103 protein-coding genes, 1 tRNA gene and 3 pseudogenes (2 of these 107 cut by a window edge) are annotated in these 110,751 nt (G+C 71.6%); 46 read left to right on the forward strand and 61 right to left on the reverse strand.

Annotated features, from left to right (window positions below; translation table 11 throughout):
- Positions 1-259, reverse strand: the start of a protein-coding gene (locus ACY34K_RS12970; RefSeq protein ID WP_462746414.1) for a LysR family transcriptional regulator. The gene continues 647 nt to the left of window position 1, outside the view; 259 of the gene's 906 nt are visible here — the first part of the coding sequence; its start codon is at positions 257-259; its stop codon lies off the left edge, out of view.
- 71 nt (positions 260-330) lie between these two features.
- Here ACY34K_RS12970 and ACY34K_RS12975 point away from each other — a divergent pair, with 71 nt between their 5' ends.
- Positions 331-1,437 (forward strand): TDT family transporter, encoded by a 1,107-nt coding sequence (locus tag ACY34K_RS12975; protein ID WP_462746415.1) that lies wholly within the window; start codon positions 331-333, stop codon positions 1,435-1,437.
- On the opposite strand, the gene ACY34K_RS12980 is transcribed toward ACY34K_RS12975, so the two are convergent.
- Positions 1,355-2,095, reverse strand: a complete 741-nt coding sequence (locus ACY34K_RS12980) for a helical backbone metal receptor (RefSeq protein ID WP_462746417.1) — start codon at positions 2,093-2,095, stop codon at positions 1,355-1,357. The genes ACY34K_RS12975 and ACY34K_RS12980 overlap by 83 nt on opposite strands.
- Entirely contained in the window at positions 2,092-2,631 is a 540-nt protein-coding gene (locus tag ACY34K_RS12985) for a helix-turn-helix domain-containing protein (protein ID WP_462746418.1), read from the reverse strand. The genes ACY34K_RS12980 and ACY34K_RS12985 overlap by 4 nt, the downstream gene beginning before the upstream one ends.
- Positions 2,632-3,398: 767 nt before the next feature.
- Here ACY34K_RS12985 and ACY34K_RS12990 point away from each other — a divergent pair.
- Together ACY34K_RS12990 and ACY34K_RS12995 are read left to right on the forward strand one after the other, a co-directional pair.
- Entirely contained in the window at positions 3,399-4,304 is a 906-nt protein-coding gene (locus tag ACY34K_RS12990; RefSeq protein ID WP_462746539.1) for a 5'-3' exonuclease, read from the forward strand.
- A gap of 56 nt (positions 4,305-4,360) precedes the next feature.
- Positions 4,361-5,209, forward strand: coding sequence for a siderophore-interacting protein (locus ACY34K_RS12995; RefSeq protein WP_462746419.1), 849 nt, complete (start codon positions 4,361-4,363; stop codon positions 5,207-5,209).
- 105 nt (positions 5,210-5,314) lie between these two features.
- Here ACY34K_RS12995 and ACY34K_RS13000 read toward each other — a convergent pair whose 3' ends face one another.
- Positions 5,315-5,956, reverse strand: a complete 642-nt coding sequence (locus tag ACY34K_RS13000) for a MerR family transcriptional regulator (protein WP_462746540.1) — start codon at positions 5,954-5,956, stop codon at positions 5,315-5,317.
- Positions 5,957-6,101: 145 nt separating this feature from the next.
- On the opposite strand from ACY34K_RS13000, the gene ACY34K_RS13005 reads away from it, so the two are divergent.
- Genes ACY34K_RS13005 through ACY34K_RS13015 form a run of 3 tightly spaced genes read left to right on the forward strand, consistent with a single transcriptional unit; the run spans position 6,102 to position 8,422 of the window.
- Entirely contained in the window at positions 6,102-6,974 is an 873-nt protein-coding gene (locus ACY34K_RS13005; protein ID WP_462746541.1) for a hypothetical protein, read from the forward strand.
- Positions 6,971-7,489 carry an ABA4-like family protein gene (locus ACY34K_RS13010; RefSeq protein WP_462746420.1) on the forward strand — a complete coding sequence of 173 codons (519 nt, stop codon included), beginning with the start codon at positions 6,971-6,973 and terminating at the stop codon, positions 7,487-7,489. The genes ACY34K_RS13005 and ACY34K_RS13010 overlap by 4 nt, the downstream gene beginning before the upstream one ends.
- Positions 7,490-7,498: 9 nt before the next feature.
- Complete coding sequence (locus ACY34K_RS13015) at positions 7,499-8,422, forward strand: ADP-ribosylglycohydrolase family protein (protein ID WP_462746421.1); 924 nt, start codon at positions 7,499-7,501, stop codon at positions 8,420-8,422.
- A 62-nt stretch (positions 8,423-8,484) separates the two neighbouring features.
- On the opposite strand, the gene ACY34K_RS13020 is transcribed toward ACY34K_RS13015, so the two are convergent.
- From ACY34K_RS13020 to ACY34K_RS13075, 12 genes are all read right to left on the reverse strand, one after another.
- Positions 8,485-11,313 carry a DEAD/DEAH box helicase gene (locus tag ACY34K_RS13020; RefSeq protein WP_462746422.1) on the reverse strand — a complete coding sequence of 943 codons (2,829 nt, stop codon included), beginning with the start codon at positions 11,311-11,313 and terminating at the stop codon, positions 8,485-8,487.
- Between the two features lie 90 nt (positions 11,314-11,403).
- Entirely contained in the window at positions 11,404-12,294 is an 891-nt protein-coding gene (locus ACY34K_RS13025) for a diacylglycerol kinase (RefSeq protein ID WP_462746424.1), read from the reverse strand.
- 17 nt (positions 12,295-12,311) lie between these two features.
- Positions 12,312-13,214 carry a twin-arginine translocase subunit TatC gene (tatC, locus tag ACY34K_RS13030; RefSeq protein ID WP_462746542.1) on the reverse strand — a complete coding sequence of 301 codons (903 nt, stop codon included), beginning with the start codon at positions 13,212-13,214 and terminating at the stop codon, positions 12,312-12,314.
- Between the two features lie 98 nt (positions 13,215-13,312).
- Positions 13,313-13,591, reverse strand: a complete 279-nt coding sequence (gene tatA, locus ACY34K_RS13035) for a Sec-independent protein translocase subunit TatA (RefSeq protein WP_462746425.1) — start codon at positions 13,589-13,591, stop codon at positions 13,313-13,315.
- A 214-nt stretch (positions 13,592-13,805) separates the two neighbouring features.
- Positions 13,806-14,003, reverse strand: a complete 198-nt coding sequence (locus ACY34K_RS13040) for a hypothetical protein (RefSeq protein WP_462746426.1) — start codon at positions 14,001-14,003, stop codon at positions 13,806-13,808.
- A gap of 38 nt (positions 14,004-14,041) precedes the next feature.
- A complete protein-coding gene (locus ACY34K_RS13045; protein ID WP_462746427.1) occupies positions 14,042-14,296 on the reverse strand; it encodes a hypothetical protein in 255 nt (84 codons plus the stop codon).
- Positions 14,297-14,329: 33 nt separating this feature from the next.
- The gene (locus ACY34K_RS13050) at positions 14,330-15,298 is read right to left on the reverse strand and encodes a helix-turn-helix transcriptional regulator (protein WP_462746428.1); all 969 of its coding nucleotides are present in this window, start codon (positions 15,296-15,298) and stop codon (positions 14,330-14,332) included.
- A gap of 16 nt (positions 15,299-15,314) precedes the next feature.
- A complete protein-coding gene (locus ACY34K_RS13055) occupies positions 15,315-16,271 on the reverse strand; it encodes a helix-turn-helix transcriptional regulator (protein ID WP_462746430.1) in 957 nt (318 codons plus the stop codon).
- A gap of 192 nt (positions 16,272-16,463) precedes the next feature.
- On the reverse strand, positions 16,464-16,838 hold the full coding sequence (locus ACY34K_RS13060; protein ID WP_462746431.1) for an FKBP-type peptidyl-prolyl cis-trans isomerase: 375 nt from the start codon (positions 16,836-16,838) through the stop codon (positions 16,464-16,466).
- Positions 16,839-16,879: 41 nt separating this feature from the next.
- Complete coding sequence (locus tag ACY34K_RS13065; RefSeq protein WP_462746432.1) at positions 16,880-17,878, reverse strand: FKBP-type peptidyl-prolyl cis-trans isomerase; 999 nt, start codon at positions 17,876-17,878, stop codon at positions 16,880-16,882.
- A gap of 128 nt (positions 17,879-18,006) precedes the next feature.
- Positions 18,007-19,368, reverse strand: a complete 1,362-nt coding sequence (pafA, locus tag ACY34K_RS13070; RefSeq protein WP_462746434.1) for a Pup--protein ligase — start codon at positions 19,366-19,368, stop codon at positions 18,007-18,009.
- A gap of 9 nt (positions 19,369-19,377) precedes the next feature.
- Positions 19,378-20,658 (reverse strand): MFS transporter, encoded by a 1,281-nt coding sequence (locus ACY34K_RS13075; RefSeq protein ID WP_462746435.1) that lies wholly within the window; start codon positions 20,656-20,658, stop codon positions 19,378-19,380.
- 126 nt (positions 20,659-20,784) lie between these two features.
- Here ACY34K_RS13075 and ACY34K_RS13080 point away from each other — a divergent pair, with 126 nt between their 5' ends.
- Positions 20,785-21,828 carry a LacI family DNA-binding transcriptional regulator gene (locus ACY34K_RS13080; RefSeq protein WP_462746436.1) on the forward strand — a complete coding sequence of 348 codons (1,044 nt, stop codon included), beginning with the start codon at positions 20,785-20,787 and terminating at the stop codon, positions 21,826-21,828.
- A gap of 80 nt (positions 21,829-21,908) precedes the next feature.
- Here the strand turns inward: ACY34K_RS13080 and prcA are convergent, their stop codons facing one another.
- The 5 genes from prcA to arc all read right to left on the reverse strand — a co-directional run bounded on the left by prcA (position 21,909) and on the right by arc (position 27,630).
- Entirely contained in the window at positions 21,909-22,661 is a 753-nt protein-coding gene (gene prcA, locus ACY34K_RS13085) for a proteasome subunit alpha (RefSeq protein WP_462746437.1), read from the reverse strand.
- Between the two features lie 37 nt (positions 22,662-22,698).
- Positions 22,699-23,544: a proteasome subunit beta gene (gene prcB, locus ACY34K_RS13090; RefSeq protein WP_462746438.1), complete on the reverse strand. Its 846-nt coding sequence runs from the start codon at positions 23,542-23,544 to the stop codon at positions 22,699-22,701.
- A gap of 183 nt (positions 23,545-23,727) precedes the next feature.
- Positions 23,728-23,946, reverse strand: a complete 219-nt coding sequence (locus ACY34K_RS13095; protein ID WP_462746439.1) for a ubiquitin-like protein Pup — start codon at positions 23,944-23,946, stop codon at positions 23,728-23,730.
- A 134-nt stretch (positions 23,947-24,080) separates the two neighbouring features.
- Entirely contained in the window at positions 24,081-25,592 is a 1,512-nt protein-coding gene (dop, locus tag ACY34K_RS13100; protein WP_462746441.1) for a depupylase/deamidase Dop, read from the reverse strand.
- Between the two features lie 271 nt (positions 25,593-25,863).
- Entirely contained in the window at positions 25,864-27,630 is a 1,767-nt protein-coding gene (gene arc / locus ACY34K_RS13105) for a proteasome ATPase (protein ID WP_462746442.1), read from the reverse strand.
- A 246-nt stretch (positions 27,631-27,876) separates the two neighbouring features.
- On the opposite strand from arc, the gene ACY34K_RS13110 reads away from it, so the two are divergent.
- Positions 27,877-28,188, forward strand: a complete 312-nt coding sequence (locus ACY34K_RS13110) for a ferredoxin (RefSeq protein WP_462746443.1) — start codon at positions 27,877-27,879, stop codon at positions 28,186-28,188.
- A 4-nt stretch (positions 28,189-28,192) separates the two neighbouring features.
- Here the strand turns inward: ACY34K_RS13110 and ACY34K_RS13115 are convergent, their stop codons facing one another.
- The 3 genes from ACY34K_RS13115 to ACY34K_RS13125 all read right to left on the reverse strand — a co-directional run bounded on the left by ACY34K_RS13115 (position 28,193) and on the right by ACY34K_RS13125 (position 31,192).
- The gene (locus ACY34K_RS13115) at positions 28,193-28,768 is read right to left on the reverse strand and encodes a hypothetical protein (RefSeq protein WP_462746445.1); all 576 of its coding nucleotides are present in this window, start codon (positions 28,766-28,768) and stop codon (positions 28,193-28,195) included.
- 181 nt (positions 28,769-28,949) lie between these two features.
- Complete coding sequence (locus tag ACY34K_RS13120; RefSeq protein ID WP_462746447.1) at positions 28,950-29,837, reverse strand: tRNA (adenine-N1)-methyltransferase; 888 nt, start codon at positions 29,835-29,837, stop codon at positions 28,950-28,952.
- A gap of 104 nt (positions 29,838-29,941) precedes the next feature.
- Positions 29,942-31,192, reverse strand: coding sequence for a site-2 protease family protein (locus tag ACY34K_RS13125; RefSeq protein WP_462746448.1), 1,251 nt, complete (start codon positions 31,190-31,192; stop codon positions 29,942-29,944).
- 127 nt (positions 31,193-31,319) lie between these two features.
- Here ACY34K_RS13125 and ACY34K_RS13130 point away from each other — a divergent pair, with 127 nt between their 5' ends.
- On the forward strand, positions 31,320-32,276 hold the full coding sequence (locus tag ACY34K_RS13130) for a RecB family exonuclease (RefSeq protein WP_462746449.1): 957 nt from the start codon (positions 31,320-31,322) through the stop codon (positions 32,274-32,276).
- Positions 32,277-32,375: 99 nt separating this feature from the next.
- Positions 32,376-33,047: a response regulator gene (locus ACY34K_RS13135; protein ID WP_462746451.1), complete on the forward strand. Its 672-nt coding sequence runs from the start codon at positions 32,376-32,378 to the stop codon at positions 33,045-33,047.
- 75 nt (positions 33,048-33,122) lie between these two features.
- Here ACY34K_RS13135 and ACY34K_RS13140 read toward each other — a convergent pair whose 3' ends face one another.
- The 4 genes from ACY34K_RS13140 to metH form a co-directional block, all read right to left on the reverse strand.
- A complete protein-coding gene (locus ACY34K_RS13140) occupies positions 33,123-34,712 on the reverse strand; it encodes an ABC transporter substrate-binding protein (protein ID WP_462746453.1) in 1,590 nt (529 codons plus the stop codon).
- A 67-nt stretch (positions 34,713-34,779) separates the two neighbouring features.
- Positions 34,780-36,381, reverse strand: coding sequence for an ABC transporter substrate-binding protein (locus ACY34K_RS13145; RefSeq protein ID WP_462746454.1), 1,602 nt, complete (start codon positions 36,379-36,381; stop codon positions 34,780-34,782).
- Positions 36,382-36,860: 479 nt separating this feature from the next.
- Complete coding sequence (locus ACY34K_RS13150; RefSeq protein ID WP_462746455.1) at positions 36,861-37,562, reverse strand: HAD family hydrolase; 702 nt, start codon at positions 37,560-37,562, stop codon at positions 36,861-36,863.
- A 111-nt stretch (positions 37,563-37,673) separates the two neighbouring features.
- Positions 37,674-41,216: a methionine synthase gene (gene metH / locus ACY34K_RS13155; RefSeq protein WP_462746456.1), complete on the reverse strand. Its 3,543-nt coding sequence runs from the start codon at positions 41,214-41,216 to the stop codon at positions 37,674-37,676.
- Positions 41,217-41,450: 234 nt separating this feature from the next.
- Between metH and ACY34K_RS13160 the strand changes: the two genes are divergently transcribed.
- The 5 genes from ACY34K_RS13160 to ACY34K_RS13180 all read left to right on the forward strand — a co-directional run bounded on the left by ACY34K_RS13160 (position 41,451) and on the right by ACY34K_RS13180 (position 47,700).
- Positions 41,451-42,215, forward strand: a complete 765-nt coding sequence (locus tag ACY34K_RS13160; RefSeq protein WP_462746457.1) for an IclR family transcriptional regulator — start codon at positions 41,451-41,453, stop codon at positions 42,213-42,215.
- Between the two features lie 234 nt (positions 42,216-42,449).
- Positions 42,450-43,241 (forward strand): MIP/aquaporin family protein, encoded by a 792-nt coding sequence (locus ACY34K_RS13165; RefSeq protein WP_462746458.1) that lies wholly within the window; start codon positions 42,450-42,452, stop codon positions 43,239-43,241.
- 32 nt (positions 43,242-43,273) lie between these two features.
- On the forward strand, positions 43,274-44,800 hold the full coding sequence (gene glpK / locus ACY34K_RS13170) for a glycerol kinase GlpK (RefSeq protein WP_462746459.1): 1,527 nt from the start codon (positions 43,274-43,276) through the stop codon (positions 44,798-44,800).
- A 6-nt stretch (positions 44,801-44,806) separates the two neighbouring features.
- Positions 44,807-46,417 (forward strand): glycerol-3-phosphate dehydrogenase/oxidase, encoded by a 1,611-nt coding sequence (locus ACY34K_RS13175; protein WP_462746460.1) that lies wholly within the window; start codon positions 44,807-44,809, stop codon positions 46,415-46,417.
- Between the two features lie 239 nt (positions 46,418-46,656).
- Complete coding sequence (locus tag ACY34K_RS13180) at positions 46,657-47,700, forward strand: PAC2 family protein (RefSeq protein WP_462746461.1); 1,044 nt, start codon at positions 46,657-46,659, stop codon at positions 47,698-47,700.
- A gap of 60 nt (positions 47,701-47,760) precedes the next feature.
- Here ACY34K_RS13180 and mshC read toward each other — a convergent pair whose 3' ends face one another.
- From mshC to ACY34K_RS13200, 4 genes are all read right to left on the reverse strand, one after another.
- The gene (gene mshC / locus ACY34K_RS13185; protein ID WP_462746463.1) at positions 47,761-48,990 is read right to left on the reverse strand and encodes a cysteine--1-D-myo-inosityl 2-amino-2-deoxy-alpha-D-glucopyranoside ligase; all 1,230 of its coding nucleotides are present in this window, start codon (positions 48,988-48,990) and stop codon (positions 47,761-47,763) included.
- A 120-nt stretch (positions 48,991-49,110) separates the two neighbouring features.
- The gene (locus ACY34K_RS13190) at positions 49,111-49,938 is read right to left on the reverse strand and encodes an SCO1664 family protein (RefSeq protein WP_462746464.1); all 828 of its coding nucleotides are present in this window, start codon (positions 49,936-49,938) and stop codon (positions 49,111-49,113) included.
- Entirely contained in the window at positions 49,902-50,492 is a 591-nt protein-coding gene (locus tag ACY34K_RS13195; protein ID WP_462746465.1) for a DUF3090 domain-containing protein, read from the reverse strand. The genes ACY34K_RS13190 and ACY34K_RS13195 overlap by 37 nt, the downstream gene beginning before the upstream one ends.
- Before the next feature lie 74 nt (positions 50,493-50,566).
- Entirely contained in the window at positions 50,567-51,253 is a 687-nt protein-coding gene (locus ACY34K_RS13200) for a histidine phosphatase family protein (protein WP_462746466.1), read from the reverse strand.
- 125 nt (positions 51,254-51,378) lie between these two features.
- Between ACY34K_RS13200 and corA the strand changes: the two genes are divergently transcribed.
- A complete protein-coding gene (corA, locus tag ACY34K_RS13205; RefSeq protein ID WP_462746544.1) occupies positions 51,379-52,371 on the forward strand; it encodes a magnesium/cobalt transporter CorA in 993 nt (330 codons plus the stop codon).
- Positions 52,372-52,392: 21 nt separating this feature from the next.
- On the opposite strand, the gene ACY34K_RS13210 is transcribed toward corA, so the two are convergent.
- Together ACY34K_RS13210 and ACY34K_RS13215 are read right to left on the reverse strand one after the other, a co-directional pair.
- Positions 52,393-53,178: a ferritin-like domain-containing protein gene (locus ACY34K_RS13210; protein WP_462746467.1), complete on the reverse strand. Its 786-nt coding sequence runs from the start codon at positions 53,176-53,178 to the stop codon at positions 52,393-52,395.
- Between the two features lie 275 nt (positions 53,179-53,453).
- Positions 53,454-54,506, reverse strand: coding sequence for an LLM class F420-dependent oxidoreductase (locus ACY34K_RS13215; protein ID WP_462746545.1), 1,053 nt, complete (start codon positions 54,504-54,506; stop codon positions 53,454-53,456).
- A 174-nt stretch (positions 54,507-54,680) separates the two neighbouring features.
- Here ACY34K_RS13215 and ACY34K_RS13220 point away from each other — a divergent pair, with 174 nt between their 5' ends.
- Both ACY34K_RS13220 and ACY34K_RS13225 read left to right on the forward strand, forming a co-directional pair.
- A complete protein-coding gene (locus tag ACY34K_RS13220; protein WP_462746469.1) occupies positions 54,681-55,664 on the forward strand; it encodes an aldo/keto reductase in 984 nt (327 codons plus the stop codon).
- Entirely contained in the window at positions 55,661-58,069 is a 2,409-nt protein-coding gene (locus tag ACY34K_RS13225) for a helix-hairpin-helix domain-containing protein (protein ID WP_462746470.1), read from the forward strand. Before ACY34K_RS13220 ends, ACY34K_RS13225 begins: the two co-directional genes overlap by 4 nt.
- Positions 58,070-58,147: 78 nt before the next feature.
- On the opposite strand, the gene ACY34K_RS13230 is transcribed toward ACY34K_RS13225, so the two are convergent.
- Positions 58,148-58,801 (reverse strand): hypothetical protein, encoded by a 654-nt coding sequence (locus ACY34K_RS13230; protein ID WP_462746471.1) that lies wholly within the window; start codon positions 58,799-58,801, stop codon positions 58,148-58,150.
- Positions 58,802-58,848: 47 nt separating this feature from the next.
- On the opposite strand from ACY34K_RS13230, the gene ACY34K_RS13235 reads away from it, so the two are divergent.
- A complete protein-coding gene (locus ACY34K_RS13235) occupies positions 58,849-59,037 on the forward strand; it encodes a DUF5703 family protein (RefSeq protein WP_005319466.1) in 189 nt (62 codons plus the stop codon).
- A gap of 72 nt (positions 59,038-59,109) precedes the next feature.
- Here the strand turns inward: ACY34K_RS13235 and ACY34K_RS13240 are convergent, their stop codons facing one another.
- From ACY34K_RS13240 to ACY34K_RS13250, 3 genes are all read right to left on the reverse strand, one after another.
- On the reverse strand, positions 59,110-59,916 hold the full coding sequence (locus ACY34K_RS13240; RefSeq protein ID WP_462746472.1) for a chaplin: 807 nt from the start codon (positions 59,914-59,916) through the stop codon (positions 59,110-59,112).
- A gap of 137 nt (positions 59,917-60,053) precedes the next feature.
- On the reverse strand, positions 60,054-60,287 hold the full coding sequence (chpH, locus tag ACY34K_RS13245; RefSeq protein ID WP_462746473.1) for a chaplin ChpH: 234 nt from the start codon (positions 60,285-60,287) through the stop codon (positions 60,054-60,056).
- 205 nt (positions 60,288-60,492) lie between these two features.
- Positions 60,493-61,833: a M20/M25/M40 family metallo-hydrolase gene (locus ACY34K_RS13250; RefSeq protein WP_462746474.1), complete on the reverse strand. Its 1,341-nt coding sequence runs from the start codon at positions 61,831-61,833 to the stop codon at positions 60,493-60,495.
- 218 nt (positions 61,834-62,051) lie between these two features.
- Between ACY34K_RS13250 and ACY34K_RS13255 the strand changes: the two genes are divergently transcribed.
- Positions 62,052-62,136: transfer RNA gene (locus tag ACY34K_RS13255), tRNA-Leu, on the forward strand.
- A gap of 109 nt (positions 62,137-62,245) precedes the next feature.
- Complete coding sequence (locus ACY34K_RS13260; protein WP_462746475.1) at positions 62,246-63,490, forward strand: ROK family protein; 1,245 nt, start codon at positions 62,246-62,248, stop codon at positions 63,488-63,490.
- An 83-nt stretch (positions 63,491-63,573) separates the two neighbouring features.
- Here the strand turns inward: ACY34K_RS13260 and xylA are convergent, their stop codons facing one another.
- Positions 63,574-64,743, reverse strand: coding sequence for a xylose isomerase (gene xylA / locus ACY34K_RS13265; RefSeq protein WP_462746476.1), 1,170 nt, complete (start codon positions 64,741-64,743; stop codon positions 63,574-63,576).
- A 149-nt stretch (positions 64,744-64,892) separates the two neighbouring features.
- On the opposite strand from xylA, the gene xylB reads away from it, so the two are divergent.
- The gene (xylB, locus tag ACY34K_RS13270; protein ID WP_462746478.1) at positions 64,893-66,344 is read left to right on the forward strand and encodes a xylulokinase; all 1,452 of its coding nucleotides are present in this window, start codon (positions 64,893-64,895) and stop codon (positions 66,342-66,344) included.
- Between the two features lie 46 nt (positions 66,345-66,390).
- Entirely contained in the window at positions 66,391-67,329 is a 939-nt protein-coding gene (locus tag ACY34K_RS13275) for a pseudouridine synthase (protein ID WP_462746479.1), read from the forward strand.
- Here the strand turns inward: ACY34K_RS13275 and ACY34K_RS13280 are convergent.
- Together ACY34K_RS13280 and ACY34K_RS13285 are read right to left on the reverse strand one after the other, a co-directional pair.
- A complete protein-coding gene (locus ACY34K_RS13280; RefSeq protein ID WP_462746480.1) occupies positions 67,313-67,942 on the reverse strand; it encodes an MBL fold metallo-hydrolase in 630 nt (209 codons plus the stop codon). The two genes, ACY34K_RS13275 and ACY34K_RS13280, sit on opposite strands and share 17 nt — an antisense overlap.
- Positions 67,939-69,027, reverse strand: a complete 1,089-nt coding sequence (locus tag ACY34K_RS13285) for an S-(hydroxymethyl)mycothiol dehydrogenase (RefSeq protein WP_462746481.1) — start codon at positions 69,025-69,027, stop codon at positions 67,939-67,941. Before ACY34K_RS13285 ends, ACY34K_RS13280 begins: the two co-directional genes overlap by 4 nt.
- Positions 69,028-69,176: 149 nt before the next feature.
- Between ACY34K_RS13285 and ACY34K_RS13290 the strand changes: the two are divergent.
- Positions 69,177-69,842: pseudogene (locus ACY34K_RS13290) on the forward strand (multicopper oxidase domain-containing protein); the annotation flags it as partial.
- A 22-nt stretch (positions 69,843-69,864) separates the two neighbouring features.
- Positions 69,865-70,197, forward strand: a pseudogene (locus tag ACY34K_RS13295) (multicopper oxidase domain-containing protein); the annotation flags it as partial.
- On the opposite strand, the gene ACY34K_RS13300 reads toward ACY34K_RS13295, so the two are convergent.
- Complete coding sequence (locus tag ACY34K_RS13300; protein WP_462746483.1) at positions 70,115-71,581, reverse strand: amino acid permease; 1,467 nt, start codon at positions 71,579-71,581, stop codon at positions 70,115-70,117. The pseudogene ACY34K_RS13295 and the gene ACY34K_RS13300 overlap by 83 nt on opposite strands.
- 199 nt (positions 71,582-71,780) lie before the next feature.
- Positions 71,781-72,482: a FadR/GntR family transcriptional regulator gene (locus ACY34K_RS13305; RefSeq protein ID WP_462746485.1), complete on the reverse strand. Its 702-nt coding sequence runs from the start codon at positions 72,480-72,482 to the stop codon at positions 71,781-71,783.
- A 145-nt stretch (positions 72,483-72,627) separates the two neighbouring features.
- Between ACY34K_RS13305 and ACY34K_RS13310 the strand changes: the two genes are divergently transcribed.
- The 4 genes from ACY34K_RS13310 to ACY34K_RS13325 are packed head-to-tail and all read left to right on the forward strand — an operon-like array spanning position 72,628 to position 75,430.
- On the forward strand, positions 72,628-73,140 hold the full coding sequence (locus tag ACY34K_RS13310; RefSeq protein ID WP_462746486.1) for a gluconokinase: 513 nt from the start codon (positions 72,628-72,630) through the stop codon (positions 73,138-73,140).
- 8 nt (positions 73,141-73,148) lie between these two features.
- The gene (locus ACY34K_RS13315) at positions 73,149-74,546 is read left to right on the forward strand and encodes a GntT/GntP/DsdX family permease (protein ID WP_462746487.1); all 1,398 of its coding nucleotides are present in this window, start codon (positions 73,149-73,151) and stop codon (positions 74,544-74,546) included.
- Between the two features lie 54 nt (positions 74,547-74,600).
- Positions 74,601-75,038 carry an ASCH domain-containing protein gene (locus tag ACY34K_RS13320; RefSeq protein WP_462746488.1) on the forward strand — a complete coding sequence of 146 codons (438 nt, stop codon included), beginning with the start codon at positions 74,601-74,603 and terminating at the stop codon, positions 75,036-75,038.
- Positions 75,035-75,430, forward strand: coding sequence for a nuclear transport factor 2 family protein (locus tag ACY34K_RS13325; RefSeq protein WP_462746489.1), 396 nt, complete (start codon positions 75,035-75,037; stop codon positions 75,428-75,430). Before ACY34K_RS13320 ends, ACY34K_RS13325 begins: the two co-directional genes overlap by 4 nt.
- 133 nt (positions 75,431-75,563) lie before the next feature.
- Here ACY34K_RS13325 and ACY34K_RS13330 read toward each other — a convergent pair whose 3' ends face one another.
- Positions 75,564-77,219 carry an FAD-binding dehydrogenase gene (locus ACY34K_RS13330; protein WP_462746490.1) on the reverse strand — a complete coding sequence of 552 codons (1,656 nt, stop codon included), beginning with the start codon at positions 77,217-77,219 and terminating at the stop codon, positions 75,564-75,566.
- A gap of 87 nt (positions 77,220-77,306) precedes the next feature.
- Here ACY34K_RS13330 and ACY34K_RS13335 point away from each other — a divergent pair, with 87 nt between their 5' ends.
- The 3 genes from ACY34K_RS13335 to ACY34K_RS13345 are packed head-to-tail and all read left to right on the forward strand — an operon-like array spanning position 77,307 to position 78,578.
- A complete protein-coding gene (locus tag ACY34K_RS13335; protein ID WP_462746491.1) occupies positions 77,307-77,858 on the forward strand; it encodes an NUDIX domain-containing protein in 552 nt (183 codons plus the stop codon).
- Between the two features lie 4 nt (positions 77,859-77,862).
- Entirely contained in the window at positions 77,863-78,255 is a 393-nt protein-coding gene (locus ACY34K_RS13340; protein WP_462746492.1) for a YidH family protein, read from the forward strand.
- Positions 78,256-78,257: 2 nt separating this feature from the next.
- Positions 78,258-78,578 carry a DUF202 domain-containing protein gene (locus ACY34K_RS13345; RefSeq protein WP_462746493.1) on the forward strand — a complete coding sequence of 107 codons (321 nt, stop codon included), beginning with the start codon at positions 78,258-78,260 and terminating at the stop codon, positions 78,576-78,578.
- A 364-nt stretch (positions 78,579-78,942) separates the two neighbouring features.
- Here the strand turns inward: ACY34K_RS13345 and ACY34K_RS13350 are convergent, their stop codons facing one another.
- Entirely contained in the window at positions 78,943-79,878 is a 936-nt protein-coding gene (locus ACY34K_RS13350; RefSeq protein WP_462746494.1) for an NADP-dependent oxidoreductase, read from the reverse strand.
- Between the two features lie 109 nt (positions 79,879-79,987).
- On the opposite strand from ACY34K_RS13350, the gene ACY34K_RS13355 reads away from it, so the two are divergent.
- Both ACY34K_RS13355 and ACY34K_RS13360 read left to right on the forward strand, forming a co-directional pair.
- The gene (locus ACY34K_RS13355) at positions 79,988-80,284 is read left to right on the forward strand and encodes a hypothetical protein (RefSeq protein ID WP_462746495.1); all 297 of its coding nucleotides are present in this window, start codon (positions 79,988-79,990) and stop codon (positions 80,282-80,284) included.
- 102 nt (positions 80,285-80,386) lie between these two features.
- The gene (locus tag ACY34K_RS13360; RefSeq protein ID WP_462746496.1) at positions 80,387-81,301 is read left to right on the forward strand and encodes an MBL fold metallo-hydrolase; all 915 of its coding nucleotides are present in this window, start codon (positions 80,387-80,389) and stop codon (positions 81,299-81,301) included.
- Between the two features lie 194 nt (positions 81,302-81,495).
- Here the strand turns inward: ACY34K_RS13360 and ACY34K_RS13365 are convergent, their stop codons facing one another.
- A complete protein-coding gene (locus ACY34K_RS13365) occupies positions 81,496-82,782 on the reverse strand; it encodes an enolase C-terminal domain-like protein (protein WP_462746497.1) in 1,287 nt (428 codons plus the stop codon).
- Positions 82,783-82,915: 133 nt separating this feature from the next.
- Between ACY34K_RS13365 and ACY34K_RS13370 the strand changes: the two genes are divergently transcribed.
- Positions 82,916-83,935 carry a phosphotransferase family protein gene (locus ACY34K_RS13370; protein WP_462746498.1) on the forward strand — a complete coding sequence of 340 codons (1,020 nt, stop codon included), beginning with the start codon at positions 82,916-82,918 and terminating at the stop codon, positions 83,933-83,935.
- Between the two features lie 7 nt (positions 83,936-83,942).
- Complete coding sequence (locus tag ACY34K_RS13375; protein WP_462746499.1) at positions 83,943-85,166, forward strand: acyl-CoA dehydrogenase family protein; 1,224 nt, start codon at positions 83,943-83,945, stop codon at positions 85,164-85,166.
- A 142-nt stretch (positions 85,167-85,308) separates the two neighbouring features.
- Here ACY34K_RS13375 and ACY34K_RS13380 read toward each other — a convergent pair whose 3' ends face one another.
- The 3 genes from ACY34K_RS13380 to ACY34K_RS13390 form a co-directional block, all read right to left on the reverse strand.
- Positions 85,309-85,902, reverse strand: a complete 594-nt coding sequence (locus ACY34K_RS13380; protein WP_462746500.1) for a TetR/AcrR family transcriptional regulator — start codon at positions 85,900-85,902, stop codon at positions 85,309-85,311.
- Between the two features lie 94 nt (positions 85,903-85,996).
- Positions 85,997-87,661: an AMP-binding protein gene (locus ACY34K_RS13385; protein ID WP_462746501.1), complete on the reverse strand. Its 1,665-nt coding sequence runs from the start codon at positions 87,659-87,661 to the stop codon at positions 85,997-85,999.
- The gene (locus ACY34K_RS13390; protein WP_462746502.1) at positions 87,658-88,422 is read right to left on the reverse strand and encodes an SDR family oxidoreductase; all 765 of its coding nucleotides are present in this window, start codon (positions 88,420-88,422) and stop codon (positions 87,658-87,660) included. The genes ACY34K_RS13385 and ACY34K_RS13390 overlap by 4 nt, the downstream gene beginning before the upstream one ends.
- A 175-nt stretch (positions 88,423-88,597) precedes the next feature.
- On the opposite strand from ACY34K_RS13390, the gene ACY34K_RS13395 reads away from it, so the two are divergent.
- The 5 genes from ACY34K_RS13395 (at position 88,598) to ACY34K_RS13415 (ending at position 94,841) form a co-directional block, all read left to right on the forward strand.
- Positions 88,598-89,860, forward strand: coding sequence for an exo-beta-N-acetylmuramidase NamZ family protein (locus tag ACY34K_RS13395; RefSeq protein WP_462746503.1), 1,263 nt, complete (start codon positions 88,598-88,600; stop codon positions 89,858-89,860).
- 181 nt (positions 89,861-90,041) lie between these two features.
- A complete protein-coding gene (locus ACY34K_RS13400) occupies positions 90,042-91,376 on the forward strand; it encodes an erythromycin esterase family protein (RefSeq protein WP_462746504.1) in 1,335 nt (444 codons plus the stop codon).
- Positions 91,377-91,461: 85 nt separating this feature from the next.
- Entirely contained in the window at positions 91,462-92,727 is a 1,266-nt protein-coding gene (locus ACY34K_RS13405; RefSeq protein WP_462746505.1) for a serine-threonine protein kinase, read from the forward strand.
- 283 nt (positions 92,728-93,010) lie between these two features.
- Positions 93,011-93,622, forward strand: a complete 612-nt coding sequence (locus tag ACY34K_RS13410) for a hypothetical protein (protein ID WP_462746507.1) — start codon at positions 93,011-93,013, stop codon at positions 93,620-93,622.
- Positions 93,623-93,773: 151 nt separating this feature from the next.
- Positions 93,774-94,841, forward strand: a complete 1,068-nt coding sequence (locus ACY34K_RS13415; protein ID WP_462746508.1) for an RNA ligase (ATP) — start codon at positions 93,774-93,776, stop codon at positions 94,839-94,841.
- A 220-nt stretch (positions 94,842-95,061) separates the two neighbouring features.
- Here ACY34K_RS13415 and soxR read toward each other — a convergent pair whose 3' ends face one another.
- Positions 95,062-95,535, reverse strand: a complete 474-nt coding sequence (gene soxR / locus ACY34K_RS13420; protein ID WP_462746509.1) for a redox-sensitive transcriptional activator SoxR — start codon at positions 95,533-95,535, stop codon at positions 95,062-95,064.
- A gap of 90 nt (positions 95,536-95,625) precedes the next feature.
- Between soxR and ACY34K_RS13425 the strand changes: the two genes are divergently transcribed.
- Positions 95,626-96,087, forward strand: coding sequence for a MaoC family dehydratase (locus ACY34K_RS13425; protein ID WP_462746510.1), 462 nt, complete (start codon positions 95,626-95,628; stop codon positions 96,085-96,087).
- Positions 96,088-96,108: 21 nt separating this feature from the next.
- On the opposite strand, the gene ACY34K_RS13430 is transcribed toward ACY34K_RS13425, so the two are convergent.
- The 3 genes from ACY34K_RS13430 to ACY34K_RS13440 form a co-directional block, all read right to left on the reverse strand.
- Positions 96,109-96,735 (reverse strand): TetR/AcrR family transcriptional regulator, encoded by a 627-nt coding sequence (locus ACY34K_RS13430; protein ID WP_462746511.1) that lies wholly within the window; start codon positions 96,733-96,735, stop codon positions 96,109-96,111.
- 71 nt (positions 96,736-96,806) lie between these two features.
- The gene (locus ACY34K_RS13435) at positions 96,807-97,094 is read right to left on the reverse strand and encodes a YiaA/YiaB family inner membrane protein (RefSeq protein ID WP_462746513.1); all 288 of its coding nucleotides are present in this window, start codon (positions 97,092-97,094) and stop codon (positions 96,807-96,809) included.
- Between the two features lie 524 nt (positions 97,095-97,618).
- A complete protein-coding gene (locus ACY34K_RS13440) occupies positions 97,619-98,776 on the reverse strand; it encodes an acyl-CoA dehydrogenase family protein (RefSeq protein ID WP_462746514.1) in 1,158 nt (385 codons plus the stop codon).
- A 57-nt stretch (positions 98,777-98,833) separates the two neighbouring features.
- On the opposite strand from ACY34K_RS13440, the gene ACY34K_RS13445 reads away from it, so the two are divergent.
- From ACY34K_RS13445 to ACY34K_RS13455, 3 genes are all read left to right on the forward strand, one after another.
- Positions 98,834-99,481 (forward strand): TetR/AcrR family transcriptional regulator, encoded by a 648-nt coding sequence (locus ACY34K_RS13445; RefSeq protein WP_462746515.1) that lies wholly within the window; start codon positions 98,834-98,836, stop codon positions 99,479-99,481.
- A gap of 97 nt (positions 99,482-99,578) precedes the next feature.
- On the forward strand, positions 99,579-100,277 hold the full coding sequence (locus ACY34K_RS13450; RefSeq protein WP_462746516.1) for an ArsR/SmtB family transcription factor: 699 nt from the start codon (positions 99,579-99,581) through the stop codon (positions 100,275-100,277).
- 32 nt (positions 100,278-100,309) lie between these two features.
- Complete coding sequence (locus ACY34K_RS13455; RefSeq protein WP_462746517.1) at positions 100,310-101,293, forward strand: DMT family transporter; 984 nt, start codon at positions 100,310-100,312, stop codon at positions 101,291-101,293.
- Here the strand turns inward: ACY34K_RS13455 and ACY34K_RS13460 are convergent.
- From ACY34K_RS13460 to pdxR, 5 genes are all read right to left on the reverse strand, one after another.
- Complete coding sequence (locus ACY34K_RS13460) at positions 101,259-102,578, reverse strand: MFS transporter (RefSeq protein ID WP_462746518.1); 1,320 nt, start codon at positions 102,576-102,578, stop codon at positions 101,259-101,261. The two genes, ACY34K_RS13455 and ACY34K_RS13460, sit on opposite strands and share 35 nt — an antisense overlap.
- A gap of 284 nt (positions 102,579-102,862) precedes the next feature.
- Positions 102,863-103,942 (reverse strand): Zn-dependent alcohol dehydrogenase, encoded by a 1,080-nt coding sequence (locus ACY34K_RS13465; RefSeq protein ID WP_462746519.1) that lies wholly within the window; start codon positions 103,940-103,942, stop codon positions 102,863-102,865.
- 34 nt (positions 103,943-103,976) lie between these two features.
- Positions 103,977-105,371 (reverse strand): aldehyde dehydrogenase family protein, encoded by a 1,395-nt coding sequence (locus ACY34K_RS13470; protein WP_462746521.1) that lies wholly within the window; start codon positions 105,369-105,371, stop codon positions 103,977-103,979.
- A 105-nt stretch (positions 105,372-105,476) separates the two neighbouring features.
- Entirely contained in the window at positions 105,477-106,040 is a 564-nt protein-coding gene (locus ACY34K_RS13475) for a DUF3574 domain-containing protein (RefSeq protein ID WP_462746523.1), read from the reverse strand.
- A gap of 97 nt (positions 106,041-106,137) precedes the next feature.
- Positions 106,138-107,565, reverse strand: coding sequence for a MocR-like pyridoxine biosynthesis transcription factor PdxR (gene pdxR, locus ACY34K_RS13480; protein WP_462746524.1), 1,428 nt, complete (start codon positions 107,563-107,565; stop codon positions 106,138-106,140).
- Positions 107,566-107,606: 41 nt separating this feature from the next.
- On the opposite strand from pdxR, the gene ACY34K_RS13485 reads away from it, so the two are divergent.
- Positions 107,607-108,107 carry a carboxymuconolactone decarboxylase family protein gene (locus ACY34K_RS13485; RefSeq protein ID WP_462746525.1) on the forward strand — a complete coding sequence of 167 codons (501 nt, stop codon included), beginning with the start codon at positions 107,607-107,609 and terminating at the stop codon, positions 108,105-108,107.
- Here the strand turns inward: ACY34K_RS13485 and ACY34K_RS13490 are convergent.
- The 3 genes and pseudogenes from ACY34K_RS13490 to ACY34K_RS13500 all read right to left on the reverse strand — a co-directional run.
- Positions 108,064-108,652 (reverse strand): annotated as a pseudogene (locus tag ACY34K_RS13490) (MFS transporter); the annotation flags it as partial. The gene ACY34K_RS13485 and the pseudogene ACY34K_RS13490 sit on opposite strands and share 44 nt — an antisense overlap.
- A gap of 102 nt (positions 108,653-108,754) precedes the next feature.
- On the reverse strand, positions 108,755-110,227 hold the full coding sequence (locus tag ACY34K_RS13495) for a CitMHS family transporter (RefSeq protein WP_462746527.1): 1,473 nt from the start codon (positions 110,225-110,227) through the stop codon (positions 108,755-108,757).
- A gap of 121 nt (positions 110,228-110,348) precedes the next feature.
- Positions 110,349-110,751 carry the 3' end of a molybdopterin oxidoreductase family protein gene (locus ACY34K_RS13500; RefSeq protein ID WP_462746528.1) on the reverse strand. 1,799 nt of this gene lie beyond the right edge of the window, so the window shows 403 of its 2,202 coding nt (coding positions 1,800-2,202); its start codon lies beyond the right edge, outside the window — the gene reads right to left on this strand; it ends in the stop codon at positions 110,349-110,351.

Raw genomic sequence — 110,751 nt, forward strand, 5'->3', positions numbered from 1 at the left:
CGTCGAAGGCCTCGGCGGCCTCGACGACCCGCCGGGCCCAGTCGGTGACCAGCGTGCCGGCGGCGGTGAGGCGGGAGCCCCGCGGGGAGCGGTCCACCAGGGCGACACCCAACTGGCGCTCCATGGACCGGATGCGGCTGCTGGCCGCGGGCTGGGTGATACCGGTCTCCCGGGCGGCCCGGCCCAGGCTGCCGTGCCGGGCGACGGCGAGCAGCAGTTCCAGGGCGCCGAGATCGGGCACACGATGAGAGAGGCTCATAAAGTCAGCTTATGGGGTCATTGGAACCTGATCTCTGGTTGGGGCCGCGGCCTACGGCGAGAGTGGCGGCCATGGCCACACTTACGGAGCCTCTGAGCCCCACCCGCCCCACCGCCGTCCGGTACCTCGGCCCCAACTGGTACGCCACGGTGATGGGCACGTCGATCGTCGCCGGCGCGGGGGCTTCGCTGCCGGTCGCCGTACCCGGCCTGCGAACGGTCTGCGCGGCTTTCTGGGCCCTGTCGCTGCTGATGCTGACCGCACTCCTCCTGGCCCGCGCCACCCACTGGGCCTACCACCGCGACCAGGCCCGCGCCCATCTGCTGGACCCGGCTGTCGCCCCGTTCTACGGCTGTCTGGCCATGGCGATGCTCTCCGTCGGCGGCGGTGCCGTGATCGTCGGCCGGGACTGGATCGGCACGGGCGGCGCGGTGGCGCTGGACGTGGTGCTGTACGTGGCGGGCACGGCGGTCGGCCTCACCGTCGCGGTGGCGATCCCCTATCTGATGGTGGTGCACCACAAGCTCGAGAGCGCCTCACCGGTGTGGCTGCTCCCGGTCGTGGCGCCCATGGTCTCCGCCGCCCTCGGCCCGCTGCTGGTACCGCACCTGCCGCCGGGCCAGTGGCAGCGGACGCTGCTCCTCGCCTGCTACGGCATGTTCGGCCTCAGTCTGCTGGCGACCCTGATGATGCTGCCCCTGGTCCTTGGACGGCTGCTGACCGGCGGGCCGCTGCCGGCCGCGCTGACCCCGACGCTCTTCCTGGTGCTCGGCCCGCTCGGGCAGTCGACGACCGCCGCGAGCGCCTTCGCCGAGGCCACCCCGGGCGTGCCGTACGCCGCGGCCCTCGCGGTGATCTACGGCGTGCCGGTGATGGGGTTCGCGCTGCTGTGGCTGGCGCTGGCCGGTGCGATGGTGCTGCGCGCCCGGCGGCGGGGCATGGGTTTCGCGATGACCTGGTGGGCGTTCACCTTCCCGGTAGGCACCTGTGTGACCGGCGCGGAGGGGCTGGCCCGGCACACCGGTCTGACGGCCCTGCGCTGGCTCGCGGTCGGGCTGTACGTCTTCCTGCTGGCGGCCTGGCTGACCGCCGCCTTCAGGACCGCGCGCGGACTGGTCGGCGGAGGGCTGCTCGCAGCGCCGCCGGCGCCGCGGCCAGCGACGGCCCGTACCAGGTGAGGTGGCGCCCGTCGACGAGGGCGGCGGGCAGCCCCGGGAACGCCTCGGGCCCGTCGACCGCGGTGAAGCGGTACGGCTCGTCCGGCAGCACGACCAGATCGGCGCCGGACGCGCGCAGCTCGTCCAGCGGGACACGCGGATAGCGCTCGGGGTGGTCCGCGTACACGTTGACGACGCCGAGGCGGGCCAGCACGTCCCCGGCGAAGGTGTCCCGGCCGAGGACCATCCAGGGCCGCCGCCAGACCGGCACCACCGCGCGGCCGTACGGCTCCGGGGTCACCGCCGCCCAGGCCTCCTCGGCCTCGTCCAGCCAGCGCGGCCGGCCGGCCGCCCCGCAGGCCCGCAGCACCCGGTCCAGCTCGCGGAACGCCTGGTCCAGATCTCGCACCTCGGTGACGAGTACGTCCAGCCCGGCCGCCCTCAGCGCCGCCAGGTCGGGCTCGCGGTTCTCCTCCTCGTTGGCGACGACGAGATCGGGGCGCAGCGCAGCCACCGTCGCGACGTCCGGGTTCTTGGTGCCGCCGATCCGGGTCACGTCCAGGCCGGCGGGGTGGCTGCACCAGTCGGTCGCACCGACCAGCCGGCCGGGCGCGCCGGCGGCGATCGCCTCGGTGAGCGACGACACCAGGGAGACGACCCTCGTCACCCCGGCCGTCATGCCGGCTCGATGTGTTCGGCGACGTTGACCACGAGGAGCCGGGTGCCGGGCCCGGCGGCGCGCCAGCGGTGGCGCACCCCGCCGGACAGGTACATCGTGTCGCCCCGCTCCAGCCGGTACGCCCGGCCCTCGGCCTCCACCTCGGCGGAGCCGTCCGCCAGGTACAGCAGGGCGTCGTTGCGCAGCACGATCTCGCGTCCGGCGTCGTGTTCGCCGGTGAACTCGTCGGCGTGCATCTGGTGCTCGCCGCGCACCAGGGGACGCATCCCGGGCAGCCCGGCGTCGTCGGCGGCCCGCACGACATCGACGGTGCGGGCGGAGTCGGCGGCGTCGAGGAGCTCGACGGCGGTGGTCTTCAGGGCGTCGGCGACCCGCTGGAGCGATCGCATGCTGGGCCGGGCGCGCTCGTTCTCGATCTGGCTGAGAAAGGGCACGGAGAGCCCGCTGCGCTCGGCGACCGCGGCGAGGGTGAGCGACAGCGCTCTGCGCCTCCTGCGGACGGCCGCGCCCACGCGAAGCGCTTCCTTGTCGTCCATGTCTCGGCTCCCTCCCTCATCGACCACCTTACGCAGCGGCGGTCCACCGAGGAGCGCAACGGGTGAAGCCGCCGGCCTCAGGGGGCGGTCGCGGGGATGCCGAACGGGGTGTCCGGCGGACAGGGCCGGTTCGGGGAGCGGCGTCATGCGGCTTCGGATCCGAGGCGGAGGAGTGAGCCGACGCGGTGGGGGCACCTGCCGGGCCCGGAGGGCTACGGACGACGCCGGGGAGGGAGTCGCGGGGCGCCGCGGGCCCGGCGTGATCCACCGGGCACCCCACGAGGGCGGGCCCCGCCGCCGTCGACGGGGCCCGCCCTGCCCACCATGGTGCTACTTCCCGGCCGCCTTGTCCCCTACCGGAGCCCCTGTGTCGACCGCACGGGGGTGTTGTTTCAGCCACGCCCGGACGGCCTCCCACTCCTGGCCCCTTCCGGCCTTCCGGATCTTCGCCCCCAGGCCGGTGACCTGCTGTGTTCCGCCACCCGGAAGCCTTCGGCCAGGCGCCGGCCTCCCGGTGGTCGGCCGTGGCGTACGCCCGCTTGGGCCCGGCCGGCATGCCGGGCGGCGAACCGTCGACGACCTCGTACCCGCCCTCCAGGCCATCCCCCTCGAGCACCTTGTCCTCGAGGATGCCCCTCATTCCGCCACTCGGCTCGATCCCGATGATGCGCCCCTTGAACTGCCCCGCCCCGCCAGGTGCCCCGGGCCGTCGTGCGACCCGGCTGTCGGTGGGGTGCGGCATGATCGGGGGTGTGACGCGACGCCTGATGCTCCTCGACACCGCCTCCCTGTACTTCCGGGCCTACTTCGGGGTTCCCGACTCCGTGAAGGCCCCGGACGGCACGCCCGTCAACGCCGTGCGCGGGCTGCTGGACTTCATCGCGCGGCTCGTCCAGGACCACCGTCCGGACGACCTGGTGGCCTGCTGGGACGCGGACTGGCGGCCGCACTGGCGCGTCGAGCTGATCCCGTCGTACAAGGCGCACCGCGTCGCCGAGGAGACGCCTGCGGGGCCGGACGAGGAGGAGATCCCCGACACCCTCTCCCCGCAGGTCCCGGTGATCGAGGACGTGCTGGACGCGCTGGGCATCGCCCGGGTCGGCGTCGAGGGGTACGAGGCGGACGATGTCATCGGCACGCTCACCGGCCGGTCGGCGGGCCCGGTCGACATCGTGACCGGGGATCGCGACCTGTATCAGCTGGTGGACGACGCCCGGGGCGTGCGGGTGCTGTATCCGCTCAAGGGCGTCGGCAGCCTGCAGACGACGGACGAGGCGTGGCTGCGCGCCAAGTACGGCGTGGACGGGCCGGGGTACGCCGACCTGGCCCTGCTGCGGGGCGATCCCAGCGACGGGCTGCCGGGCGTGCCGGGCATCGGCGAGAAGACCGCGGCGAAGCTCCTGGACGCCTTCGGCGACCTGGCCGGGATCATGGCGGCGGTGGACGACCCCGCGTCCGGGCTCACGCCTGCCCAGCGCAAGCGGCTGGACGAGGCCCGGGACTATGTGGCCGTCGCGCCCAAGGTGGTGCGGGTCGCCGCGGACGTACCGCTGCCGGACTTCGACCCCGAGCTGCCGGGCGAGCCGCGCGACCCCGCGGCCCTGGAGGAGTTGTCGGCGCGGTGGGGCCTCGGTGGATCACTGGAGCGTTTGCTCTCCACGCTCCGGAGATGAGTGTTAGCTTAGGCAATCCTAAGCAAGCGGCTTTTTACGGAGAACGGGGAAGCACCGTGGCGGAACAGCCTGCCCGCAAGACACCGACCACGCACGAGGCGCGCGTCGTGCGCACCGAGCGGCTCACCCCGCACATGGTGCGCGTCGTCCTCGGCGGTGAGGCGCTGGCGAGCCTCGGCGCGGACGTGTTCACCGACCACTACATCAAGCTGCTTTTCCCGCCGCGGGGGGTGACCTACCCGGAGCCCTTCGACACGGCGCGCATCCGTGAGGAGTTCCCGCGCGACCAGTGGCCCGCGACCCGCACGTACACGGTCCGGGCGTGGGACGCGGCCCAGCGGGAGCTGACCGTCGATTTCGTCGTCCACGGCGACGAGGGACTGGCCGGCCCGTGGGCCGCGCGTGCCCAGGTGGGCGAGGTCGTCCGCTTCCTCGGCCCCGGCGGGGGATACGCGCCGGACCCGGCCGCGGACTGGCACCTGCTCGTCGGCGACGAGAGCGCGCTGCCGGCGATCGCGGCGTCGCTGGAGCGGATGCCGGAGGGTGCCGTCGGGCACGCTTTCGTCGAGATCGCGGGTCCCGAGGAGGAGCAGAAGATCGCGACGCCGTCCGGCGTGGCGGTCCTCTGGGTGCACCGCGGCGACCGCCCGGTCGGCGAGGCCCTCCTGGACGCGGTGCGCGGACTGGAGTTCCCGGCCGGTGACGTGCACGCCTTCGTCCACGGGGAGGCCGGCTTCGTGAAGGAGTTGCGCCGGCACCTGCGCCTGGAGCGGCAGATCCCCCGTGAGCGGCTGTCGATCTCGGGGTACTGGCGCCAGGGCCAGACGGACGAGGCATGGCGTGCGGTGAAGCGCGAGTGGAACGAGCAGGTGGAACGCGAGCAGGAGGGCCCGGCAGCGGCCTGACCCCCGGAGCGGCGCCGCACGGTCGTGCGGCGCCGTTCTGTTTTCCGCGGCGGTCCGCCGGGGGGCGGGTGGGACCGCTCGGGTCGGGGACCGCCTCTGAGCGGCTCAGACGGAGCCCTGCTCGTCGCCGTACGTCTGGGCCGATGCGTCGACCTGGGCGAGCCGGCGCAGGGCCGTGAGCACCGCGTCCCCCAGGACCGAGCCGATCACCACGCTCTCCACCAGGTCGTCCCGGCCCACGTTGCGGGCCACGTACGCGAGATCGGCCGCCGCGACGCGCTCGGCGGCGGCCGCGTACTCGTCGAGCACCTCGACGAAGGCGCCGTGCCCGACACGGTCCAGTGCGGCGAGCGCCACCGCGAGCGACTCGGCCTTCACACTGCGCGGGTCCCCGCGCCAGCCCCGACGGGCGATCAGCTCCGCGACCTGTTCGCGGGCCGCCTCCAACTCGGCGTCGGGTTCGCCGCCGTGGCGCGGCACGATGCGACCGGTGACCTCGCCGAGCACCTTGTGCACCGAGCGGCCGGGGTCGTCGACGGCTTCGAGCACATCACGGACGCCCGCCACGGACAGCCCGCCCACGTCGAGCATGGCCCGGATCAGCCTCAGCCGGCGCTCGTGCGACTCGTCGTAGCGCGCCTGGTTGGGGCTGCTCAGCTCACCGGCATGCAGCAGCCCTTCGCGTACGTAGTACTTGATCGTCGCGACCGAGACTCCGGTCCTGCGGCTCAACTCACCGACACGCATGCCCTGCTCGTTTCTCCTTGCCAACACGTCACCCCATCATAGATAGTTTCACTATCGGATAGCGGAGAGCGCCGCTATCTATTCATGGGGGTGTCGTATGTCCTTACTCAAAATGCACCGGCCGCTGGTGGTCTTCTCCGGCGCGATGGTCGTCCTGGCCGTCGTCTCGGCCGTGGGGCTGGTCGTCGACAACCGGGTGCTCGTGGGCGCGCCGATCTGGTTCAAGCCGTTCAAATTCGCCGTCTCGTTCGTGGCGTACTGCCTTTCCCTCGCGTGGATGCTGTCCCTGCTCCCCCGCTTCCGGCGGACCGGATGGTGGGCGGGCACGGTGGTGGCCGTGGCCAGCGCGGTGGAGATGCTGATCATCACGGCCCAGGTGATCCGGGGCAGGCGCAGCCACTTCAACTCCGAAACGCCCTTCGACGAGGCGCTGTTCAGCGCGATGGGGGCCACGGTCGTCGTCCTGTGGAGCGCCACACTGGTCATCGCGGTGCTGCTCTTCCGTGCCCGTCTCGCCGACCGGGCGTCGGCCTGGGCGATCCGGTGGGGAGCCGTCATCGCCCTGGCGGGCGCCGGCATCGGCTTCCTGATGGTCCAGCCGGCCCCCGGCCAGGTACGCGGCGTCTCCAAGGTGATCGGCGCCCACAGCGTCGGCGTCCCCGACGGCGGCCCCTCGATGCCGCTGACCGGCTGGTCGACGACGGGCGGCGATCTGCGCATCCCGCACTTCGTCGGCATGCACGCCCTGCAGCTGCTCCCGCTCTTCCTGCTGCTGCTGCTCGCCCTGGCCCCTCGCTTCGCCCCACTGCGCGACGAACGGGTACGGCTGCGGCTGGTCCTGGTCGCCTCGGCGGTCTACGCGGCCGTCTTCGCCCTCGTCACCTGGCAGGCCCTGCGCGGCCAGCCCCTGATCCACCCGGACGGGACCACCCTCACGGCCGCGGTCCTGATCACGGCCCTCGCACTGGTCGGCGGACGGGCCGCCCTCCGGACACCCACCCTGGAGCCTGTGGCATGACGGTCTTCTTGTTCGAACTGTCCTTCTTCCTGGCCGCCCCGGTCTGGCTGCTGATGATCCTGGCACCCTCCTGGTCCTGGACCTCCCGGATCGCCACGTCCCCGCTGACGGTCGTCCCGATCCTCCTGGTCTACCTGGGCCTCGCGATCCCGGTCTTCCCGGAGCTCTGGACGGCGGTACGCGAACCGGACCTGGAGACGTTCCGTCGGCTGACCGCCCTCGCCGACGGCGCGGGCGCGATCTGGGCCCAGGTCATCGCCTGGGACCTGCTGATCGGTCAATGGATGTTCCTCCAGTCCCGTAAGCTCGGCCTTCACCCCCTGCTCACCGGCCCGCTGCTGGTCCTGACGATCCTGCTGTCCCCGATAGGCCTGCTGATCTTCCTCACGCTACGGGCGGCCCGTACCCGCACCCCCGTCCACGACCCGCCTGACAGGCCCGGCCCACACCTGGGGTACGACGCCACATTCGCCACACGCCCTGGGGGCCACCAGCCACAGCGGGCCGGCACCTAAGCTGTGCCGATGGATACGGATCGGGTCGTCGGAGCGGTTCTGGGCTCGGCCGTGGGTGACGCGCTGGGCGCACCTTTCGAGTTCGGGCCCAGGGGAGTGTTCTCTGAGCGCTTCCCGGACGGTGTCGGCGAGATGTGCGGCGGTGGCGGCTGGGACCCGGGTGAAGCCACCGACGACACGCAAATGGCCGTGCTGGTCGGTGAATCCCTGCTGGAGCGCGGCGGCCTCGATCTGCCCGATGTATTCGACCGGTTCCGCCGCTGGGCCGCGGCCGAGCCCAAGGACATCGGGCTGCAGACCGAGGCCGTCCTGATGAGCGGCGACTCGTGGGACCTCGCGGCCGCCCGGCACTTCCAGGTCAACGGCCGTGCCGCCGGGAACGGTTCGCTCATGCGGGCCGCCACGTCCGCGGTGTACTTCGCCCATGAGGGCGGCGCCGCCGCCATGGCAGCGGCCCGGCGGATCGCGGCGCTGACGCACGGGGACCGTGCGGCGTGGGAGGGGACGGCGCTGATGCACGAGCTGATCCGCGTCGCACTGCTGGGTGACGACCCGTCGGGCGCGGTTCCGGGGGCTCTTGCCTCGGTCCACCCCGACCACCGGGAGCGCTGGGCCGTCGTCCTGGACGCGCGATGGCATCCCGACGACGCCACCGAGTTCAACGGCGCCGTGTGGCCGTGCCTGGGCTCGGCGTTGTGGGCGCTGCGCACGACCGGATCGTTCGAGGAGTCCCTCGCTGCCGCGATTGATCTGGGCGGGGACACCGACACGGTGGCGGCGGTGACCGGGGCCCTCAGCGGGGCGGTGTACGGCGCGGGGGCGATCCCCTCGCGCTGGACGGAGCCGCTGCACGTCCCGCTGCCCGGGCACGGGGACCGGATCCTCGCCGCTCCGCAACTCGTCGCGCTCGCCGAAGGCTTGGGAGCGGCCTGAGCCGCACGGCCGGGGGCCGGCCGGATCGTGATCCGGCCGGCCCCCGCCGTCCCTCGTCGCGCTCAGCCCACCGAGCTGTAGGCCACGACTCCCCGCAGCAGTGCGTCCACGGCCTTGCGGGCGTTCTTCGCCACCGTGCTGTTCTCGCGGGGCGCGGCCGCCGCGATCTGTCCGAGGACGTCGATGACCTGCTTGCACCAGCGGACGAAGTCGCCCGCGGGCATCTCCGCCTCGCGGAGGACCTCGTCGAGGCCCTTGTCGGAGGCCCACTGGTAGGCGGCCCAGGCGAAGCCGAGGTCGGGTTCGCGCTGACCCACGCCTTCCGCCTGGTTGATCCTGAACTCCTCCTCCAGAGCGTCCAGCCGGCCCCAGATCCGCACCATCTCTCCGAGCGCGGCCTTGGCCCTGCCCGAGGGGAGCTTCGGTGCGACGGCGTCGTCGGCCTGGCGGGCCTCGTAGACCAGCGCCGAGGCACACGCGGCGAGTTCGGCCGGATTGAGCCCCTCCCACACGCCGTCACGCAGGCATTCGCTGGCCAGCAGGTCCAGTTCGCCGTACAGCCGGGCGAGGCGCTTGCCGTGTTCGGTTACCTCGTCGCCGCGGAGGTAGTCCATCTCTGTGAGGAGGGCGACGATGCGGTCGAAGGTGCGGGCGATGGTGTTCGTCCGTCCCTCGATGCGCCGCTCCAACTGCCGCGTGTCACGCTTCAGCCGGTGGTACCGCTCGGCCCAGCGCGCATGGTCCTCGCGCTCGTCGCAGCCGTGACAGGGGTGCGCGCGCAGGGCCGTGCGCAGCCGGGCGATCTCGCGGTCGTCGGCGGCCGCGGACCGCTTCTTGTGGTGCCGGTCGGGCACGATGTGCCCGGCCTTGGTGCGCAGTGCGGACGCGAGGTCGCGGCGCGACTGCGGGGAGCGCGGGTTGAAGGACTTCGGGATCCGCATCCGCTCCAGCGCCTCGACCGGCACCGGGAAGTCGATCGAGGCGAGTCGCTTGACCTGCCGTTCGGCGGTCAGGACGAGCGGGCGCGGCCCGTCGTGGTGGTCGAAGCCGCGGTGGCCGTTGGAGCGGCCGGCCGACAGGCCGGGGTCGAGGACGAGCGCCAGTCCGGCGTACTTGCCGGTCGGCACGTGGATCACGTCACCGGGCTTGAGCCTCTCCAGGGAGGTGGCGGCGGCCGCGCGGCGCTGGGCCGCGCCCTGCTTGGCCAGTTCGGTCTCGCGCTCCTTGAGGTCACGGCGCAGCTGCGCGTACTCCTCGAAGTCGCCGAGGTGGCAGGTCATGCCCTGCCGGTAGCCCTCGAGGCCCTCTTCGTTGCGCTGTACCTGGCGCGAGATGCCGACCACGGAACGGTCGGCCTGGAACTGCGCGAACGACGTCTCCAGCAGCTCGCGCGAGCGGTGCCGGCCGAACTGGTCGACGAGGTTCACGGCCATGTTGTACGACGGCTTGAAGCTGGAGCGCAGCGGGTACGTGCGCGTGCCGGCGAGGCCCGCGAGGTGTCCGGGGTCCATGCCGCGCTGCCAGAGCACCACGGCGTGGCCCTCGACGTCGATGCCGCGGCGCCCGGCCCGGCCGGTCAGCTGGGTGTACTCGCCCGGCGTGATGTCGGCGTGCTGCTCGCCGTTCCACTTGACGAGCTTCTCCAGGACGACCGACCTGGCGGGCATGTTGATGCCCAGTGCCAGGGTCTCGGTGGCGAACACCGCCTTGACCAGGCCGTGGACGAAGAGTTCTTCGACGACTTCCTTGAACGTGGGGAGCATGCCGGCGTGGTGGGCGGCAATGCCCCGTTCCAGGCCTTCGAGCCACTCGTAGTACCCGAGGACATGGAGGTCCTCTGTCGGAATCGACTCCGTGCGGGCCTCGACGATCTCGCGCACGCGCCGGCGTGCCTCGTCGTCGTTGAGCCGCAGCCCCGCGTACAGGCACTGCTGCACGGCGGCCTCGCAGCCGGCCCGGCTGAAGATGAAGGTGATGGCGGGGAGGAGTCCTTCGGCGTCGAGCCGCTCGATGACCTCGGGGCGTCCCGGCGTCCAGATGCGCGACCGCTGGCGGCGTTCCCGCTCGCGATCGGCCTCGCGGATCGTCTTGCCGCGCCGCCGGTCACGGCCGTTGAACGGCCGGGAGTTCTCCATGCGGGCGAGGCGGACCAGATCGGGGTTGACCTCGCGCCGGCCGGCGCCCCGGCCGCCGTGGTCGGTCTCCTCCTCGAAGAGGTCGTAGATCCGGCGGCCGGCCAGGACGTGCTGCCAGAGCGGGACGGGCCGGCTCTCGGAGACGATCACCTCGGTGTCGCCGCGGACGGTGTCGAGCCAGTCGCCGAACTCCTCGGCGTTGGAGACGGTCGCGGAGAGTGACACCAGGGTGACGGAATCGGGGAGGTGAATGATCACTTCCTCCCACACGGCGCCGCGGAAGCGGTCGGAGAGGTAGTGCACCTCGTCCATGACCACATAGCCGAGGCCGCGGAGCGACTGGGAGCCCGCGTACAGCATGTTCCGGAGCACCTCGGTGGTCATGACGATCACCGGGGCGTCCGAGTTCACGCTGTTGTCGCCGGTGAGCAGGCCGACCTTCTCCGGGCCGTACCGCTTGACGAGATCGGCGTACTTCTGGTTGGAGAGCGCCTTGATGGGCGTGGTGTAGAAGCACTTGCGCCGCTGCTCCAGGGCCAGGTGCACGGCGAACTCACCGACGATGGTCTTGCCGGAACCGGTCGGTGCCGCGACGAGCACTCCCTTGCCGGCCTCCAGGGCCTGGCAGGCCTCGATCTGGAACGGGTCCAGGTCGAAGTCGTACATGGCGCGGAAGGGAGCGAGCGCGGTTGCCTGCTCGGCGGCGCGCCGTCGGGCGGCCGCGTACGCTTCCGCGGGTGTGAGGTCTTCTGTCATCTTGCTATCGAGCCTACCCGCCGCCACTGACAGTCAGCCGATCTTTAATTGCCCTTGTGGGAACCGGCTCCGGGGCCCGTGACGGGAGCGCTACGGTGCGAGTACGCGCGCGGCCGCGGGCACGCATTCGGCGGTGAGCGGGAGGGGTCCGAGCGGCTCTCCGTCGGCGTATCCGGTGATGCCGGGGGCGGCCAGAGCGATCTTCGCGGCGCGGTGCACGGTGACCTTGGGGTGGGTGAGGTGGGTGCCCCGGTAGACGCGCGGGAACACGCGCAGCAGGGTGCCGCGGGAGCAGGGGCCGACGACGGTGATGTCGAAAAGCCCGTCGTCCATGGCGGCTCCGGCGCAGATGCGCATGCCGCCGCCGTAGGAGGGGCCGTTCCCGACGGCGACGAGGGTGGCCTCGACCTCGTGGACCTCGCCGTCGTCGAGGGTGATCCGGTACGGGACGGGCTTGAGTGCGGCGAGTTCGGCGATCATGGCGAGGTCGTACTTGGCGCGGCCGGCCGGCCATCGCATGCGGTTGCCCCGGTCGGTGACGCGCGAGTCGAACCCCGAGGCCAGCACGGTGCCGAACCAGCGCCCGGAGACCCGGCCGAGGTCGATGTCCCGGAAGTGTCCGCCCTTGAGCGCGTCGGCGGCGACGCGGGCCGCGGCGCCGGGGCTGCGCACGGGCAGTCCGAGCGCGCGGGCGAGGTCGTTGCCGGTGCCGACGGCGATCACGCCGAGTGGTGTTCCGGTGCCGGCGACGGCCTGGAGGGCGAGCGACATCATGCCGTCGCCGCCGACGGTGATCAGGGCTCCGGTCCCGCCGCTGACGGCGTCCCGGGCCCGCCTCAGCGCGTCGCCGGCGTCGCCGCCGAGGACGGTGCGCACGGAGAATCCCGCGTCCCGCAACGCGCGAGCGGCCGGTTGCGCGGCGTGCGCGCCCCGCCCGCGTCCCGCGGTCGGGTTGACGAAGAGGGTGATCTCGCTGGTCACCCGCCGGACCCTACCCGTCAGGTGATGTCGTCGTAACCGTTCATGCGGTGGCCGCGCGCCCCGTCGGACTCGCCGGTGGCCTGCTCGGGCAGGGCGCGGGCGGCGGGCACGGTCTCGATGTCGCCGATCGGCGCGGGCGTGAGGTCGAGGTCGGAGGCCTGGTCGTCGTCGAGCGCGGCGTCGGGGTCGCGACGGCTGCGGCGCTTGTCGTTGAGGAGGGCGATGCCGACCGCGATGAAGTACAGGATGATGATCGGGACGGCGAGCGCGAGCATGCCCACGGGGTCGGTGGAGGGCGTGGCGACCGCGCCGAAGACGAAGATGCCCATGATGACGCCGCGCCACCAGCCGGCCATGCGCCGCCCTGTCACGATGCCCGCCAGATTGAGCATGATCAGCAGGAGCGGCAGCTCGAAGGCGAGACCGAAGATCAGCACCATGCGGGTGGTGAAGTTCAGTACGTCGTCGAGGGAGAGGAAGTTGGAGGCGTCGTCGGGCGTGATGCTGATGAGGACCTTGATGCTCACCGGCATGACGACGTAGGCCAGCCAGGCACCGGCGAGGAAGAGGGGCACGGCGACGGCGCTGAAGTAGTACGCGTACTTCTTCTCGTGGCGATGCAGTCCGGGTGCCACGAAGGCCCACAGCTGGTACAGCCAGACCGGGCAGGAGCCCACGACACCCGCCAGGAGGATCACCTTCACCGTGGAGGTGAACGGCGACAGCATGGTCTGGTAGGCGATCACCGCGCACCGGCCGCCGGTCCCGGGGTCCCCGGGCGGACACTTCGGCACGGGCTTCGCGAGGAGGTGCATCAGATCCTGGCTGAAGAACGCGGCGGCGATCGATACGATCGTGATCGCCAGCACGGCCTTCACGAGCCGGTTGCGGAGCTCGCGCAGGTGGTCCGCGAGCGGCATCCGCCCCTCGGGGTCCTTCTCCTTCTTACTGCGGGCAGGCTTGAGCAACCCACGTCCTCATCTCGTGCGGCAGGCCGCCGGCTGCGCGGCCTTGGGGGTCAGCGCTGGGTGGTGTCGGACGGCTCGGTGACCGGGCGGGCGCTGGTCACGTCGCCGGGCGCGGCCTTGATGGTGCGCTGGGCCGGGGGCTGGTCGGCCGGCGGGTCGGCGGGGGCGGGCTGCTGGCCCTCCGACTTCATGGCCTTGGCCTCACTCTTCAGGATGCGCGCGGACTTGCCGAGCGAACGGGCCATCTCGGGCAGCTTCTTGGCACCGAAGAGCAGCACGACGACGAGGAGGATGAGAATGATCTCGGTGGGGCCGATCTGTCGGAACATAAGTGTGTCTACCTTCTCACCGAGGCGGCTTGGGGCGGGCTGTCGGCCGAGGGGGCGGACCCTTGTCCGAACCACGACCAGCAGCGATCGTAACGCGCACGGGTAAACGCCGGGCAATCCCCGTGCGTCCTGCGGTTTGCGGCCGGTGCCCGGAACGTCCGTGCCACGACCAGCAGCGTACCCCTCGCCCGGGAGGCGGAGGAGACCGCTGGCGTCATCGCAGGGTTTCGCCGGATCGGGCGAGATCGGTGGCCGCCCGCTCCAGATCCTCGGCCGCGCGGTTGATTCGCTGTGTGGTGTGCGCCACTTGACGGCCGAGCCGCTGGGCCTCGATGAACACACGGATCCCGAGGACTCCGAGGACGGCGATTCCGAGGAATCCGAGGGCGATGGCGAGCATGGGCCAGAACATGCGCAGAGCCTAGACGTTGCGGGACGGTGGGACGGTCTTCAGACGGTGGAGTGGAGGCGCAGCGTCCGCACTCCGCCACCGGTGAGGAGTTCGACGATCCGCTCGCCGGCCGGTTTGCGCACCGCGGAGCCGCACTCGGGGCAGGTGAAGGAGTAGAACGTGGTGCGCCTGCTGGCGCCGATCGCGAGGCGCAGTGAGCCGGCGGAGAGTTCGAACCGGGCGCGGCACTCGGGGCAGGCCGCCTTGAAGAGGACCGGGGCCAGCGGCGTCGAGATCCCGGGCATCACGGACATATCCCTCAATTCCCTCAACTGGCTCGACTGTGCTTACTCGTTGTCGTCGTACGCGGCGAGCGCCTCGGCGGCGGCCCGCCGTGCGCTGAGCGCCAGGTCCGGCGGGGAGACGATGCGCCCGTCCCGTCCCAGGCGCAGGGCGAGCCTGCGCAGCGACGCCGGGTCCGGCGTACGCAGGGTGATGCGCAGGCCGCCGTCCGGCTGTTCCTCGGCGCTGTCGTGCGGGTAGTACTCGGCGACCCAGCGGCCGCCCGGCCCCACCTCGACCACGACCTCGGGATCGTCCGCCGACGGCTGGACGAGCCCTTCCGAGAGGTCGCGCAGCTCGATCTCGGGCGGCGCGGAGGGCTCGTCGAGGAGACGGATTTCGGCCACCCGGTCGAGGCGGAAGGTGCGCCGCGCCTCGGACAGGCGGCACCAGGCCTCCATGTAGGTGTGGCCGACGGCGAACAGCCGGATCGGGTCGACCTCGCGTTCGGTGAGCTCGTCGCGTGCGGGCGAGTAGTAGCGCACCCACAGCCGACGGCGCTCGGAGATGGCCCGGTCGACCTCGGCGAAGACGCCGCCCTCGGACTCGAACGTCACCGACAGGCGGGAGCTGGCACCCGCCGCCTCACCGGCGGCCGCCTCCAGCTTCGCGGTGGCGCGCAGCAGCGCCTCGCGGTCGCCCTCGCGCAGTCCGGGCAGGGTGGCGACGGCCCGGGCGGCGACCAGCAGGGCGGTCGCCTCGTCGGCCGCGAGCCGCAGCGGCTCGGCCGTGCTCTCGCCGGAGGCGTCGGGGTTGCGCCACCAGATCCGGTCACCGTCGGTGTCGATGTCCAGCAGGTCGCCGCCCCGGAAGCTGGTGCCGCACATGGGCAGCACGTCGAGGTCGGAGATCAGCTCGTCCTCGGTGATCCCGAACGCCCGGGCGACGTCCACGACGTGCGCGCCGGGGCGCTCGCGGAGATAGGTCACCAGCGAGAGCATCCGCCGGGTCTGGTCGATCGCGTTCGCGGCCATCGCTTCTCGTTCCCCCTCAGCCCTTGGCCACGGCGCGCAGCCGGTCCACCACATCGGCCCGCAGATCCGCGGGTTCCAGCACGACGACGTCCGGCCCGAATTCCACCAGCCAGGCGTCCAGACCGTGTCCGTACGGGATCTCCAGCTCGTCCCAGCCGTCGCCGAGCTCCCGTGACGACAGCGCCCGGGCCCGCAGCGGGTAGCCGGAGTCGGCGCGCAGCCGGATGAGCGCGGAGCGGGTCGCGGTCTCCCCCGCCCACCGCTCGACGGTCTCGCGGACGGTCGAGACGTCCGGCACGGGCGCGGTGAAGGCACCGGCCCTGGAGCGGACGCGGCCGGTGATCCGGGAGAGCCGGAAGACCCGCTCGGCGCCCCGGTCGCGGTCCCAGCCGGCCAGGTACCAGTGGCCTCGCCAGCACTCCAGCGTCCAGGGCTCGACCTGGCGCGTCTCGGGTCGGGCGGCGTTGGCCTTGCGGTACTCGAAGACGACGGGCCTGCGGTCGCGGCAGGCCAGCATGAGCGGCTCGAAGGCGGCCTCGTGGACGGGGATGCGCGGTTCGAGGGCGCTGTGCGCGGTGTCGTAGCTGTCCTCGGCCTCGGGCATACCGGCGGCGCGGAGCTTCTGCAGGGCGCCGCTGGCGGCGCCGGCGAGGCGGGCCTGCTGCCAGACCTTGGCGGCGAGGCCGAGGGCGGCGGCCTCCTCGGCGTCGAGCTGGATGGGCGGCAGCCGGTTGGAGTCGCGCCGGGCGAGGTAACCGGTCTCGCCGTCGAGGTTCTCCACGGTCTCGATGACCAGGCCGAGTTCGCGCAGATCGTCCTTGTCGCGCTCGAACATCCGGTTGAAGGAGTCGTCGGAGCCGGCTTCCATGTAGGCCTCGATGGAGCCGCGCAGTTCACGCTTGCTGAGGGGGCGCCTGGTTCCCAGGAGGCACAGCGCCAGATTCATCAGCCGCTCGGCCTTGGCAATGGCCATCGACGCCCCGCACCTCTTCTTATGGACTCACTTTTTCCCGCTCAACGTACCGCCCCGGGGTGTCGGGGCAAAAGCCGAGGGGCGAAGGGCGGCTCCCGGAGGGTTCCGCCGGGAGCGGGGCGGTAGACGGAAGGGCCCGCACCGGCAGGCGCGGGCCCTTCCGGGTGACCGATTCCGGTCGGGTACGACCGGTCAGACGGCGACCAGGTCGCAGACGAAGATCAGCGACTCGCCGGGGGCGATCCGGCCGCCGCCGGCGCCGGTGTCGCCGTACGCCAGGTGCGGCGGGATGACCAGTTTGCGCCGGCCGCCGACCTTCATGCCCTGGACGCCCTGGTCCCAGCCGGCGATGACCTGACCGGCACCGAGCTGGAACTGCAGCGGCGTGCCGCGGTTCCAGGAGGCGTCGAACTCCTCGCCCGAGGAGAAGGCCACGCCCACGTAGTGGACCTTGACCATGTCGCCGGCCTTGGCCTCGGGGCCGTCGCCCTCCCAGATGTCCGTGATCTCCAGATCGGTGGGCGCCGGGCCCTCCGGGAAGTCGATCTCGGGCTTGTCGATGTTCACGTAAGTGCTCCAACTACTCGTCTGCAAGCAACGGGACAGTCTTACATTGCGGCGAGGATGTCGACGACGAACACCAGCGTCGAGTTGGCGGGGAGCTCGGGACCCTTGTCCTGGTCCTTGTAGGCCTGGGCCGGCGGGATGACGAGCAGGACGCGGCTGCCGACCTTCTTGCCGACGAGGCCCTTGTCCCAGCCCTCGATGACCTGGCCCTGGCCGATGATCGTGTCGAACGGCTTGCCGGCGTTCCAGGACGAGTCGAAGATCTTCGCCGGGTCCTTGCCCTCGTTGATCTTCCAGGCGGCGCCGGTGTACTGCATGTACACCCGCTGGCCGTTCTTCACCTCGGGGCCCTTGCCCTCGATCAGGACGTCGCTGACAAGCTTCGCCGGCGGGTCGTTCTTGGGGATCCGGATGATGGCGGGCGCCTCCTTCGAGGCGTCGATCTGCGGCAGGTCCGCCGGGATCTCCTTCTGCTGCCCCTCGACCTTCTTCGGCATGATGCTCTTGATGTCGAGCACGAAGATCAGCGTGTCGGTCCCGGCGACGCCGATCTGCGGGTTGCCGGTGGTCCCGAAGGCGGCGGCGGGCGGGGCGACGACCAGGACGCGGCTGCCGACCTTCTGCCCCACCACCGACTGCGAGAAGGCCGGGATGATCTGCGGCGACCCGGCCGTGATCACCTGCGGCACGCCGCCCTTGTCGTAGGAGCTGCCGAGGTCCTTGCCGCCCTTCCAGATCTTCGCGGTGAAGTCGGCGACGACGAGGTCGTTCTTCTTCACCTCGGCGCCGCTGCCCGGCGTGACCGTGTTCACGACGAACGACTTGCTCGGCTCGCCCTTGGGGACGGTGATGGCCGCCTTCTTGCCGAAGGCCCCGGAGACCTGCGGCATCGGGTCCGCCGACGCGACGGGCTTGGGCGCCGCCGTCTGGGCGGCCTCGGGTGACGAGGACGCGTCGTCCGTCTTCTTCTCGTCCTCACCCCCGCAGGCGGTCAGCAGCAGGGCGGGCACGATGAGCAGGGCGGCAAGTCGGCGTCGCACGGTGGTCCTCGGGGGGTTGGTGGGATGTCGGTGCCCGTCACTCTACGGCCCCCGCTCCCCGCACCCCGCGTACGGCGTGCGCGGGGCCCCGCACCGGTCGGTGCGGGGCCCCGGGTGCCTGCGCCGGATCACATGCCGGCGATGAGCTTCTCCACCCGGTCGTCGACCGAGCGGAAGGGGTCCTTGCACAGTACGGTCCGCTGCGCCTGGTCGTTCAGCTTCAGGTGGACCCAGTCGACCGTGAAGTCCCGGCGCTGCTCCTGGGCGCGGCGGATGAAGTCGCCGCGCAGCCGCGCCCGGGTGGTCTGCGGGGGCACGGACTTGCCCTCGAAGATCTTCAGGTCGTTGCAGATACGGGCGGCCTGTCCCTTCTTCTCCAGCAGGTAGTACAGCCCGCGGCGGCGGTGGATGTCGTGGTAGGCGAGGTCTATCTGGGCGACCCGGGGGTGCGACATGGTCATGTTGTGCTTGGCCCGGTAGCGCTCGAGCAGCTTGTACTTCATGACCCAGTCGATCTCGGTGCCGATGCGGTCGAGGTCCTCCTGCTCGATGGCGTCCAGGGTGCGGCCCCACAGTTCGAGGACCTGGGCGACCGTTCCGGTGCGGATCCCGCGCCGGTCGACGAAGTCCACGGCCTTCTCGTAGTACTCGCGCTGGACCTCCAGGGCGGAGGCCTCCCGCCCGCTGGCCAGGCGCACCTTGCGCTGGCCGGTGATGTCGTGGCTGACCTCCCGGATGGCCCGGATCGGGTTCTCCAGGGTCAGGTCGCGCATGACGGTGCCCGCCTCGATCATGCGCAGGACGAGGTCGGTGGCGCCGACCTTGAGCAGCATGGTCGTCTCGGACATGTTCGAGTCGCCGACGATGACATGGAGGCGGCGGTACCGCTCGGCGTCGGCGTGCGGTTCGTCGCGCGTGTTGATGATGGGCCGGGAGCGGGTCGTCGCGGAGCTGACGCCCTCCCAGATGTGCTCGGCGCGCTGGCTGACGCAGTAGACGGCGCCGCGCGGGGTCTGCAGCACCTTCCCGGCGCCGCAGAGCAGCTGCCTCGTGACGAGGAACGGGATGAGGATGTCCGCGAGTCGCGAGAACTCTCCGTGGCGGGCGACGAGATAGTTCTCGTGGCAGCCGTAGGAGTTTCCCGCCGAGTCGGTGTTGTTCTTGAAGAGATAGACGTCGCCCGCGATTCCCTCCTCGTGCAGGCGGCGTTCGGCGTCGACGAGCAGGCCTTCGAGAATGCGCTCGCCCGCCTTGTCGTGGGTGACCAGCTCGGTCACGTTGTCGCATTCGGGCGTTGCGTATTCCGGATGCGATCCCACGTCGAGGTACAGGCGGGCGCCGTTCCGCAGGAAGACATTGCTGCTGCGGCCCCATGACACGACACGGCGGAAGAGGTAGCGCGCCACTTCGTCAGGAGACAGTCGGCGCTGTCCCCTGAACGTGCACGTGACGCCGTACTCGTTCTCCAGCCCGAAAATGCGGCGGTCCATGACTGAACATTACGCCTGATGGCCTGTGCTGAAACCGGGTTCGACAGCACCGTTTCGATCATTTTCCGATGCCGCCACGCCATCCGGGGTGTGTTGTGACGTACTGTGCGGAACTCCCAGTACCCGCCGGGTCGCCAGCAGAACCAGCAGCGCGGTGAATCCGCCGGCGCCGGCCACGGCGAAACTCGCGGGGGTGCCGGCGAGCTGGACCACCGGGCCGGCCACGGCCGTTCCGGCGGCCGCCCCGACGCCGAACGTGGTGACCAGCCAGGAGAACGCCTCGGTGACCGTGCCGCGCGGCGCGTGCCGGTCGACCACGATGAACGCACAGGCGATGGCGGGTGCCAGGAACACCCCCGAGACGGCGGCCAGGAGGGTCATGGGCAGCACACCGGGCGTGAGCGTCAGGGGCAGGTAGCCCAGCGCCAGCAGGGCGACGAGGGCGCGCAGCCGGCGTTCGGGGGCGCCGGCCCACTGACGGGCGCCGTAGCCGAGGCCTCCGATCAGGGCACCGAGACCGAGTGCCGCCATCAGCCAGCCGTAGACCGACTCGCGGCCGTGGTCCTCGGCATAGGCGTAGGCGGCGACGGTGATGGAGCCGAGGGCCAGGCCGACGAAGAAGAAGGAGCCGAGCAGGGCGAGCAGCCCGGGTGAGCGCAGGGCGCCCAGCCAGTGGGCCTCCCTGGGCGCCGAGCGCCATGCGCGGGAGGGCTTGGACATGACGACGGAGAGGGCCCCGAGCACGCCGATGGCGTTGATGGCGAGCACGGCGGCGGCGGGCGACCAGAGGGCGACGAGCAGCGTCACCAGGAGGGGACCGACGGTGAACATGACCTCCTGGGCGACCGCGTCCATGGCGTACGCGCGGTGGACCCGGTCCTCGCGCCCCAGGACGCTGGGCCACAGGGCGCGCAGGCCGCCTTCGAGGGGCGGGGTGAACAGCCCGGCGACGGCCACGGCCGCGCAGGCGAGGAGGAGGGGCTGGAGGCCGCAGAGGACGAGCAGCGCCATGCCGAGCCCGGAGACGACGGCGGCGGGCAGCTGGACGCGTGGCTGGCCGTGGAGGTCCACGGCGCGGCCGAGGAGGGGCTGCCCGACGGCGTTGGCGATGCCGTACACGGCGGCGAGGCCGCCGGCGAGGCTGTAGCTGCCGCCCTCGGCCCGGGTGAACACCATGATCGCGATCGGTCCGGTGCCGTTCGGGAGCCGGCCTATGAGGGTGCCGGCGAGCAGCCTCGCGGCGTGGGGCGCCCTGAGGATGTCGCCGTATCCGCCGACCGACGCGGCCATGTACTGCCCCCTCTCCCCCGGCTCCCCGAGGTTTTACGTATAACGTCCTGCGTCATACGTACCATGACGGCATCCCGCGGGTCCACCGCGCGGGCGTGATCGTCGAACTGCGTTGCGGAGGTATGTGTGAGGAACCCGGACACCGCGGCCGGCGGTCCGTCCGCCGAGGGCCTCGCCGCCAGGCCGACCAGCCGGGACGTCGCCAGGGCGGCCGGGGTCTCGCAGGCCACGGTGTCGCTGGTGCTGGGTGACAAGTGGCGCGGGCGGGTGTCCGAGCGCACCGCCCGGCTCGTGCGGGAGACCGCAGACGGGCTCGGCTACCGCCCCAATCTCGCGGCCCGCCATCTGCGGCTCGGCCGCACCAGGACGGCGCTGCTGGTGGTGCCCGCGCTGACGAACGAGTTCTTCGCCCGCGTCTACACAGGTGCGGCCGAGGTCGCCGACCGGCACGGTTTCGGTGTGGTGCTCTACCCCTCCCCGGAGGGGGTCGGTCCGGCGAGGGACCCGTTCGCCTCGGCGCGGGCGGCACTGGACGGGGTGATCGCCTCGTCGATGGCCGCCCGGGCGCTGGAGGCGATCCGGGGCACGGATCTGCCACTGGTGATGCTCGACAGCGATCCCGCCGATCCGGGGGCGGCGGCCGGGGTGAACCTCGATGTGGCGGACGGCATGCGGCAGGTGACGGAGCATCTGCTGGGCCTCGGTCACCACCGGTTCCTGCATCTCGCCTCGGCGGTCCCCACCTGGACCTTCGACGTGCGCGGCCGGGCCCTGGACGAGGCGCTGCGGGACGCCGAGGTGCGGACGGTGCGCGCCCCGCTGGACGTGCACGGCGCCCGGGAGGCCGCCGAACGGGCGCTCGCCGCCCCCGGCCCCCGTCCCACGGCCGTCGTCTGCGACGACGACATCCTGGCCGCGGGGGCCTGCAAGGCGGCCCGCCGCCTCGGGCTGCGGGTGCCGGAGGACGTCTCGGTGACGGGCTTCGACGACCTGGCCCTCGCCACGGCGGTCGAGCCCGAGCTGACGACCGTCCGTCTGCCCGCGGAGCGCATCGGTGAGCGCGGTATGGCGGCGCTGCTCGCGGTGCTGGAAGGCCGTGCCGCGGACACGGACGATCTGCCGGTGACCCTGGTGGTGCGGGGCTCGTCGGGCCCGCCGCCGGCCCACTGAGGCCTTCTGACGGCCCCCTGGACACCGGTGCCCCGGTCCGCACGGGCGGACCGGGGCGTCATCGGCGGCGAGGCGCGGGGCTACTCCTCCTCGGCCTCGTCGGACGGCGCGTCCGTCGGGGTGGCCGCCGCGCCGTCCGCCTCCAGCAGCCGGGCCAGCTGACGTCCGACGATCCGCTTGAACTTCCGCTGCTGCGGTCTCGTACGGTCCAGGACGGCCACCTCCAGCCGCTCCGCGGGGATCTCCCGCTCACTGCCGTTGGTGTCCCGGGACAGGGCCTGGACGGCGAGCTTCAGCGCCTCGGCGAGCGACATCCCGTCACGGTGCCGCTGGTCGAGGAAGCTGCTGATCTGTTCGGCGTTCCCGCCGACCGCGACCGAACCGTGCTCGTCCACGATCGACCCGTCGTGCGGCAGCCGGTAGATCTGGTCGCCCTCGGGGGAGACACCGACCTCGGCGACGACCAGCTCCACCTCGTACGGTTTCTCACCGGCGCTGGAGAAGATCGTGCCCAGGGTCTGGGCGTAGACGTTGGCGAGTCCACGGGCCGTCACATCGTCACGGTCGTAGGTGTATCCGCGCAGGTCCGCGTAGCGCACACCGCCGATCCGCAGGTTCTCGTACTCGTTGTACTTGCCGGCCGCGGCGAAGCCGATCCGGTCGTAGATCTCGCTGAACTTGTGCAGCGCGCGGGACGGGTTCTCACCGACGAACACGATGCCGTCGGCGTACTGCAGCACAACGAGGCTGCGTCCACGGGCGATGCCCTTGCGGGCGTACTCCGCCCGGTCCTGCATGGCCTGTGCGGGCGAGACATAGAACGGCGTCGTCACCGGCTATCCGTCCCTTTCTTCGGAGGCATGGGGTTCATCAGAGCAGGGCGGCGCGCGGGCCGTCGGGCTGCTCGAGGCGGCGCTCCAGGACGGAGCGGGCGATCTCGGAGGACTCGGCCTCGGTCAGCCGCCGGAACCCGTCCTCGGTGATCACGGTGACGATCGGGTAGATGCGGCGGCCCACGTCCGGGCCGCCGGTCGCCGAGTCGTCGTCCGCCGCGTCGTACAGCGCCTGCACCACGAGGGTGAGGGCCTGCTGCTCGGTCAGGTCGTCCCGGAAGAGCTTCTTCATGGCGCCCCGGGCGAAGATCGAGCCGGACCCGGTGGCCGCGAAGCCGTGCTCCTCGGAGCGGCCGCCGGTGACGTCGTAGGTGAAGATGCGGCCCTTCTCCCGGTCGACGTCCCAGCCGGCGAAGAGCGGGACGACGGCCAGGCCCTGCATGGCCATGCCGAGATTGCTGCGGATCATGGTGGAGAGCCGGTTGGCCTTGCCCTCCAGGGAGAGCTGGGCGCCCTCGACCTTCTCGAAGTGTTCCAGCTCCAGCTGGAAGAGCTTGACCATCTCCACCGCGAGGCCGGCGGTGCCGGCGACGCCCACGGCCGAGTACTCGTCGGCCGGGAAGACCTTCTCGATGTCGCGCTGGGCGATCATGTTGCCCATGGTGGCCCGCCGGTCACCGGCGAGCACCACGCCGCCCGGGAACGTGGTGGCGACGATGGTCGTGCCGTGCGGCGCTTCGATGGCGCCCTGGACGGGCGGCAGCGTGCGCCGACCGGGCAGCAGCTCCGGCGAGTGGTCGGACAGGAAGTCCATGAACGACGACGAGCCGGGCGTCAGGAAGGGTGCCGGCAGACGCCCGGTGCTACGAGGGTTGGCTTCCACGCGTTTCCTTCCGAATGAGGCGGCGGCCCGCCGCCGGGCGGTCGGGCCGATCTTGAGTCTGTGCACGGACCTTACCCGTGCCGTCGCCGGTCATCCGCCCCGGTACCGAGCGGCTTCGGCGCACGCGCCTGGGCCGTCGGACCGGGGTGGACGACAGGCTGTCCCCGCGGAACACAAGGGGAGCTACTGTCCGCCCTTTTGCACGAAGGACCGTACGAAGTCCTCGGCGTTCTCCTCGAGGACGTCGTCGATCTCGTCGAGTACGGAGTCGACGTCGTCCGACAGCTTCTCCTGGCGCTCCTTGAGGTCCGCGGACGCCTGTGCGTCCTGGGCCTGCTCCTCGACCTCCTCGGTGGAGCGCGTCGCCTTCTGCTGTCCGCCGCCGGTGTCCTTGGTCGCCATATCCCTCACCCCGCTCGGTTTGCCCGCTTGGTTCGGTTCCTCAAGATCAGACCCTACAAGGACGGTCTGACATCGGCCCTGCACTTTCCTCAACGTCCGGGGGCCATCCCCATGATTCCCGGACGAGGTCCATTTCAGCCCCCGGAGAGCAGGCGCACCAGGTCCTCGGCGGTGCGGCAGCGGTCCAGGAGCTCCTTGACGTGGTTGCGTGTACCGCGCAGCGGTTCCAGCGTGGGCACCCGCTGCAGAGAGTCACGGCCCGGCAGATCGAAGATCACCGAGTCCCAGGAGGCCGCAGCGACGTCGTCCGCGTACTGCTCCAGGCACCGGCCGCGGAAATAGGCCCTGGTGTCCTCCGGAGGCTTGGTCTCGGCCCGTTCGACCGCGGTCTCGTCCAGCAGGCGCTTCATCTTCCCGCGGGCCGCCAGACGGTTGTAGAGGCCCTTCTCGGGGCGTACGTCGGCGTACTGCAGGTCCACAAGGTGCAGCCGGGCGGCGTCCCAGTCCAGGCCGTCGCGGCGGCGGTACCCCTCCATGAGCTCCCGCTTGGCGATCCAGTCCAGTTCGCCGGCCAGGCTCATCGGGTCGTTCTCGAGCCGGTTGAGGGTGTCCTCCCAGCGGACCAGGACGTCCTTGGTCTGCTCGTCGGCGTCCGGGCCGAAGTGCTCGTCCACGTATTTGCGGGCCAGCTCGAAGTACTCCATCTGCAGCTGGACAGCGGTGAGTGTCCGGCCGCTGCGCAGAGTGATCAGGTAGCGAAGTGTCGGATCGTGCGAGACCTGGTGCAGGGTGCGCACGGGCTGGTCCACGGCCAGGTCGACGGTGATGAAGCCGTCCTCGATCATCGACAGCACCAGGGCCGTGGTGCCGAGCTTCAGGTAGGTCGAGATCTCGGAGAGATTGGCGTCCCCGATGATCACATGGAGCCTGCGGTACTTCTCGGCGTCCGCGTGGGGCTCGTCCCGGGTGTTGATGATGGGCCGCTTGAGGGTGGTCTCCAGCCCCACCTCGACCTCGAAGTAGTCGGCCCGCTGACTGATCTGGAAGCCGTGCTCGTGGCCGTCCTGGCCGATCCCGACCCGGCCGGCCCCGGTCACGACCTGCCGGGAGACGAAGAACGGCGTCAGGTGGCGCACGATGTCCGAGAAGGGGGTTTCCCGCTTCATCAGGTAGTTCTCGTGCGTGCCGTAGGACGCGCCCTTGTTGTCGGTGTTGTTCTTGTACAGGTGGATGGGCTGGGCGCCGGGGAGCTGGGCGGCCCGCTCGGCGGCCTCGGCCATGATCCGCTCGCCGGCCTTGTCCCAGAGGACGGCGTCGCGGGGGTTGGTGACCTCGGGGGCGCTGTATTCCGGGTGCGCGTGGTCGACGTAGAGCCGTGCCCCATTGGTGAGGATGACGTTGGCCAGGCCGATGTCCTCGTCCGTGAGCTGGCTGGAATCGGCGGCCTCACGGGCGAGGTCGAAGCCGCGGGCGTCCCGCAGCGGGTTCTCCTCCTCGAAGTCCCAGCGGGCGCGGCGCGCCCGGTGCATCGCCGCCGCGTAGGCATTGACGATCTGGGACGAGGTGAGCATGGCATTGGCGTTCGGGTGGCCAGGGACGGAGATCCCGTACTCCGTCTCGATGCCCATTACTCGCCGTACAGTCATGCGGCCCTCCTTGCCCGGCGGCGTCCCCATTCGGAAACGGCGCTCAAGTACCGCTGTTTCTCCGATGCGTGTGCGGTGCCCGTCCCCGCACTGCGCGATTCGGCGGTACGGAAGAGCCTAGAACGCCTCCGCGCGGGTGGGGAGATCAATTGCGTCATTGCTGCGGTGTGGTCGAATTGATGGCCGGAACCGTGGAAAGCAACCGGCTGCGGATGCCCTCCCCCTACCTCCGGCGGGGGGACCTCCAGGACATCCGCAGCCGGAATGCGATCTACAGATACTGACCGGTGTTTGCGACCGTGTCGATGGACCGACCGGTGTCCGCGCCCTGCTTTCCGGTGACGAGGGTGCGAATGAATACGATCCGCTCGCCCTTCTTTCCGGAAATACGAGCCCAGTCGTCCGGGTTGGTGGTGTTCGGCAGGTCTTCGTTCTCCTTGAACTCGTCCACGCACGCCTGGAGGAGATGGGAGACCCGAAGGCCCTTCTGGTTGTGGTCGAGGAAGGCCTTGATGGCCATCTTCTTGGCCCGGTCGACGATGTTCTGGATCATCGCTCCGGAGTTGAAGTCCTTGAAGTAAAGGACTTCCTTGTCGCCATTGGCGTACGTGACCTCGAGGAAGCGGTTCTCCTCGGATTCCGCGTACATCTGCTCCACGACCGACTGGATCATGGCCTGTGCCGCGGCCTCCTTGGAACCGCTGTGCTCGGCGAGGTCGTCCGCGTGCAGCGGCAGCGAGGCGGTCAGGTACTTGGCGAAGATGTCCTTCGCGGCCTCCGCGTCCGGACGCTCGATCTTGATCTTCACATCGAGCCGGCCGGGGCGAAGGATCGCGGGGTCGATCATGTCCTCGCGGTTGGAGGCGCCGATGACGATGACGTTCTCCAGGCCCTCCACACCATCGATCTCGGCGAGCAGCTGCGGAACGATCGTGTTCTCCACGTCCGAGCTGACACCGGAGCCGCGGGTGCGGAAGAGGGACTCCATCTCGTCGAAGAAGACGATGACGGGTGTGCCCTCGCCGGCCTTCTCACGAGCACGCTGGAAGACCAGGCGGATGTGCCGCTCGGTCTCACCGACGTACTTGTTGAGGAGCTCGGGGCCCTTGATGTTGAGGAAGTAGCTCTTCCCCGCGGGCTGCCCGGTCACCTCGGCGACCTTCTTGGCAAGGGAGTTGGCGACGGCCTTCGCGATCAGCGTCTTGCCGCAGCCGGGCGGACCGTAGAGCAGGATGCCCTTCGGCGGGCGCAGTTCGTGCTCCTTGAACAGGTCCGGGTAGAGGTACGGGAGCTCGACCGCGTCGCGGATCAGCTCGATCTGGGTGCCCAGACCGCCGATCTTCTCGTAGTCGACGTCCGGGACCTCTTCGAGGACGAGTTCCTCGACCTCGCTCTTCGGGATGACCTCGTAGACGTATCCGGACCTGGGCTCGAGCAGCAGGGCGTCGCCGGGGCGGACGGTGGTGTCCAGCAGCGGCTCGGCGAGCCTCACCACCCGCTCCTCGTCGGTGTGCCCGAGCACCAGGGCGCGCTCGCCGTCCTCGAGGATCTCCTTGAGGGTGACGATGTCCCCGGCCCGCTCGAACTCCATGGCCTCGACCACGTTGAGGGCCTCGTTGAGCATGACTTCCTGGCCGCGCCTGAGCTCGTCGAGCTCCACGCTGGGGCTGACGTTCACCCGGAGCTTGCGGCCCCCGGTGAAGATGTCGGCGGTGCCGTCCTCGTTCGCCTGCAGGAAGACACCGAAGCCGGCCGGCGGCTGTGCGAGCCGGTCGACCTCCTCCTTGAGGGCCACGATCTGGTCCCGGGCCTCACGGAGCGTGTTGGCGAGTCGCTCGTTCTGTGCGGACACGCCGGCCAGATTGGTCTGCAGCTCGACGATCCGCTCCTCGAGAATCCTCGTGTGACGCGGAGAGTCGGCGAGCTTGCGTCGCAGGACGGCGATTTCCTGCTCGAGATAGGCGACCTGGCCGGCTGGGTCCTCAGACCCCCGCCCCGGCCGGATGCCGCGGTTGATGTCGTCGTCGTGGGCTGCCACGGTCCTCACCTCCTCCAAGGGGAGCTGGACGCTTCCTGACCCTACCTGGGCCGGTGGTGATTGAAACCCCTAGATCACAAAGACTCTCGGGGTGTGTCCGATCTTCACCCTTGCGCTCTCTCCCTCGCACCAGGGGGATACCCACCCATCAACATCTGAAAGCGGGCGGTTGTATCGTCGAGGTGGTCAACACCCGTCAGGGGTGGCCCGACTTACCAGAACGACGCTCAGGAAACGGCAGGGGAAATGACCGTGCAGCACGAGGCTCCGACCGCGGGCGCCGGCGAGGCTCTCGAGGTCTGGATCGACCAGGACCTCTGCACCGGCGACGGCATCTGCGCCCAGTACGCTCCCGAGGTCTTCGAACTTGACATCGACGGCCTGGCCTATGTCAAGAGCGCCGATGACGAGCTGCTGCAGGACAAGGGTGCCACGACGCCCGTTCCGCTGCCGCTGCTCCAGGACGTCGTGGACTCGGCCAAGGAATGTCCGGGCGACTGCATCCATGTACGCAGGGTCGCGGACCAGGTGGAGGTGTACGGCCCTGACGCGGAGTGACGGGTCAGATACCGCGCGCTCCGGGCACGGTCGTGCGGACGAACTTGTCGCCGGTCCACCGCCACTTGACCCCTTCGCGCCGATCGGGGCAGCAGCTCGGCACGTCCGGTGAGGAGTACCCGAGCAGCAGGGCGGTGACCGCCCCGTCACCTACGGCGAGGGTGCCGACCCTGCGGCGCTCGGCGGGTTCGACGAGGGTGGCCACCACACGCGGCCGGGACCCGTCGCCCTGCGTCAGGACGTAGACACCGCTGGGCGGTGTGCCGGATCCGGCCCGGCAGTGCGCGGCCACGACCGTCTCGGGGCGGCCGTCGCCGTCGAGGTCTCCCGACACCTCCTTCGCCACCACACTGGGGGCGCCCGCGCAGTCCAGGGGCAGGGGCACCGCGGACGAGTCGGGAGCGGCCGCCGGGGCTGCCGGGGCCGCGGCGGCCCTGACGCCCGTCTGGGTCGCTGTGGCGGCTTCCGGCTGTAGCAGGCCCGCCGCGGCGACGACCGCGGCCATCGCGGTGGCGGTGGCCAGCCAGTGCACCGGTCGGGCATGGGTGTGCGCGAGGTCCCAGGCGGCGGAGTTCTGCACGCGGAGTGTCTCCCGAGGGCTGTGCGGTGGGGGGTGGCCAGCATCGTGCCATACGTCACACGAGGGCGGAACAGGGGGGTCGGTAAGGCGAACGTAAAGGCGCCGCCGTCCAGTTCCCCGCGTCGTGGCGGGAACTGGACGGCGGCGCCGTCGCGTTGCCGGGGCGTCAGCCCGTCGGTCGTCAGCCCTTGTTGGGGCCTTCGTAGTCCTCGCCGTACGCTCCCTTGGCGGGGCGGCGGCGGCGCATCGGGGGCTCCACACCGTCCGCGAGGCGGCGGGCGGTGACCAGGAAGCCGGTGTGACCGATCATCCGGTGATCGGGGCGGACGGCCAGGCCCTCGACGTGCCAGTTGCGGATCATCGACTCCCACGGCTGCGGCTCGGCATAGCAGCCGATCTCGCGGATGGACTCGACGGTGCGGGCGAGCTGGGTGGTCGTCGCGACGTAGCAGCACAGGATGCCGCCGGGGACGAGCGCCTTGGAGACCGCCTCCAGGCACTCCCAGGGCGCGAGCATGTCCAGGATGACGCGGTCGACGTCGGTGTCGGTGAGGTTGTCCTGGAGGTCGCCGACGGTGAGCTGCCAGGCGGGGTGCGGGCCGCCGAAGTAGCGCTCGACATTGCCCTTGGCGATCTCGGCGAAGTCCTCGCGGCGCTCGTAGGAGTGGAGCATGCCGCTGTCACCGACGGCGCGCAGCAGGAAGCTGCTGAGCGAGCCGGAGCCCACCCCCGCCTCCACGACGCGGGCGCCGGGGAAGATGTCGGCGAAGGCCAGGATCTGCCCCGCGTCCTTGGGGTAGACCACGGCGGCGCCGCGGGGCATGGACAGGACGTAGTCGGGGAGCAGGGGGCGCAGCGCGAGGTAGGCGACGTTTCCCGTGGTTCGGACAACACTGCCCTCGGGAGCACCGATCAGCTCGTCGTGCGGGAAGGAACCCTTGTGGGTGTGGAAGTTCTTCCCGGCCTCGAGCGTGAACGTGTAGTGGCGTCCCTTGGGGTCGGTGAGCTGGACCTGGTCCCCGACCTTGAAGGGCCCGCGACGGCGGGCGGCACCGGTCGGTTCGGACATGTGAGCAGCTTATCAAGGGCTCGGTCGCGCTCCGGGCCGCCCGAGTCGGCACCGGGCCCTCCGGCTCCGGATCCCGCTCCGGCTCCCGCTCCCCGGGCGGGTGCTCAGGGGGACGCGGGCCGCGCCATGGCCCGCACGAAGGCGCGCTCGACGTCGGTGGTGGACAGGACGCCGTAGATCTCGCCGCTCTCCTCGACCACCAGGTACTCGGTGGCCGGGTGTGCGCGGAGGCGGTCGAGGAGGGCCTCGCCGGCCAGCTCCGCGGGGATCCTCATGCCCTCGGTGAGCTCCTGGGCGAGGCCGCTGACCGCGACCCAGGGGCGGCGGTGCTGCGGGACGCCGACGATGGCGGTCTCGCGGACCAGGGCGGTGGGGTCGCCGTGGCCGTCGACGACGACGAGGGCGCGGGCTCCCGCTTCGTTGGCCCGGCGCAGGGCCTCGGAGAGGGGGGTGTCGGACTCGACGGGGACCGCGCGGCGGGTGAGGGAGCGGGCGCGCAACTCGGAGAGGTGCTCGCGGAGGCGGGCCATGCGCAGGCTGTTGCCGGCACCGGTCCAGATGATCGCGGCGAGGATGGCGGCGAGCAGCGCGTCGGTGACGGTGTCCATGCCGCTGATCTCGTCGGAGGCGTTGCCGAGGGCACCGGTGTGGGTGAGCAGCGGGAGGCCCACGAGGACGGCGACGGCCAGGGCGCGGCCGACCCAGGCGGCGGCGACGGTGCCGCTCATCGGCTTGCCCGTGATCTTCCAGACGACGGCGCGGAGCATGCGCCCGCCGTCCAGCGGCAGGCCGGGCAGCAGGTTGAAGGCGGCGACGATCAGGTTGGAGATCATCAGGCCGGCGAGGAGGACGCCGGGGACGGTGCCGGGCTCGACGGCGTACATGCCCGCGTAGAAGACGCCGGCGAGCACGAGGGAGAGCAGCGGGCCGACGAAGGCGAGGACGAATTCGCGGCCGGGTGTCTCCGACTCCTTCTCGATCTCGGAGACGCCGCCGAAGAACTGCAGCTGGATGCGGCGCACCGGCAATTTGTAGCGGAGCGCGGCCACGGTGTGGGCCAGCTCGTGAACGAGTACGGAGGCGTAGAAGGCCACCGCGAAGAAGAGGGAGACGAGGTAGCGGGCGTTGCCGAGCTCGGGGAGGACGCGGTCGAGCTGGCCGCCGAAGACCCAGGTGATGAGGGCGGCGACCAGGAACCAGCTGGGGGCGACGTACACGGGCACGCCGAAGATCCGGCCCATCAGGATGCCGCCGCCGGGTTCCTCCGTCCGTCGCGGTTTACCGCTTTCGGGGGGCTTTCCGGCCGTGTCGGACCGCGGGCGCGTGCTCTCGCCGCTCTCGTCGTCCTGTTTCACGGGTTCCCTTCGGTGCGATTACGGTGCGAAGCGTCACTCGCTCGATCATCTCGATCATGCAGTGAGAGAGGGTCTGCGTCGATGGTATGCCGCTCTCTGTCAGTGGTGGGCCGTAGGGTTCTGAGTCATGACCACGAGTCCTTCGAGCCCTGAGGGCACCGAGAGCCCCGGGATCCCGCGGCCGTCCGCCGAGCCGCCGGAGACGGCGGCGCCGGAATCGGCGGCGGCGCGGGCTCAGGAGCCGGCGGCGGCACAGGAACCCGCGGCGGCGCGGCCGCCCGCGTCGCTGTCGCCGTCGCGTGCGACTGACTTCATGCAGTGTCCGCTGCTGTACCGGTTCCGGGTGATCGACAGGCTGCCGGAGAAGCCGAGCGAGGCGGCCACGAAGGGCACGCTGGTCCACGCGGTGCTGGAGCGGCTCTTCGACGACCCGGCGGCGGACCGGACGGCGCCGCGGGCCAGGGCGATGATCCCGGCGCAGTGGGACCGGCTGCTGGAGTCGAAGCCGGAGCTCGGCGAGCTGTTCGCGGAGGACGGCGAGGGCGAGCGGCTGGCGCGCTGGCTGGGTGAGGCGGAGCAGCTGGTCGAGCGGTGGTTCACGCTGGAGGACCCGACGCGGCTGGAGCCGGCCGAGCGCGAGCTGTTCGTGGAGACGGAGCTGGAGTCGGGGCTGCGGCTGAAGGGCGTGATCGACCGGGTCGACGTGGCGCCGACGGGTGAGGTGCGGATCGTCGACTACAAGACGGGCAAGGCGCCGCGTCCGGAGTACAGCGAGGGCGCGCTGTTCCAGATGAAGTTCTACGCCCTGGTGGTGTGGCGGCTGAAGGGCGTGGTGCCGCGCCGGCTGCAGCTGGTGTATCTGGGCAGCGGTGATGTGCTGACGTACGACCCTGGCGAGGCGGACCTGTTGCGGGTGGAGCGGAAGCTGCTGGCGCTGTGGGACGCGATCCGGCTGGCCACCGAGACGGGTGACTGGCGGCCGCGGCCGACGAAGCTGTGCGGCTGGTGCGACCACCGGGCGGTGTGCCCGGAGTTCGGCGGGACTCCCCCGGCGTATCCGCTGCCGCTGGTCCCGTCCGAGTGACCGGCGCGCGGGGGCGGTTGTCCGTGTGCCCGGCGGAGTCCGCCGGGGGTGGTCAGGGCAGAATGGGCACGGTCTGCTGAGCCCTTAAGGAGTACCCCTGTGGCTATCCGCGTCCTACTGGTCGACGACCAGCCGCTGCTGCGCACCGGCTTCCGGATGATTCTGGAGGCGGAGCAGGATCTCGCGGTCGTCGGTGAGGCCGGGGACGGCCTCCAGGCTCTCGACCAGGTGCGGGCGCTGCAGCCCGATGTGGTGCTGATGGACATCCGGATGCCCCGGATGGACGGTGTGGAGGCGACGCGCCAGATCACCGGGCCCGGCCGGGACGGTCCGGCCAAGGTGCTCGTGCTGACGACCTTCGACCTCGACGAGTACGTGGTGGAGGCGCTGCGCGCGGGTGCCAGTGGCTTCCTGCTGAAGGACGCCCCCGCCAATGAGCTGGTGCAGGCGATCCGGGTGGTCGCGGCGGGCGAGGCGATGCTGGCGCCGAGCATCACGCGCCGGCTGCTGGACAAGTACGCCGGGCATCTGCCGTCCGGTGAGGAGCCGGTGCCGGACGCGCTGAACACGCTCACGGACCGTGAGGTGGAGGTGCTGAAGCTGGTGGCGCGCGGACTGTCGAACGCCGAGATCGCCGCCGATCTGTTCGTGAGCGAGACGACGGTCAAGACGCACGTGGGTCATGTGCTGACCAAGCTGGGGCTGCGCGACCGGGTGCAGGCCGCGGTGTACGCGTACGAGAGCGGACTGGTGCGCCCCGGGGCCCAGTAGGGGCCGCCGGGGCGGATTCGCGCGGGAGGAGGGTGCCCGGAGGTTCCGGGCACCCTTCTTCGTGCGTGCGGGCCGTCAGGCCTTCTTCAGCTCCCAGAAGCGGAAGACGGTGGAGGCGTCGAGCGTCCACTCCAGACCGGTGAGGTTGTTGCGGGCGACCGCGTACTGCTTGCCCTGCCAGAGCGGGATGATCGGGAGTTCCTCGGCGACCAGGTCCTGGAGCTTGCCGAAGTCCTCCTCGGTGGCGGTCCGGTCGGCGGAGGCGGCGGTGCGCGGGATGAGGGTCTTGCTGATCTTGCTGTTCTCGAAGTTGTTGCCGAGAACGTTGCCCTCGCCGAAGAACGGCTGGGTGAAGTTGTCGGGGTCGGGGTAGTCGGGCACCCAACCCTTGACGTACACGCCGTACTTGCCCGCCTTGATGTCCTTCTCGTACTGCTCGAACTCGACGGACTTCATGTCCACGTCGAACAGCCCGCTGTCGTTGAGCTGCTTGGCGATGGCCTTGAACTCGTCGTCGGTGGACGGGCCGTAGCGGCTCGGGGTGGACCAGAGGGTCAGCTTCACCTTGCCGTCGATGCCGGCGGAGCGCAGGGCCTGCTTGGCCTTCTCGGGCTGCGGCCGGTCGCCGTAGGTGTCGACGAAGGCCGTGTTGTGGCCGACGATTCCGGCGGGGACGATCGAGAACAGCGGGGTGGCGGTGGACCGGTAGACGTTCTCGACGAGCGCGTCGCGGTCGACGAGGTACGCGATGGCCTTGCGGACGCCCAGCTTGCCGACGACCGGGTCCTTCACGTTGAAGACCAGGTGCTGGACCTCGGCGCTGGAGCCCTCGATGACCTCGATGCCCTTCTCCTCGGCGCCGGTGGAACCCTGGAGTTCCTTGACGTCGTCGGCGGCGAGGCCTCGGTAGGCGACGTCGATGTCGCCCTTCTGCAGCGCCGCGGCGAGGGCCTTGCGGTCACCGCCGTAGAGCTTGAGCGTGACGCCGCCGTTCTTCACCTTGGCGGTGCCGTGGTACTCGGGGTTGACCGAGAAGACGGCCTCGTTCTCGCTGATGGAGTCGAGCTTGTACGGGCCCGAGCCGATGGCCTTGCCGTCGGTGCGCAGGGAGCCGGCGTCGTACTCGCGGTGGTCGACGATGGAGCCGGCACCGGAGGCGATCTTGCTCGGGAAGGTGGCGTCCGGGACCTTCAGCTTGAAGACGACGGTCTTGTCGTCCGGCGTCTCGATCTTGTCGATCGTGGTGAGCAGCGGGCCCGGGCCGTTGGCGTCATTGATCTTCAGCGCGCGCTCGAAGGAGAACTTGACGTCCTCGGAGGTGAGGGCGTTGCCGTTGCTGAACTTGAGCCCGTCGCGCAGGGTGCAGCGGTAGACCCGGCTGCCACCGCGGTCGAAGCCGCATTTCTCGGCCGCTTCGGGCTGCGGGATCTGCGCGCCCTTGGGGAAGCTGAGCAGGGACTGGAAGACGTTGTTGAAGAGCAGCCACGACCCGGGGTCGTAACCGGCGGCCGGGTCGGTGGCCAGGACGTCGTCGGACATGCCGACGACGACCGACTGGCCGTCCTCACCGGAGCCGCTGCCCTTCTCCGAACCGCAGCCGCTCAGCATGGCGGCCGCGAGCCCCGCGGCGAGCGGGGCCACGAGCCACTTGTTGTGTGCCTTCACAGGAACCTTGCCTCTGGATCTTTCGTGGCCGGCCGAGCCGTCTGCGCGGCCGGGTCGTGCGGAAGGGTCAGGCGACGCCCCGGCCGAGCTCCCAGAGCTGCAGGTCCGAGGAGTTGTTCAGCGACCACTCGACGCCGGAGATGTCGTCGCGGGAGGCGACGTACTGCTTGCCCTGCCACAGCGGCAGCACCGGGACGTCGGTGGCGACGATCTCCTGGAGCTTGGCGTAGGTGGGGGCGGCGGCGTTGCGGTCGGCGACGCGGCGCGACTGCGGGATGAGCTCGCTGCGTACGGTGGTGTTCACATAGGGGGTGTTGAGGAAGTTGCCCTCGTCGAGGAAGGGCGCGATGTAGTTGTCGGGGTCCGGGAAGTCCGGGAACCAGCCGAGGCCGTAGACCGCGTAGTCACCGCGCTTCTGGGCGGAGCGGAAGGTGGACCACTCGGCGCCTTCGGTCTTCACGTCGAAGAGCCGTGAGGCGTTGAGCTGGTCGCGCAGAGCCTCGAACTCCTTTGCGGTGCCTGCCCCGTAGTGGTCGGTGGTGTAGTGCAGGGTCAGCTTGACCGGCGTGGTGATGCCGGCGGAGCGCAGGATCGCGCCGGCCTTCTTGGTGTCCGGCTCGCCGTACTTGTTGAAGAAGCTGTTGCTGTGGCCGGCGATGCTCGTCGGGATGAGCGAGTAGAGCGGCGTGGCCGTGGAGCCGTAGACCTTGCCGGCGATCTGGCTGCGGTCGACGAGGGCGGCCATGGCCTGGCGGACGGCCTTGTCCTTGACGGACGGGTCCTTGGTGTTGAAGCCGAGGTAGCGGATCTCGAGGCCGGGGACCTCGGTGAGCTTGACGCCCTCCTTGGGGTCGTCGGAGAGCTCCTTGATCTGCTCGGGCGACATGGTGCGGGTCATCATGTCGATGTCGCCGGAGTCGAAGGCCTCGCCCATGGCGCCGTCGTCCGCGAAGGAGCGCAGTTCGACCTTGTCGTTCTTCAGCTTGATGTCGCCCTTGTAATGGGCGTTCTTGGTGAAGACGACACTGGTGACCTGGTTGTCCCGCACCTCGGCCCGCATGGTGTACGGGCCGGAACCGTCGACCTCGAAGCCGTCGCGGAGCTTCCTCGCTTCGTACTTGTCGCTGCTGAGGATGCCCGCGACGGGCGTGGACAGCTTGTAGGGGAAGGTCGCGTCGGGCGTCTTGAGGTGGAAGACGACCTCGCTGTCGCTCTTCGTCTCGATGGTGTCGATGTTGGACAGGAGGCCCGCGGCACCGTTGTCGGAGTTGATGGCGAGGACGCGCTCGATGGAGAACTTCACATCGCGGCCGGTGACGGGCTTGCCGTCGGAGAAGGTGAGGCCTTCACGCAGGGTGCAGCGGTAGCTCTCACTGGCCTTGTCGGTGAAGCCGCACTGGGAGGCGGCCTCGGGCACCGGGGCGCCGCCGCCGCGCGGGACGTGCATCAGCGTCTGCACGGTCTGGCGGAGGACGTTCCACACACCGGTGTCGTAGGCGAAGGCCGGGTCGAAGGGGGCCGAGGCGTCCTCGGTGGCGGCGAACTGGTCCGTGGTACCGACGACGATGGCGTTGCCTCCGCCCGAGCCGCCCTGCGAGGTTCCGCACGCGGCGAGGACGGGGGCGAGCAGGCCGATCACGGCCGGCAGCACCAAGGTCTTGCGGTTCATGGGGGACGTTCTCCTCATCCGGCACTGGGGTACAGCGGTGTACGGAGACTCCGCCGCGGCCGCCCGGTCGGGGCGGGGCGATCGGGCCGGGATACAGAGCGATCGGTCCTGTGTTCACGGTGGCTTGGTGGCCGCCGGGCGCACACGGAATGTGCGGTGGAGTTCTCGCGAAAAGATTAGTGGGCTGGACCACTGCCCCCGGAACGGCCTTCACCGGGGCCGGCATCGGACAGTGAGCAGGAATACGTACGGCCTTATCACTATGCGCGGGAATGTTTCGTACACCGCTCCATGAAACCGGACACATGGACGCGGCCGAAGCCTCCCGTTCCGGGCAAGCGGCGCGTTCGGACCGCCCGGCGGGCGCCACGCTGAGTGAGCAACGTCACGCCGGAGGCGTATTCCGGTGGTCACGGAAAATACACACTCCGGCGCCCTGAGTTTTTGATCTATTCAACGAACCACGCTCGGTGTGCGGATCAGTTCACACGCGTGATCAAGGTGCGGAGAAATCCGAGATCGACTTCTTCGAGCGAGCGGACGACCACCCGGCCGTCGGCGGGGGCGATCGGCGCCACGGAGGGAACGGCGACGACCCGGCAGCCCGCGGCCTCGGCGGCGGCGACCCCGGTCGCGGTGTCCTCGATGACGGCGCATCTCGCCGGTTCGGCGCCGACGCCGCGGGCGGCCAGCAGATAGGGGTCGGGGTGCGGCTTGGTGCGGGGCACCTCGTCGCCCGCGACGGTGAGGGTGAAGCGGTCGCGGCCGAGCGAGTGCAGGACCCGGTCGATGATGCGGCGGTGCGAGGCGGAGACCAGGGCGGTCGGGATGTGGTGCGCGGCGAGCTCGGCCAGCAGCCGTTCGGCGCCCGGCATGAGGGGGACACCACGGCCGATGCGCTGCTCGAAGCGCTCGTTGAGCAGCACGGTCAGCTCGGCGAGGGTGATGTCGGCGCCGGTGGCCTCGATGAGGTAGCCGGCGCTGCGGGTCATGGGGCCGCCGACGACGATGTCGCGCCATGACTCGTCGAGCCGGTGTCCGAGGTCGCCGAAGACCTCCACTTCCGCGTCCCACCAGAAGCCCTCGGTGTCGACCAGGGTGCCGTCCATGTCGAGGAAGACCGCCTGCAGGGCGGAACCTTCGGCCGTACGGGTCAGGGACGCGGGGACCGTACTGGTCATCGGCACACCTCCATGGAGGGACGAGAAGGCCGGTCACTCTCCCGGTGGGGGTTCGTCCCGGTGGGAAAGTGACCGGCCTGCACTGGACCGACCAGTGTACGTCGCGTCGCGTCAGCGTGCGTTGAAGTACTTCGCCTCGGGGTGGTGGATGACGATCGCGTCGGTGGACTGCTCGGGGTGGAGCTGGAACTCCTCGGAGAGGTGGACGCCGATCCGTTCCGGCTGGAGCAGCTCGGCGATCTTGGCCCGGTCCTCCAGGTCGGGGCACGCGCCGTAGCCGAGGGAGAAGCGCGCGCCGCGGTACTTGAGCGCGAACATGTCCTCGACGTCCTCGGGGTCCTCGCCGCCGAAGCCGAGCTCGGCGCGGACCCGGGCGTGCCAGTACTCGGCCAGTGCCTCGGCGAGCTGGACGGAGAGGCCGTGCAGCTCCAGGTAGTCGCGGTAGGAGTCGGAGGCGAACAGCTCGGCGGTGGCCTCGCCGATCTTCGAGCCGACGGTCACCACCTGCAGGCCGACGACATCGGTCTCGCCGGAGTCCTCGGCGCGGAAGAAGTCCGCGAGGCAGAGCCTGCGCCCGCGGCGCTGGCGCGGGAAGGTGAAGCGGGTGCGCTCGTTGCCGCGGTCGTCGAGGATGATCAGGTCGTCGCCCTTGGACACGCACGGGAAGTAGCCGTAGACCACGGCGGCTTCCAGCATGTTCTGGGTGTGGAGCTGGTCGAGCCAGCCGCGCAGCCGGGGCCGGCCCTCCGTCTCGACGAGTTCCTCGTACGTCGGCCCGTCGCCGGTCCGGGCCTGCTTCAGGCCCCACTGGCCCTTGAAGAGGGCGCCTTCGTCGAGCCAGGAGGCGTACTCCTTGAGCTGGATGCCCTTGATGACGCGCGTGCCCCGGAACGGCGGCTCGGGCACGGGGTTGTCGGTGGCGACGTCGGAGCGGACGCCTTCCTGCGGGGCCTGATCCTCGATCACCACGCCGCCTGCGGGACGCACCCGGCGCTGCTTGAGCTCGGGGAGGGCCGCGCCGGGGACTCCGCGCTTGACCGCGACGAGGGCGTCCATGAGGCGCAGTCCCTCGAACGCGTCGCGGGCGTAACGGACTTCGCCCTGGTAGATCTCGTGCAGGTCCTGCTCGACATAGGCGCGGGTGAGCGCGGCGCCGCCGAGGATGACGGGGTATTCGGCGGACAGACCGCGCTGGTTGAGCTCCTCCAGGTTCTCCTTCATGATCACCGTGGACTTCACCAGCAGGCCGGACATGCCGATGACGTCGGCCTTGTGCTCCTGGGCCGCTTCCAGGATCGCGGAGACCGGCTGCTTGATACCGAGGTTGACGACGTTGTAGCCGTTGTTGGAGAGAATGATGTCGACGAGGTTCTTGCCGATGTCGTGGACGTCGCCGCGGACGGTGGCCAGCACGATGGTGCCCTTGCCCGCCCCTCCTTCGCCGTCGGCCGTCTTCTCCATGTGGGGTTCGAGGTGGGCGACCGCGCTCTTCATGACCTCGGCGGACTGGAGGACGAACGGCAGCTGCATCTGGCCGGAGCCGAACAGTTCACCGACGACCTTCATACCGTCCAGCAGGGTGTCGTTGACGATGTCGAGGGCGGGGCGCCCGGCGAGTGCCTCGTCGAGGTCGGCCTCCAGGCCGTTGCGCTCACCGTCGATGATGCGGCGCTTGAGGCGCTCCTCCAGCGGCAGGGCGGCCAGTTCCTCGGCCTTGCCCGCCTTGAGGGACTTGGCGGTGGCGCCCTCGAAGAGCGCCATCAGCTTCTGGAGCGGGTCGTAGCCCTCGGCGCGGCGGTCGTAGATGAGGTCCAGGGCGGTGGTGACCTGCTCCTCGTCGAAGCGGGCGATCGGCAGGATCTTGCTGGCGTGCACGATCGCCGAGTCGAGGCCCGCCTTGACGCACTCGTCGAGGAAGACCGAGTTGAGCAGGATGCGGGCGGCGGGGTTGAGGCCGAAGGAGATGTTCGACAGGCCGAGCGTGGTCTGCACGTCCGGGTGGCGCCGCTTGAGTTCGCGGATCGCCTCGATGGTGGCGATGCCGTCCTTGCGGGACTCCTCCTGGCCGGTACAGATGGTGAAGGTCAGGGCGTCGATGAGGATGTCCTCCTCACGGATGCCCCAGTTCCCGGTGAGGTCGGCGATCAGCCGCTCGGCGATCTCGACCTTCTTCTCGGGTGTACGGGCCTGGCCCTCCTCGTCGATGGTCAGCGCGATCAGCGCGGCGCCGTGCTCCTGCGCCAGCCGGGTGACCTTGGCGAAACGCGACTCGGGTCCGTCGCCGTCCTCGTAGTTGACGGAGTTGATGACGGCGCGGCCGCCGAGCTTCTGCAGGCCGGCCTCGATGACCTCGACCTCGGTGGAGTCGAGGACGATGGGCAGGGTGGAGGCGGTGGCGAAGCGGCCGGCCAGTTCCTCCATGTCGGCGACGCCGTCCCGGCCCACGTAGTCGACGCACAGGTCGAGCATGTGGGCGCCTTCGCGGATCTGGTCGCGGGCCATCTCCACGCAGTCGTCCCAGCGGCCCTCCAGCATGGCCTCGCGGAACTTCTTGGAGCCGTTGGCGTTGGTCCGCTCGCCGATCGCGAGGTACGAGGTGTCCTGGCGGAACGGCACGGTCTGGTAGAGGGAGGCGGCACCGGGCTCGGGGCGCGGCTCCCGCGGGGTGGGCGCGAGGTCACGGACGCGCTCGACGACCTGGCGCAGGTGTTCCGGTGTCGTACCGCAGCAGCCGCCGACCAGGGACAGCCCGTATTCGCGGACGAAGGTCTCCTGGGCGTCGGCGAGCTCGGGGGCGGTCAGCGGGTAGTGCGCGCCGTTCTTGCCCAGGACCGGCAGGCCGGCGTTGGGCATGCAGGACAGCGGGACGCGGGAGTGGCGGGCCAGATAGCGCAGGTGCTCGCTCATCTCGGCGGGGCCGGTGGCGCAGTTCAGCCCGATCATGTCGATGCCGAGCGGCTCCAGCGCGGTGAGGGCGGCGCCGATCTCGGAGCCGAGGAGCATGGTGCCGGTGGTCTCGACGGTGACGGAGCAGATCAGCGGCAGGTCCAGGCCGCAGGCGTCGAGGGCGCGGCGGGCGCCGAGGATGGCGGCCTTCGTCTGGAGCAGGTCCTGGGTGGTCTCCACCAGGAGGGCGTCGGCGCCGCCCGCGATCATCCCTTCCGCGTTCTGCTGGTAGGCGTCGCGGAGGGTGAGGTAGGCGACGTGGCCGAGGGTGGGCAGCTTGGTGCCGGGGCCCATGGAGCCGAGGACCCAGCGCTGCTGTCCGGTCTTGAGGGTGTAGGCGTCGGCGGCCTCGCGGGCGATGCGGGCGCCGGCCTCGGACAGCTCGTGGACGCGCTCGGGGATGTCGTACTCCCCGAGGGCGGAGAAGTTGGCGCCGAAGGTGTTGGTCTCGACGCAGTCGACACCGACGGCGTAGTACGCCTCGTGGACCGAGCGGACGATGTCGGGCCGGGTGATGTTGAGGATCTCGTTGCACCCTTCGAGGTTCTGGAAGTCCTCGAGGGTGGGTTCCTGGGCCTGGAGCATCGTGCCCATGGCGCCGTCGGCGACGACCACACGGGTGGCCAGGGCCTCACGGAGGGCGGCGGCTCGGGTCCTGCTGTCCGCAAGACGGGTGCTGTCGGCGGAAGGGGTCGGCAACGAGGCCATGGATGTGCTCCCAGGGATGCGACGGCTGTCGGCTTTGCGTCTTCGGTGAAGGCGCACCGGGCCAGAGTAACCACGTATCCCCCGGGGTGGACATCTTGTCCCAGGGGGCGGACGGCATCCTGTCCAGGGCGATTTTTCGGCCACGGCCTGTTTGTGGGTTCCCACGAGGTGGCTGAGGGTCGACAACGACCGATAGTGTTCAGCATTGTCGAACAATGGGAGAAGGGCCGGGCGATGGCGAAGAACATCCAGTCGCTTGAACGGGCGGCGGCGATGCTGCGACTGCTCGCGGGCGGGGAGCGCCGGCTCGGACTGTCGGACATCGCGTCGTCGCTGGATCTGGCCAAGGGCACCGCACACGGCATCCTGCGCACCCTTCAGGCGGAGGGTTTCGTCGAACAGGATCCGGCGTCCGGGCGCTACCAGCTGGGGGCCGAGCTGCTGCGGCTCGGGAACAGCTACCTCGATGTGCACGAGCTGCGGGCGCGCGCCCTGGTCTGGACGGACGACCTGGCCCGCTCCAGCGGAGAGAGCGTCCACCTGGGCGTGCTGCACCAGCAGGGCGTGCTGGTGATCCACCATGTCTTCCGCCCGGACGACAGCCGTCAGGTGCTGGAGGTCGGGGCCATGCAGCCGCTGCACTCCACGGCCCTGGGCAAGGTGCTGTCCGCGTACGACCCGGTGGCGCACACGGAGGCCGTGGAGGGCGACCGCAAGCCGTTCACCCCGCGCACCGTCACCGACCTGGGGGACTTCGAGTCGGTCCTCGACATGACGCGTGCGCGCGGCTGGGCGGCGGACGTCGAGGAGACCTGGGAGGGCGTGGCGTCGGTCGCCGCGCCGATCCACGACCGCCGCAGGATGCCGGTCGGCGCGGTGGCCATCACGGGCGCGGTGGAACGCGTCTGCAACGGCGGGGAGCTCCGTTCGGAGCTGGTCGCGGCGGTGCGGGACTGCGCCCGCGCGGTCTCCCGCGACCTCGGCGCCGGGCGCTTCTGACGCCCCCGGCGCATCATCGGTAACGAACGCATTTCGGCCAACAGAACCCTTGACGCCACGTTTACCAGGGAGCAAAACTGCCGTTCACCGGTCGACATTGTCGAACACCTAACGGCAATACGCGCTAGAGTGTGACAACGCCAGAGGCCGGTTTCGCTCTCACCCCCGAGGGCGCGGACCACCGGAGGGACCCGGTGTCCGCCTTCCCCTGGACGAAGGACAAAGGAGTCGCGGGTGTCCAGCTCCGACATCTTCATCGGCGAGATCATTGGTACCGCCGTACTCATCCTGCTCGGCGGTGGCGTCGTCGCCGCCGTTGTACTCAAGCGCTCTAAGGCTCAGAACGCCGGCTGGCTCGCCATCACCTTCGGGTGGGGCTTCGCCGTTCTGACCGCGGTCTACATGACGGGGACGCTCTCCGGAGCGCACCTCAACCCGGCCGTCACGGTCGGTATCGCGATCAAGGACGGGGAGTGGAAAAACGTTCCCGTCTACCTTGCGGGACAGCTTCTCGGTGCCATGATCGGCGCCGCGCTGGTCTGGATCGCCTACTACGGCCAGTTCCAGGCGCACCTGACCGATCGCGAGATCATCGGCGACCCTGCGGAGAAGGCCGTCGAGGGTCCGCACGACGAGGCCAAGAGCAACGCCGGCCCGGTCCTCGGCGTCTTCTCCACCGGCCCTGAGATCCGGAACGTCTGGCAGAACCTCGCCACCGAGATCATCGGCACGCTCGTGCTCGTCCTGGCCGTGCTCACGCAGGGCCTGAACGACAGCGGCAAGGGCCTCGGCGTCGTCGGCGGTCTGATGGTCGCCCTCGTGGTGGTCGGCATCGGTCTGTCTCTCGGCGGGCCGACCGGTTACGCCATCAACCCGGCCCGTGACCTGGGACCGCGCATCGTGCACGCCCTCCTCCCGCTGCCGAACAAGGGCGGCTCCGACTGGGGCTACGCCTGGATCCCCGTGGTCGGTCCGCTGATCGGCGCGGCCGCCGCCGCGGGTATTTACAACATCGCGTTCGCCTAAGCCGTCCTTCTTACAGACTTCCGGGAGCAACCGTGACCGACGCACACACCACCGGCCCGTTCATCGCGGCCATCGACCAGGGCACCACCTCCAGCCGCTGCATCGTCTTCGACAAGGACGGCCGGATCGTCTCCGTCGACCAGAAGGAGCACGAGCAGATCTTCCCGAAGCCGGGCTGGGTCGAGCACAACGCCGCCGAGATCTGGACGAACGTCCAGGAGGTCGTGGCGGGCGCCATCGAGAAGGCCGGCATCACCGCCGCCGACGTCAAGGCCATCGGCATCACCAACCAGCGCGAGACCACGCTGCTCTGGGACAAGCACACCGGTGAGCCCGTCCACAACGCGATCGTCTGGCAGGACACCCGTACCGACGCCCTGTGCAAGGAGCTCGGGCGGAACGTCGGCCAGGACCGCTTCCGCCGGGAGACCGGTCTGCCGCTCGCGTCCTACTTCGCCGGTCCCAAGGTCCGCTGGCTGCTGGACAACGTCGAGGGGCTGCGCGAGCGCGCCGAGCGCGGCGACATCCTCTTCGGCACCATGGACTCCTGGGTCATCTGGAACCTGACGGGCGGTGTCGACGGCGGTCACCACGTCACCGACGTCACCAATGCCTCCCGCACCATGCTGATGAACCTCCACAGCATGGAGTGGGACCAGAAGATCCTGGAATCGATGGAGGTCCCGGCGGCCGTGCTGCCGGAGATCCGGTCCTCCGCCGAGGTGTACGGCCACGTCAAGGGCGGCATCCTCGACGGCGTCCCGGTCGCCTCCGCCCTGGGCGACCAGCAGGCGGCCCTGTTCGGCCAGACCTGCTTCTCCGAGGGTGAGGCCAAGTCCACCTACGGCACCGGTACCTTCCTGCTGCTGAACACCGGCGAGAAGGTCATCAACAGCTACTCGGGCCTCATCACCACCGTCGGTTACAAGATCGGCGACCAGGCCCCGGTGTACGCCCTGGAAGGCTCCATCGCCGTCACCGGCTCGCTGGTGCAGTGGATGCGCGACCAGATGGGCCTGATCAACTCGGCCGCCGAGATCGAGACGCTCGCGTCGTCGGTCGACGACAACGGCGGCGCGTACTTCGTACCGGCCTTCTCGGGCCTGTTCGCCCCGTACTGGCGCTCCGACGCCCGCGGTGTGATCGCCGGCCTGACCCGGTACGTCACCAAGGCGCACATCGCGCGCGCCGTGCTCGAGGCCACCGCCTGGCAGACCCGCGAGATCACCGACGCCATGACGAAGGACTCCGGCGTCGAGCTCGCGGCACTCAAGGTCGACGGCGGCATGACCTCCAACAACCTGCTGATGCAGACCCTCTCGGACTTCCTGGACGCGCCCGTGGTGCGGCCGATGGTCGCCGAGACGACCTGCCTCGGCGCCGCCTACGCCGCCGGTCTGGCCGTCGGCTTCTGGCCGGACACCGACGCGCTGCGCGCCAACTGGCGCAGGGCCGCCGAGTGGACCCCCCGCATGGACGCTGACAAGCGTGACAGCGAGTACAAGAACTGGCTCAAGGCCGTCGAGCGGACCATGGGCTGGATCGAGGACGAGGAGTAATTCGACATGACCACCCTGCAGAGCGTCCCCACCCTTGGGACGCACCCGGCTGCCGGTTCCCTGCCGAGCCGTGCCGAGACGCGGGAGCAGCTCTCCAAGGCCACCTACGACCTCCTGGTGATCGGCGGCGGCATCCTGGGTATCTCGACGGCCTGGCACGCCGCGCAGTCCGGGCTGCGGGTGGCCCTGGTGGACGCCGGCGACTTCGCCGGCGCCACCTCCTCCGCCTCCTCCAAGCTGCTCCACGGCGGGCTGCGCTACCTGCAGACCGGCGCGGTGAAGCTGGTGGCGGAGAACCACTTCGAGCGCCGTGCGGTCTCCCGCCAGGTCGCCCCGCACCTGGCCAACCCGCTGACCTTCTACCTGCCGGTCTACAAGGGCGGGCCGCACGGCGCCGCGAAGCTCGGCGCGGGTGTCTTCGCCTACTCGGCGCTCTCGGCGTTCGGTGACGGCGTCGGCCACCTGCTCAGCCCCTCCAAGGCCGCACAGGACGTGCCCGAGCTGCGCACCGAGAACCTGAAGGCCGTCGCCGTCTACGGCGACGACCAGATGAACGACGCGCGCATGGCCCTCATGACGGTCCGTGCCACGGTCGAGGCGGGCGCCACCGTCCTCAACCACGCCGAGGTCACCGGCCTGCGCTTCACCAAGGGCCGGGTCACCGGCGCGGACCTCAGGGACCGCACCACCGGCGACGAGTTCGGCGTCGACGCCCGTCTCGTGCTCAACGCCACCGGACCCTGGGTCGATCACCTGCGCCGGATGGAGGACCCGAACGCGGCCCCGTCCATCCGCCTCTCCAAGGGCGCGCACCTCGTCCTGAAGCGCACCTCCCCCTGGAAGGCCGCGCTCGCCACCCCGATCGACAAGTACCGCATCACCTTCGCCCTCCCCTGGGAGGACATGCTGCTGCTCGGTACGACCGACGAGGAGTACGAGGGCGACCCGGGCGAGGTCGCGGTCAACGAGAAGGACATCACCCAGATCCTGGACGAGGCCGCGTTCTCCATCCGCGACCAGCAGCTGTCCCGCGACCTGATCACCTACTCCTTCGCCGGTCTGCGGGTGCTGCCGGGCGGTCCCGGCGACACCTCCAAGGCCAAGCGCGAGACGGTCGTGACCGAGGGCCGCGGCGGCATGCTGTCGGTGGCCGGCGGCAAGTGGACGACCTTCCGCCACATCGGCCGCACGGTGATGAACAAGCTGGCGTCCCTGCCCGGCCGCCCGCTGGGCGAGGACATGGAGCCGATCGCCTCGCTGCCCAAGAAGCTCCCGCTCCCCGGCATAGCCAACCCCAACGCGGTCGCCCACCGGCTGCTGGTCGACGGTGGCACGCCCGGCCCGCGCATGGCCGCGGACACGGCCCGCCACCTGGCCACGCACTACGGCTCGCTCTCGTTCGACATCGCCCGCCTGGCGAACGACAACCCGGAGCTGGCCGAGCGCATCCACCCGGACGCGCCGGAGATCTGGGCGCAGGTCGCCTACGCCCGGGACCACGAGTGGGCCGAGACGGCGGACGACGTGCTGCGCCGCCGTACGACCCTGACGATCCGCGGTCTCGCGACCGACGACATCCGCACCAGGGTCGAGGACATGCTGGGCAAGAAGGCCTGACGCCGCGCGGCACGGACAGGTCCGCAGGGCGGCTCCCGGACGGGGGCCGCCCTCGCCGTGTTCCCCAACTGGGTGCGCGGCGGCCCGCCCTGTCGGTGTTTCCGGTGTTCGGCCTGGGTAGTCGGTCGGGGTCGGCGGACCTTCCCCAAGAGCACTCGGACGTGTACAGGGGCTGCGGGAGGGAGCTCGGCAAGCCGTAAGGTTGGTTCGTACGCACGGAACTTCGGAAGGAGGCCTGGGTGATCGAGCTCGAGGGGGTTCCCGAGCTGATCGACCCGGTCATGGTGGCCGCGTTCGAGGGCTGGAACGACGCCGGCGACGCCGCCTCCACCGCGGTCGCGCACCTGGACAGGGAATGGAAGGGCGAGGTCTTCGCGGCGCTCGACGCCGAGGACTACTACGACTTCCAGGTCAACCGGCCCACGGTGTTCCTGGACGGCGGGGTACGGAAGATCACCTGGCCCACCACCCGGCTCTCCGTGGTGCGGGTCGGCGGCGAGAAGCCGCGGGACCTGGTGCTGGTCCGCGGCATCGAGCCGTCCATGCGCTGGCGCTCGTTCTGCAACGAGATCCTGGGCTTCGCGCACGAGCTGGGCGTGGAGATGGTGGTGATCCTGGGCGCGCTGCTCGGTGACACCCCGCACACCCGGCCGGTGCCGGTCAGCGGCGTCACGTCCGACCCGGACCTGGCGCGCACCATGGACCTGGAGGAGACCCGGTACGAAGGCCCGACGGGCATCGTCGGCATCCTTCAGGAGGCCTGCACGCACGCGGGTGTACCGGCGGTGAGCCTGTGGGCCGCGGTGCCGCACTACGTGTCGCAGCCGCCCAACCCCAAGGCGACGCTGGCCCTCCTCAACCGGCTGGAGGACCTGATCGATCTGCGCATCCCGCTCGGTGAGCTGGCCGAGGACGCCCGCGCCTGGCAGGTGGGGGTGGACCAGCTCGCGTCCGAGGACAGCGAGGTGGCGGAGTACGTGCAGACGCTGGAGGAGGCGCGGGACACCGCGGAGCTCCCGGAGGCGTCCGGCGAGGCCATCGCCCGGGAGTTCGAGCGGTATCTGCGGCGGCGGGACGGCGGGCCGGGTGGTACGCCGGGTGCCGGGTCCGGGCCGGGGCACGCCACGGACCTCGGGGACGGCTCCTATCTGCGGGACACGTCGAGCGGCCGGACGCGGCCGCCGAAGCCGTCCAGGCCGGGCCAGGAGCCCGGCTCCGAGCCGGAGGCCGACTCCGGCGAGGACGACGGCCCCCCGGGACCCTCGGGATCTGCAGGCGAGTGAGAAACGGGGCGGTACCGGAATCGGTACCGCCCCGCTTCGTGGCCCGGGTGGGCGCATGGGCTAGAGGGCCACGCCGAGCAGTGCGTCGACGGTGCGGGAGACGAGGCCGGGCGCGCTCTCGTCCGTGCCGCCCGCGGACTCCTGGGCCGCGGCCCAGCGGTCCACGGCCGCGAGGGCTGCCGGGGCGTCCAGGTCGTCCGCCAGGGCCTCGCGGACCTCTTCGAGGAGCGCGTCGGCGGACGGCCCGTCGGGGCGGGAGACGGCGGCGCGCCAGCGTCCGAGCCGCTCCACGGCGTCCTCCAGCACCTGGTCCGTCCACTCCCAGTCGGCACGGTAGTGGTGCGAGAGCAGGGCGAGGCGGACGGCGGCCGGGTCGACGCCCTGGCGCCGCAGCGCGGAGACGAAGACCAGGTTGCCCTTGGACTTGGACATCTTCTCGCCGTGCAGGGCGACCATTCCGGCGTGCACATAGGCCTTGGCGAAGGGGTGTTCGCCGGTGAGCGCCTGGGCGTGCGAGGCGCCCATCTCGTGGTGCGGGAAGACCAGGTCGGAACCGCCGCCCTGGACGTCGAAGCCCATGCCGAAGTGGTCGAGGGCGATGGCGACGCACTCGATGTGCCAGCCGGGCCGCCCGGGGCCGAGGGTGCCGCCGTCCCAGCTGGGCTCGCCCTCACGGGCGGCCATCCAGAGCATCGGGTCGAGCGGGTTCTTCTTGCCGGGGCGGTCGGGGTCGCCGCCGCGCTCGGCGGACAGGCGCCGCATGAGCTCGGTGTCGTAGTGCGAGACCTCGCCGAAGTGCGGGTCGGACTCGACGGAGAAGTAGACGTCGCCCTCGAGTTCGTAGGCGGCGCCCGCGTCCCGGAGCCGTTCGACGAGCGGGACGATGCCGGGTATCGACTCCACGGCGCCGATGTAATGCTGCGGCGGCAGCATCCGCAGGGCGGTCATGTCCTCGCGGAACAGGGCGGTCTCCCGCTCGGCGAGCCGGGTCCAGTCGATGCCGTCACGCTCGGCCCGCTCCAGCAGCGGATCGTCCACGTCGGTGACGTTCTGGACGTAGTGAACCTGCCGCTTGGTGTCGAGCCACACGCGCTGAACGAGGTCGAACGCGTTGTAGGTCGCCGCGTGACCCATGTGGGTCGCGTCGTACGGTGTGATGCCGCAGACGTAGATACGGGCGACAGGACCGGGGGCGAGGGTCACTCGGCCACCGGTGGCGGTGTCGTGGATCCGGAGGTCGCGGCCCTTGCCGGGCAGGGCGGGGACCTCAGAAGCGGGCCAGGCATACATGCCACGAGCGTAACCGGACGCCTGTTCCGGATACGAACCGGATGCAAGATCATGACCGAATAGGCGCTCTTGCGCGAGGGGCTTCGACGTGCATCGGAACGGCGTGCCCTGAGGGCTCCGTCAGACCGGTGGCCAGGGGATCGCGGGCCACCGTCCCGAGGGTTCGGGGTGGCGGCCCGACGCGCGCAGGGCCTCGACCCGGTCCCTCAGCGCCGTCACCTCCGCCGGGGTGATGAGCTCCGCCAGGCGGGTGGCGAGCGGACCGCCCGGTGCCAGCGTTCCGGCCAGCCGGCCCAGCACGTCCAGGGCCTCCGCGGGCAGGGCTTCGCCCGCCCAGCCCCACAGCAGCGTGCGCAGCTTGTCGTCGACGTTGAAGGTGACGCCGTGGTCGATGGCGTACAGCCGGCCGTCCGGCGACGGCAGGAGGTGGCCGCCCTTGCGGTCCCCGTTGTTGATCACCGCGTCGAGGACGGCGAGCCGGCGCAGCCGTTCGTCGTCGGCGTGCACGAGCAGCGCCGTGCGGTCCTCGCCGACCTCGGCCAGGCCGACGGCCTTCCACCCGGCCCCCGGCTCGTCCTCGTCGACGAGCGCCAGCAGGGACGCCGCGGGGTCGCCCTCGACCCACAGCTGGACCATGCCCAGGCCGTAGGGCCCGTCCCGCAGCACCGTCGGCGGGACCAGGCTCCAGCCGGTCGCCTCCGACACCTCGTAGGCAGCGACCTCCCGCTGCGCCAGGGTGCCGTCGGGGAAGTCCCACAGCGGCCGCTCGCCGGCCACGGGTTTGTACACGCACTCGGCCTGTTCGCCCTCGTACGCGACCGTGCAGAACAGCACCGCATTGGACGCCTCGGGGATCCGGCCCTGCACCGTCAGCTCGCCCTTGGCGAGCAGATCGATCGGCTCCACGGGTGTCAGGCGCCCCTGCGGTATCCGTTCTGGCGCGGGCATACGTGTCCTTCCGGATCGAGCGGCAGGCTGCACAACGGGCACGGCGGGCGGCCCGCGTTGACCACGTCCAGCGCGCGTTTGGCGAAGGCCCGCGCCTGGGCGCCGGTCAGCCGGACGCGCAGCATCGGCGGGCCGTTCTCCTCGTCCTGCAGCAGCCGCTCCTCGGCCTCGGCGAGGTCCTCCTCGGAGTCCGCGTCGAGTTCGACGAGCGCCTGCGCCTCGACGATCATGCGCTGTTCCTCGCCGTCCCAGGCCAGCGCCATGGTGCCGACCCGGAACTCCTCCTCCACGGGGGCGTCGAGCGGTGCGGTGTCCGCGATGTCGGAGGGGGCGACCGCCGGCACCGGGGCGTTGCCGCCGGTACGCCGCACGACCTCGTCGAGCAGCTCGTCGATCCGCTCGGCGAGCGCGGCCACCTGGGTCTTCTCCAGCGCGACGCTGGTGATCCGGCCCCCGGCGGACGCCTGCAGGAAGAACGTACGGCGGCCAGGCAGCCCGACCGTGCCGGCCACGAAGCGCTCCGGTGGGTCATAGAGGAACACCTGACGGGACACGTTCCCTCTCCCTTGAATCCTTGTATCTCGGTTCGGACGGCGCTACGGCCTGTCCACCCTACTGTGCGGAGCGATCACGGTGCGCCCGCGCCGCCCCCCACCTCGGCCGCCCCGCCACCGGCGTCCTCGCGGGGCATCAGGGCGCCGAAGTCGCCCGTGTCGCCGAGTCGTACGAGGAAGGGCCGCAGTCGTGTGTAACGGATCGCTGTCACGGAACACGGTTCGACATGGATCCGCTGGAAGAGATCGAGATGCATGCCGAGAGCGTCGGCCACGACGGACTTGATGACGTCGCCGTGCGAACACATCAGGAAGACCGCGTTCTCCCCGTGTTCGGCGTCCACGCGCGCGTTCCACTCCCGTACGGCGTCGACGGAGCGGGCCTGCATGGCACGCATCGACTCGCCGCCGGGGAAGGCCGCGGCCGACGCGTGCTGCTGGACCACCTCCATGAGCGGCTCGTCGGCGAGCTCGGCGAGTTTGCGGCCCGACCAGTGGCCGTAGTGGCACTCGCCGATCCGGTCGTCGGTGTGCAGCTCGAGCCCGGGACGGGCCTCCAGCAGCGGCTGGAGGGTCTCCCGGCAGCGCTGGAGGGGGCTGGTGACGACGGCGGCGAGCGGTACTCCGGCGAGCCGCCCGGGGAGCGCGGCGGCCTGGGCGGCCCCGCGCTCGTCGAGTCCGACGCCGGGGGTCCAGCCCGCGAGCACCCCGGCGGTGTTGGCGGTGGAACGTCCGTGCCGTACGAGGATCAACGTGGCCATGTCTGCCAGCCTAGGGCCTGTCCTTCGGATCGGGCCGTGCCCGGCCTCCCGGGAGCGGGCCCCGGGGCTGTTTCCATGGACGGAGTGGGGGCTCGCACGTGCAAGGCCGCCGGGGCCGGGGAAGGATACGCGCCGTGATCGTGGACTGTGCCATCTACCGGGACGGGCGCCGCAGTGAGGGCCCGTCCGACTTCTCGGACGCCCTCGACGAGGCGCGGGCCACGGGCGACGCGTTCCTCTGGGTCGGGCTGCACGAGCCGACGGAGGCGGAGTTCGACCACGTCTCGGAGGAGTTCGGGCTGCACCCGCTGGCGGTGGAGGACGCGCTCAAGGCTCATCAGCGGCCGAAGCTGGAGGTGTACGACGACTCGCTCTTCATGGTCCTCAAGCCGGTGCTGTACGAGCCGAGCAGCGACACCGTCTCCACCGGCGAACTGATGGTGTTCGTGGGCGATTCGTTCGTCGTGACGGTGCGGCACGGCGAGGGCGCGCCGCTGGCGGCGGTGCGGCGCCGGCTGGAGGCCGAGCCGGAGGTGCTCCGGCACGGACCGACGTCCGTGCTGTACGCGATCAGCGACGCCGTCGTGGACCACTACATCGAGGTGGCGGCCGAGCTCCAGGTCGACCTGGAGGAGATGGAGGCGGAGGTCTTCCAGCCGACGGGCAGCGATGCGAAGAACACCGCCGCACGGATCTACACGTTCAAGCGCCAGGTGCTGGAGTTCCGGCGGGCCACGAGCCCGCTGGCCGCGCCGATGGACCGGCTGGCGGCCGCGGGGGTGCCGTTCGTCGACGAGCACTCGCGGCCGTTCTTCCGGGATGTCAGCGACCATCTGATCCGTGCCACGGAGCAGGTCGAGGGGCTCGACCGGCTGCTGTCCGACATCCTGTCGGCGCATCTGGCGCAGATGGGGGTGCGGCAGAACGACGACATGCGGAAGATCTCGGCGTGGGCGGCCATGGCCGCGGTGCCCACGATGGTCGCGGGCATCTACGGCATGAACTTCGACCACATGTGGGAGCTGCACCAGGAGTGGGGCTACCCGGCGGTGGTCGTCCTGATGGCGGTGGTGGTGATGGGCCTGTTCCGGCTGTTCAAGCGCCGGGGCTGGCTGTAGTGCCCGGATCCTCGCCCCCGGTCAGATCGCCGTGACGGGCTCGGCCGGTCCGCCGAGCGCGTTGCGCCGCTCCGGCATCTTGAGGTCGACCATGCGCCGCCAGCCGCCCGCGCGTTCATAGGCGTACATGGCGCGGATTCCGGCGGCCAGGACGACCGACTTGGCCTTGGGCCACTTCAGGATGCGGCCCATGTGCTCCATGACGGCGAGGCTGACGTCACGGTAGACCGCGATCTCGGCGAGGGCGCAGTCGCGGAGGGTCCGCTGGATGAGGCGGCCGTTCCCGGCGTGGGCGAGGCGCAGCAGTTCCTCGTGGCAGTAGGCGAGGTGGTTGTCCTCGTCGTTGCAGATCATCCTGATGGCCTTGCCGACTTCGGGGTGGTTGCCGAAGTGCTTCACGAGCATGTCCATCTGGTCCGCGGCGCGCTGTTCGGTGACCCGGCTGTGCGAGAGGTAGACGAGGATGTCCTCCTCGCTGAGCGCCTGGTCGCGGCGGAGCTTCTCGTGGGTCAGGCCGATGCCGTTCTTCTCCAGCAGCATCGTGTAGTCGGTCTCGGGCGGGACGGGCACCGGCTCCAGGCCGCGCTTCTTGAGCAGGGCGTTGAAGATCCGGCCGTGCTTGTCCTCGTCGGCGCCGTGCCGGGTGATCTTGGGGGCGAGTTCCTGCATGGTCCCGGGGACCAGGGCGGCGATCCGGGCGTTCTCCCACCCGCCCTGGGCCTCGCCGCTCGCGGCGATGGAACAGAACAGCTGGTAGGAGTCGTCGTTGTCGACGATCTCCTGGAACAGGCTTCGGGCCGAAAGCATCACTGCCACCTCCATGCGCGGTCCACGCTGCGCGTCCGGATGTCCGCACATCCGCAAAGAACGAGTCAAATGCGGCATGGCGGACGTGGCAACAGCTGAACCGCACAACTCCGCCAAAAGGGGGAGCGCGAAGGGGTGGCGGGGAGAACGGAGGTGCCACCGCACCCCGGGGCGTGCGGCCCGTAACCGACCGGGCCCGCGGCGCGTTGTGCAGCGTGACGGCCGTGGCGGGGATGACCCCGAGCCCCCACCACGGCCGCAGGCATGTGTACGGGCTAGTCCACGAGGCCGGCCCGCTCCAGGGCCTCGGTGCCGGCCCGGAGCGCGGCGATCCGCTCGTCGAGCGTGAAGCCGGCCGGGGCCAGGGTCAGGGTGGTGACGCCGACCGCGGCGTAGGCCTGCATCCGCTCGGCGATCCGCTCCACGGAGCCGAGCAGCGCCGTCTGGTCGATCAGCTGAGAGGGGACGGCTGCCGCCGCGCCGTTCTTGTCGCCGGACAGGTACTTCTCCTGGATCTCGGCGGCTTCCTTCTCGTAGCCCATGCGCTGGGCGAGCTGGTTGTAGAAGTTCTGCTTGCGGCTGCCCATGCCGCCGACGTACAGCGCGGTGTACGGGCGGAACATGTCGGCGAGCGCGTTGACGTCGTCGCCGAGGGCCAGCGGCACGGTCGGGCAGACGTCGAAGCCGTCCATGGTCCGTCCGGCCTTCTCACGGCCCGCGCGGATGTGGCGGAGGGCCGTCTCCTCCAGGTGCTCGGCGGAGGGGAAGATCAGCAGGGCGCCGTCGGCGATCTCGCCGGTCTGCTCCAGGTTCTTGGGGCCGATCGCCGCGATGTAGAGCGGGATGTGCTCGCGCTGCGGGTGGACGGTCAGCTTGATCGGCTTGCCCGGGCCGCCGGGCAGCGGCAGGGTCCAGTGCTCGCCGTCGTGGGTGAGGCGCTCGCGGGACATCGCCTTGCGCACGATCTCGACGTATTCCCGGGTGCGGGCCAGCGGCTTGTCGAACTTGACGCCGTACCAGCCCTCGGAGACCTGGGGGCCGGAGACGCCGAGGCCGAGGCGGAAGCGGCCGCCGGAGAGCGAGTCGAGGGTGGCGGCCGTCATCGCGGTCATGGCGGGCTGCCGCGCCGGGATCTGCATGATCGCGGAGCCGATGTCGATGCTCTCGGTCTGCGCGGCGACCCAGGACAGGACGGTTGGGGCGTCGGAGCCGTAGGCCTCGGCGGCCCAGCACACGTCGTAACCGAGGCGGTCCGCCTCCTGGGCGACGGCGAGGTTGTCCCCGTCCATGCCCGCGCCCCAGTAACCGAGGTTGATGCCGAGCCGCATGCCGGTCCCCTTACTCATCGACTCACATACTGATCAGTAACGTCTTGGGCGGACTCTAGCGCGCGGGCGGGGGATCCGGCAGGGGGGCTTCCGCGGGGCGGCCGCATCGTGCGCTCGTGGCAGGTTGTCCACAGGCTCTCTGCGCGTGGGCCTCTGGCCAGTAATCTCGCGCCCATGGAGCAGAGGCATCTCGGCCGCACCGGCCTGCGTGTGTCCCGGATCGGGCTCGGCACCCTCACCTGGGGCCGGGACACCGACGAGCACGACGCCGCGGACCAGTTGAAGGTGTTCTGGGAAGCGGGCGGCACGCTGATCGACACGGCCGACGTGTACGGGGGCGGGGAGGCGGAGTATCTGCTCGGCCGGCTCGTGGAGCGCCTGGTGCCCCGGCGCGAGCTGGTGCTGGCGACGAAGGCGGGCAGCGTGCCCGACCCGGACCGCCGGTTCGACGGGTCCCGGGGGCATCTGCTGGCGGCGCTGGACGCGTCACTCGCGCGCCTCGGCACGGACTACGTGGACCTGTGGCAGGTGCACGCCTTCGACCCGGGGACCCCGCTGGAGGAGACGCTCCAGGCACTGGACATAGCGGTGACGAGCGGCCGTGCGCGGTACGTCGGCGTGTCGAACTTCTGCGGGTGGCAGCTGGCCAAGGCGGCCACCTGGCAGCTCGCGGCGCCGGGCGTCCGGTCGCGGCTGGCGAGCACGCAGATGGAGTACTCCCTGCTCCAGCGGGGTGTGGAGCGCGAGGTGCTGCCCGCCGCGCTGGATCTGGACATCGGACTGCTGCCGTCGTCGCCGCTGGGGCGCGGCGTGCTGACGGGCAAGTACCGCAACGCCACGCCGGCCGACTCGCGCGGGGCGTCGGAGCAGTTGGCGCCGTTCGTCGAGCCGTACCTGGACGACGCGGCGAGCCGGATCGTGGACGCGGTGGTGACGGCGGCGGACGGCCTGGCGGCGACTCCGCTGCAGGTGGCGCTGGCGTGGGTGCGGGACCGGCCGGGCGTGGCGGCGCCGATCGTGGGGGCGCGCAACGCCAACCAGCTCGCGGCGGCGTTGTCAGTGGAGACCCTTAGTCTTCCTGACGAGATCCGTCGGGCGCTCGACGATGTGTCGGCGCCCGTGCACCGCTATCCCGACCAGGACTGGAGCACCCTGTGACCGCGCTTCCCCGGGGGGAGACCCCCGGCCCCTCGGCCGACGACCTGGACGCCGCCCCCGCCGCGGCCGCGGAGGACGCGGCAGTGGCCGGTCCCGCCGGCGCCCACGCGGGGCCGCCTGCCCCGGAGGAGCCGGCGGCCGTCGCGCACGACACCGGGGGCGAGGAGGAGTCCGTGCCCGGGGGCGGTGCCGCCGGCGCGTCATCGTCCGCCCGCTCCGCCGGGGACACCGCCGGCGCGGACGGGACGGACGCGGTGGCCGAAGGGGCCGCGGCCGACGCGGGCGCGGACGACGCGGACACGGACGACGCGGACACGGACGACGCGGACACGGACGACGCGGACACGGACGGCACGGACACGGACGACGCGGGCGCGGACGACGCGGACACTGACGGCGCGGTCTCCGAGGCGGAGGTCGAGCTGGCCGCGCAGCGGGAACTGCGGGAGCGGATCGAGCGGCGCAAGGCGGAGAAGGCCGGGCCCATCGAGGCCGGGACGAAACTCAGCGGACGGGCCGCCGACCTGCTCGCGGCGGTGCGCGCCGTGGAGAGCGGCGAGAAGTCCGGCGCCGCGTTCTTCGACTCCCCCGCCCCCGCGCCCCGCAAGGTGGTGCCCGCCCCTGCCCCCGCGCCCGCCGCCCCGCCGGTCCGCCCGGAGGGCACCCGGGCGCCGCGCGAGTCCGCCGCCCCGGAGACGGTCGCGGCCGTGCGGGCGGTGCTGGCCGAGGGCGGCGCGCCCGAGGCGCTCGCGGTGCCGGTGGCGACGGTCCTGGGTGAACCGGCGGCGGAGCTGCTGCGCGAGGACCCGTGGCAGCTGCTGTCGGTGAGCGGGGTGCGGCCGGAACAGGCGGACGGGTTCGCCCGGGCGCTGCTGGGCGCGGAGTGCGGGCCGGATGACTCCCGGCGGACGGCCGCGCTCATCACCTGGCTGCTCCAGCGCGCGGCGCTGCAGGGGCACACCGCGCTGGAGGTGGCGGCCGTGCGGAAGGCGCTGGCCGAGCGGTCGGTGCCGGACCCCGACGAGGCCGTGCAGGACGCCGTCGCCGAGGGCGTGGTGCTGGTCTTCCAGGACGGTCTGGACGAGACGGGCGAGGAGAACGAGGACGGCGAGCCGGGCGAGGAGGGAGCGGGCGGATCGGACGAGGCCGGTCCGGAGCGGCCCGGGGAGCCGGTGCCCGTGCTGCTGGGGCTCGACCGGTACGCGCTCGCGGAGGAGAGCCTGGCCGACGGTCTGGCCCGGCTCGCCAGAAGTGGACAGGACGACCGCTGGGAGAGCGCGGCCCCGGCCGAGCTGGCCCGGGCGGTGGCCGCCCACGGGCTGGTCGTGCACACGGGCGGCGAGGCGGCCCGGGCCGAGCCGGTCGCACTGGCCGAGGCGGCGCGCGGGCTGGGCCTGCGGGGCGTGGTGGCGGTGCACGGCGAGAACGGCCGGCGCAGGAGCGGTCCCGATGCCGTCACCGTGTCCGGGCTGCTCGCCGGGACGGCGGGTCCCGGCCGGGACGAGGACGGGGCACTGGCGCTCGATCTGCTGGTGGTGCTGGACGCGCCGCAGCTGGACGTCGAGACGGCCGCGATGCTCGTGGAGTCGCTCCCGGACGGCTGCCGCCTGGTGCTGAGCGGTGATCCTGGGGTGCTCGGGTCCGCGGGCGCGGGGCGGGTCTTCGGTGATCTGCTGGCGGCGAAGGTGTGCCCGCGGGTCGCGTCGCGGAAGCCTGATCCGGGGCCGATCGGCGAGCTGGTCTCCGGGATCGGCGCCGGGGAGCTGACCCAGGTCGAGGCACCGGGCAAGGAGGTCGTGATCGTCCCGGTGCGGGACGCCGGCGAGGCCGTGCACCGTACGGTCCAGCTGGTCGCCGACTCGGTGCCGCGGGCGATCGGGGTGCCCTCGGAGCAGACCCAGGTGATCACCGTCGGCCACGGCGGTTCCGCCGGCACCCGGGTGCTCAACGACGCCCTGAAGCGGCGGCTCAACCCCGGCCCGGGCCGCTTCGGAGGTTTCGACCCGGGCGACCGGGTGGCGTACGCGCCGGCACCGGGGAGGACCGTGCAGGGATCGGTGGTCTCCGCGGACGCGGACGGGCTGCACCTGGAGTGCGAGGGCGAGCGGGTCGTGGTCCCGAAGGGCCGGGTCGAGTCGGCGGTGCGCCACGGTTGGGCGCTCACCGCGCACCAGGCGGTCGGCATGCGCTGGCCGGCGGCTGTCGTGGTCCTCCCGGGCGACGCCGCGCAGGGCCTGAGCCGGCCGTGGGTCTACACCGCGTTCGGCCGCGGCGAGCGTCATCTGTCGGTCGTGCACGGGGTGGACCAGGCTCTCCCCCGGGCGGTCGCGACGGTCCCGGCGCCCGAGCGCACGACTCGTCTGCGCCCCCTGCTTGAGGCGCTTCTGGCCACCCCCGAGGACTGAGGGCCCGGTCCGGCGGGGCCGGGTCCCGGGTGAGCGTGTCGCCCGGTGTCGCGGTCCCGCCGTCCCCGGTTCGATCGATCAGGAGCCGCCTGGGCTGTCCAGGTCGTCTCTCGGCTCGTCCTCGTCGAAGACCGCGCTGACGTCGAACCGGCAGATCACCCTGCCAGGGTCGGCCTGGTCGAAGGGGGTGCTGAGCCACTCGCCCGGTTCGGGGAGTTCCTCCGCCGCCGAGACCCAGAGGGTCGAGTCGCCCTCCTCCAGACCGAATTCCTTGTGCCGCGAGGCGATCTCGTCGGGTTCGAACTCCCCGAAGAGCACCCCGAGCGCCGCGTGGATGCTCTGCCCCACCACCGCGGCCGTGTCCGTACCGCCGTCCCCCCGGTCGAGGTCGGCGATGCGCTGCGACTGGGCCAGCAGCCGTTGTGGTTCGACCACCGCGTAGTCGCGGCGGATCAGGACGCTGAGCGCGTTCGGCTCCTCGGGGCCCGCGTACGGGGGCAGCGAGTCCTCCACGCCGGGGATCTCGAAGGGCGTGACCTCGTCGTACCGGTCGTAGAGCCGCTCGTCGTAGGCCTCGGCGGCCGCGGCGAGGGCGTTGAACGCGGCGTAGACGGCCGGGTCGTCATCACCGGTGCGGTTCTCGACCGCCTCCAGGTGGCGGTCCAGTGCGGCTTTCACCGCCTCGGCGGCGGCGCGTACCTCGGCAGCGGTGGGCTGCGCAGCATCAGACATAGTGCAGACGCTATCCGTACCGGGCCCATGCCCGCACAATAGATGCGATGCCGGAATACGAATTTGTCGACGTGTACGTACCTCGCGGGGTCTCCCGCAAGGAGGCGACCCGTCTGCTCACCGACCATGCCGAGTACGGACACTGGGAGTTGGACCGACTGAGTCTGCACCGGGACGGCAGCCGCAGAGTGCGGTTGCGCCGGCGCATCATCCGTCAGGTGCGCGCCACCTGGTGAGGTGAGGAACAGGACGGAGCGGGTCCCGCGACGCGGGGCCCGCTCCGTCGTCATTCGGTGCGACTTCGGCGACTACGAGGTCTGCCGGGCGCGACGGTAGAGGACCGTGCCCCCGAGCAGCAGGCCCGCGCCGGCGGGGAGCAGCAGCTCCAGCGGAGCCCCCGAGCCGGTCTGGGCGAGCTCGTCGTCCGCCTGCGGCGGTGTGACGGTCTGCGGGTCCGGCCGGTTCGGCTCGATCGGCGAACCGGAGTCCCCGCCGGGGCCGGGCTGACCGGGGGTGCCGGGGTTGCCGGGCTCGCCGGGGTTGCCGGGGTTACCGGGCTCCCCCGGGTTACCGGGGTTACCGGGCTCCCCCGGGTTGCCCGGGTTGCCCGGCTCGCCCGGGTTACCGGGGTTGCCAGGGTTACCGGGGTTGCCAGGGTTACCGGGGTTGCCAGGGTTACCGGGCTCCCCCGGGTTGTCCTGGCTGTGGCCGTTGGCGCAGTCGTTGCCGAACGTCGGGTTCAGGACCCCGACCACGTCGACGCTGTTGCCGCAGGCGTTGACCGGGACATTGACCGGGGCCTGCACGTTGTTCCCGGAGGCGACACCGGGCGAGTCGCTGGTCGAGCCATGGGCCTTGGCACCGCTCGACTCGTTCTCACACGTGTTTCCGAATGACGGGTTCAGCGCCCCGATGACGTTCACGGAATTACCGCACGCGTTCACCGGAACGCTCACGGGGACCTGTACGGAATTCCCGGAGGCTACGCCCGGTGAATTCGACGCGCCGCCGTGGGCGGCCGCGCCCGTGTGCGCCTGTGCGTACCCGCCGCCGAGGGCGAGCACGCCGCCTGCGGCCGCCACGATGGTCAGGCCCTTGCGCGTGACCTGTCGCATAGCTAGTTTCCTTGCCTTCCAGGCTTTCGGACTTCCCCGGGCACGGCGCCCGGGGCCCAATGCCCACCGGCCCCGGAGCGCATGGCGCGCGCTCCGGGGCCGGCCGGGCTCAAACCCCTACGGGGCGAGGCTCAACGTCAGGCGTTGATGCAGGTGTTGCCGAAGGCGGGGTTCAGCAGACCGATCACGTTGACGGTGTTGCCGCAGGCGTTCACCGGGATGTGGACCGGAACCTGAACGACGTTGCCCGAGAGCACGCCGGGGGAGCCGACAGCGGCACCCTGCGCACCCGCGTCGGCGATGGCCATGCCCGCGCCCGCCAGCACCAGACCGCCAGTGGCAGCCGCAACGGCGACGACCTTCTTGATCATTATTCCTCCTTGTTGGCAATGCGGTCCCAGCCGCGGACCGCACACCTGTAACGAGGGGGAATCGAGGGGGCTACGTGGCCCAGGGATCGTTCACCCGTTCCGGTCACATTTGTACACGCGGGCGATTATTGGAGTTTCGTTTCAGCCGACTATCCTGCCCCAGAGACACCCTTTCCGGTCTCTTCCGAACTGCTTTTCCGATTATTCAGCTCGCGTCGATGAACCGGTCGAGGACCCGGACGCCGAACTTCAGACCGTCCACCGGGACCCGCTCGTCCACACCGTGGAACATGCCCGCGAAGTCGAGCTCCGGCGGGAGCTTGAGGGGGGCGAAACCGAAGCAGCGGATGCCGAGGTCGTCGAAGGACTTCGCGTCCGTGCCGCCGGAGAGCATGTACGGGACGGCCCGGGCGATCGGGTCCTCGGCCTTCAGCGCCGACTGCATGGCGTCCACCAGGCTGCCGTCGAAGCTGGTCTCCAGGGCCTTGTCGGCGTGCACGTCCTCGCGCCGGACGCGCGGGCCCAGGATGCGGTCGAGGTCGCCCAGGAACTCCTCCTCGTACCCCGGCAGGAAGCGGCCGTCGACATGGGCGGTGGCCTGGCCGGGGATGACGTTGACCTTGTACCCGGCGCCGAGCATCGTCGGGGCCGCCGAGTTGCGGAGGGTGGCGCCGACCATCTTGGCGATGCCGCCCAGTTTGGCGAGCGTGGCGTCCATGTCCTCCGGATCGAGCGGTGTGCCGAGCGCGTCGGACAACTCGTCGAGGAACGACCGCACCGTCTTGGTGACGCGCACCGGCCAGGTGTGCCGGCCGAGCCGGCCCACGGCCTCGCACAGCTCGGTGATCGCGTTGTCGGTGTTGGTCATCGACCCGTGGCCGGCGGTGCCCTCCACGGTGAGCCGCATCCAGTGCATGCCCTTCTGCGCGGTCTCGACCAGGTACAGGCGCAGGTTCTCGTTGACGGTGAAGGAGAATCCGCCGACCTCGCCGATCGCCTCGGTGACGCCCTCGAACAGGCCGGGGTGCTTGTCCACGAGGTGGCGGGCGCCGTACGTGCCGCCGGCCTCCTCGTCGGCCAGGAACGCCAGCACGATGTCGCGCGGGGGCTTGCGGCCGCTGCGCAGCCGGTCGCGCACGACCGCGAGGGTCATCGCGTCCATGTCCTTCATGTCGACCGCGCCCCGGCCCCAGACGCAGCCGTCGGCGATCTCGCCCGAGAACGGATGGTGCGTCCAGTCCTCGGCGTTGGCGGGCACGACATCGGTGTGGCCGTGGATCAGCAGCGCGGGACGGGACGGGTCCTCGCCCTCGATCCGCGCCACCGTGGAGGCCCGGCCCCTGTGGGACTCGAAGATCTCGGGCTCCAGTCCGACCTCGGCGAGCTTCTCCGCGATGTACTCGGCGGCGGCACGCTCCCCGGGGCCCGAGTGGTCGCCGTAGTTGCTGGTGTCGATCCGGATGAGATCGCGGCAGAGGTCGACGACCTCGTTCTCGGCGGACTCGCCGCTTCCGGTGGCGTTCCGGGCCGTGCTCGACTCGCTCACTCTGGTTCCTCCCGCGTCGCTGCTGGTGGTCCCCCTCATCCTCCCGCTCGGCGTCCCGGTGCCCAAGGCCGCCCCCGGGCGCGCGGGCTTGGGAGCGGGTGGGCGCGGGTGCGGGCGCGGGACGTGCGGGCGCGGGACAGGGGGCGTGATCGGGCACCCCGATTGTTTGCTATGGTTTTCCACGTCGGAACGGCCCAGGGCCGCGAGACAGACACCTGGTCCGGGTGGCGGAATGGCAGACGCGCTAGCTTGAGGTGCTAGTGCCCTTTATCGGGCGTGGGGGTTCAAGTCCCCCCTCGGACACAACAGAGATACGCGTGGAGCGCGGGTTCGGCCGGAGGCCGGGCCCGCGCTTTCGCGTTCCGGCGGGACGACCGGGGCGTTCGGGGATTCGCATAGGCTCGGCCGCACGATGAAGAACACTCTGGATCCGCTGGAGCCCAAGGCCGACAAGGCCACCGTGCGGCGGCACAACCTCAGTCTGGTGCTGCGGGCCGTGCACGACGAGGGCGAGGCGACCCGGGCGGCGGTGGCCGCGCGGGTGGGTCTGACGCGCGCGGCCGTGTCGTCCCTGGTCGAGCAGTTGCTGACGAGCGGGTTCCTCACGGAGTCGGGCAAGACGTTCAGCGGGCAGGCGGGGCGGCCGGGAACGGCGCTCAGGGTGGCGCGGACCGGGCCCGCCGGGCTGGGTGTGGAGATCAACGTCGACTACGTCTCGGTGTGCGTGGTCGATCTCGCGGGCACCGACCGGGTGCGGCTCACCGAGCACCTCGACAACCGGGGCGTACCGGCCGCCGAGGTGCTCGACCGGGCCGCGCGGATCGCGGCGCGCACGCTGGAGTCGGCGGGTGAGCAGGAGCTGGTCCCGGCGGGGGTGCGGCTGGCGCTGCCCGGCCTGGTGTCCGGCGGTACCGTCCGCCAGGCGCCCAACCTCGGCTGGAGCGGGGTGGCGGCGGAGGAGCTGTTCGGCGGGGCGCTGAGCGGCCTGCTGCCGGAGGGGCGGGCCCTGCCGGTGGGCTCGGACAACGAGGCGAACGCGGCGGCTCTGGCCGAGCTGTGGTTCGGCGGGCTCGGCCGCGTGCGCAGCTTCGTCTATCTGACCGGTGAGATCGGGGTGGGCGGCGCGCTGGTCGTGGACGGGGAGCTGATGCGCGGCGCGCACGGCTTCGCCGGCGAGATCGGGCACGTGGTGGCGGACGTGGACGGGCCGGAGTGCCGGTGCGGTTCGCACGGCTGCCTGGAGCTGTACGCCGGGCAGGGGGCGCTGCTGCGGGGTGCGGGGCTCGGCGCGGACGCCGGGCCGGCGGGGATGGCGGAGCTGGAGCGGCGGGCCCGCCGGGGCGACCCGCGGACGCTGGAGGCGCTCGGCCGGGCGGGCCGGATGCTGGGGCTCGTGGTCTCGGGGGCGGTGAACCTGCTGGACCCGGACGCGGTGGTGCTGGGCGGGATCTACCGCTCGCTGATGCCGTGGCTGGGGCCGGCCGCGGACCGGGAGCTGACCGGCCGGGTGGTCTCGGGCCTCTGGCCTGCGCAGAGCGGCCTGCTGCGGGCGTCCTCGTCCTCGGGTGACGCGGCGCGGGGCGCGGCGGCCGTGGTCGTGCGGGACGTGATCGCCGACCCTGCGGGCTACTCGGAGCGGGCGGCGGGCGCACGCTAGGGAGCGTCCGGGGCCCGGCAGCGGGCCGCCTCCCGTGGCCCTCCCTTGCCGGGTGCGCCCGCCCGTGGCCGGGGCGCGGCGGGTCAGCGCACACCCAGCAGATGCTCCAGTGCGAGCTGGTCGAGGCGTTCGAACGCCATGGAGCGGGCGGCGGCGGCCCGGGCGTCGAAGGTTTCGTGGGCCGAGGGGTCCGCGAGGAGGGCCGCCAGGCCGTCGGGGGCGGTGGGGAGGGCCAGATCGGGGAGCCGGGAGGCCTTGAGGGCGGCCCGGGCCTCGGGGTCCGCGCGGAAGGCCGCGGCGCGCTCCTTGAGGATCAGGTAGTTGCGCATGCAGTTCCTGGCGGACTCCCAGACGCCCTCGGGGCCGTCCGTGCGGACCGGTTTGAAGTCGAAGTGGCGGGGGCCCCGGTACCCGGCGCTCTCCAGCAGGTCGACCAGCCAGAAGGCCTGGCGGACGTCGCCCGCCCCGAAGCGGAGGTCCTGGTCGTACTTGATGCCGGACTGGCCGTTGAGGTCGATGTGGAGCAGCTTGCCGGCCCAGAGGGCCTGGGCGATGCCGTGGGGGAAGTTGAGTCCGGCCATCTGCTCGTGGCCGACCTCGGGGTTGACGCCGACGAGCTCGGGGCGCTCCAGGCGCTCGATGAAGGCGAGGGCGTGGCCGATGGTCGGCAGGAGGATGTCGCCGCGGGGCTCGTTCGGCTTGGGCTCGATGGCGAAGCGCAGGTCGTAGCCCTGTTCGGTGACGTACTGGCCGAGCAGGTCGAAGGCCTCCTTCAGTCGGTCCAGGGCGGCGCGGACGTCCTTGGCGGCCCCGGACTCGGCGCCCTCACGGCCGCCCCACGCCACGTACACGTGGGCGCCGAGTTCGACGGCGAGATCGATGTTGCGGATGGTCTTGCGCAGGGCGTAGCGGCGGACGTCGCGGTCGTTGGCGGTGAAGGCACCGTCCTTGAAGACCGGGTGGGTGAAGAGGTTCGTGGTGGCCATCGGCACCTTCATGCCGGTGCGCTCCAGGGCGTCGCGGAAGCGTTTGACCGCGGCCTCGCGCTCGCCCTCGGTGGATCCGAAGGGGATCAGGTCGTCGTCGTGGAAGCTGACGCCGTGGGCGCCGAGGGCGGCCAGGCGTTCCACCGCCTCGACCGGGTCGAGGGCCGGGCGGGTGGCGGTGCCGAACGGGTCGGCTCCTTGCCATCCGACGGTCCACAGTCCGAACGTGAACAGGTCATCGGGGGTGGGAGTGAAGCGTTCCGACATGGTCCGGCCCTTCGGCTCGTAGGGGCAGCTTTTATTTGTTCGCTCACTTTACTAATACGCCATCGCCGACGACTCGCCAAGAGGAGCCCGGGCGGCTCGCCCAAGGAAGACCCTTCCGGCCTGGAATTTGTTTTGTGTACGATCAAAAAATGGACCGAGCGACGTACGTCATCGGCGTGGACAGCTCCACGCAGTCGGCGAAGGCGGCCGTGGTCGAGGCCGGCTCCGGGCGGCTGCTGGCCCTGGGACGGGCCGCGCACACCGTGAGCGGCGAGGGCGGGGCCAGGGAGAGCGACCCCGCGCTGTGGTGGCGGGCGCTGTCGGGGGCGGTCACGGCCGGGCTCAGGGAGTCCGGCGCGGATCCGCGGGCCGTCACCGCCATCGCCGTCGCGGGCCAGCAGCACGGTCTGGTCGTCCTGGACGGCGCCGGCCGCCCGCTGCGTCCGGCCCTGCTGTGGAACGACACCCGCTCCGCGCCCCAGGCCGCCGCGCTCGCCGCCAAGCTCGGCGCCCAGGCCTGGCTGGAGCGCACCGGTTCGGTCCCGGTGGCGTCCATGACGGCCGGCAAGTGGCAGTGGCTGCGGGAGAACGAGCCGCGCATCGCCAACGCCACCGCGGCCGTGCGCCTCCCCCACGATTTCCTCACCGAGCGGTTGTGCGGCACCGCCGCCACCGATCCCGGCGACGCGTCCGGCACCTGCTGGTACAACACCGCGACCGGGGCGTACGACCGCGGACTCCTGGAACTCCTCGGCCTGGACGACGCGCTGCTCCCGGCCGTCGCCCCGACCGGCGCGACCCGGGTCGGCGCGCTGACCGCCGCGGCCGCCGCCGAACTCGGTCTGCCGGAAGGCATCGCGGTCGCCGCGGGCACCGGTGACAACATGGCCGCCGCGGTCGGTCTCGGCCTCGGCGGGGCCGGCCTCCTCGACCACCCGGTGGTCTCGCTCGGCACGTCCGGGACGGTGTTCACGGCGACCCGCAGCCGTCCCGCCACGGCCGCCCTCGCCGGGTTCGCCGCGACGGACGGCGCGGGCGTCCACCTGCCGCTGGGGTGCACCCTCAACTGCACGACGGCGGTCGACAGGATCGCGCGGCTGCTGGGCCTGGACCGCGAGGACGCGGCGCCGGGCGGCGACGCCGTCCTCCTGCCGTACCTCGACGGCGAGCGCACCCCCGATCTGCCGGGCGCCACGGGACTGCTCACCGGGCTGCGCCACGCCACCACGCCGCAGCAGCTCCTCGGGGCGGCCTACGAGGGCGCGGCGTTCACACTGCTGCGGACCCTCGACGCGCTGCCGGGCACCGCCGACGAGATGCCGCTGCGCGTGATCGGGGGCGGCGCCCGCGGCCGGACCTGGGTGGAGACGGTGCGCCGGCTCTCGGGGCGTCCCGTCGTGCTGCCGCGGTCGACCGAGCTGGTCGCACTCGGCGCGGCCGCACTCGCCGCCGGCGCCTCGACCGGAGAGGACCCGGTGGCCGTGGCCACCGCCTGGGGAACGGGGGGCGGCGAGACGCTGCCGCCCGTCGAGCGCGATCACGCCACCTGGGACCGGATCGCCACGGTCCTGGACGGCTTCGTCTCCCTCACGTCCCCGTGAGAGCGGGAGGGACGGCCGTCCCGGCCCGCGGGGCTACCGTGGGGCGGTGAGACGCAGAACGAAGGCACCGGCGGCACCACTGCCTCAGCGCTCGGGCATCGATCCGGTGCGGGTGCGGCTGCCGGCCGATCCGGACGGGGCGTGGACGACCGTCCGGGACCATCTCGCCGCGCGGTACGCGGGGGCGATCGGGGCCGAGCGGGTGGACGCGATGCTGGCGGAGGGCCGGTTCGTGGGCGCGGACGGCGGGCCGGTCGCCGCCGGTGAGCCGTACACCGCAGGGCGGTACCTCTGGTTCCACCGGGAGTTCCCCGCCGAGGAGCGGGTGCCGTTCGAGGTCGGGATCGTCCACCGGGACGAGCGGATCGTGGTGGCCGACAAGCCGCATTTCCTGGCCACGATGCCGCGCGGCCGCCATGTGACGGAGACGGCGCTGGCCCGGCTGCGGCGGGACCTCGGGCTGCCGGAGCTGCAGCCGGCCCACCGCCTCGACCGGCTGACGGCGGGGCTCGTGCTGTTCGTCGTACGCCCGGAGGACCGGGGTGCCTATCAGACGCTGTTCCGGGACCGGAGGGTGCGCAAGGAGTACGAGGCGGTGGCCGCGTACGACGCCGGGATCACGCTGCCGGTGACCGTACGCAGCCGGATCGTGAAGGAGCGCGGGGTGCCGGCGGCCCGGGAGGAGCCCGGCGAGCCGAACAGCGAGAGCCGGATCGAGCTGGTCGAGCGGTGGGACGGGGCGCCGGACCTGGGCCGGTACCGGCTGGTGCCGGCGACCGGTCAGACCCATCAGCTGCGGGTGCACATGAGCGGCCTGGGGCTGCCGATCCTGCACGACCCGCTCTATCCGGTGGTGCGCGAAGACGGGCCGGAGGACTACCGGCGTCCGCTGCAACTGCTGGCGCGGGCGCTGGAGTTCACCGACCCGTTCTCGGGCCGCACGGAGCGGTTCGTCAGCCGGCTGCGGCTCAGTGGCCCCGACTGATCCATTCCGCGAGGTGCGGGGCTTCGGCGCCGATGGTGGTCGGCTCGCCGTGTCCCGTCCGTACGGCGGTGTCCGGAGGCAGTGTCAGCAGCCGGTCGCGGATCGAGTCGATGATCGTCGGGAAGTGGGAGAAGGACCGGCCGGTGGCGCCCGGGCCGCCCTGGAAGAGGGTGTCGCCGGTGAACACGGTGCCCAGGTCCGGCGCGTAGAGGCAGACCGCGCCGGGGGCGTGGCCCGGGGTGTGCAGGACGGTGAGGTCGGTGCCCGCGATGGTGAGGACCTGACCGTCGGTGAGTTCGCCGTCGGGGTGGTGGTCCGGGTGGGTCTGCTTCCACAGGGGCAGGTCGTCGGGGTGGAGCAGGACGCGGGCGCCGGTGGCGGCGGCGAGGGCCGGGGCGGCGTCGATGTGGTCGTTGTGGGCGTGGGTGCAGACGACGGCCCTCAGGGTGCGGCCGTCCAGGGCGGCGAGGATGGCCTCGGCGTCGTGGGCGGCGTCGATGACGATCGCCTCGGAGTCGTCACCCACGATCCAGACGTTGTTGTCGACGTCCCAGGTGCCGCCGTCGAGCGAGAAGGTGCCGGAGGTGACGAGGTGGTCGATGCGGGCGGTCATCCGAGCACCACCACCGAGCGCAGGACGTCGCCCTCGTGCATCCGCGCGAAGGCCTTCTCCACGTCGCCGAGGCCGATGGTCTCGGTGACGAACGCGCCGAGGTCGATACGGCCCTGCTGGTGCAGGTCGATGAGCATCGGGAAGTCGCGGGACGGCAGGCAGTCGCCGTACCAGGAGGACTTGAGCGCGCCGCCGCGGCCGAAGACGTCCAGGAGCGGCAGCTCCAGCTTCATCTCGGGGGTGGGGACGCCGACGAGGACGACCGTGCCCGCCAGGTCGCGCGCGTAGAACGCCTGCCGGTAGGTCTCCGGGCGGCCGACCGCCTCGATGACGACGTCCGCGCCGAAGCCGCCGGTGAGTTCGCGGATGGCCTCGACGGGGTCGGTGGTGCGGGAGTTGACGGTGTGGGTGGCGCCCATGTCGGTCGCCGTCCGCAGTTTCCGGTCGTCGATGTCGACGGCGATGATCTTCGCCGCTCCGGCGAGGCGGGAGCCGACGATCGCCGCGTCGCCGACGCCGCCGCAGCCGATGACCGCGACCGAGTCGCCGCGGCCCACCTGGCCGGTATTGATCGCCGCGCCGATGCCGGCCATCACCCCGCAGCCCAGGAGGCCGGCGACGGCCGCGGAGACGGCCGGGTCGACCTTGGTGCACTGGCCGGCGGCGACGAGGGTCTTCTCCGCGAACGCGCCGATACCGAGGGCCGGGGAGAGCTCGGTGCCGTCCTGGAGGGTCATCTTCTGCCGGGCGTTGTGGGTGTCGAAGCAGTACCACGGGCGGCCGCGCAGACAGGCCCGGCAGCGGCCGCACACCGCCCGCCAGTTCAGGATCACGAAGTCGCCGGGGGCGACGTCGGTGACGCCCTCGCCGACCGATTCCACGATCCCCGCCGCCTCGTGACCGAGCAGGAAGGGGAAGTCGTCGTTGATCCCGCCCTGTTTGTAGTGCAGGTCGGTGTGACAGACCCCGCACGCCTGGACCTTCACCACGGCTTCGCCGGGGCCGGGGTCGGGCACCAGGATCGTCTCCACCCGGACGGGCTCGTTCCTGCCCGGGGCCACGACCCCTTGGACCTGCTGCGTCATCGCGGCTCTTCCCTTCCTCGTGCCGGTGTCCGCAACCACTATTCCCTGTCATGGTCATCCACCGGGGTGAATCTTTCGGCCAGATGGCCGGGCCGCGGCAACTCCGTCCGGCGGTGGGCCGTCCTTCCCGGTGCGAGGACACTCACGGCATGACGGGGGAGACCTTGACCGAGCTCGTCGAGGACATCGCCGAGGAGATCGCCGAAGCCGTGGCGGGACTGGAACTCGTCCCGTACACGAACCCGCTGACCGTCCCACCGGTGCTGCGCCCCGACCGTCCGGACGTACTGCACGAGAGCGAGATCGCGCTGCGGCCGACCTGGGTCCGGATGCACAGCCAACTGCCGCCCACGCTCATGTGGGGCTACGAGGGCAGTGTTCCGGGGCCGACCATCGAGGTGCGCCGGGGGCAGCGGATCCGGATCGCGTGGACGAACCGCGTCCCGCCCGGCAGCGAGTACCCGGTCACGGCGGTGGAGGTGGACCGGGTGGCGGGACAGCCCGATCCGCACAACCGGCCCGGCCGGGAGGGCGTCGCGCCGAAGAGGGACGTGGCGGCGCTGCCCGCGTGGTCGGTGACGCATCTGCACGGCGCCCAGACCGGCGGCGGCAACGACGGCTGGGCGGACAACGCTGTCGGTCACGGCGACGCGCAGTTGTCGGAGTACCCGAACGACCACCAGGCGGTGCAGTGGTGGTACCACGACCACGCCATGAACATCACCTGCTGGAACGTGTACGCGGGCCTGGTGGGCACCTCTCTGGTGCGGGACGGCGAGGAGGACGCGCTGGGGCTGCCGGCCGGGGGGCTGGAAGGACGTCTTCCGGGTCACTCAGGGGGAGATGGTCCGTGTGATGGGCCGCTTCGACGGGGCGTACGGACGGTTCATGTACCACTGCCATCTGCTGGAGCACGAGGACATGGGCATGATGCGGCCGTTCGTGGTGGTGCCGAAGGAGGCGCTGAGGTTCGACCACGGCGGCGGGCACGGGGGCACCACTGACCGCCGGGGAGTGACACGAGGGCCGCATGACGAAGCCCCCGCCGGATCGGCCCGGCGGGGGCTTCGTACGCCGTGTGCGGGCGTCAGTCCTGCTGCTGCGAGGCCGCCAGGGCGGCAACCCGCTTGCGGACGGCGAACCAGCCGCCGACCATCAGGAGCGCGATGACCGGGACGTAGTTGACGGTCTTCTGGCCGACGCCGCCGCCGTACCACATCAGGAACAGGACGGTGGCGAGGAAGATCAGCGTCACGATCTGCGTGTACGGGGCCCAGGGCAGCCGGTAGGACGGGCGGGTGACCTTGCCCTCCTTGGCGCGGGCCCAGAACATCAGGGAGCAGAGCATGATCATGCCCCAGGTGCCGAGGATGCCGATGGAGGCGAGGTTCAGCACGATCTCGAACGCCTCGCCGGGCATGACGTAGTTCAGGCCGACGCCGAGGACACCGAACGCGGCGGTGAGCAGGATGCCGCCGTAGGGCACCTGGCCCTTGTTCATGCGGGCGGTGAACTTGGGCGCGGAGCCCGCCATCGCCATCGAGCGCAGGATGCGGCCGGTGGAGTACAGGCCGGAGTTGAGGCTGGACAGGGCGGCGGTGAGCACGACCAGGTTCATGACGTGGGCCGTGCCGGGGATGCCCAGCTTGTCGAAGAGGGTGACGAAGGGGCTCTGGTCGCCGGAGTAGGCGGTGTACGGCAGCAGCACCGCGAGGAGCACGACCGAGCCGACGTAGAACAGGCCCACGCGCCACATGATCGAGTTGATCGCCTTCGGCATGATCTTCTCGGGGTTCTCGGTCTCACCGGCGGCGACGCCGACGAGCTCGACGGAGGCGTAGGCGAAGACGACGCCCTGGACGACCAGGAGCATGGGCAGCATGCCGAGCGGGAAGACGCCGCCGTTGTCCGTGATGGTGGACAGGCCCGGGGTGTGACCGCCGACCTCGTGGGAGGTGGCGACGAGGAAGATGCCGACGCACATGAAGATCACCAGCGCGGCGACCTTGATGATCGCGAACCAGAACTCCATCTCGCCGAAGTACTTCACCGAGATCAGGTTCGCGGCGAGGACGACGGCCAGGGCGATCAGCGCGAGGATCCACTGCGGGATGTCGCTGAACATGGCCCAGAAGTGGGCGTAGGTCGCGGCCGCGGTGATGTCCGCCACGGCGGTGGTCGACCAGTTGAGGAAGTACAGCCAGCCGGCCGTGTAGGCGCCCTTCTCGCCCATGAACTCACGGGCGTAGGAGACGAAGGCGCCGGAGGAGGGGCGGTAGAGGACGAGCTCACCCAGCGCCCGGACCACGAAGAACGCGAAGATGCCGCAGACGGCGTAGGCGATGGCGAGGGAGGGGCCCGCACCCGCCAGACGGCCACCGGCTCCGAGGAAGAGACCGGTGCCGATCGCGCCGCCGATGGCGATCATGTTGACGTGGCGGGACTTGAGGTCCTTGCTGTAACCGGCGTCACCGGCGTCGATGTGGGGGGTACCCGTCGCGGCCGGAGAACCGGAACTCAGGGTGTCGGCCGCAGGCATGGTGCGGTCACTCATCTAAAAGTCGCCTTTGTGAGGAGTCGTGCGGTAATCAGCCGTACGCCGGTGATATGCGTGGTCACCGTGGCATGAGGCCAGGGCACATAGTCACGGCAAGACCGCCGTTTTGGCTGTGGCCTATGTCACGTAACGGCTGATCTGAGGTGTTTTTGAGGTTACTGGCCGGTTAACGGCTTAAGCAGCTTAAAGGGTGGGGTCAGGGCGCGAGGACATCGAGCTCCTTGAGGGCGCCCGTCGCGATCTCGCGCGTGAGCTCCTCGGCGCGCGCCGCGTCCCGCGCCCGCACCGCCTCGGCGACCCGGACATGCAGGGTGACGGCCGCGGGGTCGGGGTCCTCGAACATCACCTGGTGGTGCGTGCGGCCGGCGAGGACCTCGGCGACGACGTCACCGAGCCGGGCGAACATCTCGTTGCCGGAGGCGTTGAGCACGACCCGGTGGAAGGCGATGTCGTGGACCAGATACGCCTCCAGCTGCCCACCGCGGGAGGTGGCGACCATGCCCAGGGCCTGTTCGGTGAGCTCACGGCACTGCTCGGGAGTGGCATGGAGGGCCGCGAGGCCGGCGGCGACCGGCTCGACGGCCGAGCGCAGGACGGTGAGCGAGCGGAGCTGGCGGGGGCGGTCGGCGCCGGCCAGCCGCCAGCGGATGACCTGCGGGTCGTAGACGTTCCACTGCTCGGTGGCGCGGACCGTCACACCGACACGGCGGCGTGACGCGACGAGGTGCATCGACTCCAGGACGCGGACGACCTCGCGGACGACGGTGCGGGAGACCTCGAAGCGCTGGGCGAGCTCGTCGGTGCGCAGCACGCTGCCCGGCGGGTACTCCCCCGCGGTGATCGCGAGACCCAGGGTGTCCAGCACATGCGTATGGAGCCCCTGCGCCTGAGTCGTCATGTGCATAGCGTAACCGCCGCTGAAAAGTATGACTTTTATGTCACAGGCTCTTGAATACGTCGTACCCCATGGGTTTCAGTGTCCGGCGACGGACGCCGCGGTGGCGTCCGGATCGATGTCGAGGAAGACAGCGAGGCGCCCCCCCATGCAGAAGCCCCCAGTCGTCGTCGTGATGGGCGTCGCCGGCACCGGCAAGACCACTGTTGGTCCGCTGGTCGCCGAGCGTCTGGGCGTCCCGTACGCCGAGGGCGACGACTTCCACCCCGAGGCCAACATCGCCAAGATGTCGGCCGGCGTCCCGCTCGAGGACGCCGACCGGTGGCCCTGGCTCGACGCGATCGGGCGGTGGGCGCACGGCCGTGCGGGGCTCGGCGGGGTGGTCAGCAGCTCGGCGCTGAAGCGGGCCTACCGGGACCGGCTGCGAGCAGCCGCCCCCGGCGCCGTCTTCCTGCATCTGACGGGCGACCGGGCGCTCGTCGAAGGGCGGATGCGGGCGCGCACCGGGCACTTCATGCCGGCCGCGCTGCTGGACTCGCAGTTCGCCACGCTCCAGCCGCTGGGCGACGACGAGGCCGGTGTCGCCGTCGACGTCTCCGGCACCCCCGAGGACATCGCCGACCGTGCCGTCGCCGCGCTGCGCCGGCTCACCACCCCCTAGGAACCCCTGTGACCAGTCTCAACGTCGAGGTGCTGGCAGCGGACGCCATCGAGCCGATCACCTCGGCCGGCAACGCCCGGCTGGGCATCGCCGTCCTGGCGGGCATCGCCGTCATCGTCCTGCTCATCACCCGCTTCGCACTGCACGCCTTCCTGGCGCTGACCATCGGTTCGCTGGCACTGGGTTCGTTCGCGGGCGCCCCGCTCGACGACACGATCACCTCCTTCACCAAGGGCCTCGGTTCGACCGTCTCGGGTGTCGGTGTGCTCATCGCCCTCGGGGCGATCCTCGGCAAACTGCTGGCGGACTCCGGAGGCGCCGACCAGATCGTCGACACGATCCTGGCGAAGGCGGGACGGCGCGGGATGCCATGGGCCATGGTGCTGATCGCCTCCGTGATCGGGCTGCCGCTCTTCTTCGAGGTCGGCATCGTCCTGCTGATCCCGGTGGTGCTGCTCGTCGCCAAGCGCGGCAGTCACTCCCTGATGCGTATCGGCATTCCCGCGCTCGCCGGCCTGTCCGTGATGCACGGGCTGATCCCGCCGCACCCGGGCCCGCTGGTGGCGATCGACGCGCTCGGCGCCAACCTGGGTGTCACGCTGGCACTGGGCCTCGTGGTCGCCGTTCCCACGGTGATCATCGCCGGACCGCTGTTCTCGCGGTACGCGGCCCGCTGGGTGGACATCCAGGCGCCCGAGCGCATGATCCCCCAGCGTCCCTCGGAGGACCTGGAGCGGCGGCCCGGCTTCGGCGCCACGGTGGCGACGGTGCTGCTGCCCGTCGTGCTGATGCTGGTCAAGGCCCTGGTGGACATCGACGTGGACGACCCGGAGAACGCGATACAGCGGGTCACCGATGTCATCGGCTCGCCTCTGCTCGCGCTGCTCGCGGCAGTCCTGGTGGGCATGTTCACGCTGGGGCGGGCGGCCGGTTTCACCAAGGAGCGGCTCTCCTCGACCGTCGAGAAGTCCCTTGCCCCGATCGCCGGCGTGCTGCTCATCGTGGGGGCGGGCGGCGGCTTCAAGCAGACGCTGATCGACGTGGGCGTCGGGCGGATGATCCTGGACTTCTCCGAGGACTGGTCCGTCCCGGTGCTGCTGCTGGCCTGGCTGATCGCGGTGGCGATCCGGCTGGCGACCGGCTCGGCCACGGTCGCCACGATCTCCGCGGCGGGTCTGGTGGCGCCGCTCGCGGCCGACATGTCGACGACGCACGCGGCGCTGCTGGTGCTCGCGATCGGCGCGGGCTCGCTCTTCTTCAGCCATGTGAACGACGCCGGGTTCTGGCTGGTGAAGGAGTACTTCGGGATGAGCATCGGTCAGACGATCAAGACCTGGTCGGTGATGGAGACGATCATCTCGGTCGTCGGAATCGGGTTCGTCCTGCTGCTGTCGCTGGTGCTGTAGCACCGCGCGCATATGCGATGCCGTTCGCGGGGCGTGCGTGCCAGACTGGCGCCCATGTCCCGCGAACTGCCCGTCTCCGAACCCCTGAAGCCCTATCTGCTGGCCTTCCCCGGCCCTCTGCGCGACCAGTTGGTCGCCGCCGTCCTGTCGGGCGAGAAGGTCTCGACGACCGGACTGCTCGTGGAGTACGAGGCCGAGGACGAGCCCCTTCCGCCGGTGGGGGAACGCTCGGCGCTCATCGACTCCGACGGCCGGGAGGTCGCCGTGGTGGAGGTGACGGAGGTGCGGGTCCTGCCCCTCCGGGAGGTGGATCTCCAGCACGCCCTGGACGAGGGCGAGGGGTACACCTCGGTCGCCGAATGGCGCGCGGGCCACGAGCGGTTCTGGCACAGTGCCGAGATGCGCGAGGCGCTGGGCGACCCCGGCTTCACCGTCGACGACACCACGATGGTGGTCGCCGAGCGCTTCCGTGTGGTGGAGCGGCTGCGATGAACCCCGCCGAAGAGGCCGTCGCCGGCGAACTCCGGCTCGCCGACCCGGAAGTGCGCACCTCCCGGGCCCAGGCGTCCCGGCTGCTGCACCCGGACTTCACCGAGGTCGGCGCGTCCGGCCGGCGGTGGACCCGCGAGGAGATGCTGGCCGCGCTGCCGGAGATGGCGGGCGGTGCGGTGGACGGCCCGCGCTATCGGCTCTCCGGCATGACCGCCGTGCAACTCGCCCCGGATCTCGTTCACTTGACGTACGAGACGGTCTTCGACGGAAGCCGTGCGCGCCGCAGTTCGCTGTGGCGGCGGATCGAGGACGACGAGGCGGGGGACGGCGGCGCCGAGTGGCGCCTGTACTACCACCAGGCGACACCCGTGCCGGAGGGCTCCGGCGGCTGAGGCCGCCGGTCGCGTCCGGCCGTCGCGCCGGACCATCGCTTCCGCCCGCGAGTGGTGCCTCCGCCCGCGGGGTGCCTCCGCCCGCGGGGTGCTTCCGCTCGCGGGGGGGTGCTTCCGCTCCGCGGGCGGGGTGTCAGCCGGTCGCCCGCGCCGCCGCCCGCCCCGCGGCACGGCCCGAGAAGAGGCAGCCGCCGAGGAAGGTGCCTTCCAGGGAGCGGTAGCCGTGGACCCCGCCGCCGCCGAAGCCCGCCGTCTCGCCGGCGGCGTAGACGCCCGGCAGGGGTTCGCCGCCCTCGGTGAGCACCCGGGAGGACAGGTCCGTCTCCAGACCGCCGAGGGACTTGCGGGTGAGGATGTTCAGCCGGACCGCGATCAGCGGGCCGGCCTTGGGGTCGAGGATGCGGTGGGGGGCGGCCGTGCGGATCAGCCGGTCGCCGAGGTACTTGCGGGCCCCGCGCATGGCGGTGACCTGAAGGTCCTTGGTGAACGGATTGGCGATTTCCCGGTCTCGGGCGACGATTTCGCGGCGCAGTGCGGCCTCGTCGATCAGCGGCTCCTCGGTGAGCGCGTTCATGCCGCGCACCAGGGAGGTGAGGTCCTTCTCGACCACGAAGTCGACGCCGTGGTCCATGAACGCCCTGACGGGCGCGGGGACGTCGGCCCGGGCGCGGCCGATGACGCCGCGGACGGACTTGCCGGTCAGGTCCGGGTTCTGCTCGGAGCCCGAGAGGGCGAACTCCTTGCCGATGATCCGCTGGTCGAGGACGAACCACGTGTGGTCGTAGCCGGTCCGCATGATGTGTTCGAGGGTGCCGAGCGTGTCGAAGCCGGGGAAGAGCGGTACGGGCAGCCGCCGGCCGCGGGCGTCCAGCCACAGGGAGGAGGGACCGGGCAGGATGCGGATTCCGTGCCGGGCCCAGATGGGGTTCCAGTTCTCGATGCCCTCGGTGTAGTGCCACATCCGGTCGCGGTTGATGTGGCGGGCGCCGGCCCGCTCGGCGATGCCGAGCATCAGGCCGTCGACATGGGCGGGCACACCGGAGAGCATCCGCTCGGGCGGTGTCCCGAGCCGCTCGGGCCACTGGGCGCGAACGAGGTCGTGGTTGCCGCCGATGCCTCCGGAGGTGACGATCACCGCCTGGGCCCGGTACTCGAAGGTGCCCGTGACCACCCTGCTGCTGGCCGTGCCCCGTTCGGCCGACGACGGCTCCAGCACCTCCCCGCCCACGGTGTCCACGACACCGCCGGTACGGCCGAGTGCGGTGACCCGGTGGCGGAACGCCAGGCGGACGAGGCCCTTGGCCACGCCCGCGCGGACCCGCTGTTCGAAGGGGGCGACAAGGCCCGGCCCGGTGCCCCAGGTGATGTGGAAGCGCGGGACCGAGTTCCCGTGTCCGGTGGCGTCGTAGCCCCCGCGCTCCGCCCAGCCGACCACGGGGAAGAACCGCACGCCCATCCGGTGGAGCCAGGCCCGCTTCTCGCCGGCCGCGAAGTCCACGTACGCCTCCGCCCACTTGCGCGGCCAGTGGTCCTCGGGCCGGTCGAAGCCGGCCGTGCCGAGCCAGTCCTGAAGCGCCAGGTCGTGGCTGTCCCGCACGCGCATGCGCCGCTGCTCGGGCGAGTCGACGAAGAACAGCCCGCCGAAGGACCAGTGCGCCTGACCGCCGATCGACTGTTCCGGCTCCTGGTCGAGCAGGATGACGCGGCGTCCGGCGTCGACGAGCTCCGCGGTGGCGACCAGGCCGGCGAGGCCCGCCCCGATCACGATCACATCAGCGTCGTACGCCATGGGGTTTCCGTCCTTGTCGGCAGGGTGCTCCGATCTTCTGTACGCGGCGGTAACACGTCAACAGGTGGGCGGTGATTTCATGGCGGCATGAACCCTGCCGAAGAGATCCTGGACATCGTCGACGAGAACGACGAGGTGGTGGGGCAGGCTCCACGCCACGAGGTGTACCGGCGGGGCATGCGCCACCGGTGTGTGTTCGTCCTTGTGCGGGACGCCGAGGACCGGATCTTCGTGCACCGCCGGACGCCGACGAAGCTGGTCTACCCGTCGCGGTACGACATGTTCGTCGGCGGGGTCGTCGGGGCGGGCGAGAGCTATGACGAGGCGGCGCTCCGGGAGGCCGAGGAAGAACTCGGCGTCAGCGGCCTGCCGCGGCCGGTGCCGCTGTTCACGTTCCTGTACGAGTCCGAGGACGGCGAGCAGTCGTGGTGGTCGGCCGTCTACGAGGTGCGGTGCACGCTCCCGGTCTCCCCGCAGGTCGAGGAGGTCGCCTGGCACGCGTTCCTCACGGAGGAGGAACTGCGGGCGCGCCTCGGCGAGTGGGAGTGGGTGCCGGACGGCGCGGCGGGCTGGGACCGGCTGCGCGCGCACCGGCGCGGACAGCGCACCGGCGGGCCCGGCGCTCGGTGGTTAGGGTGATCACGTGAGCGATTTCGGGCGCAGTCTGCGGTTGTGGTTCTCCCCGCAGACGATCAGGGAAGAGGGCGACACGCCGGACTACCGGTTCTCCCTCGCCAATGAGCGCACGTTCCTGGCCTGGGTACGCACCGGTCTCGCCCTGGTGGGCGGTGGATTCGCCGTGGACCAGTTCCTGCCCGATCTCCGCTGGGGCGTACGGGCCGGGATGGCGCTCGCCCTGCTCGCCGCGGGCGCCCTGTGCGCGCTGCGGGCCGTGAACCACTGGGTGCGCTGCGAGCGCGCCATGCGGCGGGGCGAGGACCTCCCGGTGACCCGCTTCCCCACGGTGCTGAGCCTGGCGGTGGGAGTGGTCGCCGTGGCGATGATCGTCGTGGTGCTGTTCGGCTGGACGGGCTGACCGTGGCGGCGGGCGCGTCAGAGGTCAGGGATCCCGGCCTGCAGCCGGAGCGGACGCGGCTGGCCTGGCGGCGTACGACGCTGTCGTGCTCGGTCGCCGCGGTCCTGGCGGCCAGGCAGGCCCTCCATGACGAGGTGACCGCCGCGGGGCTGGTGGGGGCGGCGCTGTCGCTGCTGGTGTGGCTGGGTTTCCTGGGCGTGGCGCACCGGCGCATCCGGGCGCTGGGCGCGGCCCGTCCCGGGGCCCTCACACCGCGCGCCGCCGCCGCGACGGTGGCCTGCACGATCGCACTGGCCGCGTTCGCCGTGGCCGTGGTGGTGTGAGTGACGGGCGGTGCCCGGCACGCCGGTCCCGTGCTTCCACCGGTCGGTACCGGCCGGGGACCGGCGGTCGTTCCGGCCGTCACCGCGGGCGCGAGGCCGGGCACCGGCGGACGCGAGGCCGGACACCGATAGTCCGGCCCTGCGGGCACCGGCGGTTGTTCCAGCCGTCACCGCGGGCGCGAGGCCGGTCACCGGCGGCCCGCTCCAGCCAGTCACCGGCGGGCGGCGCCGGGCACCGGCGAACGCGAGGCCGGTCACCGATAGGCCGCTCCGGCCGGGCACCGATCGTCCGCCGATCACCGGCGGGCGCGGCGCCGGGCACCCGCGGGCGCGAGGCCGGTCACCGATAGGCCGCTCCGGCCCGTCAGTCCGCCCAGTCGACGGTGACGACGACCTTTCCGTGCAGGCCGCCCTCCATGTTCGCCCGCTGGGCGTCCGCGGCCTGCTCCAGCGGGTAGGTCCGGGCGACCCGCACGGTGAGCACGCCCTGCTCGCCCAGTTCGGCGAGGGCCGCCAAGTCGGCGGGATCGGGCCGCACCCAGTAGTAGCGGCCGCCGAGGCCGATGACCTCGCCGTCCGTGACCGAGGCGAGGCGGCCCTCGGGGGCCAGCAGGTTGGCCGACTCCTTGAGCACCTGGCCGCCGACGGTGTCGAGGACGGCGTCCACGCCCTGGGGGGCCACGGCCCTGACCCGCTCCGTGAACCCCTCGCCGTAGGCCACCGCCTCGGCGCCGAGCTCACGGATGCGGTCCTGACCGGCTTCTCGGGCTGCGCCGACGACGCGGGCACCGATGTGGCGGGCGATCTGGACGGCCATGGCGCCGACGCCGCCCGAGGCCGCGTGGATCAGGACGGTGTCGCCCGCGTGGACCCGCAGGGCCTTGTACAGCACCTGGTAGGCGGTCAGGCCGGCCAGGGGCAGGGCGGCCGACTCCTCGAACGTCATGTTGCGCGGCTTGCGGGCGAGGGTGCGTACGGGCGCGGCCACGTACTCGGCGAACGTGCCGTGGCACAGCACGTCCTCCCGGACGTATCCCATGACCTCGTCGCCGACGGTGAACTCGTCGACCGACACGCCGGGCTGGACCACCACGCCGGAGACGTCCCAGCCGGGGATCACCGGGAAGACGGTGTCGATGATCGTGTCGAGGTACCCGGCCTGCCCTTTCCAGTCGACCGGGTTCACGGCCGCGGCGCGCACCTTGACGAGCACCTTGTCGGGTCCCACCTTCGGGTCGGGGAACTCGCCGAATTCCAGCACCTCGGGCCCGCCGTAGTGGTGGTAGCAGATCGCCTTCATGAGGCGACCCTCGGGCGGGTCCGGTCGCCACGCAACCGGGAAACCGATCATTCGGGGCAAAAGGGACTAGCCTGGAGGGGTCACTGCACCTCCGCAGAGGGGCTCTGCCATGTCCGTTCTCCACCAGGAACACCCCGCGCACCAGCACGCCCACGGGCCGGGCTGCGGACACGCGTCCGTCGTCCACAACGACCACCTCGACTACGCGCACGACGGCCATCTGCACCGCGAACACTCCGGCCACTGGGACGAGTGCGAGCCGGGCGAGCACATCGCGCACAGCGGCCACGCCCATGAGCACCGCGAGGGCTGCGGGCACCCCGCCGTCGCGCACGGCGACCACGTCGACTACCTGCACGACGGGCACCGGCACGCGGCCCACGGCGAGCACTGGGACGACCACTGACCGAGCGGCGCGACCCGCGACCGGCACCCCCGCCTTCTCCCCCGCGGGTGGCAACTGGCAGGCTCTGCCCCGTCAGTCGAGCCACTACGCGGGGGAACGCCGTTGACCGTCACGGATCCGTACACCGTCGAACTCGCACCGGGAGTGCACGCCTACGTCCAGCCGGACGGCGGCTGGTGCCTGAACAACGCCGGTTTCATCAGCGACGGCGAGACCACGCTGCTCGTCGACACGGCGGCCACCGAGCGCCGGGCGCTCGCCCTGCGGGACGCGCTGCTGGCCCAGGGGGCACCACTCCCCCGCATCGTCGTCAACACCCACCACCACGGCGACCACACCTACGGCAACGCGGTCTTCACGCCCGGCGGCGCCGAGGTCGTCGGGCACGAGGCGTGCCGCCGGGAGGTGCTGGCGGCCGGCCGGCAGCTGCACCTCATCTGGCCGCAGACCGACTTCGGCGACATCCGGATCGCCCCGCCCACGCTCACCTACGGCGACCGGCTCACCCTGCACATGGGCGGCACCGAGATCCGGCTGATCCATCCCGGCCCCGCCCACACGGTCGGTGACACCATCGTCCACCTGCCCGAGCAGGGGATCGTCTTCACCGGCGACCTGATATTCCACGGTGGGACGCCGTTCCTGGCGACGGGCTCGCTGCGGGGGTCGCTGCGCTCGATCGAGCTGCTGCGCTCGCTCGGCGCGCGGACGGTGGTGCCCGGCCACGGGCCGCTCGCCGACCCGTCGGCGTACGACACGACCGAACGCTATCTGCGGTTCGTCGCCGCGATCGCCGAGGAGGGCCACGCCGAGGGCCTCACGCCGCTGGAGGTGGCCCGCCGGGCGGACCTCGGCGAGTTCGCCGAGCTGCATGAGAGCGAGCGGCTGGTGGCCAATGTGCACCGGGCGTACGCGGAGCTGAACGGTGAGCCCGAGGGCTCGCCGCTCGATGTCGCCGCCGTCTTCGGGGACATGGCGGCCATGAACGGCGGCGTGCCCGTCGCCTGCCACGCCTGAGGCGGTCGGCACCGGCCGGTGCGGTGCCCCCCCACCGCGGCCGGTCCGCGGCCGGTCCGCGGCCGGTCCGCGGGTGGTCCGCGGCCGGTCCGCGGCCGGTCCGCCTCGGCGGTCGGGCGGGACGCCCCGGCCTGCGTTCGGGCGGGCGGTCGGGAGTCCGCCGAGCGGTGCCGAGCGGTGCGACGGACCGGCGGTCACCAGCGGGGGACGGCGGGCGCGACCCATCGGGGGTCCGCCCGCCGCATGGCCGCCGCGTCGTCGCGCTCGCGCATCGTGCCGTCGTCTTCGAGCCAGCGCCGGTGGAGCGGGGCCAGCCGCTCGTGGTCGAGTTCCACACCGAGGCCGGGCGCGTCGGAGACGGTGAGCCGGCCCCCGCGGAAGACGTGCCGGCGGGTGACGACGTCCTCGGTCTGCCACGGGTAGTGGCTGTCGCAGGCGTGGTGGAGGTGGGGGACGGTCGCGGCGACGTGGGTCATGGCGGCGAGGCTGATGCCCAGATGGGTGTTGGAGTGCATGGACAGGCCCACGCCGAACGTGCGGCAGATCGCGGCCAGTTCCCGTGTGCGGTGCAGCCCGCCCCAGTAGTGGTGGTCGCAGAGCACGATCCGGACCGCGTCGCGGGCGAACGCGCCGGCGATCTCCTCGAACGTCGTCACGCACATGTTGGTGGCGAGGGGGACGGCCGTACGGGACGCGATCCCGGCCATCCGGTCGATGCCGCTCGCCGGGTCCTCCAGGTACTCGAGGAGGGGGCCGATCTCTCCGGCGACGTACAGCGCGGTCTCCACCGACCAGGCACCGTTGGGGTCCAGACGCAGCGGCCGGCCGGGGAACTCCTCGGCGAGGGCGCGGATCGCGGCGATCTCCCGGTCCGGCTCGAAGACACCCCCCTTGAGCTTGAAGGATCCGAAGCCGTGGTCGGCGGCGAAGCGGCGGGCCTGGGCGACGATGCCGGCCGGGTCGAGGGCCGCCCCCCAGTCGTCCTTCTCCCCGCCTGCGGGGTGCTCGGCCCAGCGGTAGAAGAGGTAGGCGCTGTATTCGACCGTGTCGCGGACCTTGCCGCCCAGCAGTGCGTGGACGGGCAGTCCCAGAGTCTTCCCCAGGGCGTCGAGGCAGGCGACCTCGAAGCCGGCGACGACGGAGTGGCGCAGCTTGGCGGCGGTCCGTACGCCACGCAGTCCCGCCGCGTCCCCGCCCTCCCGGCCGGGCGGGTCGCCGCAGACACGTTCGGCGAGACCGAAGAGGCCGTTCACGTCCGTGACCGCACGGCCGGGGAGAGCCTCGGCGAGCAGCCGGGCTGGCCCGAGGTGCTCACCGTCCCCGTAGGTCTCTCCCACTCCCGTCACCCCTCCGCGGGTGACGAGCTCCACGACGAGGCGCGGGGTGTACGGCTGATGGACTCCCCGGGTATTGAGAAGCGGCGGGTCCGAGATGAGGATCGGGGTGAGCCGGACTTCGTCGACCAGCAGCGAGGGATCCATATGTGAACCCTATTCACGAACACGACCGGAGAGCCAGGGGAGCGACAGCGGTTTCCGGCCGGCCACTGGACGACATACCGACTGGTCGGCATCATGCTGCGTACAACCTGCCCGCCTCCGAAAGGTGCGAACGATGAGCTCAGCCCCGCCCGGTCTCGATCCCGAGCGGCTGCGCGGACATCTGGACCGCGAGCGCCCCGGCCTGGTGAGCGGTCCGCTCAGCGCCCGGATCGTCGAGGGAGGCCGCTCGAACCTGACGTACATCGTCACCGACGGAACGGGCCGGTGGGTGGTACGCCGCCCGCCGCTCGGCCACGTCCTGGCCACCGCGCACGACATGAAGCGCGAGCACCGGGTGATCAGCGCCCTGCACCCGACGCCGGTGCCGGTCCCGCGGCCGGTGCTGCTGTGCGAGGACGACTCCGTGCTCGGAGCGCCGTTCTACGTCATGGAGTTCGTGCCCGGCACGCCGTACCGCACCGCCGAACAGCTCGCCCCGCTCGGCCCGGAGCGCACCCGCGCCGCCGTCCTCGGCCTGGTCGACACGCTCGTGGAGCTGCACGCCGTGGACCCGGAGGCGGTCGGGCTCGGTGACTTCGGGCGTCCCGAGGGCTTCCTGGACCGGCAGCTACGCCGCTGGGGCAAGCAGCTGGACGCCTCCCGCAACCGTGAGCTGGCCGGGATCGACGAACTCCACGCGGCCCTCGGCCGGGAGCTGCCGTCCTCCCCCGCCGCCACGGTCGTCCACGGCGACTTCCGCCTGGACAACGTCCTGCTGGACGGGGAGGACCGGGTGTCTGCCGTCCTCGACTGGGAGATGTCCACGCTCGGCGACCCGCTGACCGACCTCGGGCTGCTGGTGATGTACAGCGCCGACCTGGACCTGCCGCACTCCCCCGTCTCGACGACGGCCGGCGCGGAGGGCCACCCCGCGCCGGCCGAACTGATCGAGCGGTACGCGACCCGCTCCGGCCGGGACACCTCCGCCATCTCCTGGTACACGGCGTTCGCCTGGTTCAAGCTCGCCGTGATCCTCGAGGGCATCCACTACCGCTACACCCTCGGGCAGACGGTCGGTGCCGGGTTCGACCGGATCGGCGACCTCGTCCCCGTCTTCATCGAGCACGGCCTCACCACCCTTCAGGAAGGCTGAACCACTCATGGACTTCGCATTCGACTCACGCACCGAGGAACTGCGAGGCCGGCTGCTGGCCTTCATGGAGAGCCACGTGTACCCGGCGGAGGCGGTCGCGCACGAGCAGCGGGCGAAGCTCGCCTCGCCCTGGGACACCCCGGCGGTCGTGGAGGAGCTCAAGGCCGAGGCGCGCCGGCAGGGCCTGTGGAACCTCTTCCTGCCCGACGAGGAGTACGGGGCCGGTCTGACGAACCTGCAGTACGCGCCGCTCGCCGAGATCACCGGCCGCTCCCCCGAGCTGGCCCCGACCGCGCTGAACTGCGCGGCACCGGACACCGGGAACATGGAGGTGCTCGCACAGTTCGGCGACGAGCGGCAGAAGAAGCAGTGGCTGGAGCCGCTGCTCGCCGGCGAGATCCGCTCGGCCTTCGCGATGACCGAGCCCGAGGTCGCCTCGTCCGACGCGACGAACATCGAGACGCGGATCGACCGGGCCTCCGACGGGTCGACCGACTACATCGTCAACGGCCGCAAGTGGTACATCTCCGGGGCGATGAACCCGGACTGCAAGATCTTCATCGTGATGGGCAAGACCGATCCGGAGGGCGCGGACATCCGCCGCCAGCAGTCGATGATCCTGGTGCCCCGGGACACCCCCGGGGTGGACGTCCGGCGCGCGATGCAGGTGTACGGCTACGAGGACCACTCCCACGGCGGTCACGCCGAGGTGGTCTTCGAGGACGTGCGGGTCCCGGCGGCGAACCTGATCGGCGAGGAGGGCGGCGGCTTCGCCATCGCCCAGGCACGCCTCGGACCGGGCCGCATCCATCACTGCATGCGGCTGATCGGCATGGCCGAGCGTGCGATCGAGCTGATGTGCCGGCGGGCGGTGTCCCGTACCGCCTTCGGCAAGCCGCTCGCCCAGCAGGGCGTCGTGCACAACTGGATCGCGGACGCGCGAGTGACCGTCGAACAGCTCCGGCTGCTGGTGCTGAAGACGGCCTGGCTGATGGACACCGTCGGCAACCGCGGCGCGCACACCGAGATCCAGGCCATCAAGATCGCCACCCCGCGGGCGGTGGTGGACATCATCGACAAGGCGGTCCAGGTCCACGGGGCGGGCGGCGTCAGCCAGGACTTCCCGCTCGCCGGACTGTGGGCGGCGGCGCGGACGCTGAAGCTGGCGGACGGCCCCGACGAGGTGCACCAGCGGTCGCTGGCGCGGCGCGAACTGAAGCGTTACCTCTGACCGCGGCGGCCGGGCCGCGCGGCCCGGGGTCGCGGCGGGCAACGGGACCCGGCCGCGAGGCCGGGCTGGGGCGTGTTTCGAAAGTGGCGTCGTCCGCCCGGAGGGCGGGGCCCCCGGCCAGACGGGACTTTCGGAACACGCCTCAGGGCCGCAGGGCCCTCAGCAGGAGGTCGGCCAGGTGGTCGGCGACCTGCTGGGGGCTGAGCGGTCCGTCCGGGCGGTACCAGGTCGACAGGTGGTGGACCGAGCCGAAGTGGTAGTCCACGACCAGATCGGCCGGGGTCGCCGCGGAGAACACCCCGCTCTCCTGGCCCTCCTCGATCAGGGCCCGGAACCGCTCGTGGTAGTGCCGTCGCTCGGCCCGCACCTGCTTGTTCTTCTCCGGGCTCAGATGGTGCATGGACCGGAAGAAGATCGACGCGTCGTCGAGGTTGTCGATGGTGGTGACGACGACGTCGGCGGCGGCGTCCCGCAGCCGCTCATCGACCGGGGCGTCCGCGTTGGCGAAGGCGTCCAGCCGCTCCTGCTGGAGCCGCAGCACGCGCGAGTACACCTCCTGGAGGAGGTCCTCCTTGGAGCCGAAGTAGTGGTAGAGGGCACCCTTGGTGACCCCGGCCGCCTCGACGATCTCCTGGACGGAAGTGCGGTCGTAGCCCTGTTCGGCGAAGAGCCGGGTGGCGGCGGCCAGCAGCCTCTGTGGGACGGGGGTGCCGTTCCCGTCCGTCGTCCTGGCCATGTGCCGCCGCCTTTCTCGTGTGCTGTACATGTGCGGTACGAATGCTGTCCTCGTGCCCGGCACGGTGCCGGGGCGCGGTTTCCTGGCTGGTTCCCTACGCGGGGGAACGCAGCTCCCGCCTCAGGATCTTCCCACTCGTGGTCTTGGGGAGCTCCGGCAGGATCTCGACCTCGCGGGGATATTTGTACGCCGCGAGGCGCTCCTCGCAGTAGGTGGAGAGCACGGCGGGTTCGACCTGGGTACCCGGACGGAGGCTGACGTACGCCTTGACCGTCTCCCCACGGTAGGTGTCGGGGACACCGACGACGGCCGCCTCGCGGACGGCCGGATGGGTGTGGAGCACGTCCTCGACCTCGCGCGGCCAGACCTTGAACCCGGACGCGTTGATCATGTCCTTCTTGCGGTCGACGACGTAGAGCCAGCCGTCGGCGTCCATGAAGCCGATGTCCCCGGTGCGCAGTTCGCCGTCCGGGAACGTCTCGGCGGTGGCCTCGGGGAGCCGCCAGTAGCCGGGAACGACCTGAGGGCCCCGTACGGCGATCTCACCGTGCTCGCCGAACGGCACCTCCCGGCCCGTGTCGTCCAGGATCCGCACGACGGTCTCGGGGCCCGGCACGCCCACGGAGAGGGCGCCGGAGACCGGGTCGACCGGGGCCTCCTTCCCGGGCGGCACGGAGGCGCACGGCGCGGTGCACTCGGTGAGGCCGTAGCCGTTGCGGATGTACGGGCCGAAATCCGCCCGGAACTTCTCCACCAGGGCCGGGGGCACGGGGGCACCGCCCGAGGAGATCACCTGGAAGGAGGAGAAGTGGCCGGGCGTGGCGGCCGGGTGGGCGGCCAGCGCCATGAAGGCGGTGGACGGGCCGACGGTGTAGGCGGGGCGGTGCTCGGCGAAGGCGTCGAGGACGACGCCCGCCTCGAAGCGGTACGCGAGGACGAGGGTGCCGGCGTTGGCGACGCATGCGGCCAGTTCGCAGACCATGCCGGTGATGTGGAAGAGCGGCGCCAGGGCGAAGTAGGCGGCACCTTCGGCGACGGGGTGGCCGGTGCGCTGCCGTTCCGCGTTGTACGTGATGCCACCGTGCAGGTTCAGGGCGCCCTTGGGGGTGCCGCTGGTGCCGGAGGTGTAGCTGATCAGCGCGACGTCGGTGGCGGTGAGGTCCCGGCCGTACTGGGGCGCGGGGTGACCGGCCCGGGCGACGGCGACCAGGTCGTCGGTGTCCGCCGGTTTCGGCATCCGCGCGAAGCCGAGGACGCGCGGGTCGTCACGGGTCTGCAGGCCCTTCTCGCAGGCGGTCAGCGCCACGCGTACGCCCGCGGCCGTGGCCGTCTGGCGCAGATACGCCTCCCAGGCGCGGTCCGCGCAGATCAGCGCGGTCGCCCCGGAGTCGGTGAGGACGTGGGCGACCTCGGCCGACTTGTACATCGGGTTGAGCGGGACGACGGTCGCGCCCGCCTTCCAGGCGCCGAGCAGGGCGAGGACGAAGTGCGGGGTGTTCTGGAGCATGAGGGCGACGCGGTCGCCGCGCCCGACGCCCCGGGCGGCGAGGTACCCGGCGACGGAGTCGGACAGCGTGTCGGTCTCGCGGTAGCTCAGGCGCCCGTCGAAGTAGGCGAGGGCGGTGTGCTCGGGTGCGCGGGCGACGGCCGCGCGGAAGGAGTGCACCACGGTGGCCGGCGGCCGCAGCGGCGCCCGCTGGGCATCGCTGAGCTGCGCCAGCCAGGGCTTGGCCGCGTAGATCGAGGTCGTCGGGGTCACTTCCAGGTGCCCTCCCACTTCTGCTGGATGTGGCTCATATTGTTCAGCCAGCGCTCGGGCTCGGTGGCGCGGACCCGGTAGAAGTCGGCGACCTCGGGATGGGGCAGGATCAGGAACCGGTCGGCCTCCATGCCGTCGAAGAGGGCGTCCGCGACGTCCTCGGGCTCGATGGCGGTGGGCGCGAGGACGAGTTCGCCCGCCGAGCCGGCGGCGGTGAGCATGTCCGTGCGGACTCCCTGCGGGCATATGGCGTGGACCTTGAGGCCACGGTGGCGGTAGGTGAGCGACAGCCACTCGGCGAACGCGTAGGCACCGTGCTTGGACACGCTGTAGGGCGCGGCGCCGACCATGGTGAGCAGGCCGGCGGCGGAGACGGTGGAGACGAAACGGCCACTGCCGCGTTCCAGCCAGTCGGGCAGCAGGGCGCGGGCGGCGCGGACATGGGCCATGACGTTGACGTCCCAGGCGGCGGCCCACACGTCCTCGTCGGCGAAGGCGTCGCCCGGGGAGGCCAGTCCGGCGTTGGCGCAGTAGATGTCGACGCTGCCGCCGAGGGCCTCGCGGGCCTCCGCCACGATCGCCGAGGCGTCGCCGGGCACGGCGGTGGCGCCGATCTCGTCCGCGACGGCCTTGGTGCGGCCGGGGTCGAGGTCGTTGACGACGACCCGGGCGCCCTCGGCGGCGAATCTGCGGGCGAGTGCGGCGCCGATGCCACCGCCCGCCCCCGTGACAACCACGCCCGCGCCCTGGACCGTACTCATCGGGATCCGCCTCTCGTCGTGACTGGGCCGCACAATGGCCAGCCGCAGACTAACCGGTCGGTATGTCGTGGGGGAAGGCCACGGTGCTTGCCTCGTTCCCCGAGGCCGCCCGGCGCGCTAGCGTGCGAGGCCGGTACGTGCACGGTTCGGTCGAAACGGTCACGGAGGTGTGCGGATGAGCGTGTCCAGACGGGGTCTGCTGGCCGCGGGCGGTGCCGTGGGAGCGGGAGTGGCCGCCGGCGCGGGGGTGGTCGCGGGTTCCGCTCCGGCCGGCGCGCACGGCGGGAGCCGACGGGTGCGTACCGGCTTCGACCGGCTGGCGGCCGGCGGGTACGAGGCACTCGCGGGGCAGCGGGTCGGGGTGGTCACCAACCCCACCGGTATCACCGCCGGCGCCAGGCACATCGTGGACGTGATGCACGCCGACGACGGGGTGGACCTGGTGGCGGTGTTCGGCCCCGAGCACGGCTTCCGCGGTACGGCGCAGGCGGGCGGCTCGGAGGGCCGGTACGACGACCCGGCCACCGGTCTGCCGGTGTACGACACGTACCTCAAGAGCGGGCAGGCACTGGCCGACATCTTCACGGCGTCCGGGGCGCAGACGGTCGTCTTCGACATCCAGGACGTCGGCGCCCGCTTCTACACCTACATCTGGACGCTGTACGACTGCATGGTGGCGGCCCGGCTGGCGGGGAAACGGTTCATGGTGCTGGACCGGCCGAACCCGGTCACCGGGCGTGCGGCTTCCGGGCCGGTCCTCGACCGGGCGTTCGCGACGTTCGTCGGGCGGGAGCCGATCGCCCAGGCGCACGGCATGACGGTGACCGAGCTGGCCCGGCTGTTCAACGAGGAGTTCCTGACGGCGCCGGTGGAGCTCGCGACGGTACGGATGTCGGGGTGGCGGCGGCATGACTTCTTCGACGCCACGGGCCTGCCGTGGGTGCCGCCGAGCCCCAACATGCCGACGCCCGACACGGCCCTGGTGTACGCGGGCACGTGTCTGTTCGAGGGAACGAACCTGTCCGAGGGGCGCGGCACCACCAGGCCGTTCGAGCTGCTGGGCGCGGAGGGCGTCGACCGGCGGTGGGCCGAGGCGGCGAACGCGTTGGAGCTGCCGGGCGTCCGGTTCCGGGAGGCGTACTTCGCGCCCACGTTCTCCAAGTTCCAGGGGAAGACGGTCGGCGGGGTCCAGCTGCTGGTGTACGACCGCGAGGCGTACGACCCGGTTCGCACCGGCATCGGGCTGCTGGTCACGGCGAAACGGAGCTGGAGCGGCTTCGCCTGGCGGGCGGACCGCTGGATCGACAAGCTGACCGGGTCGGCGAAGGTGCGGACGCTGATCGACGCGGGTGCCGGACCGGACGAGGTCGTGGGCGCCTGGCAGACGGAACTCGGGGAGTTCCGCGCGATGCGGCGGGCGTACCTGGCGTACCACTGAGCCGCGCCGGGACACTCGGGCCCGGACCGTTGGAGTGCCCGGGCCCGGACCAGTGGGACGCCCGGGTTCGGCCCAGCGGGAGACTGGGGTTCACGCCACCGGGTCACTGGGGTCAGCACCACCAGAAGCCCTGCGGCGGGCAGGCTGGTCCCGCCGCACCCGGCTCCGGAACCCTTGATCCATGGACGTTCAGACCCGGCATCGCGTGCCGTTCCTGGTTCTGCTGTTCTCCCTCTGTCTCCTGCTGGTGCCGGGGGCTCCGGCCGTCGCCGCGCCCGCCCGGACCGGTGACCCCGCCGGTGACCCGGTCCCGGCGCTGGCCCGGGCCGCCCGGCCCCTGGCCGACCTGGGTCCGCTGGTCCGCATGACCGGCGGGGCGAAGGTCGTGGGCATCGGCGAAGCCACCCACAGCTCCCACGAGTTCTTCGCCGAGCGGGCCCGGATATTCCGTCATCTCGTGGAGACGCGGGGCTTCACCACCTTCGCCCTGGAGGCTCCCTGGAGCACCGGTCTGCGGCTCAACGACTACGTGCTGCACGGGAAGGGCGACCCCCGGCGCATCATGCGGGAGGAGTTCCAGCACGCGTACCGCTTCTGGAACACCCGCGAGTACCTCGACCTGCTGCGGTGGATGCGGCAGCACAACGTGCGTCATCCGGACCACCCCGTGCAGTTCATGGGCAACGACGTGGCGTACGCCGGCCCGGAGCTCTTCGACCGGGTCACCGCGTACACCGCCCGCCACCATCCCCGGATCGCGCCGAGGATCCAGGAGCTGTACGCGGCGTCCCGGCCGACCGGGACCGTCGACGCGTGGATGAGCGCCTACCCGGCCAAACCCCTGGAGGCGCGCCGCCGGATGGGCGCCGAGGTGAGCGAGGCGCTCCGGCTGCTGCGGCGGCAGCGCCCCGGGCCAGACCCCCGGGCGCACGCCTGGGTCCTCCAGCACGCCCGGAACATCGCCCAGGTCGGCACGGAGTACGCGCAGGAGCTGACGGACGAGGGTACGGCCGCCGCGATGCTCTTCCGCGACCGGAGCATGGCGGAGAACACCGTGTGGTGGCAGCGCCACACCGGCCACCGGATGGTCCTCGCCGCGCACAACGGGCACATCGGCTACGAGACGACCGCCCCGGCTCATTACCCCAGGATTCAGGGGGCCTTCATGCGGGACCTGCTCGGCGCCGGCTATGTGAACGTAGGAGTGAGCTTCGGCCGGGGTTCGTTCAACGCGCACGATCCCGGCGACCCGCGGCGGCCCATACGCACGGTCACCCTCGGGCCGCGCCCCGAAGGCACCCAGGAGTACACGCTCGACCGGGTCGCGCCGGGCGACTACTACCTGGACCTGCGCAGGACTCCGGAAGCCGCCCGGCGGTGGCTGAGCGGGGCGAGGCCGACCCTCTCGATCGGCACGGACTGGCCCCATGAGCTCAACGACACGCCCCAGCGGCTGGCCACGTCGTACGACGTGCTGATCCACCTGCGGCGTGTCGGCGCGGCCCAACTGCTCTGATACGCCCCCTTCGTGGGTCTGTCCGTCTTTCCGCTCCGGCGGGATGCTGTGGGAGCAGCGATCCTCGGGAGCGGAGGGACGGGGCATGACCGCGATGAGTGTGAGGCCGTACCAGCAGATCACCTTCGACAAGGAAGGGGATGTGAACACCGCCGAGCGCGACGCGCTGGCGCGTCTGGACGTCACGGACCTGGTGATGTTCGCCCACGGGTGGAACAGCTCCCCCTCGACGTCGACCCGGATGTACGCGCGCTTCTTCGAGCCGTTTCCCGGACTGCTGAGAGGCAGGCCGGGGGTGCGGGTGGGGTACGCGGGTGTCGTCTGGCCGTCGATGAGATTCGCGGACGAGCCGGTCCCGGACTTCGAGCGGGTGGCCGTGACCGGTGCGGAACCGGCGCCCGGGCTGGACGAGGAGACGCTGCGGGGGCTCGTGACGGTGTTCCCGGGCCGGGAGGCGGAGGTGGCCCGGCTGGCCGAGCTGCTGGCGGAGCAGCCGGAGGAGCGGTCCGCGTTCGAGGAGTTCGGGACGCTGGTGCTGCGGCTGGTGGACGAGGGGCCGGCGGCGTTCGCGGCGGATCTGGACGGGGACGAGCGGCCGGGCTTTCTGGACGCGGATCCGGTCGCGGTCTGTACCGAGTTCACCGGGGCGCTGGAGGCGGCCGGGTTCTCGCTCTCCGTGGGCAAGGGGGTGAAGCGTCTGTGGAAGGGTGCCAAGGAGGTGCTGCGGCAGGCCACGTACTGGGCGATGAAGCGCCGTTCGGGGGCCGTGGGCGAGCGGGGACTCGGCCCGCTCCTGGGGCAACTGGCGCGGTCGTCCCCCGCGGTCCGGGTGCATCTGGTGGGGCACAGTCAGGGGGCGCGGCTGATGTCGTTCGCGCTGCGCGGGCTGCCCGCGGGTGTGCGGAACGTGAAGTCGGCGACGCTGCTGCAGGGGGCGTTCTCGCACTACGCGTTCGCGTCGCGGCTGCCGCATCCGCTGCGGGGCGGCGGGGCGCTGGCCGGGGTGCACCGGCGGGTCGACGGGCCGGTCGTGGCGTGCTACTCGCGTCATGACACGGCGCTCTCGGTCATCTATCCGCTGGCGTCCCGTGTCGCCGGCGACGACCGGAGCGCGGTGGGAGCGGACCGGCGGTGGTGTGCCATGGGCTTCGACGGCATCCAGGCCGTGGACGGCACTCCCGGCCTCACCCTGGACGCGGCGCTGGCCGGGGGCGTGCCGGGCTCCGGGTGCGTGAACGTCGACACGGCGCCGGTGGTCCGGCGCGGCGGGCCGCCGGCCGGGGCGCACAGCGACATCTGTCATCCCGAGCTGGCCAGGGTGGTGATCGCCGCCGGCCGGATCGGGGTGTGAGGGCTCGGCCGTATGTACGGCGAAGGCGGCGATTCTGAGACTGCGCGGTATGGCCGCGCGGCGTTCCACGCCGGGACCGGAACGACGGACATCGCTGGTGGTGAGCGCCGTCGGTGAGGTGAGCAACCGTCACTTATGCGAAATCGCCCCACGGGACGCCATGGGGGCAATTCGCGTCAGATGTCCCGGTGATGGGCCCCATCTGTTTTTCGATGGAGCCGAAACGGGCACTCGTACGTCCATTCATCGACGCCGATGTACCAGCGACGGAGGTGGCAGTGCGATGGCCGGTTTCCGGAGTCTCGCGAGACAGGTCCGTGATCCCGGATGCGATCTGGCGCTGCGGCGGTATTCGCTGCGCAAGTGCCTGGAACGCTTCGCCCCTTATGGACACCGGGCGACCTGGGACCATCTGTGCGCCAGGCACAGGTTCGGGCCCGAGGACCGGGATCCAGATCCGGCGCGGCTGGTGGCCGCGCTCGACGAGCTGGAGGAAGCGCGGGCCGTATGGCTCGCCTACGAGCGGAAGTTCGCGGAGCGCCGCAGGCGCGAGAAGCACGACGGGCTCCGGCGGCCCGGATCGATCGACGACTGGCACCGGCGCACCTGGGGCGGGAACGGCGTCGCCCGCTGCGACGACCCGGCGGTGCATCCGGCGCTGCCGCTCGCCGAGGCGCTGCGCCGGCTGATCAAGGCCCTGGAGTCGGCGCCCGGAGACAACTGCCCGGTGTGCGCGGAGCACCGGATCGTCTGGCGGCCCGACCTGTCCCACGAGCCGTGGTTCGGGCCGGTCTGCACAGGCTGCGGCGTACTCGTGCCGCAGCCCGTTCTGACGTCCGAGGCCCTGGCCGCGGCCAAGAGGGCGCGGCACAGGGAACTGGCGTCGGTGGCGTGAGGCGCCGGGGCGCGAGGCGCACGGGGGGAGTGCGTCGGCGCGCCCCGCGTTGACACGCGCGAACGTACCAGGTCGAAAACCGGGTGGCCCACCGGAATTCGGTACGGCGAAAGTGGCGGTGATGTCTGGAACCACGCCATGAGGAGCCGATATGTCGACGCTGCGTGTCACCGCCGAACTGCTGACCGTGCATGAGCATCCGAACGCGGACGCCCTGGAACTGGCCCAAGTGGGCCTCTATCGGGCCGTCGTCGCCAAGGGCGCCTATCGCAGCGGTGAGGCCGCTGTCTACATCCCGGAGCAGGCGGTGCTGCCGCCGGCGCTCGTCGAGGAGCTGGGCCTGACGGGCCGGCTGGCCGGGAAGGCGTCCGACCGGGTCAAGGCGGTTCGTCTGCGCGGTGAGTTGTCGCAGGGCATCGTGTGCCGGCCGCGGGCGCTGGCGGACGTGGACCTGGCGCGGGCCGCGGCCGACGGAACGGACTTCGCCGAGCTGCTCGGCATCACCAAGTGGGTGCCTCCGGTTCCCACCACCATGAGCGGCGAGGTGGAGTCGGCCCCCGGGCTGCTGCCGTGGGTCGACATAGAGAACATCCAGCGCTATCCGGGCATCTTCGAGCCGGGCGAGCCCGTGATCCTGACCGAGAAACTGCACGGCACGGCCTGCCTGATGACGTACGAGACCGAGGGCGAGCGCGTGTACGTCTCCTCGAAGGGCTTCGGCTCCAAGGGCCTGGCGCTGCGGGAGGAGGAGCGCAATCTGTACTGGCGCGCGATCCGCCGGTACGACGTCCCCGGGGTCGCGGCGCGCCTCGCGGCGAAGCTGGGCGCCTCCCGTGTCGGTGTCTTCGGCGAGGTGTACGGCGCGGGTGTGCAGGATCTCGCGTACGGGGCCAACGGCCGCAGCGAGGAACTGGGTTACGCGGTCTTCGACGTGTCGGCGGAGATCGACGGGCAGGTGCGCTGGCTGGACGCGGCGGAGTTGCTGGCCGGTGAGCTGCCGCTGGTACCGCGTCTGTACGAGGGGCCCTACGCGGTCGAGAAGGTGCTGGAACTGGCCACCGGCCGGGAGACGGTCTCGGGCCGTGAGCTGCATCTGAGGGAGGGCGTTGTGATCCGGCCGGCCACCGAGCGCTACAGCCCGGTGGTCGGCGGGCGGGCGATCGCGAAGGCGGTCAGCCCCGCGTACCTGACCCGCAAGGGCGGCACGGAGTACGAGTAGGAAGTCCGCCCGGCCGGTCCGCGCGGCACCCGTGACCGTCGCCCTGCCCGGGCAGGGCGCATGTCCGGCGAGGCGCGTACTTGGGTGAGGCGTATGCCCGGGTGAAGCACATGCCCGGGCGAGACGCATGCGCCCGCGAGGCCCGCGCCCGGCAGGACCCGCGGCGGACCGGAGCCGGCCGGGCAGAGCCCGGCAGGCCCGTCCCGGGCAGACCTGCACGTCAGGTCTGCGCGGTCCTCCGGCGCTCCGCCATCAGGCGCGAACCGGTCATGCGCTCACCGAAGACGTCGTCGGGGTTGGACAGCACACAGGTCTCCAGCGAGAGGCAGCCGCAGCCGATGCAGTCGGTGAGGTGGTCGCGCAGACGGCCGAGCTGCTTGATCCGCTCGTCGAGTTCAGTGCGCCAGGTCTCGGAGAGCCGGGCCCAGTCCTCCCGGTTGGGCGTGCGCTCCTCGGGGAGCTGCGCCAGGGCGTCCCTGACCGTGGCGAGCGGGATGCCGACGCGCTGGGCCGCGCGCACGAACGCGACGCGGCGCAGCGCGTCGCGGCTGTAGCGGCGCTGGTTGCCGCTGGTGCGGCGGCTCCTGATCAGGCCCTTGGACTCGTAGAAGTGCAGGGCCGACACGGCGGCGCCGCTGCGCGCGGACAGCTGGCCGACGGTGAGTTCGTGGATCTTCTCCGGTATCTGCGGCACGCCTCGAACATTACTGGTCCGTTGACAGGAGCGAGCCGGTCCCCGCATGCTGAGCAAGCGCTTAGACAATCTGAGTCAGGGAGCCGGGACATGGCAGAGCCGAGGATCTTCACGTCCGCCGACGAGCTGCGCGCCGGAGTCGGCGAGCAACTGGGGTACAGCGACTGGCTGGAGATCGAACAGAAGCGGATCGACCTGTTCGCCGAAGCCACGGGCGACCACCAGTGGATCCATGTCGATCCCGAGCGGGCGGCCACCGGGCCGTTCGGCACGACGATCGCCCACGGCTATCTCACGCTGTCGCTGCTGCCCCTGTTCGTGCCGCAGATCATGCGGGTCGAGGGCATGAAGATGGGCGTCAACTACGGCAGCAACAAGGTCCGTTTCCCCGCCCCCGTGCCCGTGGGGTCACGGCTGCGTGCCAGCGCCGTGCTGAAGGGCGTCGAGGACGCGGGCGGCGGCGTGCAGGTGACCGCTGCCGTGACCGTGGAGCGCGAGGGCGGCGACAAGCCGGTGTGCGTCGCCGAGTCGGTGTCCCGCTACTACTTCTGAGCAACCGGCGCGGGAGGGCCGCTACGCGCGGGCGCCCACCATGCGCAGCACGAGGTCGGCGTAGAGCGCGCCGACCTCGTCGGGCGTCCGGACCCCCTTGGTGTCGAACCAGCGGGCGACGTCGATGCAGAGCGAGAGCACGGCGAGGGTGGTGCCCGGCACGTCGGGGACGTCGAAGACACCCGCGTGGACACCGTCGTTGAGGATGCGGCGCACCGCGGCGTCGCTCTTGCGCCGCAACTCCACGATCTCGGCCCGGTGGTCGGGGTCGAGCGAGTCCAGTTCGTACTGGACCACGTGCGCGGTCGTACGCCGGCCGGCGTGCCAGCGGACGAAGGAGCGCACGGCGTCGGCGAGCCGTTCCGCCGGGTCGCCGGGGCCGTCCGCGGCCGCCTCCAGGATCTCCAGGGCCTTGTCGTGGCCGATCCGGCTGATCCGGTGGAGCAGCTCTTCCTTCGTCTTGTAGTGGATGTAGAGCGCGGCGGGGCTCATCCCGGCGCGGCCCGCGATGTCACGCGTGGTGGTGGCGTGATAGCCACGCTCGGCGAAGGCCTCGACGGCGGCCACGAGCAGCCTCCTGGCCGCCTCCGGGGTGACCTCACCCCACGCCACGTCCTCGCCGAAGTCCACTTCCTCCGCCGCGCTCATCGCTCGCCCCTTCCCGGTTCCACAGGACGAACACCATACCCCGACAGTGAGCAAGCGCTTAGAGCAAGCGCTCAGAGCTTCTGGAAGGGATCGTGCTCGGCGAGCAGCTTCTCCAGCCGCGCCTGGTCGACCCGGCTCACGATCTGTCCCGCCTCCTGGCGGTCCCGGACCACCTTGGCCAGGGTGAAGGCGGAGGTGGTGAGGTAGAGGACGGCGATGCCCAGGAAGGCGCGCACCCAGACGTCGGCCTCCAGATTGAAGATGCCGAGGGCGACCGCGCCGAGGGCGATGGCGAACGAGGCGACGGCCTGTCCGTAGTAGGCCGCCGTGTTCTGCTGCTTGACCGGTGTGTCACTCATGGCGCCGAGCATGCGCCCGCTGTGGCGCGCGCCACATCCGCTCTCGTACTCAGTCGCTACTCACCCCGCGCGACTCGCCGGGTTGAGCAGATGTATGAGGACGGGAGTCTCAGGTGTGACATGTGTCCATGGTGGGACGGTGGTGTTCGCTCCTACGTTCTGCGTACCGCGATTCCGCACGCCGGGTCACCCCCCGGCGGCCCGCCAGACGTCCCCCGCCGCAGCGGTGTGTCGCGACAGAGCCCCGCCGAGGGCGTCCGGCACCGTCCCGCCGCTTCCCCCGGCGCGAGGACGCCGTGTGCGCTCACCGGCGCCCGGCACGTGGACGATCCCACAGGCCGGTGCCGCCGTCTCCGCCCCCTCCCCACCAGGGCCGCGCACGACGCGCCCCGACGAGCCACCGGCCCGGTGGCACGCCCCGGGAAACGGCTCCCGCACCCAAGGGCGCCGCCCCCGCCGCACCTCGGCCACCAGCTCCGTGATCACCTTGGTCCCCGGCCGGGCGGCGCACCCAGGCCCGTTGGTCAGAAGGCGGAAACGCCGGTCAGGGCTCGGCCGATGATGAGCTTCTGGATCTGGCTGGTGCCCTCGTAGAGCGTCATCACCCGGGCGTCGCGCAGCAGTTTGCCGACCGGGTACTCGTCGATGTACCCGTAACCGCCGAAGACCTGGAGGGCGTTGTTGGCGGCGCGTACGGCGGCCTCGGAGGCGAACAGCTTCGCCTGCGAGGCGGCGGTGGCGAACTCCTTCCCGCGGTCTACGAGATCGGCGACCCGCCAGGTGAGCAGCCGGGCGGCGGCCACATCGACGGACATGTCGCTGATCAGCTCCTGGACCAGCTGGTACGAGGCGATCGGCTTGCCGAACTGCTCGCGCTCGGCGGCGTACCCGACGGCGGCGTCCAGCGCCGCCTGGCCGATGCCGACGCAGCCGGCCGCCACCGACATCCGGCCCTTCGCGAGCGCGGACATGGCGATGGAGAAGCCCTTGCCCTCCGGCCCCATGAGGGCGCCGGCCGGAACGCGGACGTCCTGGAGGATCAGCTCGGCCGTGGCCTGGCCGCGCAGCCCGAGCTTGCCGTGGATGGTGCGTCGGGTCAGGCCGGGGGTGTCGGTGGGGACGAGGAAGGCGGAGACGCCCCGGTGGCCGGGGGCGTCGCCGGTGCGGGCGAAGAGCAGCACCACATCGGCCCACGTGCCGTTGGTGATGAACATCTTCGAGCCGTTGATGACCCAGTCGCCGCCGGCACCGTCGCGGACCGCGCGGGTGGCGAGGTTGCCCGCGTCGGAGCCGGCACCGGGCTCGGTGAGGCCGAAGCACCCGACCGCGTCGCCCGCGGTGAGCCGCGGCAGCCAGGTGCGCTTCTGCTCCTCGTCGCCCCACGCGGCGACGGTCTTGGCGACGAGGCCGAGGGAGACCGAGACGATGCCACGGACCGAGGAGTCACCCCGTCCGAGCTCCTCGGTGACCAGGCAGTAGGTGAGGTGGTCGCCGCCCGAGCCGCCGTACTCCTCGGGGACGGTGAGGCCCAGGAAGCCCAGGGCGCCGAGCTTCTTGACGATCGACTTGTCGACGTTCTCCGTGCGGTCCCACTCGGCGGCGTACGGCGCCACCTCACGCCGGACGAAGTCCTCGGCCAGCCGGCGGACGTCCGCCTGCTCCTCGGTCGGCTCCAGGTCCATGCACGACCCCTTAACTATCACTGCTAGTTTCATTCCGACGGGCCTACTATGTGCGCCATGGCCCGACCGCGCAAGCCCCTCCTCAGCCGTGACCGCATCGTCGACACGGCGCGGGCGCTCGTGGACGCCGAGGGCCTCGCCGCCGTCTCCACCCGGCGGCTCGCGGCGGAGCTCGGCGTCAGCGGGCCGTCCCTCTACAACCACTTCCGCACCAAGGACGAGATCCTGGAGGCCGTCGCCGACTCGGTCAGCGCCCAGGTCGATCTGTCGATGTTCGAGGAGGGCGACGCCCGCGACTGGCGCACCGCGCTGCACGACTGGGCCGTCTCCTACCGCGCGGCCCTGGCCGACCACCCGCACATCGTCCCGGTCCTCGCCCAGGGCCCCGGCCGTCGCCCGGCCGGCCTGCGTGTGGCCGACGCGGTCTTCGGCGCCATGGTCCGGGCCGGCTGGCCGCCGGCCCAGGCCACCCGCATCGGCGCCCTCATGCGCTACTTCATCACCGGCTCGGCCCTCGGCTCCTTCGCCCGGGGCTTCGTGGACGACGAGACGGCCTACGACCCGGCGGACTACCCGCACCTGGGCCAGGCCCACCTGCTCGCCGAACGGCAGGAGAAGGTGGACGAGGGCGCCTTCGAGACGGGACTGCGGGCGCTGCTGGACGGGCTGGCCCTGCAGTACGAGCACGCCGGGAGCGCCGGGTAGGGGCGCCCGCGCGCCCCGCACCGGGGATCTCGTGACAGGGCGGAACCGCATCGATGGTTCGGTCCCCGCCGAACCGCCGATGCGCGACGCTGGGTCCATGGCTGCCGAGGACCTCGCCGCGTTCGCGGCGCTCTTCGCGGACGAGACCCGTGCCGCGTTCTGTCTCGCCCTGCTCGACGGACGGGCGTGGACCGCCGGGGAACTCGCGCGGTACGCACGGGTGGCGCCGTCGACCGCGAGTGAGCACCTGGGGCGGCTCGTCGCGGGCGGGGTGCTCGGCGAGGAGCGGCAGGGACGGCACCGCTACGTGCGGCTGGCCGACGAGCGGGTCGCCCAGCTCGTGGAGGATCTCGCCGCCCGGTCCGGGCCCCCGCGGACGCGGGGGCCGCGGGGGCTGCGGGAGGTGAGCGCGAGCAGCGCCATGGCCCGGGGGCGCACCTGCTACGACCATCTCGCCGGGAGGCTCGGCATCACCATCACCGGGGCCATGACGGAGCGCGGACTGCTGCGGCAGGACACCGGCTTCGCGCTGACCGACCGGGGGCTCACCTGGTTCGCCGATCTGGGGCTGCGGCTGGAGACAGAGGGCCGGCGGCCGGTCGCCCGGGGGTGCCTCGACTGGACCGAGCGCAGGCCGCACCTGGCCGGTGCGGCGGGCGCGGCGCTGTGCCGGCACGCACTCGGCGACGCGGGCTGGTGCGTACGGATCGGGTCGGAGCGCGCCGTGAAGGTGACCGAGGACGGCGAGCGGGCGCTGCACGCGCTGCTCGGCGTCGAACCGGCGATATTGCGGTGAGCGCCGAAGGGTCCGGAACGTACGGTCGGGCCATGACGAACTCCTCCCAGGCCCCGCCCCCCGGACCCGTGGACGGCCGCCGTGCGCAGCGGCTCGCCCTCGCGGCGGCCGGTGTCACCGTCGTGCTGTGGGCGTCGGCCTTCGTGTCGATCCGCAGCGCCGGTGAGGCCTACGCGCCCGGTGCGCTCGCCCTCGGCCGGCTGCTGGCCGGCGCCCTCACGCTCGGCTGTCTGCTGCTGATACGGCGCGAGGGGCTGCCGCCGCGGGCCGCCTGGCCCGGCATCGCGGTCTCCGGGCTGCTGTGGTTCGGCGTCTACATGGTGGTGCTCAACTGGGGCGAGCAGGAGGTCGACGCGGGTACGGCCGCGATGGTGGTGAACATCGGGCCGGTCCTGATCGTGCTGCTCGGTGCGCGGGTCCTGGGCGAGGCGCTGCCGCCGCGGCTGCTGGCCGGCATGGCGGTGTCGTTCGCGGGCGCGGTGGCCGTGGGTCTTTCCATGTCGGGCGAGGGGCATGCCTCCGTGCTGGGGGTGCTGCTGTGCCTGCTGGCGGCGGTCGGGTACGCGGCCGGGGTCGTCGCCCAGAAGCCGGCGCTGGCCCGTGCGAGCGCCCTCCAGGTGACGACGTTCGGATGCCTGGTGGGGGCGGTGGTGTGCCTGCCGTTCGCCGGGCAGCTGGTCGACGACGCGACGCGGGCACCGCTCACCGCGACGCTGAACATGGTCTATCTCGGCGTGTTCCCCACGGCCCTGGCGTTCACCACGTGGGCGTACGCGCTGGCCCGTACGACGGCCGGGCGGATGGGCGCCACGACGTACGCCGTGCCGGCGCTGGTGGTGCTGATGTCGTGGCTGGTCCTCGACGAGCTGCCCGGGCCGCTCACGCTCGCCGGCGGGGCGCTGTGCCTGGCGGGTGTGGCGGTGTCGCGCTCGCGGCCCCGGGTGCGGAGCGGGGCCGCGAGCGCGGACGCGGCGGGGTCGGTCAGCGCGAGGCGGCCCGTGAAGCGAGGATCTTGATCGACACGAGGGCGATCACGGCGAGCCCCATGATGTAGGCGGAGACGGCCAGCGAAGTGCCGGTCGCCTCCAGGAGCAGCACCATGACGAACGGCGCCAGGCCGCCGCCGAACACGGCGGCGATCTGATAGCCGAGCGAGGCACCGGTGTAGCGCATCTCGGCGGTGAACAGCTCGGCGAACAGCGCCGCCTGCGGCCCGTACATGATGCTGAGGAAGCAGCTGGTGACGAAGGTGCCGACGGCCAGCCAGAGCAGCGACTTGGTGTCGATGAGCAGGAACATGGGGACCGCCCACACCAGCAGGCCGACCGCGCCGAGCGCGTAGATCCGCAGGCGTCCGATGCGGTCGGAGAGGGCGGCCGCCGCGGGTATCAGCACCAGCTGGGTGAGGCTGACGCAGAGGGAGACGGTCAGGACGGCACTGCGCTTCATGTCGAGTTCGCGGGTCGCGTAGTCGAGAACGCCGGTGATGATGATGTAGAAGGTCGCGGTGTTCACGGCGAAGGAACCGCCGGCCAGGAACACCGTGCCGAGGTGGCCCCGCAGAATGGTGCCGAGCGGTGACCGCTTCTCGCTCTTCTCCTGTTCGGCCAGGGCTCGTTCGGCCTCGCGGAACTCGGGGGTCTCCTCGACCCGGGCGTGGATGTACCAGGCGAGGCCGAGGACGAGGAACCCGACGAAGAACGGCACGCGCCAGCCCCAGGAGGCGAAGGACGCGTCGCTGGTGAGCGAACCGGCGACCAGGAAGACGGTGTTGGCGGTGACCACACCGATCGGGACGCCGAGCTGGACGAGGCTGCCGTACAGCCCGCGCTTGCCCTCGGGGGCGTATTCGGTGGCCATCAGCATGGCTCCGCCCCACTGGGCGCCGACGGCGATGCCCTGCAGCACGCGCAGGAGGACCAGGAGCACCGGGGCGGCGATGCCGATCGTCTCGTACGTGGGGAGCAGACCGATGCCGGCCGTGGCGACGCCCATGAGGGTGAGGGCGAGGACGAGCATGGGCTTGCGGCCGCGCTTGTCGCCGAGCTGACCGGCGATGATGCCGCCGACGGGCCGGGCGAGGAAGCCGACGGCGAAGGTGGCGAAGGCGGCGAGGACGCCGGCCGACGCGCTGCCGGCCGGGAAGTAGAGGTCGCCGAGGACGAGTGCCGCGGCGATGCCGAAGACGAAGTAGTCGTACCACTCGACCGCCGAGGCGAGCGCGGCCGCGGTGGCCACTCTTCGCCGGTGGCGGTCGGCGGGGGCAGGGGTGGTGGGAGCGGGGGAAGGTGCCGTGTCCATGCGTGCACGCTCCGATGGGTGCGGGGGAACGGGGAGAGGGGCGGCGCCGTGAATTGACGGGGACCGTACCGACCGGCTGGTACGGAGGTCAACGGTCCGGGCGGCAACGATTTTGCCCACGCATTACCCGCCAGTAGCTCCGCGTTGGCCGGACCCCGGGCACGCCGAAGGCCCCGGCCGCGAGGAGTGCGGCCGGGGTACTCCGGAAAGGGAAGCGGCTGGGGCGTGTTGCGAAAGTCCCGTCCGCCCTCCGGGCGGACGAGGCCACTTCCGCAACACGCCTGCTAGAAGACCACCAGCGCGCGTCCGCCCTTGCCCGCGATCATGTTGTCGAAGGCGGCGGGGATGCCGTCCAGGGCGATCCGCTCGGTGACCAGGGCGCCCAGGTCGAGCCGCCCGGCGCGGATGTGCTCGGCGAGGACCGGGAGGTCCACGGCCGGGTTGGAGTTGCCGTAGACGCAGCCGGAGAGCGTGCGGCCCCAGTGGAAGATCTCCAGGGCGTTGAACATCACCTGCTCCTCCTTGCCGCCGATGCCGACGACGGTGGTGCGGCCGCCGCGCCGGGTGGAGTCCCACGCGGTACGGATGGTGGCCGCGCGACCCACGCACTCGACGGCCACGTCCGCGCCCCGGCCGCCGGTGAGCCTGCGGATCTCCTTGGCCGTGGTCTCGGAGGCGACGACGTAATCGGTGGCGCCGGCCCGGCGGGCGAGCTCCTCCTTCTCCGGCGACACGTCGACGGCGACGATCGGTCCCGCGCCCGCGACACGGGCCGCCTGGAGGGTCGCGAGACCCACGCCGCCCGCTCCGAACACCACCACGGACTCGCCCGCCCGGACCCGGGCGGAGTGGTGGACCGCACCCCAGCCGGTGAGGACGGCGCAGCCGAGGAGGGCCGCGTCGGTGAGCGGCACGCCGTCCGGCACGGGCAGGACGCAGTTGGCGGCGACGACGGTCTCCTCGGCGAACGCCGCGACGTTCAGGCCCGGGTGGAGTTCGGTACCGTCCTCGGTGACGGCGTACACACTGCCCGCGCCGGTGAGGGCGTCGGCGCAGAGCCACACCTCGCCGATCCCGCAGTGGTGGCAGCTGCCGCAGGAAGGGGCCCAGTTGAGGACGACGCCGTCGCCCGGCGCGACATGGGTGACGCCCTCGCCCACGGAGACGACCGTGCCGGCTCCCTCGTGGCCGAGCACGGCCGGGACGGGCACCCGCATGGTGCCGTTCGACAGGGACAGGTCGGAGTGGCAGACCCCGGCGGCGGCGAGGCGGACCCTCACCTGGCCGGGTGCGGGCTCCGGCAGTTCGATGTCGGTGATCTCCAGCGGGGCCCCTATGGCGGGCAGGACGGCGGCGCGGACCACGATCGTTTCTCTCTCTCCCGGTTCGGTGACCGGCTCAGAACTGGAGGGACTTGGTCTGGAGGTACTCGGTGAGGCCGTGCTCGCCGAGTTCCCGGCCGACACCCGACTGCTTGTAGCCGCCGAAGGGGGCGAGGGGGTTGAACCGGCCACCGTTGATGTCGATCTGTCCGGCCTCCATGCGCCGGGCGAACGCGACCGCCTCCGCCTCGTCGCCGGCCCACACCGCGCCGGCGAGGCCGTAGACCGTGCCGTTGGCGATCCGCAGGGCGTCCTCCTCGTCCTCGTACCTCAGGAACGCGACGACCGGGCCGAAGATCTCCTCCTGGGCGATGGTCATCTCGGGGGTGACGTCGGCGAAGAGGGTGGGGGTGACGTAGTACCCGCGGTCGAGGGGGGCTTCCGTGCCGCCCACCACGATCCGGGCGCCCTCCTCGACACCCTTCTCGATGTACCCGCGTACGCGCTGGAGCTGCTTGGCGTTGACCAGGGGGCCGATGCGCTCGCCGGGTACGTACTTGGCGACGGCGTCGGCGGCGATCGCGACGGCCTCGTCGTACTGGTCCCTGTGCACCAGGACCCGGGTCAACGCGCTGCACCGCTGGCCGGAGTTGGACAGGGCGTTGGCAAGGCCGCCCTCGATCGCCCCGGCCAGATCGGCGGACGGCAGGATGACACTGGCCGACTTGCCGCCGAGCTCCAGCGCGACCCGCTTGACGGCGCCGCCCGCGAGGGCGCCGATCCGCTTGCCGACGGCGGTCGATCCGGTGAAGGAGACCAGGTCCACGTCCTCGTGCTCGGCGAGCGCCTGGCCCGCGACCGGCCCGAGTCCCGTGACCAGGTTGAAGACTCCGGCGGGCAGGCCGGCCTCGTCCACCGCCTCGGCGAAGAGCTGGGCGGTCAGCGGGGTGTCCTCGGCGGGCTTGAGGACGACCGTGCAGCCGGCCGCCAGGGCGGGCGCGACCTTGGCGACCACCTGGTGCAGCGGGTAGTTCCACGGGGTGATCGCAGCGACGACGCCGATCGGTTCGAGGAGGATCGTGGAGTTGCCCACCTTCTCCTCGAACGAGTAGGAGGCGGCCATCTCCGCGTACGTCCCGGTGATCAGGACCGGCAGCCCGGCGTGCACCTGCCGGGCGAGCTGCTCGGGGGCGCCGAGCTCGGCCGCGACGGTCTCGGCGATCTCCTCCTGGCGGGAGGCCAGGACGTCGCGCAGGGCGGTGAGCCCGGCCGCGCGCTCGGCGGGCGGGGTGGCGGCCCACGCAGGGAAGGCCGCGCGGGCGGCGCGTACCGCCGCGTCCACGTCCTCGGCCGTGCCGGCCGGAACATGGGCGATGACCTGCTCGTCCGCCGGGTTCACCACAGCCGTGGTGTCGGCGCCTGCGGCGGGCCGCCACGCGCCGCCGATGTACATCCCGTCGTGGGCCTTCATCCGTGTCTCCTTCGGCGTGCTCCGTCGTCCACCCCAAACTAGCGGCGTTAGTTTTCTGACGCCAGGGGCACCCGGAATCGCTCCGGGGACGATCGTCCGCCGCCATCAGAAGTCGGCCAGGGTCCTTTCGTCCAGTCGGGCCACCGATTCCTGGCCGAAGGCGCGCCGGTAGGCGTCCCGGATGCGCTCGATATGTGGATCGCGGGCCTTCGCCTCCGAGGCCGGGTACAGCAGGATCAGCTCATAGGAACGCTCCCGCTCGATGGTGCCGTTCGCGTCCCGCCACTGTCCGCGCCCTTCCTGCACGGTGAGGCCGTCCGGGAACCGCGGGGTGACCTCGCGGTCGACGAAGGCCATGAACTGCCGGTCGGTGACGTCCGGTCCCCCGTCGGGGCGTTCGGTGCCGAAGAAGAGCCGCGTCTCGGCGTAGGCCTTGCCCCGGACGGCGGGGGCCGCTGCGGCGGTCGGCGTCCGCCGCTCGTCACCGAGCGTCGCGTACGCGGCGGGCGCTCCGGCCGCGAGCAGCACGGCCGTCGTCACGGCGGCGATCCTGACGCGGGCACCCCGGGGGATGCGGGTGGTACCCCGGGGGATGCGGGTGGTGCGGGCCGTGCGGTCGCCGGAGGGTGCGGCCGGATCCGGCGGGGCGGGGGTGGTCGGGCTGGGCATGGGGCTCCTCGTCGTTGCGTCTCCTGCGGGGGTCGCGCGGTCGGTGCCTCCCCCACGGAGCCCGTGTTCAGTCCCGCGGTGGCCCGTTGGTGGCCCGTCAGGGGCTGTCCGCCGGCGGGAGGATCCGGCACAGGGCCTCCAGTGCCGCGCCGTAGGCGTGTTCCGGAGGGGTGGCGTAACCCACGACCAGGCCGTCCGGGGCGGCCGAGCCGGCCTCGGGGTGACGGAAGGAGGCGAGGCCGTCGAGGGCCACCCCGTGCCAGGCGGCCGCCTTGACCGTGGACCGCTCGGTGCCGGCCGGCAGGCGCAGCACGGCGTGCAGACCCGCGGCGATGCCGGTGGGGGTGATGTGGGGAGCGTGTGCGGCGAGTGCGGCGACGAGCTCGTCGCGGCGGCGCCGGTAGCGCTGGCGCATGCGGCGGACGTGCCGGTCGTAGGACCCGCTGTCGATGAAGTCGGCGAGCGTGAGCTGGTCCAGCACGCTCGCCCAGCCCTCGCGCTCCCCCTTGGCGGCCAGGACCGGGTCGACGAGGTGCTCGGGAAGCACCATCCACCCCAGGCGCACGGCCGGGGAGAGGCTCTTGCTGACCGATCCGAGGAGCAGGACCCGCTCGGGCGCGAGTCCCTGGAGCGCGCCGACCGGCCGGCGGTCGTAGCGGAACTCGCCGTCGTAGTCGTCCTCCAGGATCAGTCCGCCGGTGGTGCGGGCCCAGTCGACCGCGGCGGCGCGGCGTGCGGGGTGCAGCGGGCCGCCGGTGGGGAACTGGTGGGCCGCGGTCAGCAGCACGGCCCGTACGCCCCGGGCGGCCGGCAGTTCGCCGGTCCGTGCGCCCTCCTCGTCGATGGGCAGGGGGTGGGTGCGGACGGCGGCGGCGGTGAGGAGTTCGCGGTGGAAGGGCAGCCCGTAGGCCTCGACGGCGAGCGGCCCGCGCAGCACCCGGCCGCCGTACAGCAGCCGCAGGGCGTGGGCGAAGCCGGAGCAGACGACGATGCGGCCGGGGTCGGTGCGCACCCCGCGGGCGCGGGCGAGGTAGTCGGCCAGGGCGCGCCGCAGCTCGGGGCGGCCGCGCGGGTCGCCGGGCCCGAAGGCCTCGCTGGGCGCGGCGTTGAGGGCGCGCCGGGCCGAGGCGAGCCAGGCGGTGCGCGGGAAGGACGCCGCGTCCGGCTGCCCCTGTCGCAGGTCGTGCGAGGGCCGGGCGTGCCTCGCCTGCACCTGTTTCGGTACGCGGACGGGGGCGCCGGGGCGGGCGTGCTCGGCGACCCGGGTGCCGGAGCCCTGACGGGCGGTCAGCCAGCCTTCGGCGACGAGCTCGGCATAGGCGTCGGCGACGGTGTTGCGGGCCACCCGGAGGTCCGCCGCGAGCGAGCGGTACGGCGGCAGCCGGGTGCCCGGGGCGAGCCGGCCGTCGCGTACTGCGTCCCGCAGCGCCCGGGTCAGAGCGGCCCGCCGGCTGCCCGCGCCGGCCAGCTCCACATGCAGGTCGACACCGATCCGCTCGGCCGAATTGACCCATGATTCCGACATGGAAATGCACCCTACAACGGGTCATCCGGGCCCGTAGATTCATGGTCATGACGAACAACGAGACGCCGGCCGTGACCCGTACCGCCCCCTCCCGCATCAACTTCGCCAAGGCCGCGCCGAAGGCCTTCAAGTCCCTGATCGCCTTCGACGCGGCGGCCCGCGAGGCCTTGGACCCGGCCCTCGTCGAACTGGTCCAGATCCGCTCCTCGCAGCTGAACGGCTGCGCCTACTGCCTGCACATGCACACCTCGGACGCGCGCAAGGCGGGAGAGAGCGAGGAGCGGCTGCACATGGTCGCCGTGTGGCGGGATGCCTCCTCGTTCTTCACGCCCCGGGAGCTGGCGGCGCTGGCGCTGACCGAGGCCGTCACGCTGGTGGCCGGCGGCGGTGTCCCGGACGAGGTCTACGGCCGGGCCGCGGAGCACTTCGCGGAGGAGGAGCTCGGCCGGCTGCTGGCGCTGATCCTCACGATCAACACCTGGAACCGCGTCGCCCTGGCTACCGCCAAGGTGCCCGGGACCGACGAGCGCGTGGCGCACTGACCCGCGGGGCGGTGCCGCCCTCAGGTCCGCCGGCGGCGGCCGGGCGGCGCCCCCGCCCCTGCCGGAGGCCGAGCCCCGCGGCGGCCGTCAGCAGGCCGCCGAGCATGACGAACGGGGCGGTGGTGCCCGCCAGTCCGGCGATCGGTCCGGCGGAGGCGGGGGCCGCCACCTGCCCGAGGCGGTTGCCCGTCAGGCGCAGCGCCGGGGCGGTGGAGCGGGCTCCCGCGGGCGCGGCCCGTACCACGGTGGTCATCGACCGGGGCCGGCCGACGCCGGGGCAGAAGCCGAGCACCGCGAGCATCACGGCGAGCGCCCACACCGGTACGGGCAGGGCGATGCCCGCCCGGAGGAGTCCGGCGACCAGACAGGTGCCGGTCAGCAGGGCCGGACGCCCCAGGAGCCGGATCATCGGCGTCATCACGAGCCGGCAGGCGATGGTGGCGGCGGCCCGAAGGCCGAGCAGGGGGACCGACCGTGGCGGGCCTGACGCCGCGGTGCTCGCCGATCACCGGGAGGCAGGCGGTGAGGATGTCGGTGGCGCCCAGGGAGAGGGCGCGGTACGAGACGGCGGGCCGCGCCATCGACACCGCCCCCCGCACGAAGCGGAAGGCGATGACGAGGCGCAGGAGCCAGGACCGGGTCACGCCCTAGACGATTCCGAAGAGCATCCCGGCGCCGAGGACGACCAGCGAGGTGAGCGCGGCCCACTTGACCGTGAACCGGGTGTGGTCGCCGAACTCCACCTTGGCCATGCCGACGAGGACGTACACGGCGGGGACGAGGGGGCTGGACATGTGCAGGGCCTGGCCGACGAGCGAGGCGCGGGCGATCTCCAGCGGCGGGACGCCGTGGGCGGCGCCGGCTTCGGCGAGGACGGGCAGCACGCCGAAGTAGAAGCCGTCGTTGGACATGAAGTACGTGAGGGGCAGGCTCAGCAGCCCCGTGACGAGCGCCATGTGGGGGCCCATGCCCTCGGGGATGGCGCCGACGAGCCAGTCGGCCATGTGCTTGACCATGCCGGTGCCGGTGAGGACGCCGGTGAAGACGGCCGCGGCGAAGACCATGCCGGAGACGTTGAGGACGTTGTCGGCGTGGGCGGCGATGCGGGCCTTCTGGTCGGGCATGTGGGGGAAGTTGACCGTGAGGGCGAGGGCCGCTCCGAGCAGGAACAGCACCGGGATGGGCAGCAGCTCCATGATCATGGCGGCCAGCAGGGTCACGGTGAGGGCGGCGTTGAACCAGTACAGCTTGGGGCGGAGGGTGGGGCGGTTCGGGTCGAGGCCCTGGAGGCCCTCGTCGGTGTCGTCGGGCACCTGTTCGCCGCTGGTTGTGCCGGCGTCGCCGTCGCCGGTGGCCGCACCGGTGCCCGTGGCCGCACCGGTGCCCGTGGCGGTGGCAGTGCCCGTGGCGGTGGCGGTGGCCGCGCGGGGCCGGTCCTGATTCCCGCCGCCGGTCTTGACCAGCCCGCTCTGGGTCCGCGCCTCCAGCACCTCGTCCAGGGTCAGATGACCGAGGCGCCTGCGCTCACGGCGGCCCAGCGCATAAGCGAGGGCGAAGACGAAGAGCAGGCCGACGCCGAGCGCCGGGATCATCGGTACGAAGATGTCGGCGGCGTCCAGCTTGAGCGCGGTGGCGGCGCGGGCGGTGGGGCCGCCCCAGGGCAGGGTGTTCATCACGCCGTTGGCTGTGGCGGCGACACCGGTCATGACGACGAGGCTCATCCCCAGGCGCTTGTAGAGCGGGTACATCGCCGAGACGGTGATCATGAAGGTGGTGGAGCCGTCGCCGTCGAGCGAGACGATCGCGGCGAGCACCGCGGTACCGACGACCACGCGCAGGGGGTCGGCCTTGCAGAAGCGCAGGATGCCCCGGACGATCGGGTCGAAGAGCCCGACGTCGATCATCACGCCGAAGTAGACGATGGCGAACATCAGCATCGCGGCGGTGGGCGCGAGATTGCCGACGCCTTCGATGACGTAGTCGCCGAGCTGTGCGCCTTGTCCTACGAAGACGCAGAAGAGTGCGGGGATCAGAACGAGCGCCGCGATCGGCGACATCTTCTTCATCATGATCAGGACCAGGAAGGTCGCGATCATGGCGAAGCCGAGCATGGTCAGCATGGAGGACACCTAACGTTCACCCTTGAACTCCACCGGGAGGCGGCGGTCCGGATGACGTTAGGTGCCTCGTTCTACCGGCAACAAGATGTCGACCCGTGAGCAATACGAGCAAAACCCCAGGTCATAGGGCTGGGCTGAGTTCGACGGGGAATCCGTTGAGCACGGCGGTGCCGGACAGCGGGTCGAGCCGGGTGCCGTCCAGCAGCTGGTTGACGTTCACCCCGGGCCGGGCGGCGGCGACGGCCATGCGGGTGCCGGGACGGTCGTGCCCCCAGCCGTGCGGAAGGCTCACCACTCCCCTGCGTACCGCGTCGGTGATCTCCACCGGGGCCGTGAGCTCACCACCCTCGCCCTTGATCCGGGCGAGGGCGCCGTCCTCGAGCCCGAGCCGGGCCGCGTCGTCGGGGTGCAGCTGGAGCGTGCAGGTGTTGGTACCGCTGTTGAGCGTGGGGATGTTGTGCAGCCAGCTGTTGTTGGAGCGCAGGTGGCGGCGGCCCACGAGGACCAGCCCGCCGGGCCGTCCG

The sequence above is a fragment of the Streptomyces sp. STAM6 genome (genome assembly GCF_054963715.1).

What these genes read in the sequence shown, in the direction of transcription:
- ACY34K_RS12975 (WP_462746415.1), top strand. Translation starts at nt 331, where the DNA reads ATGGCCACACTTACGGAGCCTCTGAGCCCCACCCGCCCCACCGCCGTC.
- ACY34K_RS12980 (WP_462746417.1), bottom strand. Translation starts at nt 2,095, where the DNA reads ATGACGGCCGGGGTGACGAGGGTCGTCTCCCTGGTGTCGTCGCTCACC.
- ACY34K_RS12985 (WP_462746418.1), bottom strand. Translation starts at nt 2,631, where the DNA reads ATGGACGACAAGGAAGCGCTTCGCGTGGGCGCGGCCGTCCGCAGGAGG.
- ACY34K_RS12990 (WP_462746539.1), top strand. Translation starts at nt 3,399, where the DNA reads ATGCTCCTCGACACCGCCTCCCTGTACTTCCGGGCCTACTTCGGGGTT.
- ACY34K_RS13000 (WP_462746540.1), bottom strand. Translation starts at nt 5,956, where the DNA reads ATGCGTGTCGGTGAGTTGAGCCGCAGGACCGGAGTCTCGGTCGCGACG.
- ACY34K_RS13005 (WP_462746541.1), top strand. Translation starts at nt 6,102, where the DNA reads ATGGTCGTCCTGGCCGTCGTCTCGGCCGTGGGGCTGGTCGTCGACAAC.
- ACY34K_RS13010 (WP_462746420.1), top strand. Translation starts at nt 6,971, where the DNA reads ATGACGGTCTTCTTGTTCGAACTGTCCTTCTTCCTGGCCGCCCCGGTC.
- ACY34K_RS13015 (WP_462746421.1), top strand. Translation starts at nt 7,499, where the DNA reads ATGGATACGGATCGGGTCGTCGGAGCGGTTCTGGGCTCGGCCGTGGGT.
- ACY34K_RS13020 (WP_462746422.1), bottom strand. Translation starts at nt 11,313, where the DNA reads ATGACAGAAGACCTCACACCCGCGGAAGCGTACGCGGCCGCCCGACGG.
- tatC (WP_462746542.1), bottom strand. Translation starts at nt 13,214, where the DNA reads ATGCCGCTCGCGGACCACCTGCGCGAGCTCCGCAACCGGCTCGTGAAG.
- tatA (WP_462746425.1), bottom strand. Translation starts at nt 13,591, where the DNA reads ATGTTCCGACAGATCGGCCCCACCGAGATCATTCTCATCCTCCTCGTC.
- ACY34K_RS13040 (WP_462746426.1), bottom strand. Translation starts at nt 14,003, where the DNA reads ATGTTCTGGCCCATGCTCGCCATCGCCCTCGGATTCCTCGGAATCGCC.
- ACY34K_RS13045 (WP_462746427.1), bottom strand. Translation starts at nt 14,296, where the DNA reads ATGTCCGTGATGCCCGGGATCTCGACGCCGCTGGCCCCGGTCCTCTTC.
- ACY34K_RS13050 (WP_462746428.1), bottom strand. Translation starts at nt 15,298, where the DNA reads ATGGCCGCGAACGCGATCGACCAGACCCGGCGGATGCTCTCGCTGGTG.
- ACY34K_RS13055 (WP_462746430.1), bottom strand. Translation starts at nt 16,271, where the DNA reads ATGGCCATTGCCAAGGCCGAGCGGCTGATGAATCTGGCGCTGTGCCTC.
- pafA (WP_462746434.1), bottom strand. Translation starts at nt 19,368, where the DNA reads ATGGACCGCCGCATTTTCGGGCTGGAGAACGAGTACGGCGTCACGTGC.
- ACY34K_RS13075 (WP_462746435.1), bottom strand. Translation starts at nt 20,658, where the DNA reads ATGGCCGCGTCGGTCGGCGGATACGGCGACATCCTCAGGGCGCCCCAC.
- ACY34K_RS13095 (WP_462746439.1), bottom strand. Translation starts at nt 23,946, where the DNA reads ATGGCGACCAAGGACACCGGCGGCGGACAGCAGAAGGCGACGCGCTCC.
- dop (WP_462746441.1), bottom strand. Translation starts at nt 25,592, where the DNA reads ATGACTGTACGGCGAGTAATGGGCATCGAGACGGAGTACGGGATCTCC.
- ACY34K_RS13110 (WP_462746443.1), top strand. Translation starts at nt 27,877, where the DNA reads ATGACCGTGCAGCACGAGGCTCCGACCGCGGGCGCCGGCGAGGCTCTC.
- ACY34K_RS13120 (WP_462746447.1), bottom strand. Translation starts at nt 29,837, where the DNA reads ATGTCCGAACCGACCGGTGCCGCCCGCCGTCGCGGGCCCTTCAAGGTC.
- ACY34K_RS13130 (WP_462746449.1), top strand. Translation starts at nt 31,320, where the DNA reads ATGACCACGAGTCCTTCGAGCCCTGAGGGCACCGAGAGCCCCGGGATC.
- ACY34K_RS13145 (WP_462746454.1), bottom strand. Translation starts at nt 36,381, where the DNA reads ATGAACCGCAAGACCTTGGTGCTGCCGGCCGTGATCGGCCTGCTCGCC.
- ACY34K_RS13150 (WP_462746455.1), bottom strand. Translation starts at nt 37,562, where the DNA reads ATGACCAGTACGGTCCCCGCGTCCCTGACCCGTACGGCCGAAGGTTCC.
- metH (WP_462746456.1), bottom strand. Translation starts at nt 41,216, where the DNA reads ATGGCCTCGTTGCCGACCCCTTCCGCCGACAGCACCCGTCTTGCGGAC.
- ACY34K_RS13160 (WP_462746457.1), top strand. Translation starts at nt 41,451, where the DNA reads ATGGCGAAGAACATCCAGTCGCTTGAACGGGCGGCGGCGATGCTGCGA.
- ACY34K_RS13175 (WP_462746460.1), top strand. Translation starts at nt 44,807, where the DNA reads ATGACCACCCTGCAGAGCGTCCCCACCCTTGGGACGCACCCGGCTGCC.
- mshC (WP_462746463.1), bottom strand. Translation starts at nt 48,990, where the DNA reads ATGTATGCCTGGCCCGCTTCTGAGGTCCCCGCCCTGCCCGGCAAGGGC.
- ACY34K_RS13190 (WP_462746464.1), bottom strand. Translation starts at nt 49,938, where the DNA reads ATGCCCGCGCCAGAACGGATACCGCAGGGGCGCCTGACACCCGTGGAG.
- ACY34K_RS13200 (WP_462746466.1), bottom strand. Translation starts at nt 51,253, where the DNA reads ATGGCCACGTTGATCCTCGTACGGCACGGACGTTCCACCGCCAACACC.
- ACY34K_RS13210 (WP_462746467.1), bottom strand. Translation starts at nt 53,178, where the DNA reads ATGCTTTCGGCCCGAAGCCTGTTCCAGGAGATCGTCGACAACGACGAC.
- ACY34K_RS13215 (WP_462746545.1), bottom strand. Translation starts at nt 54,506, where the DNA reads ATGCGGCTCGGCATCAACCTCGGTTACTGGGGCGCGGGCATGGACGGG.
- ACY34K_RS13220 (WP_462746469.1), top strand. Translation starts at nt 54,681, where the DNA reads ATGGAGCAGAGGCATCTCGGCCGCACCGGCCTGCGTGTGTCCCGGATC.
- ACY34K_RS13230 (WP_462746471.1), bottom strand. Translation starts at nt 58,801, where the DNA reads ATGTCTGATGCTGCGCAGCCCACCGCTGCCGAGGTACGCGCCGCCGCC.
- ACY34K_RS13235 (WP_005319466.1), top strand. Translation starts at nt 58,849, where the DNA reads ATGCCGGAATACGAATTTGTCGACGTGTACGTACCTCGCGGGGTCTCC.
- ACY34K_RS13240 (WP_462746472.1), bottom strand. Translation starts at nt 59,916, where the DNA reads ATGCGACAGGTCACGCGCAAGGGCCTGACCATCGTGGCGGCCGCAGGC.
- chpH (WP_462746473.1), bottom strand. Translation starts at nt 60,287, where the DNA reads ATGATCAAGAAGGTCGTCGCCGTTGCGGCTGCCACTGGCGGTCTGGTG.
- ACY34K_RS13260 (WP_462746475.1), top strand. Translation starts at nt 62,246, where the DNA reads ATGAAGAACACTCTGGATCCGCTGGAGCCCAAGGCCGACAAGGCCACC.
- xylA (WP_462746476.1), bottom strand. Translation starts at nt 64,743, where the DNA reads ATGTCGGAACGCTTCACTCCCACCCCCGATGACCTGTTCACGTTCGGA.
- xylB (WP_462746478.1), top strand. Translation starts at nt 64,893, where the DNA reads ATGGACCGAGCGACGTACGTCATCGGCGTGGACAGCTCCACGCAGTCG.
- ACY34K_RS13280 (WP_462746480.1), bottom strand. Translation starts at nt 67,942, where the DNA reads ATGACCGCCCGCATCGACCACCTCGTCACCTCCGGCACCTTCTCGCTC.
- ACY34K_RS13285 (WP_462746481.1), bottom strand. Translation starts at nt 69,027, where the DNA reads ATGACGCAGCAGGTCCAAGGGGTCGTGGCCCCGGGCAGGAACGAGCCC.
- ACY34K_RS13300 (WP_462746483.1), bottom strand. Translation starts at nt 71,581, where the DNA reads ATGAGTGACCGCACCATGCCTGCGGCCGACACCCTGAGTTCCGGTTCT.
- ACY34K_RS13305 (WP_462746485.1), bottom strand. Translation starts at nt 72,482, where the DNA reads ATGACGACTCAGGCGCAGGGGCTCCATACGCATGTGCTGGACACCCTG.
- ACY34K_RS13310 (WP_462746486.1), top strand. Translation starts at nt 72,628, where the DNA reads ATGCAGAAGCCCCCAGTCGTCGTCGTGATGGGCGTCGCCGGCACCGGC.
- ACY34K_RS13320 (WP_462746488.1), top strand. Translation starts at nt 74,601, where the DNA reads ATGTCCCGCGAACTGCCCGTCTCCGAACCCCTGAAGCCCTATCTGCTG.
- ACY34K_RS13325 (WP_462746489.1), top strand. Translation starts at nt 75,035, where the DNA reads ATGAACCCCGCCGAAGAGGCCGTCGCCGGCGAACTCCGGCTCGCCGAC.
- ACY34K_RS13330 (WP_462746490.1), bottom strand. Translation starts at nt 77,219, where the DNA reads ATGGCGTACGACGCTGATGTGATCGTGATCGGGGCGGGCCTCGCCGGC.
- ACY34K_RS13335 (WP_462746491.1), top strand. Translation starts at nt 77,307, where the DNA reads ATGAACCCTGCCGAAGAGATCCTGGACATCGTCGACGAGAACGACGAG.
- ACY34K_RS13350 (WP_462746494.1), bottom strand. Translation starts at nt 79,878, where the DNA reads ATGAAGGCGATCTGCTACCACCACTACGGCGGGCCCGAGGTGCTGGAA.
- ACY34K_RS13355 (WP_462746495.1), top strand. Translation starts at nt 79,988, where the DNA reads ATGTCCGTTCTCCACCAGGAACACCCCGCGCACCAGCACGCCCACGGG.
- ACY34K_RS13365 (WP_462746497.1), bottom strand. Translation starts at nt 82,782, where the DNA reads ATGGATCCCTCGCTGCTGGTCGACGAAGTCCGGCTCACCCCGATCCTC.
- ACY34K_RS13370 (WP_462746498.1), top strand. Translation starts at nt 82,916, where the DNA reads ATGAGCTCAGCCCCGCCCGGTCTCGATCCCGAGCGGCTGCGCGGACAT.
- ACY34K_RS13375 (WP_462746499.1), top strand. Translation starts at nt 83,943, where the DNA reads ATGGACTTCGCATTCGACTCACGCACCGAGGAACTGCGAGGCCGGCTG.
- ACY34K_RS13380 (WP_462746500.1), bottom strand. Translation starts at nt 85,902, where the DNA reads ATGGCCAGGACGACGGACGGGAACGGCACCCCCGTCCCACAGAGGCTG.
- ACY34K_RS13390 (WP_462746502.1), bottom strand. Translation starts at nt 88,422, where the DNA reads ATGAGTACGGTCCAGGGCGCGGGCGTGGTTGTCACGGGGGCGGGCGGT.
- ACY34K_RS13395 (WP_462746503.1), top strand. Translation starts at nt 88,598, where the DNA reads ATGAGCGTGTCCAGACGGGGTCTGCTGGCCGCGGGCGGTGCCGTGGGA.
- ACY34K_RS13400 (WP_462746504.1), top strand. Translation starts at nt 90,042, where the DNA reads ATGGACGTTCAGACCCGGCATCGCGTGCCGTTCCTGGTTCTGCTGTTC.
- ACY34K_RS13405 (WP_462746505.1), top strand. Translation starts at nt 91,462, where the DNA reads ATGACCGCGATGAGTGTGAGGCCGTACCAGCAGATCACCTTCGACAAG.
- ACY34K_RS13410 (WP_462746507.1), top strand. Translation starts at nt 93,011, where the DNA reads ATGGCCGGTTTCCGGAGTCTCGCGAGACAGGTCCGTGATCCCGGATGC.
- ACY34K_RS13415 (WP_462746508.1), top strand. Translation starts at nt 93,774, where the DNA reads ATGTCGACGCTGCGTGTCACCGCCGAACTGCTGACCGTGCATGAGCAT.
- ACY34K_RS13425 (WP_462746510.1), top strand. Translation starts at nt 95,626, where the DNA reads ATGGCAGAGCCGAGGATCTTCACGTCCGCCGACGAGCTGCGCGCCGGA.
- ACY34K_RS13430 (WP_462746511.1), bottom strand. Translation starts at nt 96,735, where the DNA reads ATGAGCGCGGCGGAGGAAGTGGACTTCGGCGAGGACGTGGCGTGGGGT.
- ACY34K_RS13435 (WP_462746513.1), bottom strand. Translation starts at nt 97,094, where the DNA reads ATGAGTGACACACCGGTCAAGCAGCAGAACACGGCGGCCTACTACGGA.
- ACY34K_RS13440 (WP_462746514.1), bottom strand. Translation starts at nt 98,776, where the DNA reads ATGGACCTGGAGCCGACCGAGGAGCAGGCGGACGTCCGCCGGCTGGCC.
- ACY34K_RS13445 (WP_462746515.1), top strand. Translation starts at nt 98,834, where the DNA reads ATGGCCCGACCGCGCAAGCCCCTCCTCAGCCGTGACCGCATCGTCGAC.
- ACY34K_RS13450 (WP_462746516.1), top strand. Translation starts at nt 99,579, where the DNA reads ATGGCTGCCGAGGACCTCGCCGCGTTCGCGGCGCTCTTCGCGGACGAG.
- ACY34K_RS13455 (WP_462746517.1), top strand. Translation starts at nt 100,310, where the DNA reads ATGACGAACTCCTCCCAGGCCCCGCCCCCCGGACCCGTGGACGGCCGC.
- ACY34K_RS13460 (WP_462746518.1), bottom strand. Translation starts at nt 102,578, where the DNA reads ATGGACACGGCACCTTCCCCCGCTCCCACCACCCCTGCCCCCGCCGAC.
- ACY34K_RS13470 (WP_462746521.1), bottom strand. Translation starts at nt 105,371, where the DNA reads ATGAAGGCCCACGACGGGATGTACATCGGCGGCGCGTGGCGGCCCGCC.
- ACY34K_RS13475 (WP_462746523.1), bottom strand. Translation starts at nt 106,040, where the DNA reads ATGCCCAGCCCGACCACCCCCGCCCCGCCGGATCCGGCCGCACCCTCC.
- pdxR (WP_462746524.1), bottom strand. Translation starts at nt 107,565, where the DNA reads ATGTCGGAATCATGGGTCAATTCGGCCGAGCGGATCGGTGTCGACCTG.
- ACY34K_RS13485 (WP_462746525.1), top strand. Translation starts at nt 107,607, where the DNA reads ATGGTCATGACGAACAACGAGACGCCGGCCGTGACCCGTACCGCCCCC.
- ACY34K_RS13495 (WP_462746527.1), bottom strand. Translation starts at nt 110,227, where the DNA reads ATGCTGACCATGCTCGGCTTCGCCATGATCGCGACCTTCCTGGTCCTG.